The following is a 90,610-nucleotide window of genomic DNA, read 5'->3' on the forward strand; positions in this document are numbered from 1 at the left end:
GTTCAAGCCCGTAATTGCCCCCTTGTTCTTTCAAAAATGTTTCATGCTGTGGTAAGTATATAGGTAAAGCTAATAACTGTAAGAAATATGGAATCGGCTGTTCGAGTTCAACTTCTAACTTATAATCATTTATGACTTTAACCCCAAGTTCATCAAGTGGCATTGTTCCCTTATTTATTTCTTTCGCATTTTTCACATGAAAGAGCATGTATGCATATTGTGATGCCGTTTGTGGATTAACTGCACGTTTCCACGCAAATATAAAATCATTTGCTGTTACACTGTCTCCATTTGACCATTTTGCATCTTTACGCAAATCAAATGTATATTTTTTACCATCTTCACTTCTTTCAAACGATTTTGCTACGGCTGGAGTAGGCTGATCTTGATCATTTAGTACATATAACCCTTCAAATATATTCTGCATAACGTGTGCTGATGTACCATCCATCGTTTTCGCAGTATCAAGAGAAGGAATCTCTTCTGATACCGTTACATTTAACACTTGTTTTTTAGCCTCTGTATCACTTTTATTCGCTTTATTATTACAAGCTGTTAAAAATAAAGAAGTAACAAGCGCCATTACTATTAAATGGATCTTTTTTCGCTTCATAAATTGTTCTCCTTAAAAATAAAATATTATAAAACGTTATATATTATAGCAGAAATATCCACAGAAAGATGCGACATTCCATTGAATATTTATTCGCTCAATAAAAAAACTATCCCATTCTATTTCCTAGAAAGGATAGCTTTCTCAAATTGCATTTAAATATCTATCTTTGTAAACCTTTTTTATAACGACTTGCTTCGAATATAATACGTTCTTCATCTAATGTTTTACATTCACCATTCCAAACGACACGTTTACCGTTAATAATTACATCACTTACATCTTTTCCACTAGCTGCATATACAAGATGTGATAACACTTCATCTGCTGGTTGTAGATGTGGTTTATTAGATGGATCAATCGTAATAAAATCAGCACACTTTCCAACCTCAAGTGATCCCGTTTGTTTCATGCCAATTACTTCCGCAGCTCCTTTTGTCGCAAGAGAAAGGGCTGTTTCAACTGGTAATGCTGTTGCATCTTGATGAATACCTTTTTGTAATAAAGTTGCAACGCGCAGTTCTTCAAACATATCTAAATTATTGTTAGACGCAACACTATCTGTTGCAATCCCTACTTTAATCCCTGCTTCTAGCATCGCTTTTACATTCGCTATACCAGAACCTAGTTTTAAATTACTATTCGGATTATGAGCTACTCGAACATCATGTTCTGCTAAAAAAGCACGCTCATTTTCATTTAATACTACACCATGAGCAATAACTGTTGGGCGTTTAAACAATCCGCAACTTGCAGCATATTCTACTGGACGTTTTCCATACTGTGATTCAATATCACGTACTTCACGCTCTGTTTCCGAAAGATGGATATGAACCATCGTTTGATTTTCTACTGCAATACGTGCGCACTCTTCTAACATTTCTGTAGAGCATGTATATGGACTATGCGGCGCAACCATCGTAGTTAACATACCACTTTCGTTATAATAACGCTTCACATATTTCTCAGCTTCTTCAATCGCTTTCTTTTCATCTTCTTTCGTTCCGAAGCTAAATAAAGTTCTTGAAACAGCAGCTCGCATTCCGCTTTTTGATACCGTTTCCATAATTGCATCTTGGTCTACTTCAATTGGATTAAACATATCTGAGAATGATGTTGTACCACTTTTCACCATTTCAAGTAATCCTAATTCCGTACTAGCAACCGCAAGCTCTGGAGTAAACTGACTTTCAAGCGGCCAAATTCTCGTCTCAAGCCATGGCTGTAATAACATATCATCGCCAATACCTCTTAAAAGGCTCATCACAACGTGTGTATGTGTATTTACAAGCCCAGGTAAAAGCCACTTGCCTTTCATATCAACGACTTCATCCACTTCATAATGTGAAGGGATTTCTCCGTTATTTATTTCTATAATTCGATCATCTTCTACAATGATATATCCGTTATCAATTACTTCACTTCGTTCATTCATCGTTACAATAGTAGCGCTTACATAAGCTGTTTTCAAAAGTATTTCCCCTTTCAACTCTATGAAGTTCCCTTTAATAAGTTACCACCATTATAGTAACTTATTAAAGATTAAGAGTCAAAAGATAATTTTAATTCTTTCGTTATCTTTTCCTTTAAAATGTCATATTGTTTTTCATTTGTATCTGCAAATGCTTCTTCTCAATTTGATTCCACATCCATATAATTCAATTTCCCATTAAATTGTGTCTCTGTAAAATCACACCTCTGCTCATCTATAATGTTATAAAAGTGCCACACCTCTCCTACTTTTGTCTTTTTAATCTTTCCACCGTATATCTCTTGAACGACTAGTGCGGTTACACCACATTGTCCCTTGGCTGGATTCTCATTCGTCCACTTAGAGCTCGTTTCTATTGACCAAGATCTTATTAATGCTTCATATATTTGTTTTTTCTTCACATTATCCATTCTCAGCTTCCCCCACTATTAATAGTTTTACACATCATATTGTAAAAGAGGTAAAAGTCGATCCTTAAATACTGTTGATGGCGTCTCTCCGATTAACTTCGCTCCCATCTTCAAGTAATATCCTTTCGCATTCGGATCACTATCAATTGTAAATTTTTTTATTCTTAGTTCATTTGCTTGCTCTATTACAAACTTCCAAAGTATTTTCCCGTAACCTTTCCCTTTGTAACGAGGATGAATGTATAGAAAATCGAGAGCTTTATCATTACGTAAAAATGAGAAAAATCCAATCTTCGTATTTTCATTTTCTAAAACATATACAAAATTATTTTTTATGTACTCTTCTGTAATTGTTAAATCCTCCTTACAAGCTAAGATAAATTCTTCGCTATAATTCCAAGTTGCTTTTGAATATAATGCGAATTCACTTAATTCATTTGCATCTCTTAATAATGCTTCTCTTATCTTCATGATTCTTTCTCCTCCCCTTCAATATGTAAACTACTAAATTGATTCGGAAAGTACTTCAAAAAACCTTTTATTTTCATAGATTAGAGATAACTTTTATCCCGCATTAACGGGCAGTAAAACTCCCACCTCAAAATTCAGGTGGAACAAAGAAGTTAGGTGGGAGTCGGGCTGCCCGTAAACGCCCGATTGGTGAGGGCTGATAATCAGTGTGGGATGGCCCCCCCACTGATTAAAGTTTCACTTTATAAATCTTTATTATAAAACTACAACGGCTCAGCGTATTATGGGTAACGGTTTGTAACAATTTATTTAAAGAAAAAGAACGCCGTTTCTAAAAATTGGCGTTCTTTCGCTTTAACTTTAACCCTCTAGGGCACTTTATATTGGTAACATACTGCATTCAACTTCAAAATCAATCATTTATAATACGCACCTATACAGTTTCTACTACCGCTTCAAGCATTGTTCCATTTTTAGCATAATTCGTATGCCAAGAAAAAGCTTTTTCTAAAACATGAGGGGTTTGTCCGCCTCTTGTTTGTGCTTCTTCGTAATAAGCTCGTAGCTGGTCACGATACATTGGATGCACGCAGTTCTCAATAATAAGTTCTACTCTTTCTCTTGGCGCCAACCCTCTTAAATCAGCATACCCTTGTTCAGTAACGATAACATCAACATCGTGTTCCGTATGGTCTACATGGGAGACGAAAGGAACGATACTTGAAATGTTACCACCTTTCGCAATAGATTTAGTAACAAAGATAGCTAAGCGTGCATTTCTTGCAAAATCACCCGAACCACCAATACCATTCATCATTTTTGTACCTAAAACGTGAGTAGAATTGACATTTCCGTATATATCTAATTCTAAAGCAGTATTAATCGAAATTAATCCAAGGCGGCGGATGATTTCAGGATGATTAGAAATCTCTTGCGGGCGCATCATTAATTTGTCACGATATTTTTCAAAATTAGAAAATACTTTTTGCATTTTCTCTTCTGAAAGTGTGATCGAGCAGCAGGAAGCAAAATGAACTTTCCCAGCATCCATAAGATCAAAGACCGCATCCTGTAAAACCTCAGAATACACTTCTAAATCTTCAAACTCCGAATCTAGCATTCCATGCAAGACTGCATTGGCCACTGAACCAATTCCCGATTGTAACGGTGCTAAACTATTTGTTAATCGACCTACTTTTACTTCTTTTCGAAGGAACTCTATTAAATGCTGTGCCATAATAACAGTTTCTTCATCCGGGGGAACAATTGTCGATGGCGAATCCAGTTGGTTCGTAAACACAATGCCCTTCACTTTTTCAACATCAATCGGAATACCAATCGTTCCAATTCGATCATCCGTTTTCACGAGCGGAATAGGAAGCCTTTCCCCTTGTTTACCTGGTTCATATAAATCATGCAGCCCTTCTAGTTGTGTAGATTGAGCCATATTCATTTCAATAATAATGGACTTAGCATTTAGTGAAAATGCTAAGGAATTTCCAATTGAAGTCGTTGGAATAATCATTCCGTCCTCAGTAATCGCAACCGCTTCCAAAATAGCGAAATCTATATCCATAACGTCAGCACGGAGTAACTCTGCTGTATGAGATAAGTGCTGATCTACAAATAAAAAGTCTCCATTATTAATTCCTTTTCGCATAGTCGCATCGGCCTGGAAAGGCAATCTTTTTCCTAAAATTCCTGCCTCAGCAAATAATTTATCTACATCCGAACCTAAAGAAGCCCCAGTATAAACATTTACTTTAAAAGATTTATCATTCTTAACTCGGTTTACCAGCGCAAATGGGACTGCTTTCACATCACCTGCACGTGTAAACCCACTTAAGCCTAAAGTCATTCCACTTTGAATCCATGAAGCTGCTTCTTCAGGTGTAACTACCCGATCTTTCAGACGTTGATCTCTGATTCTATCCAAATTATTCTCCATATGTAATCCCTCTCCCATTGAATATTCATAATTATTTTACACATTAACACCATCAAAATAGGGATTTCAGTATACAATGCCGAAAACTCAGACAGAACAGCGAATCTAGGTTCTAAAGCAGAAAAATCTAGAATCCTAAAAGCTTACGAAAATAACTGGCGTATGATTGACTAACTGGTACCCTCTCACCATTGTCCATTGAAAGTAAAAAAGTAGAATGAGTATCAGGATATATCGCTTTAATATGATTTACATTTACAATAAATGAACGATGGCATCTAATAAATGCATCCTTAGGAAGCAAGTATTCGAATTCTTGCAGAGAGTATTTATGTGTTCCTGATAGCTCTTCTGAATTCACATACGTCTTTTTATCTTTAGCCTCTAAATACATGACCTTTGAAAAAGGAACCGGAATCCAGCCGTCTGTTGTTTTTAAGGTAACGACTGACTTTCCATCCGTTAAAGCTGGATAAATTGCTGTCACACAACCTTCAAGCTTTCCATTATTTGAAAATGGTACGGCCATTCCATGATAAGGAATACCAAAAACATCCCGGTTAATAAACTCAGAAGCTTTTTGCTTCGTCACCATTGCTTTATGAGCAATCGTTCCTTCCTTTATAGGATCGCCGACGCTAATCTTTAAATCAATTCTTTTACTTGGCCGATAGTAGATATATTCTTTCGTATTCGAAACGGCAATTGAAATTTCATCTGAAAATAATTCCCCAACAACATCTAGTAGTAAACCTAATGTTTTATCTTCCATACTATTAACACCTCATTCACTATTATACTACTATTATGAACGACCATCTGTTGCTGTATAAAAAGTTTGATTAGAAATCATTCTTAACATCTTGAAAATCTATTTCTACATATTCTTTATTTTCAAATTCGCTCATATCCATTCCTCCGTATCCTTAAAAAACCTCACTTTAGAAAAAGTGAGGTTTCTTCTTATACAATATGTCCATCTAGCCAAGAAATCAAATCCTGAAATACTTCTTCTCTATTCACTTCATGGAACATTTCATGTCTACCATTTTCATATAAACGTAGTGTTACATCTTGCACACCACATTTTTTATAGTTTTCATATACTTCTTTTACACCTTTCCCCATATCCCCAACAGGATCACGATCTCCAGAGAATATATGTATTGGAAGATTTTTGGGTGTCTTCTTGTATTCTTCTAATTTATTTACTTCTAATACTCCATGAAATAATTCTCGATAAAAACTCGTCGTACAAATGAATCCACATAACGGATCCGCAATATATTTATCAACTTGATTATTATCTGAAGATAACCAATCGAATTTTGTACGGTTTGGCTTAAAATTCGAGTTAAAGTTTCCGAAAGATAAAAAGTTTAGCATCGGACTTTTCGTTTTCGCTCCGCGTAGTTTCATCTCAATTGTTGCTACTTTATGACCAATACTTCCTAAAAGTCCTGGATTTCCACCAGTTCCCGAAATAAGAAATCCATCATATAGTTCACCTCTAAGTTGTACAGCTCGTCTTGATAAAAAAGAGCCCATACTATGTCCTAGTAAAAACAATGGACATGGCTGCTCTTCTTTTATCATTTCCGAAACAAAGATAACATCAGATACAACCTGATTCCACCCTACATTTGGTTCAAAATGACCATAGTCTTCTTCTTTTTTTACTGTTTTTCCATGACCTTTATGATCATGCACATAAACACCATACCCCGCTTCTAATAAAGCATCTACAAATTCTATATACACACCTGCATGCTCTGTCATACCATGCGCAATTTGAACAATTCCTTTTGGCTCCTCTTCTGGTAACCACTTACGTAAATAAATTTCCGTTCCATCCAATGCCGTAACGAAATTTTCCTGTACGTTCATTTCGTCAGCCCCCAACTCTATTATGTATCTCTAACTAAATGAATATCTATTCATTATTCTTATTATGTATTATATGCAATTGCTTTCATTATGACAAATTCCATACTTTCCTAATTAGCTATCAAACTATTATGTTGACGAACGGAAGATAAAATTATATAGTTACTTACATAAAGTAATTGTTATATTTTTAGGAGGTTTCTATTATGATGCCATCATTATTTTTAGCACATGGTTCACCAATGCTCGCTATTCAAGATACAGATTATACACGCTTTTTAAAAACGCTTGGAGAAACATATAAACCGAAAGCAATCGTTATTTTTACCGCTCACTGGGAAAGTGAAATATTAACGATTTCCTCTTCAGATAACGAATATGAAACAATTTATGATTTTGGAGGCTTCCCTCCTGAGTTATACGAAATCAAGTATCCTGCGAAAGGTTCTTCTAGCATTGCGTCTATGCTAGAAACAAAATTTAAAAACAAAGGCATTCCAGTCCATCATAATATGACGAGAGGTTTAGATCATGGCTCATGGACACTCCTGCATCGCATGTATCCAGAAGCAAATATTCCTGTCGTACAAATATCAGTAAATCCATTCGTTCCTGCAAAAGAACAGTTTGAAATTGGAGAAGCACTAAAAGGACTTGGACAAGAAGATATTTTAGTAATCGGCAGCGGCGTTACCGTTCATAATTTACGAGCACTGAAATGGAATCAAACCACACCTGAAAAATGGGCAATTGAATTTGATGATTGGATTATTAAACATATGCAGGTTAACGATAAAGATGCATTGTTTAATTGGGAGAAAAATGCTCCTCATGCACAATTAGCAGTACCAAGAGCAGAGCATTTTGTTCCTTTATTTATCGCTATGGGCAGTGGTGAGAATAATGGAGAAGTCATTCACCGTAGTTACGAGCTCGGTACGTTAAGTTATCTTTGTCTCCAATTTTAATGAAAAAGGATGAAGCGTATATGGCTTCATCCTTTTCCTTTTTTCATTCACCTTATTAACTAACTTCCAAATGTTGTTTCTCTGATGCCTCTTCGTTCTTATTATGAAAATAAACCCAAATACACGCAATAAACAATAGTGATGATGTAGAGAAGAAAACATATTGGAAGCCTGCATGAGCCGCAATTTGTCCCCCAAGCACTGGACCAATCATATTTCCTAAAAATTGAAACGACTGATTATACCCAAATATGCGTCCCGTAACATGGGTTGGTGTATGTTGTTTTAGTAGAGTTTGTACGGAAGGTAATAATCCTGCTTGTGCGATACCCAATAAAAAGCGAAGAATTAATAGTTGCCACGCTGAGGTTACAAAGGCTTGCGGAATAAAGATAATTCCTGCAGCAAACAATGCTACTACTAACGTTTTTTGAGGACCGATATGATCTGATAATCTTCCAAGTCTTGGCGCTGCCAAAATAACTGCTAATCCTGTCGCAGACATGACTGCCCCTGCAATCATTTCGATATGAGATGTTCCTGGTCCTTCCAAATTCTTTACATACAATGTAATAATCGGTTGAATTGACATATTCGCAAGTTGAATAATAAATGTTGTGACAAATAAACTAATAATTAAATTCTTAGCTGGGACCATCGTCCATACTTTTTTCGGCTGTGCTTTTTTTGCCTTGGCAGAATGATTTTCTTCATGTAGGAAGAAAAAGACGATGAGAAAGGAAAGAAATAAAAAAGCTCCTGTAACAAGAAAGACATGGCGCATTCCAATTAACTCAGACAAATAGCCTCCAAGTAATGGCCCAAGTAAAGAGCCGCTCACGCCACCAGTTGAAATTGTGGAAATCGCCCAACCTGAATGCTCTTTCGGAGTTTCAGCAGCAATAAATGTCATCGCCGTTGAAAGGAAACCAGATACTGCTCCCATCAAAAATCTTAGTGCGACAAGTTGTTACACATCCGTTACAAACCCCATAAGCGTCATAATAATCGCCATACCAAGGCTAGCACGAATAAGCATCAATTTCCGTCCATGTATATCACCAAGCTTTCCCCATATCGGTGATACGATCGCACCCATTAAAAATGTTACACCAAACGCAAGTCCTGACCACTGTGCAATACTAGAAGTGCCAGTCACCCCTAATTCCTCAATATAAAAAGATAAGAAAGGAATTACTAAACTCATACCAGCTGCAGTGGTAAAACAACCTAGCCAACAAATCATTAAGTTTCGTTTCCAGCTGGCCATTTTCACACCTTCTTTCATTCGATACCCATTCTACACCTTTTTTTGTAAAAAGTTTAGTAATTTGATTTATACGTAATATTAATTACAAAACCTGATATTTCCTAGCAAAAACCACTTAATTTCCACATTGTTTTCATAATAAAACCAACTCCCAAATATGGAGTTGGTCAATTATCTTCTATCGGTATTAAACGCGCATTACAACTTCTCTCATAAAATTCAATCGGACCTGCTTGTCCAATAATTGCATATTCATACCCATCTTGCTTCATATTATATAAACAATGGTGCAACAATTCCTTCCCTACACCTTTCACACGATTTTGTTTCGCTGTCCCCATCGGACCAAATAATCCTTTCCTTCCCCTCACTACATCGTAACAAGCGAAACCTACTATCACTTCTTCTTGCTGTGCAATATATGTGGGTACCTTTTCTTTATATGTTCGAAATCCATAATCTATCGAATGTAACCAACGTTCGCCAAATTCCTCCATATATCTCTTCTCCTAATAGCTTAGTATCGAATCATAACCATAAATAATAGAAACAATTATCCCAACTACCAATATCCCTGGAAGTAAATTTGCCACCTTAATTTTAATAATACCAAGTAAGTTTAATCCAATAGCGGCTATCATAATACCGCCTGTAGCTGTCATTTCCACTATAAATTGATTCATTAATTCTTTCGGGACAACACTATTAATTTGTGTTGCAAAAACTGCAATACCACCCTCATATAAAATAACTGGAATCGCTGAAAATACTACGCCAATTCCTAGAGTTGTCGTTAATATAATAGAAATAAATCCATCGATAATCGCCTTTGTGAATAAAATATCATGATTCCCGCGAATTCCACTGTCCAATGCACCAAGTATCCCCATCGCACCAATTGCAAAAATTAAAGTAGCTGTTACAAAACCTTCTGATATGCTTCCTTTCCCTTTCGACCCAACTTTATTTTCTAGCCAATCCCCTAAAAGTTTTAACTTTTCTTCTAATTGCAACCATTCTCCGATTACCGTACCAATCACTAAACTTAGTATCACGACAAGAAAATTTTCACTTTTTAATGCCATTTGAAGTCCAAGCACAGTAACCGCTAAACCGATTGCGTGCATGATCGTCCCTTTCATACTTTCTGGAATCGCACTAAATAATTTACCAAGTAAAGTACCAAATATAATACAAAGCCCATTTACAACTGCTCCTAATATAACCATTTCTCATTCTTCACCCTTCGAATTCTTTATTTCTATATTTTGGTTTATACATTGCTTTATAGGTTACCTATATGTTAACTTAATATTATGAATATTAACAAATGATTTCTACTACATCCCCCTTAATTTTTATAACTATACATAGACCGATAACTTGCTTTTAGTAGATACATTGTTAATCTAATTGCGGGATAAACTCAAAAGGGAAGGTATTTATGAAAACTTTACTAAAACGATTTTTGTTAATAGCCTTTTTCATTACACCAATTGTTTTATTAATCAATTACTCTTTTATTTCAAAAGCGAAAGACAAACCCGATTTGCAAAACAAATCTAGTAAAACAACTTCAAAAAGCGAAAAGAAAATAGAAGACCCGGAAATTACACTCACCTTCTCTGGTGATACAATGTTCGATTGGCAATTGCGTCCTATAATCGAAAAAAATGGGGCAGATTATCCATTTCAACATGTAAAAGAAGAAATAACAAAAGCTGATATTTCTTTTGTTAATTTAGAATCGGCATTTACAACGAGAGAAAAGAAAGCACCTGGGCAGCTGTTTTGGATTAAAAGTGATCCATCTACACTACAAGCTATTAAAAACACTGGATATGACATCGTAAATATTGGGAATAACCATACACTTGATTATGGGCAAGAGGGGTTATTAGACACTATCTCTCACGTAGAAAAATTAAAGTTCCCTTACATTGGGGCCGGAAAAAATGCAAAAGATGCATATACAGCACGAGAAATGACCGTAAAAGGGAAAAAGTTCAAATTCCTTTCCTTCGTTCGATTTATGCCTGATTCTAATTGGGTAGCTGGTGAAAATAAACCCGGCGTTGCAAACGGATATGATCTAGATCTTGTAACAAAAACGATTCAAGAGCAAAAGAAAGATGCTGATTATGTAATCGTTTATATGCATTGGGGCGTTGAAAAATCAAATCGCCCAGTAGAATATCAAAAACAATATGTACCTAAAATGGTCGAAGCAGGAGCTGACGCTATTGTCGGTAGTCATCCGCATTGGCTACAAGGATTTGAGTATTATAATAAAGTTCCTATCGCATACTCGTTAGGTAATTTTTTATTCCCGAGTTATGTAAGTGGAAAGAGTGCCGAAACAGGCGTATTGACCTTAACATTTAAAGGGGAAGATGTCCAAATGTCATTTAACCCTTACATCATTCGCAACAACCAAGTTTCTCCTGTAAGTGAAGAAGAAAAGAAAAAAGCACTACAATATTTACAAACAGTTTCAACTGATGTAGAAATTGATGATACTGGGAAAATAATTAACAAACGTAACTAAACAGCGCGAGATCCATTTCTCTGTAACACACATTACAGAATAGGTAATGAACATGCTGAAAGACTTATTAGAAAATGTAAGTTTGTTAGAGAATATTTATAAAATATCTATAGCTATTCTACTTTTATGTTCAGTTTTTTCTGTTAGACTTCTAAAAAAAATAAAACGAGAACGAAAACTTACTATCTTTGAATTCACTATGTATGTAATCATTCGTATTGCGATACTCTTTTGGTTAACTTGCTTTATCCTTCTTGAATATGGAAATTATTTAGTTTAATTGTAAAAAAGATAGAACAAGCAACGTTTCCCTTGCTTGTATCTATCTTTTTTATTTTAATTACAATTGGATGCTAACCCTTTCCTTCTATTTAAATAAGCAAATCAAACAAAACAGGATTTTTATTAAGCTCCATAAATTGAATATTATTTTCTTTAAAACGAGTAATTAATTGCTCATAATCTTCTTTATGCTTTAACTCTACACCGACTAGCGCTGGACCATTTTCTTTATTATGTTTCTTAATGTACTCAAATCGAGTAATATCATCTTCTGGACCCAATCCCTTATCAAGAAACTCTCTTAGCGCTCCGGATCGCTGCGGAAATTCAATGATAAAGTAATGTTTTAGTCCTTCATAAATAAGGGAACGTTCTTTCATTTCTTGCATTCTATCAATATCATTATTCCCACCACTTAACGTACATACAACTGTTTTCCCTTTTATTTCATCCCTGTATAGATCAAGTGCTGCAATAGAAAGCGCACCAGCTGGTTCAGCTACAATTGCATTTTTCTTATACAGTTCCAAAATCGTCGTACAAACTTTTCCCTCTGGTACTAAAACAATATCATCAATTACATCTTTACAAGTCTCAAATGTTAACTTTCCTACCTTTTTAACAGCTGCTCCATCAACAAAACTATCTATTTTCTCTAATGCAACATTTTCATTTTGAAGAAAAGCCTCTTTCATAGATGCAGCTCCCAACGGTTCTACACCAATTACTTTTGTATTTGGACTTACCCCCTTCACATATATACCAGTACCCGAGGCTAATCCACCACCGCCAATTGCGGTAAAGAGATAATCAACTGCCTTATCCATATCATGCATAATTTCAACAGCTACTGTTCCTTGCCCTGCAATCACATACGGATCATCAAATGGATGCACAAATGTCATCCTATTTTCCTCACAATAGCGCCGTGCCTCTTGGAAAGCACTATCAAATGTATCACCAACTAACATGATTTCTGCAAAGCTACCACCAAAAAATTGAACCTGTGACACTTTCTGTTTTGGTGTTGTTGTTGGCATAAAGATTTTCGATGGAATATTTAATAAATTGCACGTATACGCAACTCCTTGTGCATGATTACCAGCACTTGCACATACAACACCATTTTGTAATTGTTCTTTTGACAAACTTTGAATTAAATTGTATGCACCACGAATTTTGAAAGAACGAATTACTTGCAAATCTTCTCGCTTAATATACACTTCACATTCATATTTTTCAGATAAAACCTTATCTCGTTGCAAGGGCGTTTTTATGACGATATCCTTCATACAATTATGAGCCATAAGGATATCTTCAATCTTCACTCTCTCCTTCACATTTTGCACCATCTCACATCATTCCTCATCTCTTTTATATTGGCTCAATCAAAGTTTGGGATTTTCAGAACAGCCCCTGTATTCGCCGATGTTACCATTTGTGCATAGCGTCCAAGCCATCCAGTTTTCACTTTCGGTTCTGGTCGTTTCCATTCTTTTCTACGTTTCTCCAATTCTTCATCACTCACTCTTACTTCTAACAAACGCTCTTCAACATCAATACAAACGATATCCCCTTTCTCAAGAAGAGCAATCGTTCCACCAGCAGCTGCTTCTGGTGAAATATGTCCTACCGAAATACCACGTGAAGCTCCAGAGAAACGTCCATCAGTTAATAATGCAACATCAGCACCTAATCCCATTCCAGCAATTGCTGACGTTGGTGCTAACATTTCTGGCATACCAGGTCCACCCCTTGGTCCTTCATAACGAATAACAACTACATCTCCTTTCTTCACTTTCCCAAGCATAATTCCAGCGAGTGCCTCATCTTGTGAATTAAAAATAACGCAAGGTCCTTCAAATCGTTTTACCTCGGTTGCTCCGCTTTTAATAACCGCTCCATCTTTCGCAAGATTTCCTTTTAATATACGTAAGCCCCCCTCTTCACTATGAGGGTTTTCGAGAGAATGAATAACTTCCTTATCTTTAATCTCTGCCTCAGCAATATTTTCTCGTAACGTTTGCCCAGTAGCAGTTATACGATCAAGGTGAAGTACCCCTTCTTTTCGGCTCATCTCTTTCAAAATTGCACTAATCCCGCCTGCTCGATCGATATCTTCCATATGCCAATTAGAAGCTGGACTTACTTTACATAAATGCGGTACACGTCTTGAAACGGCATCAATACGGTTCATATCGTAATCTAATCCCGCTTCTTGTGCGAGTGCTAGCGTGTGTAATACTGTATTCGTTGATCCACCCATCGCCATATCAAGTGCAAATGCATCATCAATTGCCTCTTCTGTCACGATATCTCTTGGCTTAATATCTCTCTCAATTAAAATTTTCAATTTCTCTGCTGCTTGTTTAATTAGCTCTTCACGTCTTGGATCAATTGCTAAAATACTCCCGTTACCAGGAAGCGCTAAACCTAACACTTCACATAAACAGTTCATAGAGTTCGCTGTAAACATACCCGAACAAGAACCACAAGATGGACAGCCATGATCTTCAATATCCTTTAACTCTTCTTCTGAAATTTTCCCAGATTGGTAGGCTCCTACCCCTTCAAAAACAGAACTTAGGTCAACTACTTCCCCCTTAGAAGTTTTCCCCGCTGCCATCGGTCCACCTGAAACAAACACAGTTGGAATGTTAATACGAAGGGCCGCCATCATCATACCAGGTGTAATTTTGTCACAGTTTGGGATACAAATCATGCCGTCAAACCAATGTGCATTTACAACCGTTTCTACTGAATCTGCAATAATTTCACGACTCGGAAGCGAATAACGCATTCCGATATGTCCCATCGCAATACCGTCATCTACTCCAATTGTATTGAATTCGAATGGTACCATACCTGCCGCACGAACTGCTTCTTTTACAAGTTTCCCAAACTCATTCAAATGCTTATGCCCTGGAATAATTTCAATAAAAGAATTACAAATCGCTATGAATGGTTTATCAAAATCTTCATCTTTTAAACCAGTTGCTTTTAATAAACTACGATGTGGAGCTTTATCAAAACCTTTTTTAATCATGTCACTTCTCATTTTGTCAAATCCCTTCTTACACATTTTTTCTCTTACTTACTTTTAAAATAAAAACTCTCACCTCAGCAATCAACTACTACTTAATAGTAGCTTTGATTGCTGAGGCGAGAGTTTCGCGTTACCACTCAGCTTTCTTACACTTCTCACGAAATATAAGCTCTGTAGGTCCAACCAGACCCCCGTCCTTTTACCGGAGACGATACCGCCGCTCTCTACTCAGTTTCCCTTTCGCAAGCGATGCTCCGAGGTGATCTTCAATGATTCAATAGTTACTACTCTCACAGCCTTGGAGTAGCTCTCTGAAACGATCATAATCATCTACTTTCCTCTTCTTTGCATATACAAAATATAAAGTCTGAATATTCTTAATTAACTTTCATTTATTAAACGTATTATAGGACTTTGTTCTTTTCGTTGTCAATATATTTTTTGATTTTTTAAATAAATCCACTCTTCATCCAACTAATATTTTGAATCACATCTAAACAAAACTTTATTTACTTTTGATATCAAATGCTTATTTTCGCGGTATTCTTTATTTATATAAAAAAACCTATTACGAAAAAAACGTTGCACAACTCCTGTTACCAATAATACTGATTTTCTTTTCCCTATATATATCACTAAGACCTATTCAATAAATTGAATTTAGCTGGAGCTTTTCCATATAAAAAACATATATTTTCAAATCTTTTTTATTGCGCAATAAAACAATTTATATAATACTATATAAAACATATATATTTAGGAGGATTACAGTAATGTCCGAAAAAACATACGAACTCGCAACCTTCGCTGGTGGCTGCTTTTGGTGTATGGTAAAACCATTTGATGAACTTCCTGGTATCCAAAAAGTTATTTCTGGCTATGCAGGTGGTCATATAGAAAATCCGACATACGAACAAGTAAAAGCTGGAACATCTGGACACTTAGAAGTTGTACAAATTACATTCGATTCTTCTATTTTCCAGTATCAAAAATTATTAGATTTATATTGGCCACAAATCGATCCAACTGATGATGGCGGGCAGTTTTTCGACCGAGGTCCATCATACCGCACAGCTATTTTTTACCATAACGAAACACAAAAAGAGCTTGCTGAAAAATCAAAACAAACTCTTGCAGAAAGCGGTATGTTTAAAGATCCTATCGTAACTGAAATTCGTCCTGCTGCACCTTTTTATGAGGCGGAGGACTATCACCAACATTTCTATAAAAAGAATCCAGAGAAATATGCTACCGAGCAAAAAGAATCTGGCCGTGAAGATTTTATTAAAGAAAATTGGCAAAAAAAATAATAAAAACGCATCGTGCTTTCTTTTAAAAGTTCGATGCGTTTTTATTTCTCAAAAAAATACCATACAATTAAAAGTACTATTGCTGTTAATGTCCAAAGTACTATCTCGTTTTTCACTCTATTCTTTTTCTTAGTCATTTCATTCTCTACTTATAGCCATTAAACATATTCAAGATTTCCTTTGTTTGATTGTCCACTTGATGAATGTAAATAAATCCTTACTTATTCTTATAAGAAGGCCACCTATTATTCCGATTGCAATTGAAATTACTAACATCTGCCCAAAACTAAGAGAAGTTGTGTATGTTATGTAGAGAACGATACATACAAGTGAAAAATCTGGTAAAGAAAGTAAAAGCTTTTTAAACATTTCTTCTCCTCTCTTAACTAGGTCGTCTACTGTAGCTTTGAAATAAAATTTGTTCAAAAATGTAATATATACCCTCATTTAATGAAAAAAGAATAAGAACCCATTTTGAAAAAGAATTCTTATTCAGCAGATATAAGCTTGATCATTTTATACATATCTTATTCCATAATTACTCTTGAAATAGAATAATATTACTGACGATTTATTGGAAATTAAATATTCTTATTCCCCATCGACAAATATTTAGACTGACAAAATGTTTGGATCAATCAGTTGTTACAAGATACGTTTTATATTGCCATGAACACGCTTTTTCTATATTCAATTAAATAGCCTTTTTCTAAAACAATACCCATTAACTCTTTCAGTGATTCCCTAGCTTATTGTTATTGAAAACTAATTACCCGGCAGTCGGATACCTCGCCAGCTACCTACATCACATTGGCCATATTCATTATTTCCCACTGCTACAACCGTTCCGTTTGATTTAAGACCGACTGTATGAGCACAACCCGCCGCTATCGCTACAATATCGCACCAATCACTTACATTACATTGGCCATACTCATTCCAACCCGTTGCTACAACCGTTCCGTCTGATTTAAGACCGATTGTATGATTCGTGCCAACCGCTATCGCCACAATACCGCGCCAGCCACTTACGTCGCATTGGCCATGTTTATTATTACCCACTGCCGTTACCGTGCCGTTTGGTTTAAGACCAACTGTATGAAGATAACCAGCCGCTATCGCCACAATATCGCGCCAATCACTTACATTGCATTGGTTATACCGATTATTACCTACTGCTGTCACATTGCCGTCCAATTTAAGACCGACTGTATGCCAGTCACCCGCTGCGACCGCAACAATATCACGCCAGCTGTTTACATTGCATTCTCCTTCTTTATTTCGGCCCACCGCTACTACCGTTCCATCCGATTTAAGGCCAATGGTACGACGCCACCCCGCCGCAACTGATTCAATATTATGCCATTCGTTTACATCACATTGGTCATGCTTATTCCAGCCCACTGCTGTCACATTACTGTCAGATTTTAGACCGATTGTATGAGCATTACCCGTGTTAGTCGCCATATGAACATTACCCGCTGCGACCGCAACAATATCACGCCAGCCACTTACATTGCATTCTCCTTCTTTATTTCGACCCACTGCTACTACCGTTCCATCCGATTTAAGACCAACAGTATGACAACGACCCGCCGCTATCATATCTTTAGGACACCGCTTCACTTTTAACACCACTTCTTTCGATAAAATGTAATCCATGTTTTGCTTTCTTGCGCATAAACAACTGTATCATAATAGGTATTTTTATCAAATTTCATTATAAATGATCTGACTTTTTATAAATATATCTCTATAAAAAACCTATTACTATTTCTTCAAAAAATAAAAACCTCTAGCTTAAGCACTAGAGATTTTCTATTTATTTCTTCAATCTCTCAATAAAATCGTTCAATTTATCAAGCGATTTCATATTATGATTACAAGCTACACCATCTTTACAAATATAGTTTCCTTTTTTAACGAAAGTTCCTGGTACATCACCTTTAATTTCAACTAAAAACATTCCTACTTCTTCATGCCCGTGACATAATGAGCAAATGCTTTTTTTATTTAAACTTTGAAATGTTCCTTGCAGACCAACAAACTTATTTTCATCATTTTTCGCTATAATAAATTTCCTACTTGATCCTTTGTCAATCCAGCTTAAATAAGATAATTCTTTCATATCCAGTTCTTCCATATCAGGAAGCTTTAATTTTTTCGCCTTAGGGAATAATTTTTTTAACGTTTGTGCTGTAACTTCCTGAAATGGAATTACATACGGATTTATTTTCAGTAAAAACGATTCTGCATCTTCTCTATTTTGAACTGTTAATACCGTATCAATTAACTCTTTCTGTTCATCCGTTAAATTCTCAAATACATGTATTATCTTTTCAATTGCAAGTGATTTTAACGCTTGAATTACTCCTCTATCATTTGCCGTCGCATGTCCATTTGCTAAAATATAAGCTTGTGACTTTATAAAATTATATTGATCACTTCTAATAAAAGCTTCCATCTTTATCACTCCATACAAATTGTTGATCTAGTTTTATTGTATACAATGATTAAGTTTTTTGATATGTAAAAGATAACTTAGAAATGAAAATTACATACACTGATTATTTTCTACCGATTCATTTCCTGACAAAATAATCCATCATCTGCTTTCCATTCCGCATATAGTACATCCTCAAATTTAGTAATCCCTTTTTGCTTTATTTGTTTATAAAGCCATCCTTCATCAAATCCCGCTTCCCTCAAATTATCCTTAACTACTTTTCCGTCACTAATTAATGAAATGGGTAAGTATACGGCCTTATGTTTTAAACTTAAATCATTTATAGTAGGAGTTTCATATTTACTTTTTTTCAATACACTTATGTTTCCATTAGGTTCCAATATCATATATTCAACTTCTCGAATTGAAAAAATATCTTTTTGTTGTCTTAGCATTTGCTGTAATTGGTTAATATCCAAATGATTTGAACTTAGTTGTTCCCGGTCAATATATCCGTTACGGATAATGATTGAAGGTGATCCTTCAAAAAAGCTTCTCGTTCCTCTAAATTTTTGCGTTATTACTTCTATTGCATAAATTAACACTACCCATACAAGTACTGCATATAAAATAGACCATATTTTTATTTCCGGATCATATATAGTATTTCCAACAAGTTCTCCAAGAACAATAGCAGAAATAAAATCAAAAGGCGTTAGCTGCGATATTTGTGTTTTCCCTAATATTTTAGTAGCAATCAATAGAATAAAAAAACCAAAAAACAGTTCTATCGTTATTTGTCCAAGATGATTCATAGTTGTTCACCTTTCTGTAATATGAAATATAACGTTTTAATCCCCATTCATACTTCTATACGATTCATTTTTGCTATTATCATGCCCATTCCCCCCCCATATATCCAATACGTACAAAGCAAAAAGAGCCTGATTCAAAATAATTTATGAACCAGACTCTTTTGCTTTATTCATTTGGAATACACTATCTTTTTAATCGTTTCTCCAGAAAGAAAATATTCTTCTGCAAGTTGCTGAATGGCAGTTCCACTTTTAAAAGCATCTTTTATTGCTTTATTTCTTTCATCCAGATGTTTTCTTCCACCAGATCGCGTACCCCATTTATAATGTTGCGTTTCTTGTTTTGGAATGTAAATTGTTTCACCTTGTATATACTTTTGAATTTCAGCAATTAAACTTTCCGGTAAAACAGTCGCAGCTTTTACGTATTTCATTTCTGCTCGCCCCTTATTTTTTATGGTTCATTTCAATAAGGTGCAAAGCCAAATATAAAAAATGATACGAGCTCATTTTGGCGATTAATCGTATATTACTTGTCTACCTCACGCAAAGTATCGCCATTTCCATACTTGGCTTTGCATGAGACGTTGCAGTGTCTGGCAATTGAATTGTAATCGCCATATAAACACCTCCTAATATACCTTTTGATTTCATTTTATTATATGATAAATTCCCACTACTTGCATCTTCATACTTTTTGAAGCAACAAGTTATGCAGTTTGATATAATACTTTTTAGTTCAATCAAAAAGTATAGTGAGGTTGCATTATGAAGAAGAAATTAATCATTACAATAGTTACACTATTCATTATTACTATAGCATTATTCGAAACATACAAATTAATGAACGCAAGAAGCTTTCAATTATTTGGTGAGCTGACAAATCGCATAGAAACAAATGATAAAGTGGTTGCTTTAACTTTTGATGATGGTCCTACAAAAAATATCGAACAAATATTACCACTTTTAGATAAGTATAATGCCAAAGCTACTTTCTTTGTTATCGGAAACGAATTAGAAAACCATTTACCATTAGGAAAAGCAATTGTTCAATCAGGACACCAACTTGGAAACCATACATATTCTCATAACAGAATGGTTTTTAAAACACCATCTTTTATTAAAGAAGAAATAGAAAAAACGAATTCATTAATCCGTCAAACAGGATTTACAGACGAAATTGATTTTAGGCCACCTAACGGTAAGAAGCTAATAGGGCTACCATACTATTTAAATCAAAATAATATCGAAACGATTACATGGGACCTTGAACCTGATACTTTTTATAAATCTACCGCTGATAAAATTGACTACGTCAATAAGAATATAAAACCTGGTTCTATTATTTTATTGCACTCTATGTATGATGAATCTAATGAAAATTTACAGACCATTGAAGGTATCTTAGACTCTTTATCTAAAAAGGGTTATCAATTCGTAACAGTAAACGAATTGCAAAAAAGAGCAAAATAAAAAGGTAGCGTATCATACAACGATACGCTACCTTTCTTTTTAAATAATGCCAAGTACATTTAAGAATACGATAATAATCGCAATTGGTGCAATATAGCGAAGTAAGAATAACCATAATATGAATAATTTATAACCTTTATTTTTACTTACACCAAGCTCTTTCATTAATACATCTTTCTTCATTTTTAAAGGAACAAAGATGGAAACTAATAAAACTCCAAGTGGCATTAGTATGTTACTAACCGTATAATCTGCTAAATCAAAAATTGTTTTTCCAAATGGTTTCACATCGCTTAACAAACCGAATGATAATGCTGATGGTACCCCAACAACGAAGATTAATAATCCAACGATTAAAGCCATTTTTTCACGTTTCCCTTTACCTTTTGCAGTTAAAGATGCAACGCTAATTTCTAACATCGAAATTGCTGATGTAATAGTAGCAAAGAAGAATAGTAATAAGAAAACGATGAAGAATAATTTTCCGAACGCCATTTTACTGAAAATAGCTGGCAATACGATAAATAATAGCCCTGGCCCTTGAGATGGTTCCATTCCAAATGCGAATACAACTGGGAAGATCGCAAGCCCTGCAAGTAATGTAATAACAAGCGTTAAAGCTACGATTGAAAATGCCGAACGTGGTAAACTTTCTTCTTTCGGTAAGTATGAGCTATACGTTACCATTACTGCTACACCAACTGATAGCGAGAAGAACGATTGCCCCATTGCATATAAAATAATTTCTGACGTTACATTTGAGAAATCAGGTTGTAAGAAGAAGCGAACTCCTTCTCCAGCACCGTCTAATGTAAGTGCACGAACAATTAATACAAAGAATAAAACGAATAATGCTGGCATGAAATATTTATTTACTTTTTCAACACCATTTTGCACACCTTTACTTACGATAAAAATAGTAATAAGGATGAATAATAGCTGTGAACCAACTGCTAAATAGGGATTGGAAATGATTTCACCAAACGTAGCTTCGTATGCCCCATTACCTTCCCATAGTCTACCTGTAATTGCATTCCATAAGTATAATATAATCCAACCTCCTACAACGCTGTAGAAAGAAAGTAATATGAAACAAGTTACAATCCCTAATTTACCTAACCACGGCCATAACGTTTTAGGAGCAATCTCTCTGTACGCATCAACGGCCTCTTTTTGTGTACTTCTTCCAATAACGAATTCAGCTAATAATAGCGGTAATCCAATTAATAATGTGAAACCGATGAAAATAAGGAAGAACGCACCGCCCCCTCCAATGCCCGCCATATATGGGAATTTCCAAATCGCTCCAAGACCAATTGCTGAACCTGCTGCAGCTAATACGAAACCTAATTTCGATGTCCATTGCTGTGAATTCATCTTTTTATCTCCTCTCTTTTTCTATTTCTTTTTTCGTTATAATCTGTCTATGTTCATATCGTTCTATTACCACCCCGATCTAATACAACCACTTCCCTTCAACTAAAAAACGCCCCTACGTAAATACGTAGGGACGACAAAAATATCGCGGTACCACCCTAGTTATGAAGATACAACAAAAGTAAGACCTAAATAAAAAACGCCCCTACGCAAATACGTAGGGACGATAAAATATCGCGGTACCACCCTAGTTATGAAACCACAACAAAGTTAGGACCTAAATAAAAAACGTCCCTACGTAAATACGTAGGGACGATAAATATCGCGGTACCACCCTAGTTGTGAAAAAATCTTCACCACTTTATTTGATAACGGTATACACTACCGTCTTTCATTTCCTCACGATGTGAGATTTATGAAAGATGCTCCAGGACGAACTTCATGAATAATCTATATACTGATTCACACCAACCATCAGCTCTCTGAAATAGGGAGATTTTCACTACTATACCCTTTCATTGCCCAAATATTATTTTCCGAATTGATTACTATCATTTTTATCATACATTAAAAATAGTGTCAACTTATATTTTGAATTTTTATGTAGTACATTCTATTTAAAAATTCGAAATATGACTTTTAAATGAATAGTATTAGAACATTTATGGTTTATACTGTATTAACTTCTCTAGCAGGTTTATAGTAGTATACGATGAATGTAAGATAGCGTGAGTAGGAGGAAAGAATTTTGTCTACGTCAAAAGTTTTAAAAGGAACTGCTTTATTAAGCGGTGCCACAATGATTTCACGTATTTTAGGGTTTATATACTTCTTCCCTTTTCAATTATTAGTTGGAACGCAAGGGGTCGCTTTATATGGATATGCATACTCTTGGTACGGTATTTTATTAAGCTTTTCAACAGCTGGTATTCCTATTGCCGTCTCCAAATTTGTTGCAAAACATAATGCGCTTGGTGATTATAGTACAAGTAAAAAATTGTATAACTCGAGCGTAAAATTGATGCTGTTTATGGGCTTTTTAGGGTTTTTAATTTTATTTATTGGAGCACCATACATATCACAATTTATTATTCGCTCGAAAACGCCAGATCCACAATTTATCGCCGACGTAACACTTACGATGCGAGCATTAAGTTTCGCGCTTATTATCGTACCAGCTATGAGTGTTACACGTGGTTATTTCCAAGGTTTTCAACATATGAAACCGAGTGCTGTTTCTCAAGTCGTAGAACAAATCGCACGTGTCGTTTTCATTTTAGTTGGTAGCTTCATCGTCTCAAAAATATTAGGAGGTTCCGTAGCCTCTTCTGTTGCAGTTGCTACGTTTGGTGCTGTTATCGGGGCACTTGCCAGCGTCTCTATTTTAATGCTGTACTGGAAAAAGTATAACGGATTAAAGCCTCCCGAAAGTGAATTAAAGTCAAGGGCATCCGATATTCCATTAAAAAATATTTATATGGAATTACTTCGATATGCAATCCCAATTGTATTTGTTGGTATTGCAATTCCGCTCTATACGTTAGTAGATCAATATACCGTAGCTGATGTCCTTAGAGCGATGGGAGAGCCTTTAGAAACAGCGAATGCAGTTTTCGCTTATATAACGAACTATGCACAAAAATTGATTATGATTCCAGCTTCACTTGCAACTGGATTCTCGTTAACGATCATTCCGGCTATAACGAAATCTTACACAAGCGGGAAACTAGAAGAATTACAAGATCAAATTTCAAAGATATTCCAAGTATTGTTATTCTTCACTATCCCAGCCGCATTTGGTCTTGCTAGTATCGCTTACGATGCATTCCGCATGGTTTATGTAAATCCTGAAATTGCACTTGGTGGATCACAATATTTAATTTCATTTGCACCGTCTGCTATATTAAGTGCGATTTTCACAGTTTCAGCAGCTATATTACAAGGAATTGATTATCAAAGAAAAACAATGATTGCATTCTCAGCCGGTATTCTCGTTAAGGTTTTAGTGAACACACCGCTCTTACATTTATTCGGTGGACATGGTGCTGTACTTGGAACAATTCTTGGATATCTCGTTTCAAATATTATTATGCTGTACTGCATCGTTAAGTTTGCGAAATTTAAAATTGGCGAAACAGCAAAAACAGTACTTCTTATTACAATTTACTCCGCAGCAATGTCTGCTGTTGTAATCGCATTAAGAATATTTATAAGTTGGATTATTCCTGGCCAATCTTATATAGAATCACTAATTATTGTATTTATATGCGCCGCAGCAGGAGGACTTGTTTATCTATTATTCGTATTAACGAGTGGACTTGCTTCGCATATTCTCGGTAATCGTATTCAACGTTTACCCGTATTAGGAAAGTTAGTAAAATAGAAAAACAAGAGATGTAACTCGTTGTTACATCTCTTGTTTTTTACTTCACATATTGAATATGCTTTTGTTGTTCAGCAATATTTAACTCTGGGGCATATTGTTCTACCAAATGTAATACTTCCTCGATTAGTACTTCTAACTCTCGCACGCTATACTCTGGACTCCCTATTAATGTATTCGTCATACGCCCATATAGATTTTCAGGTTTGATAGTCATTTGTTCCACATTATATGGCATCCATTTAAATGCAGGATGATGCACGTACATTCGGTTCATTCCAAACAAGACACCAAATATTTTCCTTTGCACTTCACAAATAACATCATAAAGCATAAGCCAATCTTTTCGTTTCAAAAGTGCTTCTCGATTATGCCAACGATTGCTTAACCAAAGGTTTTCTGAAATCATTCGTTTCGCTAGTTCTTCTGGATACACCGCCACTCTATCTTTTAATTCATTCACTTTCTTTTCTCCATACAAACTCACACCATCATGAACGGATGATACAATACATTGTTTCTCATAATTTATATCATAATGCTCTACAACTTCTGAAATAACCTTTTCTACGGTCACTGTTAAAAAATTACTAATCTCTAGTTTAATTCCTTCTTTCGTCAAATACGTTTCCGACCATTCTTCTTCCTCGTAAGGATGATATGACAAAATAGTGCCACCAATATGGTTAATAGGCCCTTTACGATCCTCATCCTCTGGCGGCGCTGACCATAAAATATGTAATTCAATATCTGAATGTTCATCTTCTAATTTTCTTGCTACAGAGCCCGCTAAAATAATAGCTTCAACTTTCGGGTTTTGCCTATAAATCTCCGCCATTTCTATCGCTTTCTCTTTTAATCCCATTGCATTTCCCCCTAAAACTGCAGTACTTCCCTTACTTTTCATTTATCTATTTCGATATTGTATATTATATTACCTTTTCAAATTCATACTTAATCAAATTTCTATCCAATAACGCTGAACAATTTCGCCAGTATGAGAAGAAACAACTTCATTTTCTAACACACCACCAACCTTTTGAATCGTTTTAGCAGAACCGATATTTGATTTATCACAAGTTATTAACACTTTCTGCAATCCTAATTTTTGTGCCTCAGCCAACGAAAGTTGCAGTTGCTTCGTAGCGTAACCTTGGCGACGTTTATTCGGATGAACACTATAACCGATATGACCGCTTTCCAGCAATAATTCTGGATTTAATCGATGTCTAATATTCACAAAACCTATAAGTTCTTCTTTTTCAAAACTTAAAAATTGACTAGAGGGTACTCGATTGCGTGGTAAGTTTTTTCCTATTTCTTGTATACTCACTTTTTCAAACCATTCATCAAGAGAATCAAAATTTTGTAAAGAACTACTACCGTGTGGTTGTTCTCCTGCATCTAAAAATGCCTGCTGATACTCCATAATTTCTCCACTATATTCATGTATTGGTTTTAATAATTCCATTGTCATTCTCCCCCTCTTAACAACCTAAAATAAACACCTTAATAATGACTATTAAGGTGTTTCTATCACTTTTATTCAAATAATCCCATGCTCAAATAACGTTCTCCTGTATCAGGTGCAATACATAAAACTTTTTTTCCCACTCCTAGACGCTTTGCTATCATAATTGCGGCGTACACAGAAGCCCCTGAAGATGGCCCTACTAGTAATCCTTCTTGTCTTGCTAAGTTCCTCATTGTAGTTAAAGCCTCTTCATCTGCAATTTGAATAATTTCGTTATACACTTCTGTATTTAAGTTTTTTGGAATAAACCCTGGGCTTGTTCCTACTAGTTTATGAGGGCCTGGAACACCTCCAGATAACACTGGGGATCCTTTCGGTTCTACTACTGCAATATATAAGTTTGGTAGTTTCTCTTTTAAAGTTTCACCGGTCCCTGTGATAGTCCCGCCCGTTCCAGCAGTTGCTACAAATGCATCAAGCTCTCCATCCATTTGTTCATAAATTTCGAGTGCAGTCGTATAACGATGAATATTCGGATTAGCTGGGTTTTCAAATTGTTGCGGAATAAAACTATTCGGGATTTGCTTTTGTAGTTCTAACGCCTTCGCAATTGCTCCTGGCATTCTTTGTTCCGCCGGTGTTAATACTACTTCTGCACCATATGCTTTTAATAAATTTATCCGTTCTTTTGACATATTGTCTGGCATTATTAAAATCGTCTTATACCCTTTAGCAGCTGCATTCATCGCTAAACCAATTCCAGTGTTCCCACTCGTCGGTTCAATAATTGTATCTCCTGGTTTTATGAGACCATTTTCCTCCGCAACGTGCAGTAAATTATAAGCTGCACGATCTTTCACACTGCGAGACGGATTAAACATTTCTAATTTCACATATACATCCGCTGCGTCTTCTGGAATAAATTTAGATAATCGAACGACAGGTGTATCTCCTATTAATTCTGTAACGTTTTCACATACTTTCATAGCGCATCTCCTATTCTATCGTTTTCTTATCATTTGGCAGTAACCATGAAGTTAGTCCAATTAATGGTAAACAACTACATAATAGCATAATAAACTGAAGACTATACATATCAGCTAATTTCCCAAGAACTACAGCACCTAATGCTCCAAGGCCAAAAGCAAGACCAACAATTAATCCTGATACCATCCCTACTTTCCCTGGGACAAGTTCTTGGGCGTAAACAACAATTACACTAAAACTACTTGAACTAATAAAACCAATACATAAAAATAACGGTACTACCCACACGAGCGAAACGTGAGGTAGTAAAAGCGCAAGTGGCGCTGAACCGAGCATTGAAAATACAATTATCTTTTTCTTACCGAATCGATCTGCTAACGGACCACCAAAGAAAGTACCTAATACACCAGAAACCATAAAAGCAAAGACGAAATACTGTGCATTTTTTATAGATAAATCGTAATGCTCTATTAAATAAAATTGATAGAAATTCCCGATGCCAGCACCGTACCAAGAACGTACGAATGTTAGAAAAACAAGAAGTATAATAACAAATTTAATGTGCGTACTTACAATCGCATTTTCAGCCTCAAGCGCAGCCCTCTTTTTCCTTCTTACAGCGCCAGTCGCTAATTCATTTTTGTACCATTTTGATACGGAAATTAATAATACGATTCCTACCGCTGCAAAAGCTGTAAACCCTAAAGAACCAATTTGACCGAGCGGAACGAAAATTAACGCTGTAAAAATAGGAGCTAGAGAATTCCCTGTATTTCCCCCCACTTGATAAATCGCTTGTGCTAAACCACGTTTGGCACCTGCTGCCATATAAGCAACTCGGGCACCTTCAGGGTGAAAGACTGCAGAACCTAATCCAATAAATAAAACAGAAATAATAACAATAATAAAATTCGGGGCAAACGCGAGCCCAATCATCCCAAGCATACTCGAAAACATACCGAGCGGTAACAAAAATGGTGACGGCTTCTTATCCGAATACATACCAAAAACCGGCTGCATAATCGATGAAGTCATATTTAATGCAAAGGCAATCCACCCTACTTGCATATAGGATAAATTCATCGTTTTTTCCAAAATAGGAAACAACGCTGGCACAACTGCTTGCATCGAATCATTCAAAAAATGTCCGAAACTAATCGCAAACAATATTCGATATATCGTCGGTGTTTCTACTGTATTTTTTTGCGAAACTGCCTGCATACGTGTATTTCTCCTTCCTGTACAAAATATATTTTTATTACAGTAGGTGTAATAAAGTGAAACTTTAATCAGTGGGGGGCTTATTAGCCTTCACCAATCAGGCATTTACGGGCAGTTATCTCCCCCCTAACTTCCTCGCATTCGCCGAATTTTTAGGTGGGAATCTTACTGCCCGTAAATAGCGGGGGAAATTCTGACTTTTGAAACATTTCTATTCTATACTGGTTTCATTTCTTTTTCCAGAAATACAACTTCATATAAAAATATATTTTTTCTATATGTTTTATCGGATTTATTTATAGAAATTTTCTATATTTTCTTTTATACTAAGGCAGAGATGAAGGAAAGGATGACAACTATGAAGAAAAAAACAAAGGGAATCGTTGCACTCTCTATTACATTATCTATGTTTTTGACAGCATGTGGTCAAAAACAAGAGGCAACAACTACCGGAGAAAAGAAAAAGGAATCTTCAAAACAAGTATTAAACATTGTAGAATCTGGGGAAATTTCTACACTTGATTCATCTATCGCAACAGATGGGTTTTCTTACGCTGCATTAAACAACGTAATGGAAGGATTATATATGCCTGGACCAGATAACAAACCCGTGCCAGGAGCGGCTGAATCGTATAAATTAAGTGAAGACGGAAAAACTTATACATTTACATTACACGATTCAAAATGGTCAAATGGTGATCCCGTTACTGCTCACGATTTTGAATATGCATGGAAACGTGCCGTAAATCCAGAAACTGCTTCTGAATACGCACACATTATGTTTGATATTAAAAACGCGGAAAAAATAAATAAAAAAGAATTGCCAATCGACTCATTTGGTGTAAAAGCAATTGACGATAAAACGTTAGAAGTGCAGTTAGAGCACCCTGTACCATACTTTTTAGGTTTAATGGGATTCGCAACATTTTATCCTCAAAATCAAAAGGTAGTAGAAGCACAAGGAAAAAATTACGGACTTGAAGCTGCAAATGTTGTTTATAACGGACCGTTTCAATTAAGCGAATGGAAACATGATACAAGTTACAAAATGACAAAAAACCCGAACTACTGGGATAATAAAAATGTAAATTTGAATGAAATCAATGTAAATATCGTAAAAGATACTTCAACAGCTGTTAATTTATTCGAAAGTAAACAAGTAGACCGTATTACGATTAATTCAGAGTTTGTTGATAAATATCAAAAGGATCCGAGTTTAAAGAAAATGGAGCGTCCTTCCGTAACATTTTTCCGATTTAGTCAAAAGAATCCTTTATTAGCAAACAAAAACGCTCGAAAAGCTATTTCGCTTGCTTTTGATAAACAAGGAATCGCAACAACGATTTTAAATAATGGCTCTATACCTGCGAATGCATTTGTTCCAAAAGGATTTGTAAAAGGACCTGACAATAAAGATTTTCGCAGTACAAGCAATGTAAAAGTAGAAACAAATGTGAAAGAAGCAAAAAAACTATGGGAGACTGCGAAAAAAGAAACTAATTTACAAAACGCTTCTCTTTCAATCATTACAACAGACGAGTCTAACGATAAAAAAATTAGTGAGTTTTTAAAAGGTGAACTTGAGAAAAACTTACCTGGATTACAAATCACATTACAACCACTTCCAGTAAAAGCATTTTTAGATCGTGAAGAAAATGGTGACTTTGAAATTTCACTTTCAACATGGGGACCAGACTATCCTGATCCTACAACATTTTTAAATATGTTCGTCACAGATGGACCTTTTAATAAAATGAGCTATTCAAACAAACAATACGACGAATTAATTGAAAAAACGAGTTCTACTTTAGCAACTGACTTACCAGCACGTTGGAAAGCGTTCCAAGATGCAGAGAAAATATTACTTGAAGATGATGCAGCTATCGCTCCAATCTTCCAATCAGGGCTTGTATATTTAGAACGCCCAACAGTAAAAGGTGTTGTTATTCGTCCATTTGCAGGAATTTATTCTTATAAATGGGCCTCTAAAGAATAAAAAAAGGCGATCCTAAAAACAGATTAGAATCGCCTTTTCTATTAAATAGCAAAACGCTTATACTTTTCGTAATCACTCGTCTTACATTCTAGTTCAATTTTTGTACCTTCGTTTTCATAACTCGTAGATAAAACGTGTGCATGATTGTTGAAATACGAGACTACCTGTCCTTGATCATACGGAATTAACATTTCACACTTCGTATACTCTTTATAGATGTGTGAGCGAATCATTTCTACAAGCTCTTCAATTCCAACATGTTTCTTCGCAGATAAATACACGCGATCTTCTTGTACTTTCGGAATTTCAACATCTACCATATCTGATTTGTTATAAGCATAAATCGTCGGGATATTTTCTACTCCAATTTTCTTTAACGTTTCATTAGTAATATCAATTAACTGTTCATAATTTGGGTTTGCATAATCTACAACGTGAATAAGTAAGTCTGCTTCCGCCACTTCTTCTAGCGTTGAACGGAATGCTTTCACAAGATGATGTGGTAATTTGCTTACAAATCCAACTGTATCTGTTAATAAAAACGATTTATTATCTGGCAAATCAATATTTCGCACAGATGTCTCTAACGTCGCGAATAACATATCTTTTTCAAATACTTGTTTTTCTACAGTACCATTAAAGATTTCAAGCATCGCATTCATCGTTGTTGATTTCCCTGCGTTTGTATATCCAACTAATGAAACAACAGGAATTTCATTTTTCTTTCGTTGCTTTCGCTGCGTTTGACGCTGGGCAACAAGCGCTTCTAAATCTTTATTTAAAACTGAAATTTGTTCTTCAATTTTACGACGGTCTAACTCTAATTTCTTCTCACCGACACCTTTATTTTTCGTACCAACGCCGCCGCTCTGTCTTCCTAACGATTCACGAAGACCGATTAAGCGAGGCATCATATATTGAAGATGTGCTACTTCTACTTGTAGCTGCGCTTCTTTCGTTTTCGCACGTTGCGCAAAAATATCTAAAATTAAAATGGTACGATCAATAACTTTACAATCTAAATCTTCTTCTAAATTTCGGATTTGTGAAGGAGATAGCTCATCATTAAAGATGACCATATTCGCATCTATTTCATTTACATAAGCTGCTACTTCTTCAATCTTTCCTTTTCCAATATAATGCGATGGATTTACTCGTTGTAAATTTTGCGTCACTTGCCCCATTACCTCTACATCACAAGCTTCTGCAAGATTTGTTAATTCTTCCATCGAATACGCAAAATCATCTTCATTACCTAAATTTACTCCAACTAAAACTGCTCTTTGTAATAATTCTTCCATATATTTATTCCTCCATTTCGATTACGCAAAATAAAAAACACAGGTCACTGCCTGTGTTTTCGTAAACGGATAAGGGTTCACCAAAGAAATAGAAGAAAGCTATGCTTTCATCCTATCTCATAGTAAAAAAGTCCCAAGATAATATACGTATCCACAACAAGTGTTCACCTATACGATCCCATTCTATTTATAAAGGCAAAACAAAAAGAGGGCGTATTCGTCCCTCCCTCTTTTTCACATATAAGCTTAATAAAGGGTTCCTTTAAAATAGGCAGACCAATCCCGTTCACTCTGTACACAGACAGAGCCTTTGAGCGCTATTCAATTATTGGCACAAAGTATTGAGACGTAATCTGATTAAGATCAAAGGAAGCCCCTCCGTTCATTTTAAGTTACATAAAGTGTAGCATAAGTAATTCGCTTTCACAAGGTTTAACAACCTACATCACGCGAAAGAAAATCTTTATATTTTTACTTTAATCGTCATTTTTTGCGAGTTCTTCTCACAACAAAAATAACAAAAGCAATGATCAACAATAGACCAACGGAAAGGATAGCAACTTGCCACCAACTTAAACCGTTCACCATCTCACCTTTTAAATCCACTTTCTTCGTTGGAATAGATTCTTTTGCAATTTGACTTAAAGCCACTTTGTCCGCCCCTGCCTCATCTAATCTCTTCGTTCTACTACAACTATGTGTGTGTAATTGTTTTTCTGATCCTCTTTGAGAAGAATATACTAAGTACTCTCCTCCCTCTACAAAGTGAAACACACAATCACCACCATTTGTATATACAATAATTTGCGAAGAAGTTGTCCCTTTCCAAATTCCCTTCACTTCAAATAATACTTCAATTCCAACCCCTTCCTTTCTTCCAACCTCAATTACTTTCCCCTCAAACACTACATCGTTTTTTTGAAATGCATCTTCTGCTGATACGTTGATACAATCACAAGCATAAGACTTATTTGGAAAAACAATAAGAATAAAGCTACAAATAACGACAACAGGCAACATATGCAAAATTCTTTTCAAGGGGCTCAAATCCCTTCATTATCAATTTTAAAAGCTCCCATATATTATTTTCACATCATTCGCCAATTTCCTCTGTAGCAATTAAAATATTGTCGTTTCAATAAAATAAGGGTCTGTATTGATATTAGTATCAAGTTATGAAAATTAAGGAGATGTTCCTATGAATTCTAAATCACGTATTACCGCAATCGGTACTTATGTTCCAAATCAAATATTGTCTAATAACGATTTAGAAGAGATAGTCCATACGAATGAAGAATAGATTGTGCAAAGAACCGGAATGAAGGACCGAAATTTTCTTTTATACAACTAACATTACGGTAAATGAAATCATATCAACGATTTTCTGAATTTATCTATCAAAATCACAATATATCAACGATTTTCCGAATATATCTATCACAACTCAGAATATATCAACGATTCCAGTTAAACTATTAGTTAATCGCAAAGAAGCTGCATTCAAAGATTGGTTACCTCTCTTTGAATGCAGCTTCTTTTATCTTAATTTTATTTACCTGTCCGAGCCCATATCACAACAGGAATTAGCAATAATGCCAATACTCCTCCCGCTAATGATAATGCGGCATAACTGGAATTTGCTACTACCATGCCTGACATCGCTCCACCTGAAGCCCCGGCTAGTGCAATAAAAACATCTATCTTCCCTTGTGTTTTTGCACGAGTAGAAGGAGTTGTGGAATCAACGATTTGTGCCGTACCACTAATCAATCCGAGGTTCCAGCCTAAGCCAAGCAAAGAAAGAGCAACGATTAATAGTATTAAAGAATCACTCGGTGCTATCGCAGCTATGACACCCGCCGCAAGTAAAATTACCCCCCCAGCTATGCTCATCGTAGTTCGGCCAATTTTATCAATTAACATTCCTGTAACGAGAGATGGAAGATACATTGCACCTACATGAAAACCAATTACAATACCTACTGCACTTAATCCATGGCCGTGGTGTCCCATATGAATTGGCGTCATTGTCATAATCGCAACCATCACTATTTGTGTAAGTATCATTACGATTGCTCCAACAGTAATACCTCGTTTATTTTCTTTCGCTTCTTCTGTTACTGGTTGCCCTTTATATGTATGTTCTTGTTTATATGTTTCTATCATGTTAGCAATAAGTAACGGATCTGGACGAAGCATAACAAATAGGACAAGACCAGCAAGTATAAATGCTGCTGCCGATAATATAAATGGCCCAGCCAGTTCAGGAACGCCAATTGAATGAGCAAACTCTCCCATTACTCCTACTAAGTTTGGACCTGCTACTGCACCGAAAGTCGTCATAACCATCGTAATACTAACAGCAGTTGCTCGTTGCTTCTTATTCGCTAAATCTGTACCAGCATAACGAGCTTGTAGATTTGTAGCTGTACCTGCACCATATATAAGTAAAGAAATAAGTAAAAGAATAATACTATTTGTTAAAGCAGCCAATACAACTCCAATTGCCCCAATTCCCCCTACTATAAATCCTGTTGCAAGTCCAATCCGACGTCCATATCGCTGCGAAAGTTTCCCTACTATGAATGCAGCTAACGCAGATCCTAATGTAAACATGGCAGTCGGCAATCCTGCATATGCATCTGTTCCAAGCATTTGCTGCGCAAGAAGTGCACCTACCGTAATACCAGCAGCTAATCCTGCCCCGCCGAACATTTGTGAAATGCTTACAATTATTAACGTTCGTTTATATAGACTTTGTTGCTCTTCTTCTGTATACATACGATTGCTTATTAAAGCACTCGCTTTATCTAGCATTTCCTCACCCTCCTTTTGAAATTAAGTCCCCTTGTTAATGTACTATGTTTAACGTTACATATTCAATGTCATTTTTCATTCGTTCCTTTATATCTAAAAAACTAAAAATCTTTATCCATAGAAGAACCACAAGCCCCTATAAACTTAACACTACTAGAAAGATACAAAATTTAAAGACTTTCATCGGAATTGATTTTGTTAGTTTTAATAATAAGAGGCATTATAGTCATAAGTTTAATGAACTAAACCCAGATTATAACTCCATACTAGTGTAAATAAAAAGACTATCCGATAATTTGGTTTGACCAACTTATCGGATAGCTCTCCTTCATACATTACATAAAAGTCTTTTACTATTTAACTCCTACATCTCGCATAGATTCCACGTTCTTTTTCTTGCCCTCTTTTATTTCATAATAATAAGTAGGTAATTCTATGTTATGCTCTATGAAATAATCCTCAATCAATGAAATAATTACTTTCAATGTTTTCAAACGAGCATATAATTTATCATTACTCGCGATAATATTCCATTTCGCATTTTGCTTATTTGTTTTTTCAAACATGTCTTCCATTGCTTCAACATACTCGTCCCACTTTTCACGATTACGCCAGTCTTCATCTGTAATTTTCCATCTTTTAAGAGGGTTGTTCTCTCTTTCTTTAAATCTCTTCAACTGTTCGTCTTTACTAATATGATAGAAAAACTTCCCTATTATGTAATGATCATCTGTTAATAATTTTTCGAAATCATTAATTTCATCATACGCTCTCGTCCACTCTTCCTTTGTAGCAAAACCTTCAATGCGTTCAACTAATACACGACCGTACCATGAACGATCAAAAATAGTAATTTGCCCGTACTGAGGAAGTTTCCTCCAAAAACGCTGCAAATAATGGTAACGTTTTTCATGAGGGGCAGGTGCTCCAATTGGAGTTACTTGGAAACCGCGTGGGTCAAGATGCTCCGTCACTCGCTTAATTGCTCCACCTTTTCCAGCTGCATCCCAGCCTTCCATAACGAGCATAACCGCAATTTTTTCTTCTTTTAAAATTTGCTGAAGTGCTAATAAACGTCTTTGGTATTTTTCAAGTTTCCTATTATACTTAGATTTTGATTCTATTCTTTTCGTTAAATCTATTTTAGTAAGATGTCCATTTTCCATAAAACAAATCCCCCTTGTTGTATGACAATACTATTTTAACATGTTTTCTGGGAATTTTTTCATACCCTAAAAAACTGTGTAGAAAAATCTCTACACAGCTTTCATAAAGAATATAGCAGTTAAAATAACTGTAATAACCGCACCTACAATATAAGACGTATTTAGCGGCATATTAAAACAAATTTATCCTTTCTTACTACATACGCAATTACGCCAAATATAAGCGTAGCGAATAAGATAATGATTCCTAACCCGATATACATAACACTCCACCTTATATTATATGGTATATCCTCTCGCGAAGAGAAGATAATAACAAATAAATCCGTTACAGAATGGGAGTTCTCTAAAAATGAAACGAAAAATATTCTCTCTCTTTGTGCTTATTTGTGTAGTACTACCAATGCAAGCTAACGCTTACACATTTCCATCACTACCAATTTCTTCACAGTCTAAACAATGGTATATTGAAATTGACGAATCTCACAACGTAAACAAGCAAGCCATCCAGCCAAAACAAGGCGTATATGATACGTATCGTTTACTCGTAAAAAACATCGGTAATGACGTATACAATGTATCTGTGGAAATACTTGATAACATTCCTACCTTAAAACCTACTACATCCAATATAAACGTTTCCAAAAGTCATACGAGCTTTGACTACATGGTATTCCCATTAGACTTTAATAGCCATAATTTTAAAGTTGTTATTACTTGGGAAGAAAAGAATTTCTCTTACAACGGTCATCCCGTAAATGAAGGAAAAAAAATGAAACAAACATTTGTATTTAATGAAGACTAAGTCCTACTTTATGGCTTAGTCTTTATTTATGAAACCCAATTGGATTGCTTCTGTCACTTCTTTTGCAATTTCCATTTTCGTTGCTTGCTTACAAATACCTGTTTTCCAAATATGTATAGAAGGCTCTTTATTAGCAAGATGCTTCCTTAAGATAAGCCGGTCATACTCTATTTTATTATCAACAGGAGTTGCAATATATACAGTGAAATTCTTCGCGTCAAATACCTTTTCTTTCAAAACATATTCACCTTCTAATTCCGATACTAAAAAATCATTGAGATTATCTTCAACCATATACGATACCTCCTTTCATTTCAGCCCATATAATTAATCAAATTTGCGAATACTTGGAACAGATAGTGCAATTCCAATTGTAATGATTACTAGTAGAGCTAGTATTAATATAGTTACCTCACCACCTATTACATTCGCTAACCAACCAACAACCACATATCCTAATGGCAATAAAGCGAAAGAACCTAACATATCAAGACTTGCCACTCTTCCAAATGCTTCTTCCGGTACGAGTTCTTGTAAACTCGTTTCCCATATGAGCCCAAATATCATCATACCGAATCCTTCAATTGCCATTAAGAATATTAAAGCAGGCGCCCAATAAATGAAGGGCATAATTAATAGCACGATGCCACTAATTAAAACACCTCCATAGGCAAGTAATCCTCTTTTATGCCATTGTTCCCTCCCGCCAAATATTAGTGCGGCAATTACAGCCCCACCACCAGAAGATGCCATGCCCAAACCATACACGTAAGCCTCAAAATGATGATGCACATTAAACAACCATGGAATTAATACGACGATAATACCTGCATAACAAATGTTAACGAAAGAAAAGACTAAAATTGTAATCCACAGCCATGGATGGCTTTTTAAAACTAAAACGCCCTCCATAAACTCTTTTTTATAATCGACCTTATTCCTTTCAATCGATTTTACTTTTTTAAACTTAATTTCTTTTAAAAATAATAAACATAAAAATGATAATAAGTACGTTGCTGCATCTAGTCCAAATCCTATTCCCGCAGATGTAACTGAAACGATTAATCCACCAAGGGCTGGTCCAATTAACCGTATTCCTTGATTACTCATTTGCGTTAATGCATTAGCTGCATTACGAATTTCAGGTACGAATACTTTCGCCCTCACAGCAGAATAGGCCGGCTGAAATATTCCTTCCATAAGTCCGTATAATGCAACGAGGACATATAAAAGTGTAATCGTTAACAAATCCATAAATATAAGCGATGCAAGTAATAGCATTAATATAGAGCGGATTATATCTGTAAGTAACATTAATTTTACTCGGTCAATTCGATCTACAACTAACCCTGCAAACGGTAAAGCAAGAATATTTGGTAGCATGTACATTGCCATAGTCATTCCCATTACGACTGTTGAACCAGTTAATGAGTAAACAACGACTGGCAAAATAACCATTGTTATAGAACTCCCTAAAGTTGAAAGCAATTGTCCAATCCACAAAAACTTAAAATGCCTTGACACTTTAACTGGCAATAGTAATTTGCCAACATACCCTAAACCTTTTTCTGTTTGTACTTCCCCTTGCATGTTTCTCTCCTCTTTTCCGATACCCCTAATACCCTACGGATAATACAAAAAATTCAAACTATTATACTTTTAATTATATACAAAATGATTGATGTTATGGTAAAAATTCCAAAACATTTAAAATGTCTACATTATGCTCCAGAACAATACGTATACTTTACGCGTATCATTCAACGTAATAATATAAAACATCTCAATCAGCTATATTTCCTAGACGACATGATGCATGACACTTTAACAATTACTCATACGAAAAAAAGCTTGGAAATTTCTCCAAGCTTTTCTTATTTCTTCTCCATTTTGTTAATCTTATAATGAATATGTAAAAACTCCATTCCAAATAGCCACATTTTATGGTGCGCAGTTAAAGTGTGATCCGCGCTCTCTTTAATGATAAAAGTCTCTGCTAACGGTAATCGTATTGTAAAGAAACGAGTGTGCAAATAAATCCCTTCGTCTCCTCTACCATTTTCTCTTAACTTACTAGTAATGATTAAATCATGATTATCATTACATAATTTCAAAACACCTGTCATATTCGAATATGGTAAGGGCAATGCAATATTCATATATGTCTCGTTCTTATGTGTATGCTTTGAATAAAGAGCTAAAAAAATAGACTCTCCTGCTTCATTTTTTCTTAACCAAGCCCTTACGTTCTCTCTTCCATCTTTCGCATCTATTACACCAACGATAGAGCCATGCATCGTTTCCCACTTGCCGCCCATTCCTAAATGTATTTGTCCTACACGCTTACTCATTTTCTCATAAAAAAATGCAAATGGATGGAACCAACGAGCCCATCGAATATTCGATTGCAACTCAAACGCTGTTGTATTTTCATAAAAACGAATAATACTTACAGGAATCTTCGTCGCATCAAATGCTTCACTATGAAAATAATTCATTTTATCAACTAGACCATTGTATTCCTTACTATCCACTAAATTTCTACTATGTAAAAATGCCCCACCAATCGTCACTTTTCCTCTTAATTGACTCATTGGTTTCCCGTAGTATTTATAATTTGGAACACTCTTTTCAATTATCCAACCGACAAATGCTGGTAACGCTACTCCAATTCCATTTACAACACCGTGAATCCAAACCATTTGAGCAATTGTAATCGTCATTACTTGTTTCAAATTTCCGTATGAGTATATAAGTGAGAACATAATTGTGACCATGAGCGTACTAGACGAAATAATTAAGAGAACCTTTGCAGTGATAGAATTAAATTTCGCTTTCCAAACGTAAATGCCATATCCATAAATAGCACATAAATATATGAACACTGCAAAAAATTCAAATATCCTTGAATATGTAATTCCTATCGCAACTGTCATAGGTGAAATAACTATGATAAACATAATTGCATCATATACTTTACTTCTCTTTTCTCTTTTCCTTCCTACTAAACCAACTGATAAGGGCAATAGAAACGCCGAATAATGAAAGTGGGCAGCTGTGAGTAAAACAATGTCAGAACTAAAGTTCATAATTGAAACGTTTGCTACTGAAGCAAAAAACCAAAAACCACCTAAAAACAAATAAATAAACGCACTATCTACAGCCGTTTCTTCTAATGGTTTCCATCCTCTTTCTAGTAATCTACTTACACCAAATAACGCCACGATTCCTGTATATACAAACCAAAGTATCGCAAAGAAATAATGATTTGTTACGAAAGCTAACATTGCACTAATTGCTGCGACCGGATATAAAAACGATACGTATTTATAAAATAATAAATACGACCCATTTCTTGTTCTTTTATCAATAATACAAAAAGACATTGGTATAAATAATAAAACAGATAATAATATAATTGCTTCAACAGGATTTACATGCGACCACTCACATATTAGAAAAACAATATAACAAGCAAGCCCCCATATTATATTTCTCATATCGTTTATTTCCTTTCCACAAATGTTCCCTTATATGAAAATAGCGAACCAATTAACGGATTTCGTACTTGTACATGAATTCGAAAACATTGTAATTCGTCATCATAACTTTCAATAATGTTTGCCTCTCCATATAAAAATTTCGGTAAAGAGATTTTTCTTCCAAACATATAAAACCATTGTTTCTTTGAAGAAATATGCATTGCCCCCATCTCATCAATATGAAAATTCAATGTAGAAACGAGTATACGTGGTTCACCAAAATAATCTACAATTTCATTTTCTTTTTCATCCAACTGCATAACCGCGTTAAAATATCTTTTCTTATTATGAAAATAAAAAGTGCGATTCCACCGCACAAGTTCATTTCCATGTTCATCCCGCTCAGCAGTATTATGTATCGTAAATGGAACTTCCTTTCCCCGCTCTGAGAAAAACATCCGAAACTTCGATGCAATTTTCAATATCAATTTAACAAAAAAAGAGCCACCGTAAATTTCATCCATCTTTCCTTCCCCTGTAAAACTATTTTCTTCTGTAATCGCATACCGCTTCTGTAATTCTGGATGCAGTTTTTTATAGGTATCCCCTAATAATCGCTCATAAATATTAACCATACACTTATCCCTTTCTCGTCCTCTTGCAATTTTTTGCACTTGGCAAATCGAAGCTATTTATATAACCGACAATTGATAAACCTATTAGAAGAATATTTAATGTAATTGGATTAAACGGCTGTGTAAAGCTTGTGATATTCGTAAAACCGGCTACTATTGTTAAGACTATTAACATAAAAATATGTAATATAAATAATTTTCGTTTTGGAAGTGGCAATAGCCATATGACACCAAAAATAATTTCTAACCACCCAATTATTTTAAGAGCCAAAATACTATTTTCAGTTGAACCAATCATCACAGAAAGCATCTTCACCTCTTCTGGATGAGTGAAAATTATTTTCGGAAAGCTCCCTTGATACATCCATACAAAAGCAAATAAAAAACAAACGAGCCAATACGTAATCGTTCTTTTAATTAGCAAACTAGGATGAAGCCCCTTTTCTAACCATAATTTGAGGGCATCAAAGCTCCAAGCAGTCGCCCATCCTAATAAAGGTCGAAAAATATATGAATCAATTACATTTCCTATACGACCAAATCTCGTGTCATAATCATATTGCGTTTCAAAATGAATGTATTCTTTATTCGGTGTATACTTCCAATAACCACGCCCTATTTGTATAAGTGATAATGTATTATCTGTCCAAAATTTCAAAGAAGAAATTCTTTCACCAGTTTCTTTTCTTATTTCACCTATCGATTCACCTTCCCCAGCTATTTCAAGTCCGAATCCGATCTTTGTTTTATATAAAAACTGCTGCGGTTCTCCTTCTTTTTTCTCTAAATACGAAATTTCAGTAAAGCGAGCATCCCACTCTGTATGTATGTCTGGTTCTTGCGTATATTTCCATAGTTTTTCCATTGTTGTTTTCATTTCTGTTGCAACATAAATAGGCTTTTTCTTACTCATTCTCCCACCTCCTAAGTACTATATTTTTAATGTACATGCAATGAATTTATTTTGCTATATTTTTCACAAACTTCTTTGTGAAAAAGAAAGAATAAAAAAAATATATAAAACACTTGATTCCTCAAAAAATTTGAATTATTATAAAACAAATGTTACCAACAACTTCATAATTCAAACACTCTCGCCTAAAACGTGAGATAGAGGTTGCAATACTTATGAGTATTCTAATGGAGACACAGAGATGTCTATGAAATTAGATGAAAGGAAGTGTTGCCGAAATCGATAAATTTCTCTGTATTTATCAATTGGGGCTGTTTTCGAATAGAAACAGAACTGTCATATATACAAACGTGTATGTATGAAGAGCTATCTACAAAAAAGAGATATCATTTTTTATGATATTCCTTTTTTGGCGGTTTTTTTATTAGCTCCGTTTTCTGTTTCCCTTTTCCTGTAACAGCACCATCCTCACTTATTTGAGATGGTGTTTTTTGTTTTTTTCTCTGGTAACTACAGGAATATTGGGATTTATATATGTCCTAAACTATTCTTAAAAATGGACGAAAGAAGGAATTCGTAATGGAAACGATTGTACAAAAATTTGGTGGTACTTCTGTCGGAAGTGTTGAACGCATTCAACATGTAGCAAATTTAATTATTGAAGAATATGAACGAGGCCATAGCGTTGTCTCTGTCGTTTCAGCAATGGGCAAAAGTACAGACGATCTTGTAGCACTTGCTAACGCTATTACAGAAAATCCAAGTAAACGTGAAATGGATATGCTTCTATCTACAGGAGAACAAGTAACCATTTCATTATTAACAATGGCACTACAAACAAAAGGATATAACGCAATTTCATTAACAGGATGGCAAGCTGGTATCACAACAGAATCTGTACATAGTAGTGCACGGATTACTGATATTAATACAGATCGAATTCAATCTTATCTTGCTGAAGGCACGATCGTTATCGTAGCTGGTTTTCAAGGAGTAAGTGAAGAAAATGAAATTACAACGCTTGGACGAGGTGGTTCTGATACGACTGCTGTCGCATTAGCTGCGGCACTAAAAGCAAAAAAATGTGATATTTATACGGATGTGACCGGCGTATATACGACTGATCCACGAGTTGTACAAGATGCTTATAAATTAGATGAAATTTCTTATGACGAAATGTTAGAACTTGCCAACCTTGGCGCTGGCGTATTACACCCACGCGCTGTCGAATTTGCTAAAAATCATAACGTAGTTTTAGAAGTTCGTTCAAGTATGGAACAAGAAAACGGAACAATTGTAAGGGGAGAATGTAACATGGAACAACAATCAATCGTTAAAGGTATTGCATTTGAAGATAATATTACACGTGTCACAATTAAAGGACTAGAACAAAGTTCACTTTCAACAGTTTTCTCTACATTAGCAGCAGCACATATTAATGTAGATATTATTATTCAAAGTATTACTAATGAAGGAACTGTACATCTCTCCTTCTCGATTCACTCCAATGATTTAAGAGAGACTTTAGAAGCGTTGGAACGAAATCAAGAAACTCTTCACTATGAGTCTGTAGAACATGAAAATCATTTAGCAAAAGTATCAATTGTAGGATCAGGTATGGTATCTAATCCGGGGGTTGCTGCTAATATGTTCACTACTTTAAAAGAAGAAGGTATTCATATTAAAATGGTAAGTACATCAGAAATTAAAGTTTCCGTTGTCATTGACCGAATTCACCTAGTAGATGGCGTTGAAGCACTCCATCAATCATTTATGGCGAAAATTGAGCCTTTAGTGCAAATGATTTAATTTCCGCCGATAAAACTTACAACAAATTATATTAATCTATTTTCTTCCTATATAAAGAGAAAGCTATCTACATAGATTTCAAAACTCTATGTAGATAGCTTTTAACTTGTTATACTTATCAAAAAAATCATTATAAAGCAATTGAAATATTCGTTATACCCTTTCCTAGGAAATATAACCAACTCTTCTCACTTCTTATCATATATATCCTTTTGCTCTCTCCCTCGAAAAAACGATCTGAATTCATTTAAAATAACTTTCTTCACGTCAGAGTAAAAAACCATCATGAATAGTGCAATTCCTAACAATATCTCTTGAATTCCTTTATAATCAATGAAAGCACTCATAATTAACAAACCGCAGCCAATATAAAAACCAAACTCATTCTCTTTCTCAAAATCCTCATCTTCTTCATCCATATGTATTTTTTCTTTAAAGTTTTGATTCCCTTTTATTAACTCATCTAGCGTAACGTTGTACATTTCACTCAATAAAATCAAATTTTCAATGTCAGGACAGCTTTTATCATTCTCCCATTTGTATACTGCCTGTCTCGTTACACCAATCTTTTTAGCGACATCTTCTTGCGAAAATCCTTTTGATTCTCGTAATTTTTTTATTTGTTCTCCCAAGTTCATAACGTCCTCTCCTTTAACAAATTATTACACAAAAGGAGATATAAACGAAAGAAACTATTAGTAAAACTTACTGTAAACCATTCGTTTACATAATTTAAAAAGGGAGAATAGCTCTATATTTGAGCTACTCTCCCTCTCTCTTCTATTAAAACAGATGAATGTTTTCTTTCTTACAAGCTTCACGTAAATCGTCAGGCCATACAGAAGATTGAACTTCACCGATATGCGCTTTACGTAAGAAGTACATGCACATTCTTGATTGTCCAATACCACCGCCAATTGTTAATGGTAGTACATCTTCTAATATACCTTTATGGAAATCATACTCACGTTTAAAGTCATCACCAGTTTTCGTTAACTGCTCATCAAGTGATTTACTATCAACACGAATCCCCATTGATGATAATTCGAACGAAGCTTGTAGTACTGGGTGCCAGAATAAAATGTCACCGTTTAATTTCCAATCGTCATAGTCAGCTGCACGTCCATCGTGTTTTTCACCTGAACGGAGTGCATCACCAATTCCGATAATAAAGACTGCACCGTGTTCTTTCGCAATTGCATGTTCACGATCTTTCGGAGTTAATTCTGGATATTTATCTTCTAGCTCTTGAGAAGTAATGAAAACAACATCTTCTGGTAAATACTTTCCAAGGAACGGATATTTTTCAAATAAGTGATCTTCTAAATCTTTGAATATTCCATAAATTGTTCGTACTGTTTCTTGCAAGTATTCTACAGTGCGCCATTCTTTTTGAACAATTTTTTCCCAATCCCATTGGTCAACGTAAATGGAATGTGTTGCATCTAGTTCTTCATCACGACGAATCGCGTTCATGTTTGTATATAAACCTTCACCAGCTTCATAGCCGTATTCATGTAATGCAAACCTTTTCCACTTCGCTAGTGAATGAACAATTTCTAACTCTTCTCCTGAATGTAACATATCAAATTCAATTGGACGTTCTACACCGTTTAAGTGATCGTTTAATCCTGATTTTTTCGTTACGAATAATGGTGCAGATACGCGGAATAGTTCAAGGCGTTTTGCTAACTGGTCCTCGAAAAATGTTTTAACTTCCTTAATTGCGATTTGAGTCTCTCTTACTGTCATTAATGATTGATACATGGTGGTTTCCTCCTAAAATGTTTGGATGTTGTGAAAAGAAGCCAACAAAAAAAGCCCTTCTTCCCCAAAAAACTGGGACGAAAGGCTTTGGTTCCGCGGTACCACCCAAATTAGCAACAGAGGTTGCTCACTTATACAATACGGAGATGTAATATCTCGATACTGTTCTTCTTGTAACGGCGAAGTTCCCGGCTAAGTCTACTTTCCTATAAAGGATTTCGGTTAGCGACTCCAGGAGGTTCTTCATAATAGGCTTCGTATCAGGCTCACACCATCCCTGACTCGCTTAAACTACATCCTACTACTACTCGTCCTTTCATAGTCGTTTTGTTGTCACATCTCTGAAACATTTTATTAATGATTATTCTATACAAAAACACGAGAAAGTCAACAAAAAGTTTTAAAATATTTTTCAATTCTTTATTTTACATCTTTATTGATTGTTTCTAATTTTAGCACCTTTACTTCTTTTGCCTCGTCAATCCAAAAAATGTTTCACTAACCGAAACTAACATATACACAACCACTAATGTGATCGTTCGAAAAATTGAATCAGCAGTATTTCTTATTATTTTCATTTTCTTTGTAATTCCTTTCAGTTTACTCACCATTTCATGATATACTATAGCATTCAAGCAGTTTGTTTTTACTTAAAGCAAACATAGTCATTTATCGGGAGTATTTTTCTAAAACATTGGCTATTATCAAATAAGATTTTTTATATAACGGAGTGATCATATGAGTAAAACGAAAGCAAAACCGAAAAAAGGTGTAGGACAAGGTACAGGAAGTAAAGGATGGAACCGTTGGCAATCTAGTGCAAAGAAAAAGAAAGCTGCAAAACCATACAAAAGTAAAGGCACAAAGAAGTAAAATAAATAGTGTCTTATTTCTTTACTTTGTTCAAAACAAAATATAATTATTACAACAAAAAAAGCTATGCTTTCATATAGGTGAAAGCATAGCTTTTTTCATTTCAAATCATCAGTATATCCCTTATTTCTTCCTCCGTAATAGAAGATAACTTCTCTTCTCCCGGCTCAATCACTTCAGCGATTAAATTTTTCTTACTCTCTTGAAGCTCATGCATCTTTTCTTCAATCGTTCCGTGAGCTACTAACTTAATCACTTGCACTGTATTTTTTTGCCCCATTCGATATGCTCTATCTGCTGCTTGTTGCTCAACTGCTGGATTCCACCATAAATCGTATAATATTACCGTATCTGCACCCGTCAAGTTAAGGCCCGTACCGCCAGCTTTTAAAGAAATAAGAAATAGGTCCCCTTCTCCTTCATTAAATCGATCACATAGCTCTACACGCTCCTGCGCAGGTGTACTCCCGTCTAAATAAAAGTATGGAATTGCTTGACGATTTAGTTCGCGACCAATAATGGAAAGCATCTTCGTAAATTGAGAAAAAATTAAAATTCTCTTCCCTGTACTTCTACATTCCTCTAATATCTCTAACAGTTGTTCAAATTTAGCTGAACTGCCCTTATAATCATCCACAAATAAAGCAGGATGATTACAAATTTGGCGCAGTCTCGTTAAACCAGCTAAAATTCTAATTTTATTTTTGCGTAACGTATCCTTGTCTAAATGTTTTAACGTTTCTTCTCTTAACTTCGCTAAATAAGCAGCATAAAGTCTCTTTTGATCGGGTAACAACTCCGATGATTGTAAGTGCTCTATTTTGTCTGGTAACTCATTTAATACGTCCCCTTTTAATCGTCTTAATACGAATGGTTTCACTCGCTTTGCTATATCTTCACGTCTTAAATCACCGAACTCTTTTCTTCCTGGTAATAATTCTGGGAAGACGACATGGAAGATAGACCATAGCTCTTCCAACGAATTTTCTACAGGTGTTCCCGTTAATCCAAAACGATATTCAGCTTGAATCGTTTTCACTGCTCTTGCAGTTTGCGTTGTAGGGTTTTTAAACGCTTGTGCTTCATCAAGAAATAACGTATGAAACGGCCTTGCATATAACCTTATGTCCCTTCTCAGCAATGGATATGACGTAATTACGACATCAAATCCCACTATATCTTTCAATATTTTTCGGCGCTCTGCTTGACTTCCATCGGCAATAACCGCTCGAATATGCGGAGCGAATTTCTTCAATTCACTAAGCCAGTTATAAACAAGTGATGACGGTGAAACGACTAATATGGGCATTTTCTTATCTCGAACTTCAAGTAAAACAGAGTCTATAAAAGCAATACTTTGCAGCGTCTTTCCAAGACCCATATCATCTGCTAAAATACCCCCAAAACGGTAGTGGGCGAGTGTTTTCATCCACTTTAATCCATACACTTGATACTCTCTCATAACAGCTTGTAAAGTATTTGGCACCGCAAACTTTAATTTTTTCGGATTTTGAATGTTTTCCACTAACTCTTGAACAGACTCGTCTAAACTTAAAACGTTTCCTTCATGAAGTCCGTTCATCCATTTTACACTCCGAATAAGTGGAACATTTACTTCTTCTCCATGTAAAAACTCTTTCCGAATACCCGATTCTTTTACAAATTGATTAATTTCATTAAACTCTTTACTCTCCAGTGATAATAACGAACCATTCGCTAATCGATAATATTTACGTTTCTCTTCAAGAGCCGCTAATACACCTTTAATTTCAGCTTCCGGTATTCCTTTTATATCAAAACGAAATGACAACCAATCAATTCTTTCTTTTCTTCTTACTCTAATAAGAGGAGCTGTATCTCCTTTATGAATTCGTAATTTGATTGCTGTCGTCGCATAAATATCTACTAAACCTTTTAATGTTGGAACGACGTGATATAAAAAATTATATTCAGCTTCTTCATTATGCATAAAGTAACCGCCTTCTGTTTTCGCAAAGGCGCTTTCACTCATCATGTCTAAAATCTCTTTTTCCTTCTTCTCATCACGATTAAAAACAGACGGCTGTCCGTCCTCTTCTAGCGGATTAATAACAACGTTTCCATAATGGAATTCGAGACCTGCTAACAAACGATTTTTCACTCGATCTAAATACAATTTCGCTTTTAGCAAAGGCGTTTCAACACGATCAGATATTATTTCATCAATTTTTACAGTACCAAGCTTCATTAACCCGGGCACAACTTTCTCTACGAAATGTTCCATCTTACTTTCAGGAATGTAAAACTGACTGCTATTTGAACGATTCATCATCTTTTGTAATTCAATAAGTCGCATACAATCTTCCATATGTAAATGATATAGTTTCCCGTCATAAAGTGCATTGTTATACATATCCATAACTTGTACACGGTTTAGTCCGTCTATATGAAGTGTAAATCCGCCATTATTCCCTTTCGTAAACTCAAAATGTAACGGCAATAACCCTTTAGAAACTTGTAAACCATGAAACAGTTGTTCATGTTGTTTCAGCTGTACATACTCAACTCTAGAAAGTAAAGAGAGCATATCATTCCATGAAGCTGGCGGTACTAATATCAAACTTTCATCTTGTTTTGCATGTACTTCTAGCACATCCTCGTACATTTTTTCATTATGATGAATCTTAATAAGTTGCTGAATAATTGCGTCCGTCTCTTGTTTAAAACTATGTACATCTGGTGTATATGTAAATTCATTTGAACAATGAAAAGACTCTCTTTTCTCCACTTTAAAAAGAAAATCTCTAATATGATTTATAAAATATGATTTCGCAAGTTTCAACTGCATTCCAAGAAGAGCCCCACCATTTTTCATAGCTACCGGTGTACATATAAACTCAACATCTAATATTTCACGTGTATCAAAACGGTGTTGTTTACTTTTGGGTTTCAGTGGTTTGTCTGCAAACAACTGAAACATCCCGCTCGTTAATTGTTCATTTTCATTCTTAATCGTTTGCTGATTATAGTTTATATACAATAAGACAGCAGCAACATGTTGACAGTACGTTTGAAAAGACGCTAACGAAGGACAACTACATCTTGCAACAACATCACCTTTTTCAGCTTTTTCTACTGTAACATGAAAATCTTCGTTTCCTTTTACCGTCGCCTCGCAAATTTCTTTATTTACATCATAATGATTCACGATTACTTTATTTGCTTTATAATAAGCTTCGCCTCTTTTATATGAGGTTTCTCCGCATACTTCTTTAATAATTGATTTATTTAATGTAAAACTCATTGTTTTGACACTTCCTTAATGTAAAACCATTTTCTCTTACTTATCATTTTACATGCTCCACGAGAAAATATAAAATGTTGATTTAACAAAAAAAGATGCTTATTTATAAGCACCTTTTCACTCTATCTCCATCAACCGCTTCGCCTCAAAATACAACACTTGAATAAATTTCTTCGTATTAATTCGTATATGCCCAGAAGCTGCCACTTCATCCTTCGTCATTTCTGTCATACGTTTTCTAACTACAGTGAAATCAAAAAATTTCGGAGCATAGCTTTCAAACTTAGGATTTGAAAAGTCTGTTAATCCTAAAGATGCCAAATGATTTAACGACTGATAAATCGCTCTGCGCACTCTTTGTTCAGATGCTTTTTTTTCTTTATCAATATCCGTATCTACAGCTACATCTCCTAATTTTTTTATCGTAATATGATGAAAAATTTCTTTTAGCGCTGGAAATCCAAATTCAAATGTCTCCGCTTTTTCTTGTCCATTTAAATATTCCAGCATACTAAGTAAATCTTTACTTCCATTCTCTCCTGCAATTCCGAGCTCTGATAGTAAGAAGCGTCCTGAATCTGCTATCTTTTTTGCTTCTTGCACTGGTTCACTACGCATTTGCGGCTGCTCCCACTGAAACACATTGTTCAATGATTTTTGAATGTCATATATGGAACGCTCTAAACGAATCCGTTCCATTACTTTTCGTACGACAGATACAACTTCAATTTTGTTTAGTGGTTTCGTAATATAATATTCCACACCAAGTGTATACGCCTCACCAATGAGTTGTTTCGATTCAACTTGGGAAATCATAATAATTTTACCAGTGAAAGAAGACGCTATATGGCGAACTGTTTCAATCCCATCTCTCATCGGCATTAGTAAATCAATAAATAAAATGTCCACTTTTTTATAATTTAACTGTTCTGCTTCAATAAACGCTCCGTCTTCCGATTCTCCAATTACTTCCCCAAGATCGCCATCTTCAATAATTTGCGAAAGCATCGAACGGAAAACTTCATCATCATCTACGATATAATAAAACAACTCTATTCCCCTTCCCGCTTTAAACTGCACTCCGGTAAATAAACGACAAACTTACACCCTCTGCCAGTTTCTCTATCTTCTAACCTCACTTCTCCGCCAAGCTCTGTTACCATTTCGTGTATGTAAGAAAGGCCAATTCCTGTGGACGGTGTTCCCGTTTGATCGTACTTTGAAGTAAACCCGGGCTTAAATACTAATTTCTTATATTTTTGTGCAATACCGGGACCATCGTCAATTACTTCAAAGAATATATGGTCATCTCGTTTATATAGCTTAATCATAATGAGACCTCTATCCTCAATTGCTTCAACTGCATTTGCAACTAAGTTATTAAAAATCGATAAGGCTGTATACACATGATATTCTGCATGCGCACCTTCTATATGTTCCGAAAAACGTATATCTTTTCCCAACATTTCAGCGTACTTCTCATTTATCCTTACAATCATTTCCACAAGTTCATGTCCCTCTACATACTCAGCCACATTTTTATCTAATAACAGTTTCGATAATCCTGCAAAAATTCTTTGATTATCTTTTTTTATTTCATGTACTTCCCCCGCTATTTTCAATGCTGTTTTACCATTCGAATCATCGATTACTTGCAAGTTTCGATATAATTGATATGCTTCTTGTGTAATTAACTCCGCATTTTGTAACGTTTTTTTCAAATGAACAGATTCTACATATAAATTAGAAAGGTGCATTAACATATTTTCATTTTCTTTTCGCACTTGTGATTCTTTTAATTTCGTTTCATATAAGTTCATCATATTTAAAAAACCGAGTGCAAAGAAACTACGAAAAATAGCAATAATAATTAACTTATTTACTTCAGAAACCGTTATTGTTGTACCGAGCACTACCATATGATAAATCGCAAGTTCTGACATACTTGCGATAATTTCAATTGTAATTCCAAGGCACCCAATAACTATTGGCTTCTGATGAAACTTATTCACCCTACAAAGCGAAAAAAGACTTCCATAAATAAAATAATAGAAGAATACGGGATAGCGCAAATAAAATGATTCCGTCATATGAAATGAACCTTGCATGATCCAGTCAAGACATACACGGAATAAGACTACACATATACCGACAAGAATACCTGCAGCAGCTGCTGGTATTCTTCTTAAAAATAGTAATAAAAAGAAGAATAGCGGTGTCCCAAAGCTAACACGAAACGTGTCGTTAAAAGGGTGAAAATTCAGCTCTCCAGCAATCGGAACAACGATCATTAATATAATTAAAAGGGACATATCATTCTTCCATAATTGATTCCACTTCAAAGGTGCCACTTCCTATTCTTTTTTCAATAGTAAAAGTGAAAGCCCGCTTATAATTATAAACGGGCTTTATTTCTATATTCTAACCTTTTCTACCGCTTTTATTTGACGATACTCAGGCGTCCACATTGCTTCTTTCACCGCAATCTTGATATCGTTATCACTTAAGTTCTCTCTAGCAACACCTTCTGCAACTGCAACTTTCGCTACTTCAATTGCAACCATTTCGGAGATATTACGTAACTCTTCCACCTCTGGCAAGATAGGTGCTCCTGGCTGACTTGTATCTACCATGCTTGCAACTGCTTCTGCAGCTGCTGCGAACATTCCGTCCGTCATGACGCTAGCACGTACAACAATTGTTCCAAGTCCTAACCCTGGGAAAATAAGTGCGTTATTTGATTGCCCGATCACGTACGTTACACCGTTATACGTAACTGGTTCAAATGGACTTCCTGTTGCAACTAATGCTCTTCCTTCTGTCCACTCGATTAAATCTACTGGTTTTGCTTCAGCAAGTGGCGTCGGATTCGACATTGGTAAAATAATTGGTCGTTCTACGTGAGTGGCCATTTCTTTAATAATCTCTTCTTTAAACGCGCCAGCAACAGTCGATGTACCGATTAAAATTGTCGGTTTCACATGTTTCACAACTTCAGCAAGTCCAATTACATCATTTTCTTTCCACTCACTTACTTCCGCTTCTTTTCTTGCATATGGAATTTGGAAATCAAGAAGATCTCCCATATTATCTGTAACTAATCCGTTACGGTCAATACACCAGAAACGATTATGTGATTCTTCTTCTGATAAGCCAGCGCGGACCATTGCATCTCTTACTTGATCTGCGATACCGATTCCAGCTGTACCAGCGCCAAACACAACGACGCGGTGTTCACTCAGTGGTACGCCAGAAGCCTTCACTGCTGATAATACCGCAGCAAGTGAAACTGCACCTGTACCTTGAATATCATCATTAAACGTACATACGTCATGACGGTATTTATCTAAAATTTTTCGTGCATTTCGAGAACTGAAATCTTCCCAATGTAAAAGTGCTTTCGGGAATTGGTTATTTACCGCTTGAACAAATGTATCAATAAATTCATCGTAAGCTTCACCTGTTATACGTGGATGACGATTTCCAATATAAAATGGATTGTTTAATAGTTCCTCACGGTTTGTACCTACATCTAAAATTACTGGTAATACACGACTAGGATCGATTCCAACTGCGGCCGTATAAACAGCTAATTTCCCGATTGCGATGTTAATGCCACCAACGCCCCAGTCACCAATTCCTAATATACCTTCGCCATCTGTTACAACGACTAAATCAATGTTTTCAGCTGTTGCACCGATATTATTGAATGCTTCTTCAATACCTGATGGATCGTTAATTGATAAATAAACACCACGTGGTTTACGGTATTCATGACTGTATCTTTGAATTGCTACACCGACAGTTGGTGTATATACAATTGGTAACATTTCACGTAAATGATCTGTTAAAATGCGATAAAATAATACTTCATTTCGATCATGCAACGCTGTTAAGTATACATTCTTTAATAAATCATCTGGCTGAGAACAAAATTGTTCATACGCTCTGCGCGCTTGTTCATCTAACGTTAAAACTGCTGGCGGTAATAACCCTTTTAAACCTAACTCTTCTCTTTCTTCTTGCGTGAAAGCGACCCCTTTATTTAAAAGTGGTGTTGATAATACTTCTACTCCTCTTAATGCTGTTTCTAATGCACCATTAGAAGCCACTGTAAACTTACTCATAACATCCCTACCTCTATTCATATATAACATTTCTATATTGTAAACAAAAAAGAGGGGCTTGTCCCCCCTCTTCTTTTAATTTTTCTTTAAAAGAGTTGCTCCTGCAATCCCTGGATGAGTCATTTCAAATGGATCTAAAATTAACTCTAAGTCTTCTTGTGATAATACACCATTTTTCACACAAAGTTCTCGAACGGATTGACCTGTTGCAATTGCTTCTTTCGCAACGCGAGCTGCTGCTTCATAACCGATATGAGGGTTCACGGCTGTAATAATTCCTACACTCTTCTCAACGTACTCTTTTAAGCGATTTTCATTCGCTTCAATTCCTTTTAAGCAATTATCTGTAAAGGCACGGAAGCCGTTATTCATAATGCTAATAGATTGAAGTAAGTTGAAAACAAGTACTGGTTCCATAACGTTTAATTCTAATTGTCCCGCTTCTGAAGCAAGGCAAATTGTATGGTCGTTACCAATTACTTGGAACGCAATTTGATTAATTACTTCTGGCATAACAGGGTTTACTTTCCCTGGCATAATAGATGAACCTGGTTGACGAGCTGGCAGCATAATTTCTGCTAAACCAACACGTGGACCTGATGCCATTAAACGAAGGTCATTCGCAATTTTAGACATGTTCATCATACATACTTTTAGTGCTGCAGATACTTCAGTATAAGCATCCGTATTTTGCGTCGCATCTACTAAATCTTCAGCACCAACAAGTGGTAATTCACTAATTGTAGCTAAATGTTTTACAACTGCTTCAATGTACTCTGGATCTGCATTTAAGCCTGTACCTACTGCAGTTGCTCCCATGTTTACTTCATATAAATGTTGACGTGATTGCTGAATTCGTTTCATATCACGTTCAAGTACGCGAGCGTACGCTTTAAATTCTTGTCCAAGACGAATTGGCACAGCATCTTGTAAATGTGTACGACCCATTTTAATAACATGGTCGAACTGTTCTGCTTTTAATTCAAATACATCATGCATATAACCCATCGTTTGTAATAAGCCTTCTAATGCATTTAATGTTGCGATATGAATCGCTGTTGGGAATGCATCGTTTGTTGATTGTGCCATATTTACATGGCTATTTGGACTAATATAATGATAGTCTCCCTTTTCCATTCCTAATAATTCAAGGGCACGATTGGCAATGACTTCATTTGCATTCATATTCATTGAAGTTCCTGCACCGCCTTGGATTGGATCAACGATGAAATGATCATGCCATTTCCCATCAAGGATTTCTTGTGATGCTTCTGCGATCGCACCACCCTTTTTCAATTCCAATCTTCCTACATCTGCATTAGCAAGTGCTGCCGCTTTTTTTACAATTGCGAACGCCTTAATTAAGCCTTCATGAATTTTGTATCCTGTAATTGGGAAGTTTTCTACTGCACGCATTGTTTGCACGCCGTAGTACGCATAATTTGGCACTTCTTTTTCACCTAAAAAATCTTTTTCAATTCGTACTCCATTTTTAACTTCAGCTAATGTTGCCATGACTCTTCACTCCTTAACGATTTCTTATGCTGCTTTTGTTTGTTTGACTGTTTCTACATATTGTTTTGCTTTCTCATCATCGAATTCGCCTTCCCACTTCGACATAACAATGGCAGCTAATGCATTTCCTAATACATTGACAGCTGAGCGAATCATATCTAAAATGCGGTCAATTCCCGCAATTAATGCGATGCCTTCTAGAGGTAATCCCATTGATCCTAACGTTGCTAATACAACAACGAACGATGCACCTGGAACTCCCGCCATCCCCTTGGATGTTAACATGAGAACGAATAATAACGTTATTTGCTCCGTCAGTGACATGTGTACACCATACATTTGTGCAACAAACAATGCCGCTAACGCTTGATAAATAGCTGACCCAGTCAAGTTAAATGTATAACCTGTCGGAATTACGAAAGAGGCAACTGCCTTTGGACAACCGAACTCTTCCATCTTTCTCATTATATTAGGTAAAACAGCTTCTGAACTTGCTGTCGTAAATGAAAGAATAAGTTCTTCTTTTAAAATTTTTATTAATGTAAAAATGTTTACTCCAACCATTCGTGCATTAATACCTAATACAATCACAACGAATAGTATAACAGTTACGTATACAGCTAGCACTAGTTTTCCTAAAGGAAGTAGTGTGCCTACACCAAATTTTGCAACCGTAACAGCAATTAATGCAAATACACCGAATGGTGCAAACTTCATAACTTGATTTGTGACCCAAAACATCGCTTCGAGTACACCTTCAAAGAAATTAAAGACAGGCTTTCCTTTGTCTCCAATTGCCGCAACACCTAAACCGAATAATACTGAGAAGAATATAATCGGTAATAAGTCACCTTGTGCAATAGATTCAAATACGTTTTTCGGTACAATATGAACAATCGTTTCAGCAAAACCTTTCTTCTCTGTAGCATCTGCTGTTTGTTTATAAGAAGAAATATCACTTTGCTGCAAATTATTCATATCAACACCAGTACCTGGCTGGAATATATTCGCCGCAATTAATCCCATTAAAATAGCAATCGTCGTAATAATTTCGAAATAGAGAATTGTCTTTCCGCCTAGTTTCCCAAGCTTCTTCATATCTCCTACACCAGCTACCGCAACAATTAATGCTGAAATAACAATTGGTACTACAATCATTTTAATTAAGTGAATAAATATATCCCCAATTGGTGTGATATAAGAAATTGCCGTTTTATTGCCATAAAAGATTGCCCCTACTACAATCCCTAAAACAAGTGCGACAAAAATTTGTGTTGCCAATCCGAATTTTTTCATTTATGTTCATCCCCTTCATGCGAACGCTTTCATTTCATATTTATAAAAGCTACTCACACATCATATAAGCGAACCTACAAAATCATACAAAAACCTACAAGTTCGTCACAAAAAATTCAAATTTTTTTCTTACTATATTCATTGACACATATTCCATAAAAAGAAATAAAATATACTTGATAAAACATCAGATTATTTCGTATAATCTAAAAGATATATGTATTCAAACTAAAAGGATGAAAAGGAGTGGATGTTATGAAAAATCACGCGAAGAAATTCATTATATCTATTTCTTTTCTATTTCGTTTTCATAAAAAGGAACAAGGGCATTCGCCTTTGTTCCTTTTTTATTGCTATCTATAGGGGGAATTGTTATGAAGCCATATAAACGAGTCTTAATCAAATTAAGCGGCGGCGCACTTGCTGATCAATCTGGAAATAGCTTTAACTCCAAACGATTAGAACATATCGCAAACGAAATTTTATCTATCGTTGATTTAGGTATCGAAGTCTCCATCGTCATCGGAGGCGGTAACATATTCAGAGGTCATCTAGCTGAAGAATGGGGCATTGACCGTGTAGAGGCTGATAATATAGGGACGTTAGGAACGATAATTAACAGCTTAATGCTTCGCGGCGTTCTAACTAGCAAAACTGACAAAGAAGTACGCGTTATGACTTCCATCCCTTTTAATGCAGTAGCTGAGCCATATATTCGCCTACGCGCAGTCCACCATTTAGATAACGGATATATCATCATTTTCGGAGGCGGTAACGGGCAGCCATTCGTTACGACAGATTACCCAAGTGTACAAAGAGCCATTGAAATGAACAGTGACGCCATATTAGTTGCAAAACAAGGAGTAGATGGCGTCTTTACAAGTGATCCAAAACATAACAAATCAGCGAAAATGTATAAAAAACTAAACTATAACGATATTGTTAGGCAAAACATACAAGTAATGGATCAAGCGGCTTTACTGCTTGCCCGGGACTATAATTTACCAGCACACGTCTTTAACTTTGATGAGCCTGGTGTGATGAAAAGAATTTGTTTAGGTGAACATGTTGGGACGTTGATTAATGATGATGTTTCGATGTTGGTGCATGAAAAATAATATTTTTCATCGGAAGTTTTGTTCATCTCCACGAATTATTAGCCTTTTACAAGCAGTTGATCTCCCACCTCTCCTCTTTTCTTCAGCCGAATTTTGAGGTGGGAATCTTACTGCTCGTTAATGTAGGATAAATAGTCCCCTACTTTGTATAACAAGGGGACTTAAGTTTTTATCGTAAACTTATCAGAGATTCGAAAAATTCTATTCTTACACTATAATTAAAAACTCACCTAATTCGCTTAACTCTTTTTCTTATATTCGAACTTCTCTTAAGCATGAACTCCCACCAATAACCGCATTTAATTATTTTCAGAATTTATTTATGCGCTTTCTTCTGAATCCCACACTTCAATAAATTCAAAACCTTTTAAATCACTTTGTTCAATAATAACCTTCAACTCGTCCGAAATAAAAACAGCCGTAGGATGAATTTTTCCATTTATGTAAACCTTAAAAATCATTTCATTTTGAACAGTATCACTATCAAATGCGAATTTTTCGCATCCTATTATTAAACCTGAACTTAACTTTTCAAAGATTGTTTTATTAGTATCAAGTGCTTCCAATACCCTTAAAACATGCATAGCATAGTATTTTTCGTTTGTTTCTTTATGAATTAATGGTAAAAATTCAATATTATCTTCTACTATAGATTCTAAAACACCCTTGGCTTTTTCGCTAATTATTTGTACACCAGACTTTCCCCAAAATATAGGAGAATCACTTAACTTTCCTTCATCTGTTACCTCAATAAACTTAGGCGTCCATGAATCTGAAAAACTCACCATAGAATTAAAACTAGTTTTAAAATATTTTTTATCCTCTTCATAGTTCAATAATTGAAAGGTTTCATAATCATCAGTCGAGCTTTTTAATTGCCAAATTTTCATATACATTCTCCCTTACCATTTATTTACACTTTTGTCTGATGTAGTTACCTTACTTATCCCTTTATCACCAAAGAATCCTAATCCAACTTGTGTTAAAGCATAACTTCCCCACTTAGCACGACTTTCAGCGTCTCCATTTATTACATCATTAACAAACGAATCTGACAATGTATTCCACATAGCAGGTAAGGTTTCATCTAAATGAGCCATGTTCTCCCACGTTTCCCATTTACCAAGTGCCACAACACCATCTATTGTATCTTCAACAGCTTGACTCGTACCTTCTAAAATACCGTCTATAATTTTTTCGGATGTAGATTTTTCGGGAAGTTTCTTGCACACCGCTCCCTCTTCAATTGATCTCTCCTTTAAAAAATTATCAACTTGACGTTTTCTTTCATCAGCGATTTCTTGAATCGAAACAGTCCAATCCATATTTAATCCTTGTGTACTAAACGTACCAACTACCAATAATGAATTATAGAACAAGAAAGAACCTTCTATTTTTGAAGGTTCCTTCTCACTTCTCTACTTGTTGAATAAACAATATAGCTTCCTATTTACTATATTCTAAATTCCCAGTATCTCCGTTAAATCATCACAAATAAAAATCCACCAACCCTGCCAATTTCTCCTTACACCGCTCCCAAAATGATAACTTCTCAAAAAATTCTTTCTTCATTTCTTTCGAATCATGAAAATCTTGCGCTAATGCCTCGTTCACTTCTGATACGATACTTCCACCATGAATATACAAATTCATCTCATCATTTATATAGAAGCTACGTGCAGTTATGTTCGTTGTACCGATAACCGTTAATTCATTATCAATCAGCATTAACTTCCCATGAAACATCCCTTTTTTATAACCGTATACAGTAATCCCATTATTAACAGCTTGACGTATGTAAGGATATGCCGCCTCTTTAATGAGAGGAATATCTGGTTTATATGACCAAAGTATTTTTACTGTGACGCCACGTTTTTGCGCCGCAATTAAAGCATTCATTAGTTCTTTATTTTCCGCTATAAAATAAGGCGTTGTAATAACAATCAAATGCTTCGCTTGTTTTATTAACTCTATATATTTTCCAGCGACATGGTGTCCATTATAGCTAACCATTGTATGTAATGTGTTTCCTTTACTAGCCTTATTCGTACTTCTTTTTATCTCTTCTTTCGTATCTCTTTTCCAATCTAAAGCGAACTGTTCCTCTAAGTCCTTTGCTCCTTCTCCTCTTATCCGCACATGATAATCACGCCAATATCCAAAACGCTTATCTTTCCCTAAATATTCATCTCCCATATTAAATCCACCTGTATAACCAATTTCCCCATCAATCGATGTAATACGGCGATGATTGCGGTGATGCAAAGAATAAAATCCAAATGGCAGTTCCAGTTTTCTACTATATGTAAAATGAACACCACTTTTTCGCAATTCATTTTTCATCTTTCTTTCAAAAGACAAATCATTAATTAAATCAACTGATAAATATACGTTTACTCCTTCTTTCGCTTTCTCTTTTAATAAGTTTAAAAAAGTATGGCTACTTTTATCATCCGATAAAATATAAAAATAAGTGTAAATAGATTGCTTCGCTTCTCTTATATCAGTAAACAACTGTTTATAAAACGACTTTCCTTCTACATATAATTGAAAGTCACTATAATGAGGCGCATACTCTGTCGGCATATTTTTCCCGGCTTCCATTTTCCTACCGAGGGTGACATCTATATGCATCCAAATTAAAATAAAAACCAATATACCAACAACAATAGAAGTAACTCGCAATATTTTCTTTATCATTTTGACTTCCTTCCGCTCATATTACTTTCTACTCCGTAGTGTTTCATTTAAGTATATTTTCATACGAAATGTATTTCTTATTTTTATTGATATTAAACAGTTAAAGGAGAGTAGAATATGAAAAAAGGAAAAACTCCTATTGTTTTTATTCCAGGTCTTTTCGGTTCAATGAGTAATATTATTATTCCTGGTACCGGTAATTGGAACTTTGGGCTTTCCGCGTTTGTTTATGAACCATTCATTATGATGTTAGAAAGTATGGGCTATAAACGAAATAAAAACCTGTTTATCTGTTTTTATGATTGGCGTCAGCGTATTGTTTTTTCTACTCAAAAATATATATTACAAACGATCGCTTATGTTAAAGAATTTACAGGGTGCGACAAACTAAATTTAGTTTGTCATAGTATGGGCGGACTACTTGCACGTTCTTACGTTCAAAGTGAAGAATATGAAAATGATGTGGAGCAACTTATTATACTCTGTACACCAAACGCTGGATCTCCTCCCAATTATAGTTATTGGACTGGAGGTAGTCTCCCTGTTCATCCCTCTTCTAAAATAAATATTGTTTATTTTTATATGGAACAATACATTCATTACTTAAGCACCTTGTATAAAATGAATAAAGTTGAAGCGATACACCTTTACTTTCCAGGATTACAAGATGTTATTCCTTGTAAAGATTACGGAAATTATTTATTTATAAAACCCAGCTCTTCTATTACATTTCTTCCTTATAATAAGATGCAAACGAAAAACCCTTTCCTCGATACATTAAATGAAAATAGATTTATTATAGAGAAAAGAAATATTGAAACTACACTCATTGCAGGAGATGGAGTGGAAACAATTCAATATTTACAAGTCATCCCTTCACATTCAAAACTGAAATGGGCAGATGGAAAAGTCGTCGGTGATACACTAACAAGACACGGTGACGGTAACGCTGTATTGCATAGCGTTTTTCTTTTAGATGGCAATGCATATATTGTGCATGCTTCACATAATGAAGTGCTCTATAAAAGCATTCCTATATTACAAAAGATACTTTAAATTACGAATACAAAAAAGGTGTGGCATTGCGCCACACCTTTTCATTAAATGAAGTTCCTCGCATCATTATTTCTTCCAAATTTATAAATAGCAATTAAGAAGAATGCAATCGCAAAGGCGAATAAGATTAAAATGTTTAAATACAACTCTGAAAACGGAATGCCTTGCTGTAATTTCGAAATCGTGTCCATTAGCCAGCGTTGCGGTAAAAAATTAGCTATTTTTTGTACCGTTTTTGGCATGATATCATATGGGAAATAGCATCCCGCTAATAAACATGTCGGTACAATAACGACATTTTGCATCGCATTTGAAGCCGTTGAATTTTTCGCAAAAGACACAATGACTAAAGACAAACCAATTGCGATTAAAGCAAATATCATGAGTACACCAATCATCACTGTGAAAGGCATATTTATATTTGTATGAAAAACATACTTCATAAATAATACGGCAATTACAATCTGCACTGTTAGTATAATCATGTTCACCGCGACATTAGACAATATAAATTTCTTTCCATCTATCGGTGTCGATAATAATCTAAAATACGTTCTGTTCTCTTTTTCTTTTAAAATAATTCCAGATAAATTCGCTGCCGAAAATAGCATAAACATGATAAGATAACCAATCGTTTGATTTGTCATATCCTTATTTTTCGAAGTATCTTCAAGTGTCTCTGCTTTTACTTTAAATGAACTTTTTTGATAACCAACGTACATACTATCAAACGTACTTTGATCCGCCTCTGCCACTTTACTAATCGCAGCGATATTATCAACATAGTTATATAAATATGATTTTATAAATCCTGTTACTTGATCACCTTTAATCGATGAAACTTCAATATGACTCGGTTTCCCCGCTCGAACACTTTCGGAAAAACCAGACTGTAATGTAATAACACCATCAAGTTTTTTTGAAGTGAGTTTATCTTCCACTTCAGATTCCTTCACTTTACTTACATTGACATGATTTAACTCTTCTAAAAATTTCACTGTATCATTTGCGATAGGCTGATTTTCTTTATTTATAACCCCAATATTTAACGTTCCTTGCCCTACATTCCCATATATTGAAAAAGAAATGAGTGTTCCTATTATCGGCAAACTTACAATAAGTAATAATCCTTTTTTATTTTTTAAAAGTGCAGCTAATGTTTTTCGTATGAGCCATAAAATATCTTTCATATTACAGCCCCTCCCGTCTACGTAATGCGATAATCGCAATTAATAAAAAGATTGCTGAAATTCCAAGATTTAAAGAAATAACCGGCAGTGCCGCTCCTATGTCATTTGCATAAATAATTTTCATAATGGCTGTGTTGGCCCACGTTAATGGCGATAAATTCGTAACGACATTTTCTTCCACTACGAAATAAGCACCGCCAAAAATAGAAGCTAATTGCACAACAACCATAATAATTGCTCTAGATGCCTCACCTGTTTTTGTAATATATCCGATCCCTAAACCGAAGCTAATTGCTAGAAAGACTTCTGTTAGTAAAATAATAAATATGATTCCAAGATGGTCGCCCCAATTCGCTTGAAAAACAAATTTACTAAATATAACGACGAGTAATAGACAAAGTGCATTTGCTACAAGACTACCGAGCACTTTCCCAATGAAAATTTCAGCCTTACTTATAGGTGCTGCAATTAAACGATCTCCTGTTTTACGTACTCGTTCTCCTCGAATTAAAAAACTCGCCCCCATTGCAGCATACAATGCGATCATTGTCGTCATTACGACCGCATAGTAATCCATAGAACCTGGTTTTTTAGCAGCTTGTAAAGATGTTTCTTTAATATAATCATTATGATTTCCGTTTGAAATAACTGCGCTAACCTTACTCGGATCTACTTTCGCAACTTCGGCCGCTACGTTGTACTTATCAACAAATGTTGTAAGCATTCCTTCCACTATACTTCCTTCAATACTACTTCTATCGCTTCCATAAACTTTCACACTATCTTTATTTAATTCTACATAGGCAGCATATTTATTTTGCTTCACTTCTTCTTTCCCATCTATGCCCTCAGAAGCTTTTTTAAAATGAATACCTGATTTATCGACTTCTTTCGTAAATGCTTCAAACGATTGAGAAAACGTACTACTTGCTTCATCTTTGTATAGCACTTGTATATCCTTAATCGATTGACTATCGCTATTAAACGCGTTACTTAACGCTGTTCCTAACACAAGCATAAGCACAATCGGAAATGCTAACATAAAAACTAAAGTTCTTATGTCCCTGAAATCTCTTTTAATATGCATAACTGCAATATTGAAGATGTTCAATTGATGAACCTCCCTTTACCTTTTCTTCATTTCCCTTTATTTATCTCGTAAATTTCTTCCAGTCAACGTAAGGAATACAGTTTCTAAGTTCGGAGCCTGCTCCTCTAACGAACGAATTTCAATATCGTGATTAATACAATGTTGAATAATTTTATTTAAATTATTTAATCCTGCATCAGAATTCACTTTAATTACGTTCTCTTCGATTTGAACAGCTTTCACACCACTTATCTCTTTTAATTTTTCTACATCTAAGTTTTCTACTGACTTCACTTCGATCCAAATATCTTTCGTATCGGTAATAATCGCTTTTAACTGTTCTTTTGTGCCTTCTGCAATTACTTTACCGTGATCTACAATTGCTATTTTCGTACAAATCTCCTCTACCTCTTCCATGTAGTGACTCGTATAAATTATCGTACTCCCCATTTCATTTAGTTTTCGGACAGATTGGAGAATATAGTTTCTTGACTGCGGATCAATTCCAACTGTCGGCTCATCCATAATAATTAACTTTGGTCTATGGGCAATTGCACAAGCGATATTCAATCTTCTTTTCATTCCGCCAGAAAAGTTTTTCGGATAGCTTTTATGTTTATCACTTAGACCTACAAATTGAAGTGCTTCCTCTACTCTCGCCTTTAGTTCAGCCCCTCTTAATCCGTACAATCCAGCAAAGAATTTCACATTTTCATAGGCGGTTAGCTCTTCATATATTGCAATATCTTGCGGAACAATACCGATGTTCATTTTCGCAAATCGGTTATGTTTCTTTATATTTTTTCCTAGTATGCTAATTTCACCTTCATTACTTCTTAACAAGCCAGCAATCATATTAATTGTTGTACTCTTACCAGCACCATTTGATCCTAAAAAGCCAAATATTTCTCCTTCTTTAATAGATAAAGACATATTATCTACCGCGATGAAATCACCAAATTTTTTCGTTAAATTTTTAATTTCTAATGTGTTCATCATTTCACCCCTATTTCGGTTTCTCTACTGTTATTATAAACAAAAAGAATGAACCTGCTCAGTGCAGAACTTCATTCTTTTCACATGAGAATATTCACTTTTTTCATATGAGATGATTCATCCTCATCACACTTTCCTATATGGGTAACAACATCGTTACTGAAAAACCACTTGTCCCATCTACAATAATTTTCCCGTTTACAGATGCTGTTCTCTCCTCCATACCCATAATACCGAGACCTTTTTTAACAAGAACTGTACCTTTTCCATTATCCTTCACTTGTACTTTAACCATCTTGTTAAACACATGAATATCTATAGAAATAACTGTCGCATCAGCGTATTTCATTGCATTTGTCAACGCCTCCGTAACATTTTCACCGATAATCTTCCACTGAATCGGAGAAATCATATCTAAGTTCCCTTTATAGATAAAAGGAATGCTCACATCATGCTTACCTGCAAATTCCTCTATGAATAATTTCATACGATGAATGCCAATTTGCTCTGTTGGTGGCTTCATGTTTTTTAATGTAACCCGAATGCTTTCAATGCCATCTTTCGAAATGTGAATGGCATTTTGTAATAACTCCGCAGATTTTATTTTATCTATTTCCATTAATCTCTTTGCTGCTTCCATTTGGATAAGTGCCCCCGTCATCGAGTGACCGATTTTATCATGAATTTCTTGAGATAATCGATTTCTTTCTTCTAACTTAAACGTGTACTCTGATTGCCTTATGTACTCTTTATTTTCATTTAAACTTTTCGTAAGTCGTTGCATATCTTTTCGCATCTTATCATTTTGTGATTCAAGCTTTAATACTCGGGCGATATAACGATCTGCCATAGTTAAAATGAGAAAAGAAAATGCAACAATTAATCCATATGTCATTTGAATACTTTCATTTGTAAAAGTAATAGGGAGCATCATAATGAAAAAGAGCTGCCATTTCCCCTCTATATAATTTGATGTAATTTCGTATAAGTTCAAAGGTAAAAACAAAATAAAAAACGGATGCACCTTCCATGTAAATAAAATTACTACACCAATTGACACACAAATTAAAACCCTTTTGTATGTATCTTTTTTTAATATAGAGATCATTACGTTTACTGAAAGGTATATAAGCAGTGTAAATATAATCCATGGTAAGTTTGCAACATTTGCGTAAATATAACTACACACAATATATATAAATACAATTAATTTACTTATAGTTAACCAAAATTCCATATCATTAATCCACTTTCCCTGTTAAGTAATAAATCGCAATTTGCGTGCGATGTTCTAGTCCAGTTTTCCCTAAAACTGATGTAATATAATTTGCGATTGTTCCTTCCGATATGAAAAGTTGCTTCGAAATCTCTTTATTCGAAAAGCCTTTTGCAATTAATGCGATAATACTAAGCTCTCTTTCTGTGAAAAGGCTCTTATCTATTTTAGATTCCGCTTCTTTATTTTCAAGTAAATTACTTTTAATTTTATCAAGTACAACATCTTGCATAACAGTTTGACCGTTATATACTCCTTTTATTGCATCACGAATACGCTCCGGATCATTATTTTTTAATAAATAACCTTTCGCTCCGTTTTTTACTGCATCCAAAATATATTCATCATCATCAAACGTCGTTAAAATAAGCGGCTTTGTTTTCGTCTCTTCACAAATGAGCTTCGTTGCATCTACACCGTTCATGTTTGGCATACGCACATCTAAAAGTGCAATATCGACTTCATGTGTTTTACAATACGCTACAGCTTCTTTTCCATCATTTACAGTATCTACTACTTCGAACTCTTCATATGTATTTAAAATAATTTTCATACCTTCTCTAATAAAAGAATTATCATCCGCTATTAATATTTTAATTTTCATGTTTGTTAGTATGGACATCCCCTACTAACATTCACATCCTTTCTCCGCGTAACATTTCCTCTTTGCTCATTATATACTTCTCTCTACCATTTTTTCACACCTTTTTCATATAGCCCCTTCTCTAAAAATATATTATTCTTTTTTTACAACATGTGTAGGGTGACTGATCGTTTCTTACGTCTATATAATAGAATGCGTCAAAAAGGAGGGAGAGCACAATTGAAGAAAAACAATTAATCGAAAAAGCACAACAAGGAAGCGAACACGCTTTTCGAATCCTTGTACAAACATATCGTCATTATATTTTTCAAGTTATCTTTTCTATTTTAAGACATGAAGAAGATGCTAAAGATGTTACACAAGAAGTATTCGTAAAAATTCACGCCTCTCTCCCTAATTATCAATTTCGCGGATTAAAAACGTGGATGGCACGTATTGCTACCAATCACGCTATTGATTATAAGAGGAAAAAAGCTAGAGAAAACGAAGAACTTTCCTTATGTAAAGAAACTGAAGAAAATATAAAATCTCCTTATAATATTGAGGCTTTATTATTGACGAAAGAGCAAAAATTGCTCATTGCTCAAAAGCTAAGAGAACTACCCGAAAATTACCGTGACGTCGTTCTCGCACATTACTTAGAAGAAAAGAGCTATCAAGAAATTGCTTTGCAGGAAAACATCGAATTGAAAACAGTCGAAATGAAACTGTATCGGGCAAGAAAGTGGATTAAAAAGCATTGGAAGGAGGAAGAGTTTCTATGATGCATTATTCAAAAGAAGATTGGAGCAATTATACATTAGATTTTACAGCAAACAATGAACGTGAATCTATGGAAGAACATCTTTATGAATGTGATCATTGTTTAGCACTTTATATGGAAAGTATTGATGAACAAACTGAAAACCTTCCAATGATGAGTGATGATTCATTTACGAACGAAGTTATGACGCAAATTAATTTTGAAACGCTACAATCTAATGAAACTATGAAATCAAATCAACTAAAGCGCACGATTATTCATTACATAATTGCAACTGCGGCTACAATCATTTTTATGGTAAGTGGTCTATTCCATTATATTTTCACAGCGACATCTAATTTCGAGAAATCTTCGAAACATAATGAGACTTCCATCTCACAACAAATTGTAAACAAAACAGTACACACATCTAAAAAGGACGGAGGTTTAAAGCATGAATAAAAATCCCTTTTTAGCACTTGTATTAGGGCTAATCCCTGGGCTTGGACATTTATATTTAAAAAAGATAGGACGTTTTATTCTATATAGCGGAGGATCTTTATTTCTATTTACCTTTGCAGTATTTTGGACAACACAATTAGGAGAGCGCGAGATTACCTTTCTTTCCCTATTTTTACTAGCCGTGTTATGGGTAATCAACTTACTAGATTTAGTTATCACTATTATAAATCAATCGAAAAAACAAGCAGCGGGGCAATTTACAGAGCCCTCTAAAGAAAGCGAACGATTTTATATCATACTCCTATCAATCATCCCTGGACTTGGTCATTTCCAATTAGGGCTTATGCAACGCGGACTTACATTTTTAGTCGCTTGCGCAGGTCTAGGCAGTATGATTATATTTGTTACATTATTAACTAACCAAGGTAGTTTTCTTATATTCCTTGTTACGTTACCTGTTTTATGGATTTACAACTTCTTTGATGTTGTTCAACAACTCCAGAAAAAAGAACGTGGTGAGCAACTAGTTGATCGTACTATTTTTGAAGAATTTGAAGAACATCGAGAACAAGGAAAGAAAAGTAAAACATTCGCTTCCATTTTAGCAATGTTTCCTGGAGCAGGACATATGTATTTAGGCTTACAGCGCCGTGGTCTTCAGCTTATGGCAGCTTTTTTACTATCAATTTATTTACTCGACTTATTAAGACTTTCTGCGTTCTTATTTTTAGTACCAATCATTTGGTTTTATAGCTTTTTTGATGCGTTACAACAAACTGCAAAATACGGAAAAGAACGCGTACATGACGAACCTATTATCGATTATTTTATAAATCATCAAAGATGGATCGGTATCGGATTAATTGCATTAGGTGGTTATCAATTATTAGATCAAACACTCCTTCCTATTTTGGACGATTATTTTGCAACTATATTTAACATTCATCTTAGCGAACTATATTATCGCTATTTCCAAACATCTATTGTTGCACTCCTCTTAATTGGTGGCGGCTTTAAATTGTTACTTGGAAATAAAGAAAACAAAGGTGGGACAAAAGAATGAGGACTTGGCGTGTTGGAACATTCTCAATGGGCATTTCCATTATATTGTTAGGGTGCTTTTTACTATATTCAGTTGTAAAAGGAGTTCAAGTATTAGATACACTTACAGCGTGGTGGCCTGTTTTACTTATCATACTTGGCGCTGAAATTTTACTATACCTTCTACTTTCTAAGAAGGAACAATCTTTTATTAAATATGATATTTTTAGTATTTTCTTTATCGGAGTTTTAGGAAGCGTTGGAATTGCTTTTTACTGTTTATTATCAACTGGATTACTAGAAGAAGTTCGTTACGCCTTTAATACAACTAGACAAACGAACACGATTCCAGGAAGTAAACTTGATATTCCTGACTCCATCAATAAAATTGTCGTGGATGCAGGTACAGACAATTATCCTCTAACGATAGACGGAAGGAACTCAAATGAAGTTAGCCTTCTTGGAACATACGAAATGACGACAAAAGGAAATGAGAAACTGAATTTAAAACAAGAAGATTTTCTTTCAGTTCAAACAACTGGAGAAACGATGTATATAACATTAAAGTCATTACCGTTTCATCAAAAAATGTTTGGTCATGAACCACGAGTAAAACCGACGCTTGTACTCCCACAAACGAAACATGTAGAAATTCGTGCTTCTAATCGAGATCTTTCTCTTTATCCAGGTCAATTACAAAATAATTGGTTTATACAAGAAAGCTCAAATATATCTGTTCATTTGGCAAAAGACAGTGACGTATCTCTAACAGCAGTAACAAATCAAAAAGAAGCTATTGGAAATACACCTTGGGAACAAGTAGAAGATTTAACGAAAAAAGAAAACAATTCTTCAGAAGAAAATCCAGAATTAAACGAGCAAGAACATTGGTATAAAAATTCGATTAAAACTGGAAATGGAACGTACAAATTAAATATTGAGAAAGCTTATAATTTGAATATGAGTGTTATTGAAAAATAAGAAACCTTCCACAATTGTGGAAGGTTTTTCTTATATAATCGTTTTAATTCCTTCTAACACTAATCCAATCATAAATCCGCAAACAGCTCCGTTCACTCGGATCCACTGCAAATCTTTGCCGACGTTATTTTCAATCATTTCGATTAAGGTTTTATCATCTAACTTATCAAGGTTTTCTTGCACAAGCTTTCCGATTTTCGAATGATTCTTTTCAACAAGTGTGACAACTTGTTTTTGTAACCACTCTTCTATTTTTTGAACAGTCAATGCGTCTTCTTTTAGTTTATTCATTTGTGTTTTTAAAAATGGCACAACATATTTATCCGCAAACTCTTCATTTTTCACAAAAGTAACTGCTCTTTGTTGCACTTGCTCCAGCATCTCTTTTATTTTGTCGGTAGCATCCCAATTTGCAATCCATTTTTCTTTCCACTTTTCTAATTCTTGTAGTAAAGCTTCATTTTCTTTTACATTAATAATTTCTTGACGAATCTTCGCTAATATAAGTTGTCTTGTGCTATTATCCGCATCTTGTAAGCTGTTAATATTGCTAATGATAAACTTCTGCAAAATGCCTCCAATTTTATCTTCATCTACAATATTCATAAACGATTTCAAAGTAAACTGCAAGAATCCATCTACTTTTATATTTTCCATCGCCTTCATTCCTAAGCTTCCAAGCTGATAACGTGCTTCATCTTGCGCTGTCCAATCTTTCACCTTTACTAATATGTAATCAAGTGTCTTCTCATCATATTCTTGCACAACTAATTGATCAACAAGCACTTGTAATATGTTACTTGTATTAATTGTATGCAAATACGTTATTAATTCTTTTTCAATAATAACAGCTAGCTTCTCCGTATCTATTGCAACAATCGCTTTCTCCGCAATCGTTACAATCCCCTTTTTCACAGCATCAGACTGCAGTTCTCTCTCAGCAATTTGTAGCACCATTTGCGCTAACTGCATTTCTTTTACTTTATTCGTAATACTTTCTTTCGTCAGCCATTCATTTTCTAGCGTATTAATGAGCCCTTTCGTTACCCGTTTACGGTTTTTAGGTAACAAAGCTGTATGCGGGATTGGGATTCCCATCGGATGACGGAATAAAGCTGTAACCGCGAACCAATCCGCAAGTCCACCAACCAATCCGGCTTCAAATCCCCCTTGTATAATTTCCCCAGCTACCGTTCCTTGAAAAGGGATAGAAGCCGCAAAGCCTACTCCCATAACCCCAAGCGAAATACCCGCTATATATTTAGTCTGTAATGACATCGTATACACATCCTCTTATTATGTAAAATAAAGCTTTTTTATTATATTTAATCGATATTAGCAATCCTATATATATACTATAAAGAACTAGTGTGAAAATAACAAAGATTTTATAATAATACATATGCCATGTAAATAAAAAATGAGGCTACAATTAGCCTCATTTTTCTTATAATGTTAATTCTAAACCTTTCTTATAATACCCATTCATCACGTCTTTTGGAACCATACTACCACCCGTTCCCCACACAATATGAGTACCTTTCTTCACCTTCTCTGTTAACTGTTGCTGTTGTAAATACTCATCTTCTTTACATACTTTCACTGGCCCTATCATACCCGCTAGTGCAGAAGGCTCTAAATAAATATTTTCAGTATCAGCCAGTTCTTTTAATAATCTATATAACTCTTCATCACTTACTGTATAATTTCCACTCAAAAATGGTTCCATCGTTTTACCGACAAATCCAGATGGTCTTCCTACCGCAAGTCCATCTGCATCTGTTACATTATCAATACCTATATCTTGAACGGCAATTTTATCGTGAAGTCCTGTCATTAATCCGAGTAGCATACATGGTGAATGTGTCGGCTCTGCAAAGAAGCAGTGTACGTTGTCTTTATACAATAGCTTTAAGCCAAATGCTACTCCACCAGGTCCGCCCCCTACTCCGCACGGAAGGTAAACGAATAAAGGATGTTCTCCATCTACTACAATCTTTAACTCTTCTAATTGCTTTTTTAATCGCGATGCCGCTACTCCATATCCTAAAAATAAATCATGTGAGTTTTCATCATCTACAAAATAACAGCTAGGATCAGCATCTGCTTGTCTTCGTCCTTCTTCTACTGCTTTACTATAATCCGCTTCATATTCAATAACATTTACACCTTTACTTCTTAATAAATCTTTTTTCCATTGTTTTGCGTCTGCTGACATATGAACAGTCACATTAAAACCTAGTTTTGCACTCATAATCCCGATGCTTAGTCCTAAGTTTCCTGTCGAACCTACCGCAATAGAATATGTTGCAAAAAACTCTTTACATGTATCACTATCTAAAATGGAGTAATCATCTTCCTCTGTTAACATTCCATGCTGCAGAGCTAATTGTTCAGCATGTTTCAACACTTCATAAATACCGCCCCTAGCTTTAATTGATCCTGATATTGGAAGCCCACTATCACATTTTAATAGTAATTCTCCTAATATTGGCTGTCCGTAGTTTTTCTCTAAAGATTGTTTCATAGAAGGGATTTTCACTAAAGGCGATTCTATAATGCCGCTCGTTTCTTTCGTTTCAGGAAAAACTTTCGCAATATATGGTGCAAAACGCTTTAATCTCTCTTCCGCGTCTTTTACATTTTCTTCATTCAGCGGAGAACCTTTTATTGCTGATTCGTATTTTTCTATATTCGGGTTTACCCAAAATACTTCTTCCGTTGCAATAAGGTTATTTACTAATGGGAATCGTTCTTTTAATACCTCTATCTCCTTCATTCCTCTTCCTCCTCATATCCTTGTAGCTCGCCATACAATAAATTATAATTAAATTAATTTAAATATAGTTTAACATAAAATTCAGTTTCGGTTAATTTTAATTTAATTTATTTAAATATAATTTAATAATCATTAAGGAGAATGCGTTATGGAAAATATAGATATTGGAAAAAAGATTGAAAAACAAAGAAAAGAAAAAGGGTTAACTAGTAAAGAACTAGCAACGATGGCTGAAATCACACCATCTATGCTCAGTCAAATTGAACGTGGTTCTGCTAACCCTTCTATTCAAACATTAAAAGTACTCGCAAAAGCTCTTGATGTTCCAACATTTAGTTTTTTACTTGAAGAGACAAATACAGATGATTTAATCGTACGCTCTCATAAACGTAAGAAAATGATTATCGATAATTTATCATATGAAATGTTATCCCCCGATTTCACTGGGAGTTTAGCAACAGCAATTATGACGGTTCCTCCAAATACTTCTTCATCAGAAAATGTTCTAGAACATAAAGGAGAAGAATTAGCATTTGTATTGGACGGAACAATTACATTGTATTTAAATGAAGATGAGTACACATTAGAAACTGGTGATAGTGTAAAGATACCTGCTTATCTAAAACATAAATGGGTGAATCATTTTGAAAAAAATGCAATTGTTTTATTTTCTGTTACTCCGCCGATTTTTTAATATAAAAAATAGCCATGCGCGGACTCTCTCTCCATACATGGCTATTTTTCTTTTTTGATACTAACAAAATCCCTAAACTAATAACAAAAAAACTGAGTATTTGCTGTATTGAAAGACCAAATAGAACTGGATTTTGTTCACTAATAAGTGAAATAATGATATGAGCAAATCCTTCAACAATTAGAAAAACACTTATATTTTTTCCATTTCCTAACTCTTCATTTCTCATCCATAACAAGCCCACTATACAAAAGGCGAGTATAATTTCGTATACGAAGATAGGATGATATAAAAATTTAGATTCATAAATTTTCATCCCCCAAGGCAACGTCGTTGGTATACCCATGTTTTGATGAAATAGAAAATAAAAAACAATACTTACACATAGTCCAAAAGGCAATGCATCAAGTAAAATACGAAGCGAAAATTGCTCCTTTTTACTTTTCCAAACAATGTATATACTCGCCATTACGCATCCTATTATAATATGCTGCATACTTCCTACAGCTAATAATGCTTGCAATGGCGATCCAAAAGCCCATACTGGATTTAAAATTGCCGGTGCAAATTTCCATACGAATACGATAATAAGAAAGCCATTTGTTACTGCATCCATCATCTTTTCATATGATACATTTTGGCCCTTCATCTTTCGTTTCATCAGCATAAATCCAAATAGACTTCCAATTATAAGAGATACGGGTTGTAACCTCACGATCCACTCCATTACTATGAAATCCTCTCTTAATTCTCAATTAATTTCTTAAATTTCTCTTCTAATTGATCTGGAGGTAGTGCCCCTCGTACTTGGTCTACTATAATTCCATCTTTGTTAACAAAAAACGTCGTTGGTATCGAGAATACTTTATAATCTATTCCAGCTACTCCGTCCATATCTAATAAAACAGGAAACTTAAATCCATGACGCTCCGCAAATGCACTCGCTTCTTGTACTGGATCCCCGATTGTTGCATTTACCGCAAAAATTTCGACATCCTTTTTATATTTGTCATACAAATGAACTAAGTCAGGTGCCTCCATTTCACATGGGCCACACCACGATGCCCAAAAATTAATAATATACGGTTTTTCCTTCGCATCATTTAATGAATATAACTTTCCGTCTAACCCTTTTAATGTTATTTCAGGTGCTTTAAATCCTACTTGTGGTAATACTTCTTTTTCCTGCAATTCTGCTTGTTTCGCTTTTCTTTCCTTTTCTTCTTTCTTTGAATTATAAAAGTTAACTCCAGCCCAAATAAGTGCACCGGCCAGTATAATAGCAATTAGCTTCTTCACTTTTCTTCCCCCTATCTGCACTACAATAAGTAGTGTTAAATCATAAAAAAAAGAGGCTATATGCACTCTCCGACAATAAGTACAATCGACATACAAAATAGCCCTAACGTTACATATACTGAATTTGTATGTAGTGGTATATTCAGTTTAATAACTTCCTCATTCAACACTTGCTTAATTCGTAAATTAATTGCGGTTTTCGCAAACGACGCTGTAATACATTGATTTTCCATCGTCTTTATTTTAATTAACTTTAATAGTGCACTACCTAGCTCGAATGAAGATTTCATTTTTTGCATCGCATATTTATCAGCTGATAGCTCTTGATACACTTGATAACGTTGCAGCAGTCCTTTTAATATAGGAATATACATCATTCCTTCAGCTAACAATGTAAAGATAAATAACTTTAGTGGATCTCGATTTTTTTGATGATATTCCTCATGTAATACAATCGCATCAATTTCTTCCTCTGAAAATGCCCGACGCATCCCTTCTGAAATGACAATTTTAGGCCGAAATAATCCAATTGTAAATGCCGTAATCTGTAACGTTGATAATACGTACACTTGCTTTCCTTTTCTAGTAGTACACACGAGATTTCTTTTCAATTTTTTGCTATAAAAAAATTGTTTCCACATTCTTTTACTTATAATGATTACAGTAAATAACAGTAATCCGACTATCATTATACGAAGTATTGATAGTTCCCTCATATGCTTTTGTAATTCAAATAAACAAAATTTTGAAAGAAAAAATGCTTTATTTTGAAAAAGAAATGGGTATGTGACGTAGTATACTAACATACTAAAAAAAAGAACACTAATAGTCACTGCTAACAAAACGATTTTACGCATTTGCCACTTCATTTTTATCGGTCCTCTTTTTTTAGCTGACTTAATTTCTCTTCTAATTTTTTTATTAAAGATGGATCAGCTTGTTCTAACTCATCTATCATATGGTTCACAACAAGATCTCCAAATTCACCCATTAATTCCTGTGTCATTTTCTTCGTTTGATTAGATAAAAATGCTTCTTTCGTTTGTGCAGCATGATACATACCACTTCTTTTCACAATATGCTTTTCTAAATGTGCTTTCTCTACTAATCTGTTCATAACTGTCATTACAGTATTAAAATTCACTGGGGATTCTTCACTTAATTTCTGTTGCACATCTTTAATGGTAATACCTTGAGTGGCCCAAACAATTTCCATTATTTTCGCTTCAAGAGGTCCAAAAAAGTGATTTAACCCTTGCTCATTTAACTTGTAGTTTTGAGTAAACATCGTATGGCCCCTTTCACACTACAGATTGTAGTATAAAATATATAGAAGGTCAACAACTGATACTTAAATGAACCCTAATCTCCACATCTGTACCACGTTCGTTTCATCGTAAACCTAACTTCTCTCCAAATGTATCATAAAGATAATATTCTAATATTTGCACACTAAATTTCTCATTACGCCCAAGTGCAAATAATTCTCGATTTTTTGCTACGATAGTATCTAATGGAATAACCACATTATCCACTATTTTTGTAATTTCAATTATATTACTTTCTACGTTTACTTCTGTTTTAAATTCAATGTTTTCTAATACTATATGTGAACGTCTTCCTGATGCAAAAAAAGTAAAGTTAGGATTTTTAAAAATGCCAATTTCACTCTCTAACGGATATAAATATCGAAAAATTATATCTCTGTGTCCATCTTTTATTATTTTTTCATCTTTTTCATCATCTAAATATTCTTTCACCTTCGCCGCAAACTCAAATCGAAAATCCACTCTTTCACACTCCCTCTTTTCATTCTACGTCAATAAATATATTGGTATAATTTTACCATATCGTAATGCATTTTCCTAAAAAAAGTAAAAAACTTTTTTTGGAAAGTCCCTATTATTTCCCGCATTTATATATATATATAAACACTCTTTCAATATTAATTCGTACGTCATTATATTCATTTAAACATATTGTTTCCATACTTTAAAACAATATTATCCAGTATTATATATCAATAAACAGCTTATAATTCCTTTCTATCTACAACTACCGATACTCTATACTATTTCGATATATTATTTATCATATTTCCTCTTATTCATTCCGCATGTTAATTCATTAAATCACAGAAGGAATGTAACTCACCACTATCGAATTTTTACATAACAAATATTATTAGGTGGTGCTTTACTATGAAATTAGCTGTCATTGGTGGCGGTGATTTACAAGATCCAAATCACTTGCATATTAATGAACGACTTATAGCATTAACAAATAAACAATACCCAAAAGTATTATTCATTCCAACAGCTAGTCATGATGATGAAGGATATATAAAGCTATTTTTAGAAACATTTGAAAAGCAATTACATTGTGAGGTTCAAATTTTACGCACTATAACCGAAACACCTACTAAATATGAAATAGATGAAATGATTCATTCTGCGGATTTAATTTATCTTGGCGGTGGGAATTATGTTCACATGCTTGAACAATGGAAAGAACATGAATTAGATGAAAAGTTACTATTTGCTCTAAAACGCGGTACACTTATTGCAGGGTATAGTGCCGGTGCTATGTGCTGGTTCACATCTAGCATACGTTCAGACTATGGAGGTTCTGGCTATATAGAAAGTAGTGGATGGAGTATTGTTAACAAAAGATTTTGCCCCCATTACAATCAATTAAATAGAATGAATGCCTTCCATACGTTTTTACAAACTCATCAAGGTAATATAGAAGGCATTGCATTAGAGGATAATTGCGCTTTATATATTACAGAAGGTTCATTTGAAATTATCGGTAAGCCAGATACAGCTTGGGAGTTTTATATGAATAATGGAAAACTCATTAGACAACACTTTGACATAACTTTAAAAAGTTATTTATAAGCATTCATCAACAAAAAATGTCCCTAAGTCTATATGACTTAGGGACATTTTCATCTTTCAGCTCACTAATCGTGTAATTCGTTTCTTCTGCCATGAAAGCTTATAATATGCATACTGTAATATTAAGCTGACGATGAATGCGGCTGGATACCCAATCCAAATTCCTTCTATACCAAGGCTTGTGTGGTAAGAAAGGTAATATGCTACAGGTACTTCAACAAGCCAGATTGATACAACACTGATTACAGTTGGCCATAGTACTGTACCACTCGCTCGCATTGTCGCACTAATAATTTGTGCATGACCGAAAATTAAGTAACTCCATAATGTAATCATGATTAGGCTATGAGCAATTTCAATTGTATTTTGACTTGTTAAAAATAGTGCTAGAATGTCTCTTGAGAACAAGTAAATAAGAGATATCAATACACCGCCAATGATGTAATTCATAATAATTCCAGCCTTAACAACTTTCTGCAATCGATCAAATTGATTCGCACCAATTGATTGCGCCGCAAAAATGGAGACAGTAATACCTAGACTAACGGCTGGCATTTGTACATAACTTGCAACTTGGTTCACAACACCATAAGCAGCTGTTGCATCCGAGCCGTAACGATTTACAAACGCGATTACCGCAATTTCAGATAATGAAACTAATATCATATTAATACTCGCTGGAATACCAAGTCGTAACAATAGCTTTAATAACTCCAAATCCATTCGAAGATATTTTCTTACCGTTGTATCTAGTTGTAGTGGGTGATTTTTCTTCTTTAAATACACTAACATGACAATAAACGTAATAACTGTAGATATAACAGAAGCATAGGCTGCCCCATACACATCTAATTTCGGAGCTCCTAACCATCCAAAAATAAGAATTGGTAATAAGATCATATTTAGCGCTGTACTTACAATTAAAAAGTAAAATGGCGTTTTAGAATCTCCTGTACCTCTCATAAATGTTGTGTATGCGAAATATAAAAATAATATTGGCATAGATATAAATAAAATTCGTGCGTAATGTACACTTATTTCAATAATATTTTCTGGCGTTCCCATAAGGCGCATAATATCCATCGCAAAAATACTACCTATTATCGCTAACACAACTCCGATAATAAAAGTAAACGTCAGCGTCGTACCAACGATAGCTTTTAAACGTTCTTCATTTTTAGCACCAAACGCCTGACCAATTAAAATAGAACTACCAGAACCAATTCCAATTACAAATGAAACAAGTAGGAAAAATAATGGGAAGAATGCCGATATAGCCGCTAAATCATTTACACCAAGCCATCTTCCTACTACTACCATACCAAATAATTGTCCAACTGATTGTAGTACATTACTTAATAGTAACGGAACTAAAAACATGGACATCGATTTCCATATCGGTTTATTTTCCTTTTCTGACTGCTGTGATTCTACACCTTCTTCATTGTGATCTGTAGGTGGTTTCAAATTCCATTTCTCCTTTTATTAAAAATCCGTTTTGCAACCTCTATCTCTTTGTATGGTTGTTATAATTATGTCCTTCTATTCATTTCCTCTCCGCATTATTATAACTTCACCCAATATTGGCTTCCATCGGCTGTTCTATCTAAAAAACCATACTCGATTAAATATCTTCTTAAAGTTACAAAATCCGGATATACATTTTCTAAAACTGCGTTTACTTCTTTTTCAGTATACTTTTCATTACTATCAAACTTCTTCACTAAGTGACGCAATATAATTAATTTACGCTTTTGCTTTTTCGGAAATTTAGAAAGCGGCCCATCCAATCCTTCTGTAAAATGTATTTTTAAGACTTCATCATTTTCTTCCTCCGTAATATTGTATCGATCATCCACCATCGTAGCTGTTCTATGAATTGGTACAAATTTCGTTTGCACTTTCGATTTTTCTTCTGATAATTCCATTAATGCTAAAAATACTTTCGCTTGTTTCATTTTCTCTCGCAATGTAAATCGATGATTACGAATTGTAGATGTGCTTCCGCCATCCATCTCTTTTACAATTTCCTTATCATTCAGTCCCATATAGAAAAACTGAACCATTTTCTTTTGTAAATCCGTTAAACCTGTAAATTTCTTATCCATATTTAATAAATAATCAAACATAGATGTATGCTCATTGTGAATATGCAATTGCACAAACTTCTCCGCTTCATACAAAACTTGATTATCTTGATAAATAACTCCTTTAATAAACGTTTCTCCACAGGCTAAACAAATATATTCCTCTGCTTCTTCATCAAACACATACCCTTTCTTTAATTCCTCTACTGACGCATCCCAAAACTTCTCTGAAATATCACTCATACTAAACAATCCTCCAAAAGGTTTATTAATTTCACAAACAAATTATAATATCGTTTGTTATTACTCCATCATCTTAACATAACAAAATCAAACAATTCAATATTTCGTTTGCCTATTTTACAAACTTTTATAAAAACATCTATTTATACATGATAAAAAGGGCTTATCAAAACAAACAGCGAATATGTTTTAATAAACCACTTATTATTAGGATGTGAAATATGCTGTTCAATATTTAAGTGATAAAAACCTAATTCAACATGGAACCGGCATTCACACATTCCAAAACTTCAGCATTCAATTTTAACTATAAAAAAGGTGTTTCCATATGAGAAAACACCTTTTTACCTTTTATATATTTTATAAACAATATCTACTAAAACTTTACTCGCTTGTACAAATACATGTTTTCGATTTCCATCCTCAACGGATCTATTTGAACAACCACTAATCATCATCATACAACTAATTATGACTATTACTTTAATTCTTTTTCTGCAAGTCATTTTATGCCACTCCACTGTCGAAAAACTTCATTTAAATTTATCCCATCAAAAAAGTTTACACGAATAATGAACCGTAAAAATATGCAATGTTGCATATTTTTACGGTTCATTATTATATTGTGATTTAATTATTTTAATGATTGGTATAACGAGGTGACTGACTTGAAATTTAAAGCGAAAAAAAATCCATTCCATATCATTTTCATTTCATTATTTATAGTTGTTTTTTTCATTTCTCTATTCTTTCAAAATGAAAATTCCATTTTCTTTACTCTCATGATGCTGTTAAATATCGTGAATCTTTCTTCATTCTATTTCTCTCACTACAACATAACGGAATCATCTCTTATTATAAAACACGGGTTCATACTGCGTACTGAAATTTCATTTAAAGACATCCGTCACATTAAATACTCTGGCAAAAAACTTCGTTCCAAAAAGTGGACTAGGCAACAATTAGAAATTGCCTATAATTTATTTGATTCAGTGACCACTTTCGTACCACAAGAAGAAGAAAAATTCATTTCACTCTTAAAAGAGAACTGCCCACATATAAAAGTAATGAATACGTCTGCTAATAAATAATATATTTTGGAGCTTGCATTAGTGCAAGTGGAGGAAACATAAAAAGGAATTAAAAATGAATATCAAAAAAAAGCCAAGATTCTATACTAAGAACCTTGGCTTCTTCTATTATTCTTTCGGAGCAATCATTTTTTTCGGGTCTACAATTTCATCAAACTGCTCTTCCGTTAATAATCCAGATTGCAGTGCTGCCTCTTTTAACGTTAACCCATCTTTATGAGCATGCTTCGCAATTTTCGCTGCATTTTCATATCCAATATGCGGGTTTAACGCTGTTACAAGCATTAATGAACGGTTCACATTTTCTTTAATTACTTCTTCATCCGCTTCAATACCAACTGCACAATTATCATTAAATGAAACAATTGCATCCGCTAATAAGTGAGCTGATTGTAAGAAGTTATAAGCAATAACTGGTTTAAATACGTTTAGCTCAAAATTACCTTGGCTCGCAGCAAATCCAATTGTCGCGTCATTCCCCATAACTTGTGCTACAACCATTGTTAACGCTTCACTTTGCGTTGGATTTACTTTACCTGGCATAATAGAGCTTCCTGGCTCATTTGCCGGAATAATAATTTCTCCAAGACCACTACGTGGGCCACTTGCAAGCCAGCGCACATCGTTAGCAATCTTCATTAAATCAGCAGCTAATGCCTTTAATGCACCATGAGTATATACAACTTCATCATGGCTCGTTAATGCATGAAACTTATTTGGTGCAGACACAAATTGTTTACCTGTAAATTGACTAATTTCCTCTGCTACCATCTCACCAAATTTAGGATGCGCATTAATACCTGTTCCAACCGCAGTACCACCAATTGCTAACTCTTTCATATATGTATTGCTCTCTGCAATCATACGCTCTGTTTTTTCAAGCATACGGTGCCATCCACTAATTTCTTGCCCTAACGTTAAAGGTGTTGCATCTTGTAAATGTGTACGACCGATTTTTATAATATGTTCAAATGCAGTTACTTTTTCTGCTAATGTTTCTTTTAACTTTGTAATAGCTGGTAATACGTGATTTTCTACAGCAATTACACATGCTACATGAAGCGCTGTTGGAAATGTATCATTTGAACTTTGAGACATGTTCACATCATCATTCGGATGAATATGTACGTCAGATCCCTTCTCTTTCAAAATTTGATTACCACGGTTTGCGATTACTTCATTCACATTCATGTTCGATTGTGTACCACTACCCGTTTGCCATACGACAAGTGGAAAATGCTCATTCCAATTCCCTGCAATCACTTCATCAGCAGCTTCCGCAATTGCTTCTGCTTTTTCTTCTGATAACTTTCCTAATTTTTGATTGCTAAGCGCTGCACTCTTCTTTAAAATCGCAAATGCTTTTACAATTTCAAGCGGCATTTGCTCTGTTCCAATTGGGAAGTTTTCTTTACTACGCTGCGTCTGAGCTGCCCATAATTTATCAGCTGGAACTTTTATTTCTCCTAATGTATCTCTTTCAATTCTATACTCCATTTTTTCATCCCCTTGAAAATATAATACCTACATTTCTCATTTTAACAGACTTCTATCCAAATGATAAGAATTCTCACTCGTATATATAAAAAAAATACCTTCCGCCATCGCAGAAGGTATTTTTTTATGATGCTTGCTTTCCTTTTTCAGCGTCATCTACATACCAAATGAATTTGCCTGTATATCCGTAAATAACTGCCAAAATTAATGAAACGAAGCTTAACCACATAAACGGAACATATGAGAACGTTGCCACACCTAAAATACCAGCCATAAAAATACCATTATCCGACCACGGAACCATACCAGAAGTTAACGTTCCACCTACTTCTGAATTACGCGCTAATACACGGCGGTCTATTTTTAATTTATCATAGCTATCTTCCATAATCTTCGGTGTTAAAATAAGTGATACGTACATCGCACAACCGAATACATTAGCTAAAAATGCCACGATTAATGTAGACAATGTTACATTACCTGCAGAATTTAATTTCTTCTCAAATTTTGATACGATTACTTTTAGAACACCTAGCTTTTCAAGTAGTCCACCAAAACCTAAGCCGAAAATAATAACGGCCACTGAACCAAGCATACCGTTAATTCCACCACGATTTAATAACTTATCGACAAACTCAACGCCAGATTGAATTGAGAATCCGTTATATGCTGTTCCAATTGCCTCTCCAAAGTGCATTCCTTGGAACAGAGTTGCCCAAATTGCACCAATTAAAGCTCCCATAGCAATTGTTGGCATAGATGGTTTCTTCATCGCCAATAGCACAATAACGATTACAGCAGGAACAAGCATCCATATTTTAATATCAAAGTGTTTTAATAAAGATTCTTTTAAAAACTCTACTCTATTTAAATCTACATTATCCCCGCCATACATCCATCCAGCAACAGTAAACATAATGCCGGTAATAATATAAGCCGGAACGTCTAATACGAGCATAGCTCGAACGTGAGCAATAACATCTACTTTCGCCATAGAAGCTGCAAGAACTGTGCTATCAGAAAGTGGTGATAATTTGTCTCCAAAATAAGCTCCTGAAAGAACTGCACCCGCAACAAGCGGCAGTGGTAATCCAAGCCCTTCACCAATCGCCATCATAGCAATACCTGCTGTTCCTACTGTTCCCCAAGATGTTCCTGTCGCGATAGAAGTTATCGAACAAATAATTAACGTTGCCAATAAGAATATGCTAGGGTGAATGAATTCTAATCCGTAATAGATTAATGTTGGTACTACCCCACCAGCAATCCATGTTCCAATTAAAGCACCTACTGCAACTAAAATAAGTATTGCTTCTAATCCGTTAGAAATCCCTTTCGTAATTGCATCTTGCAATTCTTGATAACGAAATCCTAATCTTAATCCAAGCGCAATTACTAAAAACCATGAAATAAATAGCGCCAATTGAATTGGGAGATCAAAAATCGTTTGGAAGGAAAAAACAACAGCAAGAAATAGTAATAAAAGAATTATGATTTCTGGCATCGATGGTAATCTTACACTTTTCATTTCTTTCTCTCCTTACAAGTCGATAACATGACGTATGTCGTCTTACGTGTATGTAGTGTACAATTAGCGAAGACAAAACAAAATTTTCATATTATTTCGATTTATTTTTTCAGTATAATATATTCACAACCCTTTCTATTGTAAAAGTAGATGCTACTTTTCGCAATGGAAAATATAAAAAAATGTTGTATTTTTATTCTTTAAAAAGAACGATCAAATAATAATAACCTTTTTAATATTTTCCATAACAAAACCTCTTAGCATTATTCTCGCCTTATAAGTGACCCTTAATCTTTCCATATAAAAAAGCATACATCATTAAAATGATGCATGCTCCACTTTTATTTATACATATTTTGTATTTCTTCTTTATTTTTAAGTATCTCCGAAAACTTATCACTACTACCTTTTGGAAATAATACTCCGAGTCCATATGAATGCCCAAACTGAAAATGAGGGTGCTTTGCCTTAATCTCATCCCAAAACTTATACACACCGAAATCTCCACTTCTAACTTCAATATCATGGAACAGCACAATACCATCTTTCGCAACTTTTGGCAGCCACGTTTTATAATCATGAGATACCGCTTCATACGTATGATAACCATCAATATGCAAAAGATTTATCGTTTCATCTTGAAACTGATCTACAGCCTCATCAAAAGTTGATCGAATTAAATTACCTATATTAGGATAGCTGCTTTTTACCACTTTTTCTACAACCTGAAAAACACCTTCTCCATATGGACCTGTATGCCCATCTCCTGTCCAAGTATCTACAGCAAAACATTTTGTAGCTAGAGCACCATCTTTTACCCCCTGACAAAAGCTAAAAAAGGAAGCACCAAAATGTGTGCCTAACTCGACTAAAGTTTCTGGCTTTTCAAATCGTACTAAATCATATGCGAAATCTAAATGTCCACTCCACGCAGATTGCGCCCGAATAATATGACTATAGTTATCAAATTCAAATGATGGTTTATGAGTAACCCAGTTCATCACATATCTCCTTATACACATATTTTTAACAAACCAAATTACTCTTATCTTTATTTTTTTATCATTGTAATTATGATTCTATTTCATAAAAAGATGAAGGATTAATTCTTTTGAAACTCTATTAAAGACCAAGACTATCCCCTCGCTTTATTCATATTAAATCGTATGCCTGTCCAAATATTCCATACAACTACAACACAAATTTTATAGTCTATTTCTACTCTTAAATCGGAATTATTATGATTTACTATTGATTTTTTCTTTTCTATCAATTATTACAAAACGTAATCATTACGATTTAAAGGAGAGGAATTATTCTATGAAAAAAGTACCTATTACTGTATTAAGTGGATTTTTAGGCGCCGGTAAAACTACTTTACTACATCATATTTTGACGAATAATAACAACTTAAAAGTAGCTGTTATCGTTAATGATATGAGCGAAGTAAACATCGATGCGTCTCTTATAAAAAAAGGGGGGTTTTCACGTATAGAAGAGAAATTAGTAGAAATTCAAAATGGCTGTATTTGCTGTACACTACGAGAGGATTTAATAATAGAGGTAAATCGTCTTGTAGAAAATGGTGATATTGACTATATTGTAATTGAGTCTTCAGGTATAAGTGAGCCTATTCCAGCTTTTACTTACACTTCATAATCAACAACAAAAAGGCTTCCGTAGAATGAAGCCTTTTTCACTTTGTAGTACTCTTATTTAACAGATTCGCTTTAATAATAAACACAATTGTACCTAAAACAACTAATATAGCATATACGATACCAACTACATCACCTATTTTTTCTAAGCCAAACGGTAATATTATTGTGGTAACTCCGACTATATAGGAAAACATCCCGGAAAGCTTCGCCAATTTATTTTTATCTCCAACAAACGTTTCTTCTTGATAACCTGCCAACAAAAACAATCGCTTTTTCACATGTATTTGATACCCTAAAAAAATGATAAGTAATCCAACAAATAAACAAACCAAAAATCCTTCTAGCATACTACCACCAACCCTTCTACAATATTTTACCATACATAAAATGATTCCTATGAAATAATAAAGCTGGTTACACAAATAATGTAACCAGCGCCTTCTTTAATAATCTATATGTTATGCCTGAACATCTGCATAATCTTCCATGTCTTCGTACTCTCTTTCCAATTCCTCTAAGGACAGCTCGTATAATTGTCGGTCGCGAATCTTAAATACCCCTGCTCCAATTAACTCATCAATTAAATGCCTCTTACGATTTTCAACAGCAAAACGGAGTTGACTACTCATCTTTTAAAAAACTCCTTTCTACGATCATTGAAAATGATAATCTTTATCAATTACCACTTTTGATTATAAAAGATGACTCTTTATAAGTAAAGTAATTTCATGAAATATTTACCTTACAAAGTATTTGTGGCCACATTATATATATGTATGCTGCGCGAAAAATGTTATGACACCTTTTCTTATCCTTTTTCTTTCATACTTTGCAAGTTGTCTCAATATGCTTAAATTCACCGTCAATTTCTACTTGAATGGTGACATGTTCTACATGAAACTCCCTCTTTAATACATCGGTAGTTTCTCTTAATACACTTTGTGTTTCATTTCCTTTAATAATAAGGTGACAAGTTAATACTTGAAAATCCGATGTGACAGACCATACGTGCAAATCATGAACTTCTTTTACAATCGGAATATTTAATAATGTATTTTTTACTTCTTCAACATTTATATGCTGCGGTGCACCTTCCATTAATATATGAACCGTATCACGTGTTACACGCCACCCACTTATAATGACTAAAATAGACACAAGAATACTAGCAATCGCATCTGCAACAGTCCATCCGAAAAATTTAATAAGTAACGCAGCAATAATCGCTCCGACTGAACCTAATAGATCGCCTAGTACATGTAAGAAAGCACTTCTTAAATTTAAATTCCCTTTCACATCTCCGCCCCTCATTAATATCCAAGCTGATGTAATATTAATGAGCAAACCAAGTACAGCAATAATGAGCATCCCATTACTAGCAATCTCAACTGGTTCTTTAAAACGACGAATTGCTTCAATAAAAATGTATATAGAAATGACAATAAGAACGACACCGTTACATAATGCCGCTAACATTTCGACTCGTTTATACCCGTATGTTTTGGCAGCCGTTGCTGTTTTCTCTCCAAGCTTGAACGCAAGTAAACTTAAAGCTAAGGATACTGCATCACTTAACATATGCCCCGCGTCAGATAATAGTGCTAGGCTATTTGTTACAAATCCGCCAATAACTTCAGCAATCATAAAGCTGGTCGTTAATAGGAAGGCAATTAGTAACGCCTTTTTATTTTTTGAATGACCGTGATCATGCGAATGTCCCATACTAATGCTCCTTTAAGTGCAATATCTGTATGTTAGTATGAAACAAGCTCCCCATCTTTATCCCGCATTAACGCCCGATTGGTAAAGGCTATTAATCAGTGGGGATGAACAAAACTCCCACTGATTAAAGTTTCAATTTATCCCACTTCTTCTGTATACACACTTCGCTACTTTTCAAACAAGTCCTTTTTCTCAACAAAAAATAAGACTACTTCTTTTTCAGCTTCATATTGTTTACTAATGAAAGAAATTTTAAGGAGGTTACTAAAATGAAACGTTTATTTCTCTGTATGGAGCGTGAACTTGTTGTAGTCAAAGAACAATACGGTCACTATGAAACAGCATATCACTTACAAAATATGCAACCTACTTGTATTGCAGTTGATCCATTTCAAAAGAATCGTGTATATTGTGGAACATTTGGACGTGGTTTATGGCTAAGCGACGACGGCGGGGATTCATGGAGACCAATTGGGGATTCTTATCGTTACTTTGATTTCCCTAAAGAAGATGGTATTTTACATTCTTCGATCACTTCCATAACAGTAAGCTCTAATGAACAAGTTAATGGATATGGCATCGTCTATGTAGGCACAGAACCAAGTGCTTTATTCCGTTCAGAAAATGGTGGTGAAACGTGGACTGAACTTAAAAATATGAAATCATTGTTATCTTCCTATACATGGGCTTTTCCTCCTAGACCTTTTACTCATCACGTACGCTGGATTACAGTTGATCCAAACAATTCAAGTACAATCCACGTTTCAATCGAAGCTGGTGCTGTTATTCAAAGTAATGATAGTGGACACACCTGGACTGATAAAAAATTCGGTGCCCCTATCGATGCCCATCAATTACTTATGCACCCTGATGCCCCAAATCGCCTTTATGCATCATGTGGTGACGGATTTATGGGCGGACCTGATCGTGCATATCTTGAAAGTTATAATAGTGGAAACAGCTGGACCTCATGTAGTGAAGGACTTGAACATCATTATTTATACAGCATGGCTATCGATCCAACTGATTGTAATACAATTCTCGTTTCTGCCGCACCGAGTGCTGATCTTGCTCATCACCGTATTCCTTATGAATCTTATATATATCGAAAAACGAAAGATACTCCTTTCGAGCAAGTACAGCAAGGATTACCTTCTGCAATTGGTACGGTCATTTCGATGTTTGCGACAAATCCACTTGAACCTAATACTTTCTACACTTTAAATAACAATGGTTTGTTTCAATCCAATGATAGCGGCGAATCGTGGGAGCAACTAAACATTCCTTGGAAAGATGAGTATAAAACACAGCATCCACATGCTTTACTTGTAACTAGTTCTTAACAAAAAGCGACTGCCTAATTATTTATTTTAGGCAGTCGCTTGTCTTTATTTCTTTAAATCAATGACAATATCATCTAGAACAATATCTTTACTCTTAGCTTCTTTTTTCGGCACTTCTATTTTCTTCTCTTTCCCATTCACATACTCTACTCCACCATGATTTTCAGGTGTATGAACTCGCAAGTGCACGTGAGGTGTGACAATAAGCTTTGTTGCATTTTCGTTCAACTTTTGGAAGGTAGCACTCCAACTACTTTTATGTGGCTCTGCTACTGTACTACTTCCGCCATTTCCTTCACCAGCATAATGATTTCCTAAATCATCTTTTATTTCTAATTCCACATCCGCACTATCCCATATACTTCTTAATGCCTTAGATTCTTCCTGATTGAAAAAAACGATAAATGACATCGGGGTTACTTCCATTTTGTCTATATTTACTTTTATGCCTTCTTTTTCGGAAGTCTCATTAACCTTTACTTCCTTACTATCCATTGCTTTTAAACTAAGTGCGAAGTTCCAGTTCCCCTTTACTGTATTACCTTCATAATCCAGCTCAATTGCTTCTATATCCCACCAAACATTTGCAACGTCTAACCTTTCACTACTATGACCACTCATTGTAGTCATACCTACGTACTTTTTCTCTCCAACTTTTGTTACTTGAGAACTACCTCCCCCACCATTAAAGCCCCTAACCTGCGGGCTTCCAAATAAGTACGGTTTCTCTCCTAAATCTTTATCACTCTCAATAGAATATGTGATTGTGACGGTTCTACCATCGAACACAGCATCATTAATTGTAACCTTAACCCCATTACTCTCCCTCGTCATATTCAACTCAGTCGAAAACTCTTTATAATTTTCATATAGCCCTGTTCTACCATTATCTAAAAATCGGAATATATCCCCTACTATTGGTAGTCCTCCAGCGTATGTAGGAAATCCGATACCAAGCATGGCAACTGATACTCCTACTAAAATAGATGCAGCAGCGACACCTTTTTTCCAAGTTTTCATCTTTTTCTTCGTACGTATCGATTGTTTTAAATTACGTTTCACTTTTTCTTTTTCAATTTCAGAAGCCTCAATTTCCTCAAGTTCTTTTTCATCTATATCAATATCATTTAATAGCTCATAAATGTCTTTCATATTGCACTACCTCCAAAACTAATATTCGTAGCATTTTGTTGTAGTTTCTTTTTTCCCCGGTACACACGATTATCTATTGCCGCCCTGGTTAATCCTAATTTCTCTCCTATTTCCTCTGTCTTCATGCCGAGGAGATATTTCATAATGAATACTTTTTGATCTAACGGTTCTAATTGATTAATAAGTTTCAATAATTCTTCCCTATCTTCCATAACGATTAATTCATCTTCTGCCGATTTTTCCGTACTTATATGAAATTCATCTGAAATGATTTCTACGTTTTTATTCGCTTTTCGGTAATAATCAATTGCCTTAAATTTTGCAATCGCTGCAATCCATTTTTTAAAGTCACTCGGCTCTCCATGAAACTTATTTGCGTTATTCCAAATGGAAAGAAAAATATCATTTATGCATTCCTCTATGAGTCCATCATTTTGAACTGGAAGAAGAACTTTATGCGTTATCCCCTTTATGAGCGGTAAGTATGTATCAACAACAAATTCTAGCGCATCTTCTTTTTGCCGCTGCAATCTTTTTATAAAATTTTTCTCATTTGATTTCATGTAGCGATTCCCCTTATTTTTTTGTAAAAGCTTTTACACCCTATATAACGTCCAGAAAAAAGTTTTCTCTCATCTTTTTTATTATTTTTTGTATGTAATGGAATACTTTTCCTCAGCTATTGTCTCATATAACTTTGCATTTGAAGAATATTTTCTCAAGTTTACATTTTAATTAATGTAGTACATTATTTATGCGATCATTCTTTAACTTAGTGTAAATTTTATTTCATTAATATATTTTTAATCATTTTAAATTAGGAGATGAAATGTGTATGTGTGGAATTACAGGTTGGTGATTATACCTATGCTCTTACTTATAATGGAGAAATTTATAATTTTCGCGAGCTTAGAGAGCAACTTCAAAAATGTGGTCATGCATTTGAAACGCATTCAGATACAGAAGTATTACTACATGCTTATTTAGAATGACAAGAAGGCTTTCCAGATAGCATGGCATATGAAGCATAATTAAACGAGCATAAAAAAGCCGTCTCCACATTGAAGTGAACCCGAATAGTGGTACATGAAAAAAACACCTCCTGAATTCGCATACTAAGTATGCAAATTCAATGGAGGTGTTTTTGGTTTG

Annotated in this window: 80 protein-coding genes, 9 pseudogenes, 1 riboswitch and 3 other annotated features (1 of these 93 running past the window's edge); of the genes and pseudogenes, 23 read left to right on the forward strand and 66 right to left on the reverse strand. The window is 34.8% G+C overall.

The window, feature by feature from the left end:
* The 7 genes and pseudogenes from MR065_RS12930 to MR065_RS12960 form a co-directional block, all read right to left on the reverse strand.
* A protein-coding gene (locus MR065_RS12930; RefSeq protein ID WP_242213933.1) for a peptide ABC transporter substrate-binding protein crosses the window boundary here: on the reverse strand, positions 1-613 show its beginning. Its footprint begins 1,016 nt before the window's first position; the window shows 613 of its 1,629 coding nt (coding positions 1-613); its start codon is at positions 611-613; its stop codon lies beyond the left edge, outside the window.
* Positions 614-776: 163 nt separating this feature from the next.
* Positions 777-2,102: a bifunctional S-methyl-5'-thioadenosine deaminase/S-adenosylhomocysteine deaminase gene (locus tag MR065_RS12935; RefSeq protein ID WP_242213934.1), complete on the reverse strand. Its 1,326-nt coding sequence runs from the start codon at positions 2,100-2,102 to the stop codon at positions 777-779.
* 53 nt (positions 2,103-2,155) lie between these two features.
* A pseudogene (locus tag MR065_RS12940) lies at positions 2,156-2,515 on the reverse strand (YunG family protein).
* 27 nt (positions 2,516-2,542) lie between these two features.
* The gene (locus MR065_RS12945) at positions 2,543-2,986 is read right to left on the reverse strand and encodes a GNAT family N-acetyltransferase (protein ID WP_242213935.1); all 444 of its coding nucleotides are present in this window, start codon (positions 2,984-2,986) and stop codon (positions 2,543-2,545) included.
* 433 nt (positions 2,987-3,419) lie between these two features.
* Complete coding sequence (locus MR065_RS12950) at positions 3,420-4,934, reverse strand: acetyl-CoA hydrolase/transferase family protein (RefSeq protein ID WP_242213936.1); 1,515 nt, start codon at positions 4,932-4,934, stop codon at positions 3,420-3,422.
* Between the two features lie 127 nt (positions 4,935-5,061).
* A complete protein-coding gene (locus tag MR065_RS12955; RefSeq protein WP_242213937.1) occupies positions 5,062-5,706 on the reverse strand; it encodes a LytTR family DNA-binding domain-containing protein in 645 nt (214 codons plus the stop codon).
* Between the two features lie 191 nt (positions 5,707-5,897).
* Complete coding sequence (locus tag MR065_RS12960) at positions 5,898-6,821, reverse strand: alpha/beta hydrolase (protein WP_242213938.1); 924 nt, start codon at positions 6,819-6,821, stop codon at positions 5,898-5,900.
* 206 nt (positions 6,822-7,027) lie between these two features.
* Between MR065_RS12960 and MR065_RS12965 the strand changes: the two genes are divergently transcribed.
* Positions 7,028-7,789, forward strand: coding sequence for a DODA-type extradiol aromatic ring-opening family dioxygenase (locus MR065_RS12965; protein ID WP_242213939.1), 762 nt, complete (start codon positions 7,028-7,030; stop codon positions 7,787-7,789).
* 55 nt (positions 7,790-7,844) lie between these two features.
* Here the strand turns inward: MR065_RS12965 and MR065_RS12970 are convergent.
* The 3 genes and pseudogenes from MR065_RS12970 to MR065_RS12980 all read right to left on the reverse strand — a co-directional run bounded on the left by MR065_RS12970 (position 7,845) and on the right by MR065_RS12980 (position 10,288).
* A pseudogene (locus MR065_RS12970) lies at positions 7,845-9,059 on the reverse strand (multidrug efflux MFS transporter).
* Positions 9,060-9,226: 167 nt separating this feature from the next.
* Positions 9,227-9,553, reverse strand: a pseudogene (locus MR065_RS12975) (GNAT family N-acetyltransferase); the annotation flags it as partial.
* 15 nt (positions 9,554-9,568) lie between these two features.
* On the reverse strand, positions 9,569-10,288 hold the full coding sequence (locus MR065_RS12980; RefSeq protein WP_242213940.1) for a DUF554 domain-containing protein: 720 nt from the start codon (positions 10,286-10,288) through the stop codon (positions 9,569-9,571).
* 215 nt (positions 10,289-10,503) lie between these two features.
* Between MR065_RS12980 and MR065_RS12985 the strand changes: the two genes are divergently transcribed.
* Both MR065_RS12985 and MR065_RS12990 read left to right on the forward strand, forming a co-directional pair.
* On the forward strand, positions 10,504-11,607 hold the full coding sequence (locus tag MR065_RS12985) for a CapA family protein (protein WP_098267433.1): 1,104 nt from the start codon (positions 10,504-10,506) through the stop codon (positions 11,605-11,607).
* Positions 11,608-11,659: 52 nt separating this feature from the next.
* A complete protein-coding gene (locus MR065_RS12990) occupies positions 11,660-11,887 on the forward strand; it encodes a hypothetical protein (RefSeq protein ID WP_242213941.1) in 228 nt (75 codons plus the stop codon).
* Between the two features lie 91 nt (positions 11,888-11,978).
* Here MR065_RS12990 and ilvA read toward each other — a convergent pair whose 3' ends face one another.
* Together ilvA and ilvD are read right to left on the reverse strand one after the other, a co-directional pair.
* Complete coding sequence (ilvA, locus tag MR065_RS12995) at positions 11,979-13,241, reverse strand: threonine ammonia-lyase IlvA (protein ID WP_242213942.1); 1,263 nt, start codon at positions 13,239-13,241, stop codon at positions 11,979-11,981.
* Positions 13,242-13,273: 32 nt separating this feature from the next.
* The gene (gene ilvD / locus MR065_RS13000) at positions 13,274-14,947 is read right to left on the reverse strand and encodes a dihydroxy-acid dehydratase (RefSeq protein WP_098267430.1); all 1,674 of its coding nucleotides are present in this window, start codon (positions 14,945-14,947) and stop codon (positions 13,274-13,276) included.
* Positions 14,948-15,044: 97 nt separating this feature from the next.
* Positions 15,045-15,290, reverse strand: a binding site (T-box leader).
* Positions 15,291-15,708: 418 nt separating this feature from the next.
* Between ilvD and msrA the strand changes: the two genes are divergently transcribed.
* Positions 15,709-16,245, forward strand: a complete 537-nt coding sequence (gene msrA / locus MR065_RS13005) for a peptide-methionine (S)-S-oxide reductase MsrA (protein WP_242213943.1) — start codon at positions 15,709-15,711, stop codon at positions 16,243-16,245.
* A gap of 168 nt (positions 16,246-16,413) precedes the next feature.
* Here msrA and MR065_RS13010 read toward each other — a convergent pair whose 3' ends face one another.
* The 5 genes from MR065_RS13010 to MR065_RS13030 form a co-directional block, all read right to left on the reverse strand.
* Positions 16,414-16,614, reverse strand: a complete 201-nt coding sequence (locus MR065_RS13010) for a hypothetical protein (RefSeq protein ID WP_098990662.1) — start codon at positions 16,612-16,614, stop codon at positions 16,414-16,416.
* A gap of 396 nt (positions 16,615-17,010) precedes the next feature.
* On the reverse strand, positions 17,011-17,907 hold the full coding sequence (locus tag MR065_RS13015) for an RCC1 domain-containing protein (protein ID WP_242213944.1): 897 nt from the start codon (positions 17,905-17,907) through the stop codon (positions 17,011-17,013).
* Positions 17,908-18,067: 160 nt separating this feature from the next.
* Positions 18,068-18,709 carry a FusB/FusC family EF-G-binding protein gene (locus MR065_RS13020; RefSeq protein ID WP_242213945.1) on the reverse strand — a complete coding sequence of 214 codons (642 nt, stop codon included), beginning with the start codon at positions 18,707-18,709 and terminating at the stop codon, positions 18,068-18,070.
* A gap of 110 nt (positions 18,710-18,819) precedes the next feature.
* On the reverse strand, positions 18,820-19,506 hold the full coding sequence (locus MR065_RS13025; RefSeq protein ID WP_098267423.1) for a DUF421 domain-containing protein: 687 nt from the start codon (positions 19,504-19,506) through the stop codon (positions 18,820-18,822).
* Between the two features lie 170 nt (positions 19,507-19,676).
* A complete protein-coding gene (locus MR065_RS13030; protein WP_097902149.1) occupies positions 19,677-19,940 on the reverse strand; it encodes a CD3324 family protein in 264 nt (87 codons plus the stop codon).
* A 334-nt stretch (positions 19,941-20,274) separates the two neighbouring features.
* On the opposite strand from MR065_RS13030, the gene MR065_RS13035 reads away from it, so the two are divergent.
* Entirely contained in the window at positions 20,275-20,979 is a 705-nt protein-coding gene (locus tag MR065_RS13035) for a polysaccharide deacetylase family protein (protein WP_242213946.1), read from the forward strand.
* A 39-nt stretch (positions 20,980-21,018) separates the two neighbouring features.
* Here the strand turns inward: MR065_RS13035 and MR065_RS13040 are convergent, their stop codons facing one another.
* Complete coding sequence (locus MR065_RS13040) at positions 21,019-22,356, reverse strand: sodium-dependent transporter (RefSeq protein WP_242213947.1); 1,338 nt, start codon at positions 22,354-22,356, stop codon at positions 21,019-21,021.
* Between the two features lie 305 nt (positions 22,357-22,661).
* Positions 22,662-22,884 (reverse strand) — a binding site (T-box leader).
* Between the two features lie 220 nt (positions 22,885-23,104).
* Here MR065_RS13040 and MR065_RS13045 point away from each other — a divergent pair.
* Positions 23,105-24,739: a putative polysaccharide biosynthesis protein gene (locus MR065_RS13045; protein ID WP_097902152.1), complete on the forward strand. Its 1,635-nt coding sequence runs from the start codon at positions 23,105-23,107 to the stop codon at positions 24,737-24,739.
* A 40-nt stretch (positions 24,740-24,779) separates the two neighbouring features.
* Here MR065_RS13045 and MR065_RS13050 read toward each other — a convergent pair whose 3' ends face one another.
* The 4 genes from MR065_RS13050 to MR065_RS13065 form a co-directional block, all read right to left on the reverse strand.
* Positions 24,780-25,604 (reverse strand): DUF4037 domain-containing protein, encoded by an 825-nt coding sequence (locus MR065_RS13050; RefSeq protein ID WP_242213948.1) that lies wholly within the window; start codon positions 25,602-25,604, stop codon positions 24,780-24,782.
* Positions 25,605-25,697: 93 nt separating this feature from the next.
* The gene (locus MR065_RS13055; protein ID WP_242213992.1) at positions 25,698-26,210 is read right to left on the reverse strand and encodes a GNAT family N-acetyltransferase; all 513 of its coding nucleotides are present in this window, start codon (positions 26,208-26,210) and stop codon (positions 25,698-25,700) included.
* Positions 26,211-26,281: 71 nt separating this feature from the next.
* Positions 26,282-27,199, reverse strand: a complete 918-nt coding sequence (gene cysK, locus MR065_RS13060; protein WP_242213949.1) for a cysteine synthase A — start codon at positions 27,197-27,199, stop codon at positions 26,282-26,284.
* Positions 27,200-27,209: 10 nt separating this feature from the next.
* Positions 27,210-28,421: an MFS transporter gene (locus tag MR065_RS13065; protein WP_242213950.1), complete on the reverse strand. Its 1,212-nt coding sequence runs from the start codon at positions 28,419-28,421 to the stop codon at positions 27,210-27,212.
* Positions 28,422-28,779: 358 nt separating this feature from the next.
* On the opposite strand from MR065_RS13065, the gene MR065_RS13070 reads away from it, so the two are divergent.
* Complete coding sequence (locus MR065_RS13070; protein ID WP_242213951.1) at positions 28,780-30,417, forward strand: peptide ABC transporter substrate-binding protein; 1,638 nt, start codon at positions 28,780-28,782, stop codon at positions 30,415-30,417.
* Positions 30,418-30,458: 41 nt separating this feature from the next.
* Here the strand turns inward: MR065_RS13070 and hflX are convergent, their stop codons facing one another.
* Together hflX and MR065_RS13080 are read right to left on the reverse strand one after the other, a co-directional pair.
* Positions 30,459-31,718, reverse strand: coding sequence for a GTPase HflX (gene hflX / locus MR065_RS13075; RefSeq protein ID WP_098768343.1), 1,260 nt, complete (start codon positions 31,716-31,718; stop codon positions 30,459-30,461).
* A 483-nt stretch (positions 31,719-32,201) separates the two neighbouring features.
* Entirely contained in the window at positions 32,202-32,756 is a 555-nt protein-coding gene (locus MR065_RS13080) for a cobalamin biosynthesis protein CbiN (protein ID WP_242213952.1), read from the reverse strand.
* Positions 32,757-32,916: 160 nt separating this feature from the next.
* On the opposite strand from MR065_RS13080, the pseudogene MR065_RS13085 reads away from it, so the two are divergent.
* Positions 32,917-33,015: pseudogene (locus tag MR065_RS13085) on the forward strand (ketoacyl-ACP synthase III); the annotation flags it as partial.
* A gap of 251 nt (positions 33,016-33,266) precedes the next feature.
* Here MR065_RS13085 and MR065_RS13090 read toward each other — a convergent pair.
* From MR065_RS13090 to MR065_RS27735, 3 genes and pseudogenes are all read right to left on the reverse strand, one after another.
* Positions 33,267-34,535, reverse strand: coding sequence for an MFS transporter (locus MR065_RS13090; protein ID WP_242213953.1), 1,269 nt, complete (start codon positions 34,533-34,535; stop codon positions 33,267-33,269).
* 353 nt (positions 34,536-34,888) lie between these two features.
* Positions 34,889-35,701 carry a polyphosphate kinase 2 family protein gene (locus MR065_RS13095; protein ID WP_242213954.1) on the reverse strand — a complete coding sequence of 271 codons (813 nt, stop codon included), beginning with the start codon at positions 35,699-35,701 and terminating at the stop codon, positions 34,889-34,891.
* Positions 35,702-35,791: 90 nt separating this feature from the next.
* Positions 35,792-35,884: pseudogene (locus tag MR065_RS27735) on the reverse strand (phosphorylase); the annotation flags it as partial.
* A 169-nt stretch (positions 35,885-36,053) separates the two neighbouring features.
* Between MR065_RS27735 and MR065_RS13100 the strand changes: the two are divergent.
* Entirely contained in the window at positions 36,054-36,506 is a 453-nt protein-coding gene (locus MR065_RS13100) for a hypothetical protein (RefSeq protein ID WP_242213955.1), read from the forward strand.
* Between the two features lie 15 nt (positions 36,507-36,521).
* Here MR065_RS13100 and MR065_RS13105 read toward each other — a convergent pair whose 3' ends face one another.
* From MR065_RS13105 to MR065_RS13125, 5 genes are all read right to left on the reverse strand, one after another.
* Positions 36,522-36,800 carry a hypothetical protein gene (locus MR065_RS13105; protein WP_242213956.1) on the reverse strand — a complete coding sequence of 93 codons (279 nt, stop codon included), beginning with the start codon at positions 36,798-36,800 and terminating at the stop codon, positions 36,522-36,524.
* 33 nt (positions 36,801-36,833) lie between these two features.
* Positions 36,834-38,096, reverse strand: a complete 1,263-nt coding sequence (locus MR065_RS13110) for an MFS transporter (RefSeq protein ID WP_242213957.1) — start codon at positions 38,094-38,096, stop codon at positions 36,834-36,836.
* Between the two features lie 284 nt (positions 38,097-38,380).
* Entirely contained in the window at positions 38,381-40,006 is a 1,626-nt protein-coding gene (locus tag MR065_RS13115) for a YndJ family protein (RefSeq protein ID WP_242213958.1), read from the reverse strand.
* Positions 40,007-40,011: 5 nt separating this feature from the next.
* Positions 40,012-40,623, reverse strand: a complete 612-nt coding sequence (locus MR065_RS13120) for a DUF4166 domain-containing protein (protein WP_242213959.1) — start codon at positions 40,621-40,623, stop codon at positions 40,012-40,014.
* Between the two features lie 4 nt (positions 40,624-40,627).
* Positions 40,628-41,536 (reverse strand): DoxX-like family protein, encoded by a 909-nt coding sequence (locus MR065_RS13125; RefSeq protein WP_242213960.1) that lies wholly within the window; start codon positions 41,534-41,536, stop codon positions 40,628-40,630.
* Between the two features lie 190 nt (positions 41,537-41,726).
* A riboswitch (Lysine riboswitch) is annotated at positions 41,727-41,913 on the forward strand.
* Between the two features lie 202 nt (positions 41,914-42,115).
* Here MR065_RS13125 and MR065_RS13130 point away from each other — a divergent pair.
* Entirely contained in the window at positions 42,116-43,345 is a 1,230-nt protein-coding gene (locus MR065_RS13130) for an aspartate kinase (protein ID WP_242213961.1), read from the forward strand.
* Positions 43,346-43,533: 188 nt separating this feature from the next.
* Here MR065_RS13130 and MR065_RS13135 read toward each other — a convergent pair whose 3' ends face one another.
* Positions 43,534-43,983, reverse strand: a complete 450-nt coding sequence (locus MR065_RS13135; RefSeq protein WP_242213962.1) for a helix-turn-helix domain-containing protein — start codon at positions 43,981-43,983, stop codon at positions 43,534-43,536.
* 145 nt (positions 43,984-44,128) lie between these two features.
* Positions 44,129-45,112, reverse strand: a complete 984-nt coding sequence (asnA, locus tag MR065_RS13140) for an aspartate--ammonia ligase (protein WP_002118166.1) — start codon at positions 45,110-45,112, stop codon at positions 44,129-44,131.
* A gap of 70 nt (positions 45,113-45,182) precedes the next feature.
* Positions 45,183-45,441 (reverse strand) — a binding site (T-box leader).
* Between the two features lie 409 nt (positions 45,442-45,850).
* Here asnA and MR065_RS13145 point away from each other — a divergent pair.
* Positions 45,851-45,985, forward strand: coding sequence for a DUF3934 domain-containing protein (locus tag MR065_RS13145; protein WP_000047591.1), 135 nt, complete (start codon positions 45,851-45,853; stop codon positions 45,983-45,985).
* A 103-nt stretch (positions 45,986-46,088) separates the two neighbouring features.
* Here the strand turns inward: MR065_RS13145 and MR065_RS13150 are convergent, their stop codons facing one another.
* The 6 genes from MR065_RS13150 to MR065_RS13175 all read right to left on the reverse strand — a co-directional run bounded on the left by MR065_RS13150 (position 46,089) and on the right by MR065_RS13175 (position 56,206).
* Positions 46,089-49,268 carry an SNF2 helicase associated domain-containing protein gene (locus tag MR065_RS13150; RefSeq protein ID WP_242213963.1) on the reverse strand — a complete coding sequence of 1,060 codons (3,180 nt, stop codon included), beginning with the start codon at positions 49,266-49,268 and terminating at the stop codon, positions 46,089-46,091.
* 117 nt (positions 49,269-49,385) lie between these two features.
* On the reverse strand, positions 49,386-50,318 hold the full coding sequence (locus MR065_RS13155; protein ID WP_242213964.1) for a response regulator: 933 nt from the start codon (positions 50,316-50,318) through the stop codon (positions 49,386-49,388).
* 2 nt (positions 50,319-50,320) lie between these two features.
* Positions 50,321-51,619, reverse strand: a complete 1,299-nt coding sequence (locus tag MR065_RS13160) for a sensor histidine kinase (protein ID WP_242213965.1) — start codon at positions 51,617-51,619, stop codon at positions 50,321-50,323.
* A gap of 63 nt (positions 51,620-51,682) precedes the next feature.
* The gene (gene malS, locus MR065_RS13165) at positions 51,683-53,395 is read right to left on the reverse strand and encodes an oxaloacetate-decarboxylating malate dehydrogenase (protein WP_242213966.1); all 1,713 of its coding nucleotides are present in this window, start codon (positions 53,393-53,395) and stop codon (positions 51,683-51,685) included.
* Positions 53,396-53,470: 75 nt separating this feature from the next.
* Positions 53,471-54,910 carry an aspartate ammonia-lyase gene (gene aspA / locus MR065_RS13170; protein ID WP_242213967.1) on the reverse strand — a complete coding sequence of 480 codons (1,440 nt, stop codon included), beginning with the start codon at positions 54,908-54,910 and terminating at the stop codon, positions 53,471-53,473.
* 24 nt (positions 54,911-54,934) lie between these two features.
* Entirely contained in the window at positions 54,935-56,206 is a 1,272-nt protein-coding gene (locus MR065_RS13175; protein WP_242213968.1) for a cation:dicarboxylate symporter family transporter, read from the reverse strand.
* A 374-nt stretch (positions 56,207-56,580) separates the two neighbouring features.
* Here MR065_RS13175 and pyrH point away from each other — a divergent pair, with 374 nt between their 5' ends.
* Positions 56,581-57,324 (forward strand): UMP kinase, encoded by a 744-nt coding sequence (gene pyrH, locus MR065_RS13180; RefSeq protein WP_000806137.1) that lies wholly within the window; start codon positions 56,581-56,583, stop codon positions 57,322-57,324.
* 320 nt (positions 57,325-57,644) lie between these two features.
* Here pyrH and MR065_RS13185 read toward each other — a convergent pair whose 3' ends face one another.
* The 3 genes and pseudogenes from MR065_RS13185 to cls all read right to left on the reverse strand — a co-directional run bounded on the left by MR065_RS13185 (position 57,645) and on the right by cls (position 60,024).
* Positions 57,645-58,214, reverse strand: coding sequence for an imm11 family protein (locus tag MR065_RS13185; RefSeq protein ID WP_242213969.1), 570 nt, complete (start codon positions 58,212-58,214; stop codon positions 57,645-57,647).
* A 30-nt stretch (positions 58,215-58,244) separates the two neighbouring features.
* A pseudogene (locus MR065_RS13190) lies at positions 58,245-58,682 on the reverse strand (cytoplasmic protein); the annotation flags it as partial.
* 130 nt (positions 58,683-58,812) lie between these two features.
* Positions 58,813-60,024 (reverse strand): cardiolipin synthase, encoded by a 1,212-nt coding sequence (gene cls, locus MR065_RS13195; RefSeq protein ID WP_242213970.1) that lies wholly within the window; start codon positions 60,022-60,024, stop codon positions 58,813-58,815.
* A gap of 117 nt (positions 60,025-60,141) precedes the next feature.
* Between cls and MR065_RS13200 the strand changes: the two genes are divergently transcribed.
* Complete coding sequence (locus tag MR065_RS13200) at positions 60,142-61,080, forward strand: esterase/lipase family protein (RefSeq protein ID WP_242213971.1); 939 nt, start codon at positions 60,142-60,144, stop codon at positions 61,078-61,080.
* Between the two features lie 44 nt (positions 61,081-61,124).
* On the opposite strand, the gene MR065_RS13205 is transcribed toward MR065_RS13200, so the two are convergent.
* From MR065_RS13205 to MR065_RS13225, 5 genes are all read right to left on the reverse strand, one after another.
* On the reverse strand, positions 61,125-62,270 hold the full coding sequence (locus MR065_RS13205; protein ID WP_242213972.1) for an ABC transporter permease: 1,146 nt from the start codon (positions 62,268-62,270) through the stop codon (positions 61,125-61,127).
* A 1-nt stretch (position 62,271) separates the two neighbouring features.
* On the reverse strand, positions 62,272-63,381 hold the full coding sequence (locus tag MR065_RS13210) for an ABC transporter permease (protein ID WP_242213973.1): 1,110 nt from the start codon (positions 63,379-63,381) through the stop codon (positions 62,272-62,274).
* A 36-nt stretch (positions 63,382-63,417) separates the two neighbouring features.
* Positions 63,418-64,356: an ABC transporter ATP-binding protein gene (locus MR065_RS13215; RefSeq protein WP_098267394.1), complete on the reverse strand. Its 939-nt coding sequence runs from the start codon at positions 64,354-64,356 to the stop codon at positions 63,418-63,420.
* A 136-nt stretch (positions 64,357-64,492) separates the two neighbouring features.
* Positions 64,493-65,593 (reverse strand): sensor histidine kinase, encoded by a 1,101-nt coding sequence (locus tag MR065_RS13220; RefSeq protein ID WP_242213974.1) that lies wholly within the window; start codon positions 65,591-65,593, stop codon positions 64,493-64,495.
* A 4-nt stretch (positions 65,594-65,597) separates the two neighbouring features.
* The gene (locus MR065_RS13225; RefSeq protein ID WP_242213993.1) at positions 65,598-66,236 is read right to left on the reverse strand and encodes a response regulator transcription factor; all 639 of its coding nucleotides are present in this window, start codon (positions 66,234-66,236) and stop codon (positions 65,598-65,600) included.
* A 275-nt stretch (positions 66,237-66,511) separates the two neighbouring features.
* Here MR065_RS13225 and MR065_RS13230 point away from each other — a divergent pair, with 275 nt between their 5' ends.
* From MR065_RS13230 to exsE, 4 genes are read left to right on the forward strand one after another with little or no spacing between them, the layout of a single operon-like run.
* Positions 66,512-67,000 (forward strand): RNA polymerase sigma factor, encoded by a 489-nt coding sequence (locus tag MR065_RS13230; protein ID WP_313895160.1) that lies wholly within the window; start codon positions 66,512-66,514, stop codon positions 66,998-67,000.
* Entirely contained in the window at positions 66,997-67,440 is a 444-nt protein-coding gene (locus MR065_RS13235; RefSeq protein ID WP_242213975.1) for a hypothetical protein, read from the forward strand. Before MR065_RS13230 ends, MR065_RS13235 begins: the two co-directional genes overlap by 4 nt.
* A complete protein-coding gene (locus MR065_RS13240; RefSeq protein WP_097902185.1) occupies positions 67,433-68,503 on the forward strand; it encodes a hypothetical protein in 1,071 nt (356 codons plus the stop codon). The genes MR065_RS13235 and MR065_RS13240 overlap by 8 nt, the downstream gene beginning before the upstream one ends.
* A complete protein-coding gene (gene exsE, locus MR065_RS13245; protein WP_242213976.1) occupies positions 68,500-69,462 on the forward strand; it encodes an exosporium protein ExsE in 963 nt (320 codons plus the stop codon). The genes MR065_RS13240 and exsE overlap by 4 nt, the downstream gene beginning before the upstream one ends.
* A gap of 30 nt (positions 69,463-69,492) precedes the next feature.
* On the opposite strand, the gene MR065_RS13250 is transcribed toward exsE, so the two are convergent.
* Both MR065_RS13250 and MR065_RS13255 read right to left on the reverse strand, forming a co-directional pair.
* Positions 69,493-70,740, reverse strand: coding sequence for a DUF445 domain-containing protein (locus MR065_RS13250; RefSeq protein ID WP_242213977.1), 1,248 nt, complete (start codon positions 70,738-70,740; stop codon positions 69,493-69,495).
* 169 nt (positions 70,741-70,909) lie between these two features.
* The gene (locus MR065_RS13255) at positions 70,910-72,241 is read right to left on the reverse strand and encodes a D-serine ammonia-lyase (protein ID WP_242213978.1); all 1,332 of its coding nucleotides are present in this window, start codon (positions 72,239-72,241) and stop codon (positions 70,910-70,912) included.
* Between the two features lie 148 nt (positions 72,242-72,389).
* Between MR065_RS13255 and MR065_RS13260 the strand changes: the two genes are divergently transcribed.
* Complete coding sequence (locus MR065_RS13260; protein ID WP_242213979.1) at positions 72,390-72,935, forward strand: helix-turn-helix domain-containing protein; 546 nt, start codon at positions 72,390-72,392, stop codon at positions 72,933-72,935.
* A gap of 49 nt (positions 72,936-72,984) precedes the next feature.
* Here MR065_RS13260 and MR065_RS13265 read toward each other — a convergent pair.
* The 5 genes and pseudogenes from MR065_RS13265 to MR065_RS13285 form a co-directional block, all read right to left on the reverse strand.
* Positions 72,985-73,662 (reverse strand): annotated as a pseudogene (locus MR065_RS13265) (prolipoprotein diacylglyceryl transferase family protein); the annotation flags it as partial.
* A 17-nt stretch (positions 73,663-73,679) separates the two neighbouring features.
* Positions 73,680-74,234 carry a TlpA family protein disulfide reductase gene (locus MR065_RS13270; RefSeq protein ID WP_098267384.1) on the reverse strand — a complete coding sequence of 185 codons (555 nt, stop codon included), beginning with the start codon at positions 74,232-74,234 and terminating at the stop codon, positions 73,680-73,682.
* 56 nt (positions 74,235-74,290) lie between these two features.
* On the reverse strand, positions 74,291-75,103 hold the full coding sequence (locus MR065_RS13275) for a M56 family metallopeptidase (RefSeq protein WP_242213980.1): 813 nt from the start codon (positions 75,101-75,103) through the stop codon (positions 74,291-74,293).
* Between the two features lie 2 nt (positions 75,104-75,105).
* Positions 75,106-75,522 carry a BlaI/MecI/CopY family transcriptional regulator gene (locus MR065_RS13280; RefSeq protein ID WP_098768359.1) on the reverse strand — a complete coding sequence of 139 codons (417 nt, stop codon included), beginning with the start codon at positions 75,520-75,522 and terminating at the stop codon, positions 75,106-75,108.
* Between the two features lie 103 nt (positions 75,523-75,625).
* Complete coding sequence (locus MR065_RS13285; RefSeq protein WP_242213981.1) at positions 75,626-76,024, reverse strand: DUF3942 family protein; 399 nt, start codon at positions 76,022-76,024, stop codon at positions 75,626-75,628.
* Positions 76,025-76,435: 411 nt separating this feature from the next.
* Here MR065_RS13285 and MR065_RS13290 point away from each other — a divergent pair, with 411 nt between their 5' ends.
* On the forward strand, positions 76,436-77,134 hold the full coding sequence (locus tag MR065_RS13290) for a peptidase E (RefSeq protein ID WP_242213982.1): 699 nt from the start codon (positions 76,436-76,438) through the stop codon (positions 77,132-77,134).
* 57 nt (positions 77,135-77,191) lie between these two features.
* Here the strand turns inward: MR065_RS13290 and MR065_RS13295 are convergent, their stop codons facing one another.
* The 3 genes from MR065_RS13295 to MR065_RS13305 all read right to left on the reverse strand — a co-directional run bounded on the left by MR065_RS13295 (position 77,192) and on the right by MR065_RS13305 (position 79,970).
* Positions 77,192-78,601: an MATE family efflux transporter gene (locus tag MR065_RS13295; RefSeq protein ID WP_242213983.1), complete on the reverse strand. Its 1,410-nt coding sequence runs from the start codon at positions 78,599-78,601 to the stop codon at positions 77,192-77,194.
* Positions 78,602-78,699: 98 nt separating this feature from the next.
* Positions 78,700-79,464: a DUF2087 domain-containing protein gene (locus tag MR065_RS13300; protein ID WP_097902197.1), complete on the reverse strand. Its 765-nt coding sequence runs from the start codon at positions 79,462-79,464 to the stop codon at positions 78,700-78,702.
* A gap of 344 nt (positions 79,465-79,808) precedes the next feature.
* Entirely contained in the window at positions 79,809-79,970 is a 162-nt protein-coding gene (locus MR065_RS13305; protein ID WP_176552189.1) for a hypothetical protein, read from the reverse strand.
* A 162-nt stretch (positions 79,971-80,132) separates the two neighbouring features.
* On the opposite strand from MR065_RS13305, the gene MR065_RS13310 reads away from it, so the two are divergent.
* On the forward strand, positions 80,133-80,555 hold the full coding sequence (locus MR065_RS13310; RefSeq protein WP_242213984.1) for a PH domain-containing protein: 423 nt from the start codon (positions 80,133-80,135) through the stop codon (positions 80,553-80,555).
* A gap of 108 nt (positions 80,556-80,663) precedes the next feature.
* Here MR065_RS13310 and fumC read toward each other — a convergent pair whose 3' ends face one another.
* From fumC to MR065_RS13325, 3 genes are all read right to left on the reverse strand, one after another.
* Positions 80,664-82,052 (reverse strand): class II fumarate hydratase, encoded by a 1,389-nt coding sequence (fumC, locus tag MR065_RS13315; protein ID WP_242213985.1) that lies wholly within the window; start codon positions 82,050-82,052, stop codon positions 80,664-80,666.
* Positions 82,053-82,176: 124 nt separating this feature from the next.
* Positions 82,177-83,580, reverse strand: coding sequence for a Na+/H+ antiporter NhaC (gene nhaC / locus MR065_RS13320; protein ID WP_098991782.1), 1,404 nt, complete (start codon positions 83,578-83,580; stop codon positions 82,177-82,179).
* Positions 83,581-83,921: 341 nt separating this feature from the next.
* Positions 83,922-84,581: a class I SAM-dependent methyltransferase gene (locus tag MR065_RS13325; protein ID WP_242213986.1), complete on the reverse strand. Its 660-nt coding sequence runs from the start codon at positions 84,579-84,581 to the stop codon at positions 83,922-83,924.
* Positions 84,582-84,900: 319 nt separating this feature from the next.
* Between MR065_RS13325 and MR065_RS13330 the strand changes: the two are divergent.
* Positions 84,901-85,233, forward strand: a pseudogene (locus MR065_RS13330) (GTP-binding protein); the annotation flags it as partial.
* 43 nt (positions 85,234-85,276) lie between these two features.
* On the opposite strand, the gene MR065_RS13335 reads toward MR065_RS13330, so the two are convergent.
* The 3 genes from MR065_RS13335 to MR065_RS13345 form a co-directional block, all read right to left on the reverse strand.
* A complete protein-coding gene (locus MR065_RS13335) occupies positions 85,277-85,588 on the reverse strand; it encodes a DUF3784 domain-containing protein (protein ID WP_242213995.1) in 312 nt (103 codons plus the stop codon).
* A gap of 111 nt (positions 85,589-85,699) precedes the next feature.
* Complete coding sequence (gene fbpA, locus MR065_RS13340) at positions 85,700-85,870, reverse strand: Fur-regulated basic protein FbpA (protein ID WP_097902204.1); 171 nt, start codon at positions 85,868-85,870, stop codon at positions 85,700-85,702.
* Positions 85,871-86,063: 193 nt separating this feature from the next.
* Positions 86,064-86,963 carry a cation diffusion facilitator family transporter gene (locus tag MR065_RS13345; protein ID WP_242213987.1) on the reverse strand — a complete coding sequence of 300 codons (900 nt, stop codon included), beginning with the start codon at positions 86,961-86,963 and terminating at the stop codon, positions 86,064-86,066.
* 269 nt (positions 86,964-87,232) lie between these two features.
* Here MR065_RS13345 and MR065_RS13350 point away from each other — a divergent pair, with 269 nt between their 5' ends.
* Positions 87,233-88,306, forward strand: a complete 1,074-nt coding sequence (locus tag MR065_RS13350; RefSeq protein WP_242213988.1) for a WD40/YVTN/BNR-like repeat-containing protein — start codon at positions 87,233-87,235, stop codon at positions 88,304-88,306.
* A 45-nt stretch (positions 88,307-88,351) separates the two neighbouring features.
* Here the strand turns inward: MR065_RS13350 and MR065_RS13355 are convergent, their stop codons facing one another.
* Together MR065_RS13355 and MR065_RS13360 are read right to left on the reverse strand one after the other, a co-directional pair.
* A complete protein-coding gene (locus tag MR065_RS13355; protein ID WP_242213989.1) occupies positions 88,352-89,458 on the reverse strand; it encodes a DUF4179 domain-containing protein in 1,107 nt (368 codons plus the stop codon).
* Entirely contained in the window at positions 89,455-90,021 is a 567-nt protein-coding gene (locus MR065_RS13360; RefSeq protein ID WP_242213990.1) for a sigma-70 family RNA polymerase sigma factor, read from the reverse strand. The genes MR065_RS13355 and MR065_RS13360 overlap by 4 nt, the downstream gene beginning before the upstream one ends.
* A gap of 261 nt (positions 90,022-90,282) precedes the next feature.
* On the opposite strand from MR065_RS13360, the pseudogene MR065_RS13365 reads away from it, so the two are divergent.
* Positions 90,283-90,447: pseudogene (locus tag MR065_RS13365) on the forward strand (hypothetical protein); the annotation flags it as partial.
* Positions 90,448-90,610 lie beyond the last annotated feature (163 nt).

The organism is Bacillus cereus group sp. BfR-BA-01383, assembly GCF_022663495.1.
Lineage (GTDB): Bacteria > Bacillota > Bacilli > Bacillales > Bacillaceae_G > Bacillus_A > Bacillus_A cereus_AU.

What these genes read in the sequence shown, in the direction of transcription:
- MR065_RS12945 (WP_242213935.1), bottom strand. Translation starts at nt 2,986, where the DNA reads ATGAAGATAAGAGAAGCATTATTAAGAGATGCAAATGAATTAAGTGAA.
- MR065_RS12950 (WP_242213936.1), bottom strand. Translation starts at nt 4,934, where the DNA reads ATGGAGAATAATTTGGATAGAATCAGAGATCAACGTCTGAAAGATCGG.
- MR065_RS12955 (WP_242213937.1), bottom strand. Translation starts at nt 5,706, where the DNA reads ATGGAAGATAAAACATTAGGTTTACTACTAGATGTTGTTGGGGAATTA.
- MR065_RS12960 (WP_242213938.1), bottom strand. Translation starts at nt 6,821, where the DNA reads ATGAACGTACAGGAAAATTTCGTTACGGCATTGGATGGAACGGAAATT.
- MR065_RS12965 (WP_242213939.1), top strand. Translation starts at nt 7,028, where the DNA reads ATGATGCCATCATTATTTTTAGCACATGGTTCACCAATGCTCGCTATT.
- MR065_RS12980 (WP_242213940.1), bottom strand. Translation starts at nt 10,288, where the DNA reads ATGGTTATATTAGGAGCAGTTGTAAATGGGCTTTGTATTATATTTGGT.
- MR065_RS12985 (WP_098267433.1), top strand. Translation starts at nt 10,504, where the DNA reads ATGAAAACTTTACTAAAACGATTTTTGTTAATAGCCTTTTTCATTACA.
- MR065_RS12990 (WP_242213941.1), top strand. Translation starts at nt 11,660, where the DNA reads ATGCTGAAAGACTTATTAGAAAATGTAAGTTTGTTAGAGAATATTTAT.
- ilvA (WP_242213942.1), bottom strand. Translation starts at nt 13,241, where the DNA reads ATGGTGCAAAATGTGAAGGAGAGAGTGAAGATTGAAGATATCCTTATG.
- ilvD (WP_098267430.1), bottom strand. Translation starts at nt 14,947, where the DNA reads ATGAGAAGTGACATGATTAAAAAAGGTTTTGATAAAGCTCCACATCGT.
- msrA (WP_242213943.1), top strand. Translation starts at nt 15,709, where the DNA reads ATGTCCGAAAAAACATACGAACTCGCAACCTTCGCTGGTGGCTGCTTT.
- MR065_RS13010 (WP_098990662.1), bottom strand. Translation starts at nt 16,614, where the DNA reads ATGTTTAAAAAGCTTTTACTTTCTTTACCAGATTTTTCACTTGTATGT.
- MR065_RS13015 (WP_242213944.1), bottom strand. Translation starts at nt 17,907, where the DNA reads ATGGATTACATTTTATCGAAAGAAGTGGTGTTAAAAGTGAAGCGGTGT.
- MR065_RS13020 (WP_242213945.1), bottom strand. Translation starts at nt 18,709, where the DNA reads ATGGAAGCTTTTATTAGAAGTGATCAATATAATTTTATAAAGTCACAA.
- MR065_RS13025 (WP_098267423.1), bottom strand. Translation starts at nt 19,506, where the DNA reads ATGAATCATCTTGGACAAATAACGATAGAACTGTTTTTTGGTTTTTTT.
- MR065_RS13030 (WP_097902149.1), bottom strand. Translation starts at nt 19,940, where the DNA reads ATGAAATACGTAAAAGCTGCGACTGTTTTACCGGAAAGTTTAATTGCT.
- MR065_RS13035 (WP_242213946.1), top strand. Translation starts at nt 20,275, where the DNA reads ATGAAGAAGAAATTAATCATTACAATAGTTACACTATTCATTATTACT.
- MR065_RS13040 (WP_242213947.1), bottom strand. Translation starts at nt 22,356, where the DNA reads ATGAATTCACAGCAATGGACATCGAAATTAGGTTTCGTATTAGCTGCA.
- MR065_RS13050 (WP_242213948.1), bottom strand. Translation starts at nt 25,604, where the DNA reads ATGGGATTAAAAGAGAAAGCGATAGAAATGGCGGAGATTTATAGGCAA.
- MR065_RS13055 (WP_242213992.1), bottom strand. Translation starts at nt 26,210, where the DNA reads ATGGAATTATTAAAACCAATACATGAATATAGTGGAGAAATTATGGAG.
- cysK (WP_242213949.1), bottom strand. Translation starts at nt 27,199, where the DNA reads ATGAAAGTATGTGAAAACGTTACAGAATTAATAGGAGATACACCTGTC.
- MR065_RS13065 (WP_242213950.1), bottom strand. Translation starts at nt 28,421, where the DNA reads ATGCAGGCAGTTTCGCAAAAAAATACAGTAGAAACACCGACGATATAT.
- MR065_RS13070 (WP_242213951.1), top strand. Translation starts at nt 28,780, where the DNA reads ATGAAGAAAAAAACAAAGGGAATCGTTGCACTCTCTATTACATTATCT.
- hflX (WP_098768343.1), bottom strand. Translation starts at nt 31,718, where the DNA reads ATGGAAGAATTATTACAAAGAGCAGTTTTAGTTGGAGTAAATTTAGGT.
- MR065_RS13090 (WP_242213953.1), bottom strand. Translation starts at nt 34,535, where the DNA reads ATGCTAGATAAAGCGAGTGCTTTAATAAGCAATCGTATGTATACAGAA.
- MR065_RS13095 (WP_242213954.1), bottom strand. Translation starts at nt 35,701, where the DNA reads ATGGAAAATGGACATCTTACTAAAATAGATTTAACGAAAAGAATAGAA.
- MR065_RS13100 (WP_242213955.1), top strand. Translation starts at nt 36,054, where the DNA reads ATGAAACGAAAAATATTCTCTCTCTTTGTGCTTATTTGTGTAGTACTA.
- MR065_RS13105 (WP_242213956.1), bottom strand. Translation starts at nt 36,800, where the DNA reads ATGGTTGAAGATAATCTCAATGATTTTTTAGTATCGGAATTAGAAGGT.
- MR065_RS13110 (WP_242213957.1), bottom strand. Translation starts at nt 38,096, where the DNA reads ATGCAAGGGGAAGTACAAACAGAAAAAGGTTTAGGGTATGTTGGCAAA.
- MR065_RS13115 (WP_242213958.1), bottom strand. Translation starts at nt 40,006, where the DNA reads ATGAGAAATATAATATGGGGGCTTGCTTGTTATATTGTTTTTCTAATA.
- MR065_RS13120 (WP_242213959.1), bottom strand. Translation starts at nt 40,623, where the DNA reads ATGGTTAATATTTATGAGCGATTATTAGGGGATACCTATAAAAAACTG.
- MR065_RS13125 (WP_242213960.1), bottom strand. Translation starts at nt 41,536, where the DNA reads ATGAGTAAGAAAAAGCCTATTTATGTTGCAACAGAAATGAAAACAACA.
- MR065_RS13130 (WP_242213961.1), top strand. Translation starts at nt 42,116, where the DNA reads ATGGAAACGATTGTACAAAAATTTGGTGGTACTTCTGTCGGAAGTGTT.
- MR065_RS13135 (WP_242213962.1), bottom strand. Translation starts at nt 43,983, where the DNA reads ATGAACTTGGGAGAACAAATAAAAAAATTACGAGAATCAAAAGGATTT.
- asnA (WP_002118166.1), bottom strand. Translation starts at nt 45,112, where the DNA reads ATGTATCAATCATTAATGACAGTAAGAGAGACTCAAATCGCAATTAAG.
- MR065_RS13145 (WP_000047591.1), top strand. Translation starts at nt 45,851, where the DNA reads ATGAGTAAAACGAAAGCAAAACCGAAAAAAGGTGTAGGACAAGGTACA.
- MR065_RS13150 (WP_242213963.1), bottom strand. Translation starts at nt 49,268, where the DNA reads ATGAGTTTTACATTAAATAAATCAATTATTAAAGAAGTATGCGGAGAA.
- malS (WP_242213966.1), bottom strand. Translation starts at nt 53,395, where the DNA reads ATGAGTAAGTTTACAGTGGCTTCTAATGGTGCATTAGAAACAGCATTA.
- aspA (WP_242213967.1), bottom strand. Translation starts at nt 54,910, where the DNA reads ATGGCAACATTAGCTGAAGTTAAAAATGGAGTACGAATTGAAAAAGAT.
- MR065_RS13175 (WP_242213968.1), bottom strand. Translation starts at nt 56,206, where the DNA reads ATGAAAAAATTCGGATTGGCAACACAAATTTTTGTCGCACTTGTTTTA.
- pyrH (WP_000806137.1), top strand. Translation starts at nt 56,581, where the DNA reads ATGAAGCCATATAAACGAGTCTTAATCAAATTAAGCGGCGGCGCACTT.
- MR065_RS13185 (WP_242213969.1), bottom strand. Translation starts at nt 58,214, where the DNA reads ATGAAAATTTGGCAATTAAAAAGCTCGACTGATGATTATGAAACCTTT.
- cls (WP_242213970.1), bottom strand. Translation starts at nt 60,024, where the DNA reads ATGATAAAGAAAATATTGCGAGTTACTTCTATTGTTGTTGGTATATTG.
- MR065_RS13200 (WP_242213971.1), top strand. Translation starts at nt 60,142, where the DNA reads ATGAAAAAAGGAAAAACTCCTATTGTTTTTATTCCAGGTCTTTTCGGT.
- MR065_RS13205 (WP_242213972.1), bottom strand. Translation starts at nt 62,270, where the DNA reads ATGAAAGATATTTTATGGCTCATACGAAAAACATTAGCTGCACTTTTA.
- MR065_RS13215 (WP_098267394.1), bottom strand. Translation starts at nt 64,356, where the DNA reads ATGAACACATTAGAAATTAAAAATTTAACGAAAAAATTTGGTGATTTC.
- MR065_RS13220 (WP_242213974.1), bottom strand. Translation starts at nt 65,593, where the DNA reads ATGGAATTTTGGTTAACTATAAGTAAATTAATTGTATTTATATATATT.
- MR065_RS13225 (WP_242213993.1), bottom strand. Translation starts at nt 66,236, where the DNA reads ATGAAAATTAAAATATTAATAGCGGATGATAATTCTTTTATTAGAGAA.
- MR065_RS13235 (WP_242213975.1), top strand. Translation starts at nt 66,997, where the DNA reads ATGATGCATTATTCAAAAGAAGATTGGAGCAATTATACATTAGATTTT.
- MR065_RS13240 (WP_097902185.1), top strand. Translation starts at nt 67,433, where the DNA reads ATGAATAAAAATCCCTTTTTAGCACTTGTATTAGGGCTAATCCCTGGG.
- exsE (WP_242213976.1), top strand. Translation starts at nt 68,500, where the DNA reads ATGAGGACTTGGCGTGTTGGAACATTCTCAATGGGCATTTCCATTATA.
- MR065_RS13250 (WP_242213977.1), bottom strand. Translation starts at nt 70,740, where the DNA reads ATGTCATTACAGACTAAATATATAGCGGGTATTTCGCTTGGGGTTATG.
- MR065_RS13255 (WP_242213978.1), bottom strand. Translation starts at nt 72,241, where the DNA reads ATGAAGGAGATAGAGGTATTAAAAGAACGATTCCCATTAGTAAATAAC.
- MR065_RS13260 (WP_242213979.1), top strand. Translation starts at nt 72,390, where the DNA reads ATGGAAAATATAGATATTGGAAAAAAGATTGAAAAACAAAGAAAAGAA.
- MR065_RS13275 (WP_242213980.1), bottom strand. Translation starts at nt 75,103, where the DNA reads ATGAAGTGGCAAATGCGTAAAATCGTTTTGTTAGCAGTGACTATTAGT.
- MR065_RS13280 (WP_098768359.1), bottom strand. Translation starts at nt 75,522, where the DNA reads ATGTTTACTCAAAACTACAAGTTAAATGAGCAAGGGTTAAATCACTTT.
- MR065_RS13290 (WP_242213982.1), top strand. Translation starts at nt 76,436, where the DNA reads ATGAAATTAGCTGTCATTGGTGGCGGTGATTTACAAGATCCAAATCAC.
- MR065_RS13300 (WP_097902197.1), bottom strand. Translation starts at nt 79,464, where the DNA reads ATGAGTGATATTTCAGAGAAGTTTTGGGATGCGTCAGTAGAGGAATTA.
- MR065_RS13305 (WP_176552189.1), bottom strand. Translation starts at nt 79,970, where the DNA reads ATGACTTGCAGAAAAAGAATTAAAGTAATAGTCATAATTAGTTGTATG.
- fumC (WP_242213985.1), bottom strand. Translation starts at nt 82,052, where the DNA reads ATGGAGTATAGAATTGAAAGAGATACATTAGGAGAAATAAAAGTTCCA.
- nhaC (WP_098991782.1), bottom strand. Translation starts at nt 83,580, where the DNA reads ATGAAAAGTGTAAGATTACCATCGATGCCAGAAATCATAATTCTTTTA.
- MR065_RS13325 (WP_242213986.1), bottom strand. Translation starts at nt 84,581, where the DNA reads ATGAACTGGGTTACTCATAAACCATCATTTGAATTTGATAACTATAGT.
- MR065_RS13335 (WP_242213995.1), bottom strand. Translation starts at nt 85,588, where the DNA reads ATGCTAGAAGGATTTTTGGTTTGTTTATTTGTTGGATTACTTATCATT.
- fbpA (WP_097902204.1), bottom strand. Translation starts at nt 85,870, where the DNA reads ATGAGTAGTCAACTCCGTTTTGCTGTTGAAAATCGTAAGAGGCATTTA.
- MR065_RS13345 (WP_242213987.1), bottom strand. Translation starts at nt 86,963, where the DNA reads ATGGGACATTCGCATGATCACGGTCATTCAAAAAATAAAAAGGCGTTA.
- MR065_RS13350 (WP_242213988.1), top strand. Translation starts at nt 87,233, where the DNA reads ATGAAACGTTTATTTCTCTGTATGGAGCGTGAACTTGTTGTAGTCAAA.
- MR065_RS13355 (WP_242213989.1), bottom strand. Translation starts at nt 89,458, where the DNA reads ATGAAAGACATTTATGAGCTATTAAATGATATTGATATAGATGAAAAA.
- MR065_RS13360 (WP_242213990.1), bottom strand. Translation starts at nt 90,021, where the DNA reads ATGAAATCAAATGAGAAAAATTTTATAAAAAGATTGCAGCGGCAAAAA.